The following is a 90634-nucleotide window of genomic DNA, read 5'->3' on the forward strand; positions in this document are numbered from 1 at the left end:
CCGAAGGAGGAAGGTGGAGTACTCGCCGCAGAAGATGTTGACCCAGAAGGTGCCGGGGGCATTGGGCGCGACGATCGCCGGCAGCTGGCTGCTGACGCCCGGTCCGCGCTGGCCGGAGCCGAAAAGGCCCCACATCCAGACCTGGCCGTCCTCGTGGAAGCCGGCGCCGTTATAAGCGCCGACGCTCGCATAGCGCCAAGGCCCGGCGGGGCTGACCTTCTTGCAGTAGCGGTCCTGCGTGTAACCCTGATTGGTGATGCCGCCATTCTCTTCCGGGCTGCCGCGGCCGAGCTGCATCGAGCCGTTGTTCCCCCAGGTCCACAGGTCACCCTGGTTATCGAGGCCGGCCACCCACCGATGGCCGACCCACATATCGATGAAGCGGATGGCCTGGCTACGGTAGGGAGCGGCTGTGAGAGCCGTGTTGTAGGGCGCGGTTCGCGTACCGGCGGCGGTGCCGTCATTGAGCTGCGCGGCGATGTCGTTGCGGCCGAAGGTCCAGATATTGCCGTCGCGGTCGAGGGCGGCCGAGAACTCCGAACCGACGCCGACTTTGCGCCAGTGCGTCGCGGTGCCGATCTGGGTCAGAGCGCGGCGCAAGGTGGTGTCGCCCTGGCCGAGCTGGCCGAAGGAGTTGTCGCCGGCGGACCAGATCGTCCCGTCCGCGCGAAGCGCCATCATGTGGCGGGCGTAGAGCGCGAACTGGGTCCACTTCTGCGGCGTGTTCCAGGGTGCCAGGGGCAGCTGGAAGGCGTTGAAATACTGGTCGGCGCCCGTGCCCCCGGCAGCGGTCTCGCCCCAGGAATTCTGGCCGCCGACATACCAATTGATGTCGGGCTCGATGCCCCCGAAGAAGGCGCGGCGCAGCAGCATCAGCGCATCACCTTGCCGAACAGGGTGGTGCCGCCATTCCCGGTCCAGATCAGGATCCAGTCGGTGTCGGCGTTGTTCAGCACGATGCCGGTGCTGCCGAAGACGTTCGTGTAGCTGCCATCCGGCTTCAGCCACTTGATCGTCGGCCAGGTGACGATGTGCAGCCCGCCATTGACCAGCTCGATCAGCAGCTCGCCAAAGCCGGCCGGCCAGTTGGTGAAGGCGACGCTCAGCGCGCCACCCACCTGCAGGCGCTGGTGCCCGGCCGCGCTGGCGTCGAAGGTCTGGGTGCTGGCGGCTGCGCCCGTGCCCTTGTCCAGCGATGTCAGCCCGCCGGCGGAGAGGGTGCCGCCGGTGGACAGGGACAGCCCGTTGCCGATCTGCACCTCCTGCACCGCGCCGGCGCTGCTGGCGCCGCGGCCGAGCAGGCGCTGACCGTTGGCGGTCAGGCCGGAGCCGGTGGCGAGACCTGTCGCCGCTTTGGCGTCCAGCGCCGCCTGAAGGCCGGTGACGGTGGAGATGGCCTGGGTGTGGCTCGTCGCCGCCTTGCCATCCAACGCGGCCTGCAGGCCGGAGACGTCGGCGATTGCGTGGCCGTGGCCGGTGGCGGCCTTGGCGTCCAGCGCGGTCTGCAGGCCCGTGACGGTGGAGATGGCCTGCGTGTGGCTGGCCGCGGCCTTGCCATCCAGCGCCGTCTGCAAGCCGGAGACGTCTCCGATGGCATGGCCGTGGCTGGCCGCTGCCTTACCGTCCAGCGTGGTCTGAAGGTTGGTCACATCGCTGATGGCATGGGCGTGGCTGGTCGGGGACTTCCCATCCAGCACGGCCTGCAAGCCCGTGACGTCGGTGATCGCGACGGGGCCACCGCCACCCCCGCCGCCGGCGGCATTCAGCGTGTTGCCGTCGAGAGAGAGGTTGGTGCCGAGCACCAGTTCCTGCACGGCGCCGCCGCCGGCGGTGGCACGGCCGAGCAATCGACCCGAGGCGCTGAGGGTGAGGCCGGAGCCGGAGACGAGGCCGGTCGCCGCCTTGCCATCCAGCGCGCCCTGCAAGCCCGTGACGGTGGAGATGGCCTGGGTGTGGCTAGCTTCTGCCTTGCCATCCAAGGCGGCCTGCAGGCCGGTGACGGCGGAGAAGGCATGCGTGTGGCTGGCTTCGGCCTTGCCATCAAGGGCCGCCTGCAAGCCGGTGACGGCGGAGAGGGCATGCGTGTGGCTGGCCTCGGCCTTGCCATCCAAGGCGGCCTGCAACCCGGTGACGGTGGCGATCGCCTGCGTGTGGCTCGCCTCCGCCTTTCCGTTCAAGGCAGCCAGCAACCCGGAGACGTCCCCGATGGCGTGACCATGGCTGGTGGCTGCCCTGGCATCGAGCGCCGCCTGCAACCCGGTGACGTCGCTGATCGCAAAGGGGCCACCGCTCCCGCCGCCTTCGACGCTCAGCGTGTTGCCGGCCAGCGAGAAGCCCGAGCCGAGCACCAGCTCCTGCACCGCACCGCCACCGGCGGTGGCGCGGCCGAGCAAGGTACCGGAAGCGGAGACGGTGAGGCCGGAGGCGGAGGCGAGGCCTGTCCCCGCCTTGCCGTCCAGCGCGCCCTGCAAGCCCGTGACGCTGGAGATGGCGTGAGCGTGGGCGGTTGGCGCCTTGCCGTCCAGCGCCGCCTGCAGGCCGGTAACCTCGCCGATCGCGTGGGTATGCGGCCCGCCGCCGGCGAGGAAGTCCAGCAGGTCGCCCAGCCGGCCACGCCGGGTGGTCGAGGCGCCCAACTCGCCCTGCTGCACAACCAGGCGATCCTCGACATCCAGCGTCTCGGCTGCGGGCAGCCCATCGATCGTTCTACCGTCCCGGGGAGGTGCATCGCTCATGTTTGGGTCACCTGCAGGATGTCGCCATCGCTGGTCAGCAGCGGCAGGAGGCCGCTGGTGAGGAGCGCGTCGATGAAGGAGGGGGGCGCGATCGCGATCCGCCGCGCCTGAACCTGCCAGCGCATCTCGGCCACGGCCGGCGGCGCGCTGGTGATGGCCAGCTCCGCCTGCCAGTCGCCGGGCTCGTCATTCGTCAGCAGCAGCGAGGCGAAGCCGAATTCAGTCGGGTAGCGCGGGGCATCCGAGATCTGCACGGGCGGCACACCAGGCCGCCGCAGCCGCCAGGTGATGGCCATCTCCGCGGGCGGCGTGACCACGGTGCCATGCTCGTCCAGCGCCCGGGCGTGCAGCCGCGCGCCCTGCCCCTCCAGCAGCACTGGCGAGCGCGGCCAGGCCTGGGGTGCGAAGCGCAGCTCGATGCGGAGGGGGCGCGTTCCGGTCATCAGGGCGCGCTCACCGCAGCGCCTCGACATGCAGGAAGGTGTTTCTCTGCCGGAGGTTCAGGGGGAACCCATGGTCATGAAACACCATCAACCGCAGGTATTCGCCCGGCGTGACCGGAACGATGCCGCCAACCGCATTCAGGATCGTGACGTCATCGGCGCCGGCCGAAGGTAGGCGTTGGGCTGGCAGGCCGTTCCCCTCGTCCGTCGTGCCCCGCAGCACGCGCATCTTGCGATCGCCCGTGGCCGTGTTGTTCCAGGTGACCTGCGTCGCAACCCGGATGCGCGAAACGCCGGCCGGGATGGTGATGCGGGTTGGCTGTGCGGCCGACCACAAGCCGACATCGTCATAGATTGGTGCGGGCCAGGGGACGGCGGTTTCCACCGCGTTCGGGATCACCGCGTCCGCCGCGAGCGACAGTAGGGCGCCGCGCCCGCCGAACATGGCACTGATCGCGCTCAGCAGCTGGTTGCCCGCCGCCGGCGACAAGCCCGCGGCCTCGATGACGTGCAGGATTTCCTCCTGCACGCCATTCAGGAAGGCGGCCGAGACATCGGTACCTTCAATTCCGGCACCCAGATTTTCGTCGACGAAGCCGAGCTTGCCGCCGCCGATATCGACGGCCGTGGCGCCGGTGATCCGCTGCATCAGGGCGATCCTTCATAGGCAAAGACGGGGGTGGTGTGGGCGGGGGCGAAGCGGCGGATCGGACACTCGACCCCCACCGCCTCGATCGATCCGAGGGAGTGACCGGCCTTGCTGGCGCCGGCGCGGAAGCGGATCACGCGCGTCGACGGAAGCCGGATCAGCCAGAAGAAGCGGCAGGTCCGCGGCGCCAGCGGGTGTCCCGCCTTGGATGCGCCCGCCTTGAACGGGCGGCGCTCCTCGATCGTGATCGCTACGCCCCGGCTGGCCGCCAGGGCGATGAAGAAGGCGATGGTGGGGCTGCCAGCCTGGGTCCAGCGCTGATGCGCCACCCGCTGGCGCTCCGGCACGGTGGTAGGTCCGGCCGGGTCGCAGGGATCGGGACCCAGCACCCGCTCGAAATCGCCAAGCAGGTCGGTCGCCACCCGGGGATCTGACTGGGTCAGCAGGCTTAGGGCCGAGGTTTCCAGCCGCACCAGTTCCACGGCCGGGGCGCGCAGCACCCGTCCCATGACGCTGTCGGTGTCGCGCGCCAGCCAGCCCGGCGGCAGCAGCGCCAGCAGGTCTTGCCAGGCATGGACCAGGCGGCGGGGCGTCATGGCGCAAGCCAGGTGATGGTGCCGCGCGTGCGCAGCTGGCTGGCGGTCGCGGTGACATCCGCGGCCGGCAGGGTCATCTCATGGCTGTATTCGCCATTCGCGCTGCTGATCGCCTCGCTCAGCCGGGATCTCTCAAGGGTGCCGCCGATCGCCGCCTCCCGCGCGAAGAGCCCGTCCAGCGCGGCCGTCACCGCATTCCGCACCGCCAGGGTGTCCGGCGTGATGCGGATGCTGAAGGCCACCGGGGACAAGCTGACAGGCAGCACGCTGACCGCCGCGGTCACCGGCCGGCGCGGCTCGACATGAGCCGAGATGGTGGCCAGCTCCCCGGTTGTGGGGGCGCGGGGACCGTCCATGGCGATGACGATGCTCACAGTGCCTGGCCCGGTCGCGCCGGGCAGAACGGCGACCTGCGCGACACCGGCAAGCGCGGCCCTCGCCCAGTCTTCATAGTCGGATGTCGCGCCACCCATGCTGGGTTGGCGGATGCGGGCCAGAACCCGCGCGCGCAGAGCTTCCAGATCCTCCTCATCTGCGCCGCCGCTGAGGCCGGGCGCGGCGACGGTGACCGATTGCGGGTTCAGGTCGAGGACGGGGGACACCAGCGTCAATACAGTCCCCGCGCCGAGATTGCCGCCGGCGCCGGGCGTGGTTGCCTGGATCTGAACGGTGGCGGTGCCGTCGCCCCCGATGGCCGCCGTCGCCAGCGTGACGAACAGCGCGCCGCCGGGCGCCCGCAGGGAAAGACCGGCGGGTAGCGGCGTGCCGGTCACGCCGGCGGCGGTGCCGGGACCCGTCGCGGCCTGGGCGGCGGTGCGGTAGATGCCCCAGATATCGGCCAGCCGAGGCAGCCATTCGGTGGCCGTGTCCGCCATCAGCTGGTCAGCCAGCCAGCGCAGAAACAGATGCGCGTCGAACAGCGTCATGCCCCATGTGCGGGCCAGAACCCCCAGCACGGTATCCGGCGCCCGCGGATCGATCTCCGCCTCCGGAAACTGGCTGATCAGACCGACCGCCAGGCGCTCGGCGATCTGGTCTGGCGTGGGCAGCGGATAGGTCATCCGCTCACGCTCACATTCAGCACCAGCTCGGCCGAGCCGGCGCGGCAGGTCAGGGAGAGCACGTCGCGGCGCAACCAGGCGGCGGCGACGGAGACGGAGGCGCCACGCTCGACCAGCGGCGCCAGAGCTTCCTGCGCGTAGCGCTCCGCCCGGCCGCGCGTGTCCTCGCTCTGCTTGGCGCGGCGCAGCAGCCAAAGGCGGGAACCGAGGCGGCGGCCGGCGGCATCCAGGGCGTCGCCGCACCAGCCCCGGCGATCGCCGAAACCGGCCTCGGCCGGGGCGGCGGGCAGCACGTCATCCGGCAAAGCGCGACGGTCGCAGCCGATGGCCAGGATCATGCTGGGCGCCAGCGTCGCATCGCGCGCCAGGTCGCGGCCCTCGATCACCAGATCGAAGGCGCGCCGGCTGGGATCGAAGCGCAGGGCGAGGTCGGCCATGGCGCCGAGGGTCGCGCGCGCGGGGGCCGCGCGGCACGCCCCATAGACGGGGCGTCAGTGCATCGCCCGGGGTCGGGCGTCAGTCCATCGCCGGGGTCGGTGGCCCGCTGGTGCCGGGGTGGCCGTGGCCATTGTAGCGGTCGCGCATCTCCTGCATCGACCCGTCGGCGTCGGAGACCTGGCCCGCGACGTCCAGGTTGCCGGAGATGGTCACCGTGGCCGCCTCGATCTCCACCAGAGGCGCGACCAGCCTGATCTTGGTGGCGGCGTGCACCTCGACGATGCCGCCGGCGCGGAGATGAACACGGTTGCCATCGGCGTCGTAGATGACCTTTTCGCCCGGCTGAAGGCCCCCAAAGCGCAGGCTGGGCATCGCCACCGGCAGGGCCACCATGTCCCCCTGGTCGCCGCCCACCGCCAGCAGCAGGACCATGGTGCCAGGCCCCAGCGGCGCGCGGGACGCGTCACCGAAGGGCTGAAGCACCTCTACGGCCGCTCTCAGAATGCCCTCATGGGTCTCCACATCCACGGTTTGCGCCTGCCCATCGTCACGGATGGCAACCACGACGCCGCGCACCACCTGGCCGCGGGCCTGCATCACGTCACGCTCGCTCATGCGGGTGGCGCCGGAACATCGGGCAGGCTGCTGTCGAGCCGGCGCGCCGTGGTCCGGCGGCGGCGACGTGCCGCCCTGCGATCGCCCTCCGGCTCCATGTCCAGGGCCTCGGGACCGCAGAGGGTCAGCAGCGTGGTGCTGCCCTCTCGCTCGCTGTAGCGATAGGCGACGGCGCACACCAACATCTCGCCGAGGATGCCGGCGAAGGGATCGTCCAGCAGCGCCAGCTCATTGGGCCGCCAGAGCCTGCGGTCCGGCCCGGCACGCCAATCCAGCATGGTGTAGGTCAGCTTGTCCGCCTTGCCGCGGGCCACGCGCAGCATCCACTCGGCCTGGGTCTGCACACTGGCACCGCCGGACTGGCTCTTTGCCAGCACGACGCGGGGACGATGCCGCGTGATCTCCGCATCGCGTGCCCGGCCCGTCATGACGATGGTGGCGCGTTCCTGTCGCTGCGGCGGGCGCGGCAGCGGCGGCGGCGCGCCGGGTTCGACAGGCGGCAAGGTGCTGTCCAGGGCAGGCCCGCCAGTCCTCTGCGGCCGGCTTTGCCCCTTGACCACATACTGGTCATGGCGCCCCGCCCAGCTGCGGTTCACCACGGCGGCGTGGATATTGCCTGGCAGGCTCAGGCGCTCCGGCGCCCGGCTCTTGCCGGCCTGGGTCAGCACCAGCCCGCCGACCCCGTCCGACAGGGCCAGCACCGCACGCTGGCGACAGGCACGCTCGATCGCCTCCATGGCCCGCTCCGCCGCATCCAGCGAGAAGATCGGGAAGGCCTCGCCGACCGGGGCCTCGGCCCGAACGGCGATGCCGAAGGGCGCGCAGATCCGGCTGACGATCTCGGTCAGGGTCAGGCCGCGGAATTCGAAAGGGCCATCGACGCTGGCCGCGCCATCGACCAGGTCACCGGTCGCATCGCGGCCAGCGATGGCCACCCGCATCTCCTCCGGCCGCACCGTCAGCTTGATCTCGTCGATATAGCCGCGCAGCACGGCCTCCCCATCGATCCGGATCTCCACCTGCGCCCCGGGATCGACCCGGCGGCCGATATCCGTGGCCGCCGGGCCAGCGATGGCCGCGCGGATGCGGGCCGCATCGTACAGCTCCACCAGGAAGCCACCGGCAATGTCGCCCAGATCCCGCGTCACCTCGACGTCCGTCCAAAGATCCAGCGTCTGGCCATCCACCACCAGGGCGATGCGTCGGGTGGTCATGGCAGGGCCTCCAGTCGGGTGTCGCCGGCGATGATGGCGGGGTGCTGAAGCCGGTTGCGAACAACCAGGTCGCGATGCAGCGCGGCGACACGGGCGGGATCGTCGCCGCCCAGATGCTGCGCCACCAGCCAGGCACCGGTTCCGCCGGCCGGCACGGTGACGTGGATCACCTCCGGCAACCGTCCGATGCGATCGTCCAGATCGGCGACGATGGTCCGCCGCAGTTCATGCAGGCTGGCCAGCAGCAGGGCCGCGCCCTCCGGTTCCGTCGCAGCCAGCCGCGCGCCATCGGCAATCGCGGTGGCAAGGGCAGCATCCAGCCCGCCGCGCCAGGCCCGGGCCGCGCCGCGGCTTTCGAAGGCGATGTCGATGGTGAGCTGGCAGGCGGCGGCCAGCGCTTGCGCGGTCGCCGCGGCGCTGAGCGCGCCGGCGGCCGGCATGGTCGCGGCGGCGGCCAGCGCCAGCTCCGCGGCCTGCCGCGCCTCTGCCGTCACCGTTGTGACCGCCGCGAGGCCCGGGCCAATGGCAGGCGTTGCTGGCGCAGTGGCTGCCGCCATGGCCGCGTCCGGCACGGCCTGGCTGGCGCTGGCCAGCTCGGCGCCGGCGTCATTGCTGGCGGTGTTCAGGGCGAAGCCGGACAGTGCCGTGACCGGCGCGTCGATGGCGTTGCGCAGCGTGGCGCCGCCCCGGATGCCGGTGACCGCGCCACGCCAGGCGGTGGCCGCGCCGCCGACGAAGGCGGTGACACTGGAGACGACGCCGAGCGCGAGCCGGACCGGGGCAAGGACCCGGCGCAAGAGGCTGCGCGCCTGGTCACGCACATCGTCGATCGCAGCCAGAAGCTGGCCCAGCGTGTCGAGGATGCGGAGTGGCTGGGGCGCCCGAACGAAGGTGGCGTCGATCCGGGCGACGCGCAGCTCCTTCTCGCTGAAGCGGATTTGCGCCGGCTCGACCAGCACCACCTCGATGTCCCCCAGCCAGGGATGGCCGAGGGTCGCGACACCGGGCTTGCGGAAGGCGGCGTCCAACCGCTCCGCCCGGCGCACATAGTCCTCGCCGACGATCAGCCCGGTGATGCTGATGCGCGTGGGGCTGGCGCCCAGATCCTCGTGCACCACCGTGTCGAGGCCTGGGAACAGGAAGGTCAGGACCCGGCGACCGGCCTCCTGCCGCGCATCGACGATGTGGAATTCCACGCCGCGGAAGCTGCTGGTGAACAGCCCGTCGATCAGCGCGGCCAGGCTGCCGGGATTGGTCAGGCTCCCAGACATCAGGGCAGCGCCAGCATGGGGCCGCGGTCGGTCGCTGCGGTGATGGGCAGATCGCGATTGCTGCTGGTGCTGCGCTCCACCTCCGTGCCCGGGGTGGCGCGCACCACGATCTCGCCCTGCAGCTGCTGCGAAAGCGCCAGCGGGCGCCCGTCCTCATAGAAGCCGCCAGCGGCGCCTCGGCCGCCCATTGCCTGGCGCCGAACGGCCTGCGCTTCGGGCGAAGTGGCAGCCCCAACCCCCGGGCCGTCGCCGCTGCCGCTGCCGAAAACAGCGCGTGCGACATCCAGCACAGGCTGGATCTGCCGGAGCAGCCACTGGAAGGCGGCACCGATCCCCTCGATCAAGCCGCTGAAGAAGGTGCCGAGGCCGGACCAGGCGGCGCGGATGATGCGGGCCATCTCGGCAAACTGTCCGCCCTCGGCCCAGCCCCGCTGCCAAGCCGCGCTGATACGATCCCATTGCGTGTAGATCAGCACGCCGGCCGCCACGATGGCGGCGGCAGCCAGGCCGATTGGTCCAGTGATCAGGGCGAAGCCGGCCGCGATGGCAGGGGCGACGACGCCAAGGGCGCCAAGGACGGCCGTCAGCACGATGGCGGCGCCCGTAAACTTGAGGACGCCGTCGATCAGTCCCGGGAAACGCTGATCGATCTCCAGCAGCTTGACGCGCCCAGCTTCCAGCGCCGGGATCATGGCGACCTGCACCTGGCCGAAAGCACCGCCGACGCGATCGCCGAATTGCCCGGTCAGCTCGTTGAAGCGCGTCAGCTGCCGGTTCAGCCCCTCCATCTGAGTAGCGGCATCCGTGCTGATGACGGTGCCATCGGCCCGGGCTACTTCGTTGCGGATTTCCAGATAGCGCCCCCAGTTCTGCACCATCGCCAGGACGAAGCTGCGCGCCTGCTCGTCCCCGAACAGCCGGGTGATGTCCAAGGCGTTCCCGGCAGGGAACATCTGCCGCACCTTGGCCACCACGGCTTCCATCGGATTGACCCCGGCCTCCTGCGCACGACGGATCAATCGGTCCAGGTCGACCCCAAGCTCGCGGAAATTCTTGATCACCTCAGGCGAGGCGATCGCTGCAAAGAAGTTGCGGGTGTTGTTCGCCGCCTCCGCCTCGTTCCCGGCGGTGAGGCGGGAAATCTGCAACGCCGCGCCCAGGCTGTTGACCGCCGTGCGCCCTGTCACGCCGAATGCCGCAAACCGGGATGCGAGCTGCGGGATGTACTGCGCCATGGCGCGCAGCTCGACCTGACCGGCCTTTCCGGCCACGACAAGCGCCGCCAGCGAATTCTCCATCTGCTCAGGCACGATGCCCAAGGTATTGCTGAGGGTGAAAGCCGTGTTCGAGATGTCGTTGATCGCGGCGTTCGCAGCCGTCGCGACGCGGGAAATTGTGGGCAGCAGCCGGTTGATCAGCGCGGGCTCCATGCCCGCGGCAATCAGCGTGCCCGCTCCATCCGCCACGTCACGGGAGCGCTGGCCCGTCTCCAGCGCCAGAGCACCGAACTCCGCGCGCATGCGGTCGATCATCGCCTGGGCGCCCACTCCGGCCTGACCGGCGGTGACGGCAATGTCGCGCAGCCGCTGGTCGAATTCCGCCGCGCTGGCGATCGGCGCGGCGAAGCTGATGCCGGCGACCAGCGTGCCGATGGGCCCGATGCGCCGCGCCAGGTCGCGGATACCCTGCAGGCGGCGCTGCAATACGCCCAGGCCCGGGCTGACCAGATCCCGCAGGCGCAAGGTGAAACTGGCGACCAGGTTGCGATCCGCGGCCATCAGCTATTCTCCCGCTGCCTGTCCTGAAGCCGCCGCGCCGCCTCATGCCACCAGGCGGCGTCAGGCCAGGTGAGGCGTTCCAGCTCGGCGCGCGACCAGTGATAGTGACCGCCGAGGGCGGCCAGGATCAGCGGCCAGTCTTCCGGCCATTCCCCAAAAAACCGGCGACGCAGCGCTGGGCGTCGCCAATGTCGGCGGCGTCCATCTGGTCGAACATCAGGCCGAAGCGCCGCTCCGGGATGCGCGCGCTACGGGCCAGGGCGACCATGGTCTGCGCCTCGGGCGTGGCGGCGGCCACGGCGCGCAGGTCGGCGCCGTTCAGCCGGTGGAAGGTCAGGGCATCCACCGGCTCCTCCCGCACCGCGTCGCGATGCGTCTGGCGGTAGCGCAGCGTCACCGGGAACAGCAGCGGCAGGCGCACGGTGCCATCCGGCAGCACCTCGGCCCGCGCCGGGATCGCATCCGGATCGTCGTCCAGCACCGGCACGGCCCCGGCGGCGGACGCGGGAGCCTGGGTCTGCGGCGCGTGAACGTCCTCGGTGATATCCACCACGACGCGGCCCGTCGGCTCGATGTCAGCCATTCAGCAGTTCCTCCCCTTCGCCCGCCATCCAGACCAGCTCGACCTTGCCGCCCTCGCCGCCCGTCACCTCCGGCCGATTGGTCAGGAAGGCATCCGGGAAGATGTAGGTCTGGCCGGTGTCGAGCAGGATCTGCAGTTCGCCCTCGCTGCCGTCGCCATAGAGGTCGGTCAGGCGCTGGCCGCGCAGCAGCGAGGTGACGACGGTGATCTCACTCGCCTCCATCTCCTGCGACCGGTGCACCTGCCGGCCGAGCACGACCGCGTTGTTCTTCAGCCCGCCCATCTTGAACTTGCTGCCCTTCTCCGCGGCGATCTTCCGATCCCGCCAGTAGGCGTCGATGATGCCAACCGTCTGCGCCATGGTGCGGCTCCCTTACGCTTCGAATTCCAGCACGCTGGCCAAGACCATCAGATTGCCCATGATCCTCAGCCGCAGGACCGCGTTCAGGCGGTTCTTGTCGCTGGCGTCGCGCGTGAAGACGCTGGCCTCGACCGTCTCCTTGGCGCCCTCGATCCAGCCCAGCCGCTCATACAGCTTGCAGCGATTGCCCCAGACGCCGTGCATGATGCGGGGCGTCACCACCGCATCACCGAATTCGGCCGCCGGGCTGCCGTCGTCCGCCAGCTTGTGGCGCGGATAGGTCAGGCGGACATGGGCATTCCAGTCGAAGCGGATCCGGCTCAGCACCTTCGGCGTCATGATGTCCAGCCAGGCCGTGTCCGCCACGCCGAGCGTGGAGACCTGGTAGGCGGTGATGACGCGGGACAGCGCCACGGTGCCATCGGGCAGCGCGTTCCAGGTGGAGTTGCCGTCCCGCAGCAGCTGGTCCTGCTCGACCTCGATGAAGCGGGCGACCGGGGCCGGAGGCAGCACGCCGGGCAGGGTGATGCTGGCGAGCTGCCTGGCGGGGTCGTTGGCCAGGTGGAAGCTGGCGCGGCCGGCGAGGCTGGCCGCCCAGATCCAGGGCGGCGTCGGGCTGGCGAAGGCGCCGATCGGCGACAGGTGCTGGCTGTTCTGGGCGGAACCGGCGGTCAGCAGCGCGCCATGCGTGCCGCGCAGCCCGACATAGCCATGCGCATCCAGCGCCACCATGGCCTGGAAGCGCCGCGTCAGCTCGGCCGTCAGGGCCGCGAGGCTGGTGCTGTCCGACCAGGCGATGGCGATATCGGTGAAGTCCTCCGCCGCGATGCTGGCGAGGGTGGCCGCCAGATCGGGCTGACCGGCGCCGCCGCTCAGCGCCGTGACGGTGGCGGTGAGGCCCGGCGGCGTGGCGTCGTCCGGCCGGTAATTCAGCCGAAGGTCGATCGCATTGCCCAGCAGCCCGGCCTGGCGCGCGGTGATTTCGGCGGTGCTGCTGCTGACGGTGGCGGTGACCGGCAGCGTGGTGTTGGCGACAACCGCCGCCTGCAGCAGGCCGGCCGCGGCGGCGGCGCCGGTGCCGGCGGGGATGGTGGCGGCCACGCGCTGCCCCGCCACGTAAACGGCCAGGGTGCCGGCCGCGCTCGTACTGCCCGCGAAGGCGATACCCCCTTCCGCGGCGGTGGCGCCGCCCGGGGCAGCCAGGCCGATCGCATGCAGCTCCGTCGTCGCATTGGCGTCGATGAAGGCCTCGATCATCTGGGCGATCGCGCTACCCGCGCCGAAGTAGGCCGCCGCCTGGTCTCGGCGGGTGATGCGCTGCAGGCTGCCCGCCGTGGCGGTGCCGGTCAGCATCTGCCCGATCAGCAGGACGCGGGCGGCATAGCTGCTGAGGCCGGCGCGGCGCGTGGCCGGCCGCACTTCCACATAGCTGCCCGGGGAGCGCCAGTCGGCGGGGATCTGCTCGAAGGAGACGGTCTGGCTCATGCTGCCCTCACTTCTTGGCCGGCGGGGTGGCGGGGGTGGGCGTCGTCTCGGCCAGCGCCAGGTCGCCGTCGGCGAGGCGGCGCAGCACGAAGGCGTCGCGCGGCAGCTCCACGGGAACTTCGATCACGGCGCCCGTATCGGGGCGGCGCACCCGCCGGCCTTCGACAGGCGCCACCCGAACCATCTGCGTCATGCCTCGTCCCTCACGGTGATCAGGTCGGATTGCTGCGTTGCTTCGCCTTCGGCGATGCGCCAGTCGGCGGCGTGGCGCAGGAAGTCATCGAGCGTTCCGTCGCCCGCGGGCACCAGGCTGAAGCCGCAGCGCAGGTTGAGGCCGGTGACGTTCGCGCCTTCGGCTTCCCACCCCTCGACCCATAGATTGCCGAGGCTGGTGACCGAGACGGTGCCGACCGCCGGGATGGTCAGGCCATGCAGCGCGGCGGCCGCGACCTGCGCCATGCCAAGCTGGGCGATGCCGAGGCTGTCGCCCAGCAGCCTTTCGCGATGGCCCCTGCTGTTCTGGTTGACCATCACCAGCGTCCAGTCCGCGCCGGCATCGAAGCGCCGGCCGGAGGCGGCGGAGGGTGTCGCGCCCACGAAGCCCAGCCCGACGAAGGGCATGCGGCGCACCAGCTTGGCCCATGCCGAGGGCGACAGGCGCGGCGGCATCACGGCGTGCTCGAATTCGCGCGGCGGGAATGCGGCCTGCAGGCGCGCCTCGATCCCGGCGAACATGGCGAAGAGCGGGCCGGCCTGGGTCAGCGACTGGTACAGGTTCACCAGTTCAGCCCCCCGCCGGCGATGAAGGTGGGCTCGCGATCGGACACCCGCGCATCCAGCCCGCCGGTGCCGGTGGCGGGCGCCACGGCGATCGGCAGGTCCAGCTTGCCCTCGGCGATCATCTTGAGCCAGGCGATGACCTGATCGCGATCCGTCACCAGGTCGCTGCCGGTGGTCTTCTGCTCGGCGCGCGACAGGTCGTAGCGGGCGAGGATGCGGCAGGCGCGGACGATCTCGGCAGGTACGGGGGCGGCGACCGGCACCGGGTAGCGGCGGCGGATGTAGCTGTCGATCAGCGCGGAGGCCTCGACCAGCGCCAGCTCGACGGAAGACCGCACCACCATCTCGTCGAGCTGGCCGGCGGGCGCGGAGAGGCGGATCATCTCCACCTCCCCGAACCGGGCGATCATGTCCTCGACGCTGGCATAGGGCATGGCGCGTCAGGCCTTGCCGCGGGGGCGGGCGCGCGAGGAAGCGGCGGGAGCGCCAGCCGCTCCCTCCGCCGGGTCTGCCGGTGGCGCATCACCGCCGGCGGCGTCAGCCTGCGGCTGCGCCCCCTGATTGGGGTCGGTGGCCGGCACCGCGGCGGCCGATCCCGGCGCGCCTTCCCCCTCGGCATGGGTGCCGGCGACCATTTGGTCGCCGGCGTTCGCGTCCGTCTGGTCGGCCGTCACGGCCGCCTCCGTCAGGGCCTCGCCCTGGCTCGACGCCGGGGCATCCACCCCGTTCGCCGGCAACGCGCTGTTCGTGGGTGCCGCCGGCGCCGGCGCGGGCGCCAGTTCCTCCACCACCAGCTGCGGGTCCGCGCGCAGCATCTCCAGCTGCGCGGCGTTGAAGGTCCCGGCCGGGTGATCCACCGCGGTCCGGCTGTGCGCCATGCCGGCGCGGCGATGCCCTTCACGGACCGCTCGGATGCGGATCACGCCAGCCACGGCGTCACCATCAGCTCGGCGGTGTTCTGCCAAATGTTGGTGGCACCGGCGGCGTCGCGCTCGCGCAGCAGCACCTCGCGGCCGGCCGTCTCCAGGCTCGGCGGGACCACCAGCAGGTTCGGCCGCAGGTTCAGCTTCCGGCCACGATCGCCGCGCATGCCCATCATCGCGGCGCGGGCGGCGGCGTAGCTGGCGGCGTTCAGCGTCTGCTTCGACCCGTAGCCCAGCTGCCAGAGGCCGTAGCCGCCGACCATGCGACCATCGACGCCGTAGCGCAGCTTCTTGTGGCTGAACACGGCCTCGTCCGTCGCGGCATCCATCCGCACGAAGTCGAAGGCGCGCCGGTTCTGGAAGATGAACGGCTTCATCGGCCGGCTGGTGTCCAGCAGCATCCAGGGCGCGCCGGACCCGCCGCCGCTGTTGCTGACCGACTGGGTCACGCCGTTCTCGTCGACCACCGGGTGATCCGTGTCGAAGAAGTACTGCCCGTCATAGCAGAGCGCGGAGAAGGCGTTGGCGGCGACCTCGAAGACCAGCTCGTCCGGGAACTCGGCCGTGTTCTGGCCGATCTGCTGGAACATCGGCGTGTAGAGGCCGAGGTTGTCATCCTCGATGTCGTCCTTGTCGACACCGATGGTCAGCTCCCAGGGCTTGTTGACCAGGCGATAGTCGCCGGTCTCCAGGTTGTGCAGGACGCGCTCGCCGATCCATTCCCGGATCTTCGGCAGGTCCTTCAGCCAGCCATAGTCGTTCGCCTTGGTGGTGGACGGTACCTCCATGGCGATCCGCCGCCACTGCGACGGCGCGCCGGTGAGGCCGACCTGAAAGGCGGCTGAGAAGCCCGTGTAGAGCGAGCGAAGATTGCCCGAATTGATGATCATGCCGGCGCTCCTTCAGGTCTCGACCCAGACGCCATCGGCGTCCACGCCGCGGCAGATGCCGGCGGCGCTGCGGGTGCTGCTGCCATTGGTCTTGGCCACCGTCTCGTCATCGACGATGAAGACCTGCTTGCCCCAGTCCGCGGCGGTGATCGCATCGGCGCTGGCGCTGTTCTTCCACTTGAAGACACCGCGCTCGACGGTGACCGGGCCATCATTGCTGTCGGTCAGCGCGCGGCCGGCGGCGGTCTGGCCGGTCGCCACGGCGCCGGGCGTCAGAAGGCCGCTGGCATTCAGCATGGCCAGCGCGCCGGGGAAGATGCGCACGCTGGCGGCGACGGTGAAGCGGAAGCGCCTGGCGGCGTTCAGCTCCTGGGTGTTGCGGGGTCCGGTCAGTGGCATGTCAGGCGCTCCCCACCATGACGCCCTCGGCGGCGCGCGCTTTGACGAAGGCCTCCGGGGAGATGCCGAGCAGGGCGATGACCTGCTTGTCCTCGGCGCCCAGGCCCTCGGTGCCCTTGCCGGTGGCGGGCGGCGTGCGGCCGGTCAGGCCGCCGGCATGCAGGCTGGGCAGCCCGTCCAGCTCCTTCGCCACGGCGACCGGGTCCGCCATATGGCGGGTGATGTAGTGGTCGCGGAGCGAGGCCGGGATCGGCTTGCCGGCGCGGATCGCACCGTCCACCGTCGCCTCGGCCGCCACGCGGGCATTGGACTGCTGCAGGGTGGCGAGCTGCGTCTGCAGCGCCACCAGGTCCTGCGCCATCTTGCCGGGATCGCCGGCCGCCAGGCGCGTCTGCAGCGCGGTGACGATGGCGGTGGGCGGGGCGCCCGCGCCGAGGCCGGCGGCGGTGGCGAGCGTCGCCATCTGCTGGCCATGGGCGGCGACGGCCGTCTGGGCCGCCTGGGCTGCGGCGAGGATCGCCGCGTCGTCCGCATCCTCGGCAAGGCCGAGTGCGCGGCGGAGGGCCGTGAGGTCCACCTGTGTCTCCTTCGGGGTCTGGGTATGCAGGGTGGCGAGCTGGGGCAGGTTCGGCGTGTTGGTCAGCGCGGCCCGCAGCACGCGCATGATCTGGCCGCCCGTCTTCGTCACGGCGATGACCGGGCTGATGCCGCGATAGGCGCGGGAGGCGAGCAGCGCCTGCCCCTCGGGCGTCCATTCGACGCGACCCCAGATGCCATCTTCCCGCGCCTCCATGGCGACGATCCAGCCCCGGGCCGGGGACGGAATGCCGGTGGTCATGGCGAGGTCGGTGGCGTGGTTCTCGTCGAAGGGCAGCGGGCCGCGGGCCATGCTTTCCGCGATCACCGCGGCGGGGTCGGTCAGCGTATAGGGGCCGCGGCCGTCACCACCCCGGAAGGTGCCCGCCGGCACCAGCTGGACCCAGACCGGCGCGGCGCCTTGGCCGGCGGCGGCGCCACCGGAGTAGGGCAATGCGGAATGGAGGATGGCGGTGAGCATGCCGCATCATCGCGGGCGGCATCCCCCCGATTTACGCCCCGCGAGTGGGGCGGTGAGGGTCTTTTCGGGGAAGGCGCCACGGCGGCGCTGTGCGGGCTGTCGAAGCCGGTGGGGACCGATCCCGGCAGAGGCGGCCAGAACGCCTCTTAGCCGCTCTTATTCGCTCTTAATCGGGTGATGCGGAGCGGGGGCGCATCGCCAGACCGAAGCGATCCTCGACAATGTCCAGAACGTCGCGGCGATCCTCATCCGAAAGGCCGAGATAGGGCCGGGCCGGAATGGTGACTTCCTTGGCCACCCCCCAGATCGCGCCGCTGGGCGTGCGCAGCGTCAGCATGCCAGCGCGGCGTGGCTTGATGACCGCGCCGAACTGGTGGACGGCCGCGTAGATCTTGTTGCTGCCGATCGCCACGTCCCAGCCCGCCGCCTGGTGCACCAGGCTGTTGTTCAACCCGCTGCGGTTCCAGTCCCGGCCGCGCAGGATGCCAGGCCCTTCCTTGATCTCGGCGTAGAGCGGGTTCAGCGGCGCCCATGGCGTGCCATCCGGCGCGCGTTCCAGCTTGAAGCGGTCCTGCGCATTGTCGCGCAGGCGGATGCCGATCGGCTGGGTCAGCTCCTCCGGCCGGCTGAAGGCGAAGCGGAGCTGGGCAACGGCGCCGGCGATCTGGGCATCCCGGATCTCGACGGAGAGGGTGACGCCGGTCACGGGGTCGGCTGGTCCTGCGCCTCATCCACGAAGCCCATGGCCGCATAGGCGGCGAGCTGCGCCTGCACCTGGTGATGTAGCTGGCGGAGCTGCTCGTCCGTGCGCGTGGCAAGCCAAGCCGCAGGCAGCTCGGCATGCGCGGCCAGCTGCCGCAGCATCTGCTCACGATCAAGCTGGGTTTGCGACGCGCTCATGACCTCTCGACAGGCTCCAGCACAATCCGGGAAGGCGTGCGGCGGACAATGCGCCACAGCAGGCCGGGCGAAGCAAGGAATTCAAACTGGCGGTAGCGATAGCGCGGGAAGGGATGCACGTAGGCAACCCCGCGCAGCCCGGCCGAAAGGCGCAGCTCGATGCTCGGACCGCCACCCTGCTGGGCAAAGCTGCGCGCCACGGCCGCGTCGATCGACGATGACAGGAACCACGGGAACTGGACGGTATCGCCTGGCCGCTTGCCCGCCAGCAGCGCCGCATCGGCATCGCCGCCCCCTCGATAGGCGACGACACGGCGCGGCATGACGGCTCGACCCAGCGCCTCGCTAAGCTCCGCGATCATCCCGGGCGGCACCGCCTCCGCGTCGATCTCCCCGCGCAGCGCGGCATTCATCGCCCGTCCTGCCACGCCCTTGTAGGCGTCGAGGGCTGCGGCCTCGCCTGCGGTCAGGCCACTGCCCCAGGGCGCGAACTCCTCCCGCAGCCGTTCGCTTGCCCGGGCGATGGCGACGCTTGGCATCGGCGCGACCGGCGCGACCGATACTGACGGGGGCGGCGCGACCGCCGTGGCAGCAGGGAGCGGCGGCGGCGGCGGCATCCAGCCATCGGGCACCTGCAGCGTCGCCGTGCCCGGGATCTCCGGCAGACGTCCGCCGGCGAAGGCCTGGCCTGGATTGTAGTCGAAGCCCGGGTCGATACCCTCCGGCACCTGGCTGGTGACGCCGGTGCGGGGGTTGGTCCAGCTGCGGGTTTCGATCCTGGGTGCGGCGTCCGGCGCCGCCTTACCCATGCGCGCCAAGTCGCGGGCGGAGCGGGAGCGGGCGCGGCAGCCGCAGCGCCAGCCGTTCGGCGGGTAATGGGTGGCCCAGAACCCGTCATCCGCCCGCAGCACCAGCCCATCCCAGGCCTTGTGCTGCTTCCGCGGATGCACCGCGCCGCTGTGGACGTATTGCAGGTAGGGGAAGGCAGCCAGCACATCCGGGTTGGTCTGCTGCGCCCAGCGGCCGGCGCCATAGGCCATGGAAAGATTGACGTCGTAGATCAGCCGGGATCGCCAGGCGGCGGTGCCGTTGTGGACCCAGCCGTGGCGGCCGACGATGCCGTCGAAGTCGCGCCGGAATTCTGCCAGCGTCGTGCCCTGTTCCAAGGCCTTCGCCACGGCATCCCGGAAATCCTGCACCAGCGCCTGCGTCGCCGCGCCCGCGACCATGAAGGCCCGGCTATGGCCATCGCGCCAGACATCGGTCCAATGCTGCGTGGTGACGTTCGCCTTGCCCGCCAGAAAGCGGATGGCCTCCGCCGGTGGCAGGTTGATGGCGGCGAGAGTTTCCCGCGACACGGCCATTCGGGATCAGGCCAGATCGTCGAGCGCAGCGGCCTCGCCCGCCAGATGCGCCAGCGCCATGCCCTGGCCGATGGCGCGGGCCAGATCCTCCGGCGGCAGGTCGAGCGCCGCCAAGCGGCGCGACAGGTCGGGCAGGTCGGTCGCCGCTTCAAATTCGGCCCGCACCCGCGCTGTCAGGCCGGCCATGGCGCCGGCCGCGTCCTCGGCCAGACGGTCGGTCAGCGCGTCGATCACCTCCGGCTCCGGCGCGCTGGCGTGACGGCTGGTGACCAGGCGGCGGATGCTCTGCAGGCTGGGCGGCAGCGTGGGCGAGGTGGAGGGCGGTGCCGGCGCGGCGACGCGCCCGCCGATGCGCGGCGCATCCAGCGCCGGCTCGGCGAAGCCCAAGCGATCCCGCACCTGGCTGGCTTCCACCTCCAGCCCCAGCGGCCCCAGCTTTTCCAGTGCCGCGATCACCTGTTCCAGCGGCACCTCGTCCGGGCGACCCAAGCGCAGCACCGGGTACCTGCGCTGCTCGCCGAAGTTGAAGGCGATGATCAGGCGGGCGAGCTGCAAGGTCAGCGTGGCGGTGACGAGGCGTGCATCCGCCCGCTCGATATCCTCCTGGACCTTTCGGTGTTCCTGGCTGACCGAATGGCCGCCGCTGATCGCATCCGTGGTGGTGGTCTGGCCCAGCACCGCCTTGCTGACCTGCCTGTCCAGCCAGTCAGCACGGCGCTCGTAGATCTCCGCGCCTTCCTTCTTGTCCGCCACCTCGACGAACTCGATCATCATGCTGGCGGGGATCAGCGCGGCGCAGTCGCCGGCGATGTTCGCCACCGCGCGATACAGGACTTCCTTGTCCTTCTCGCTCGCCTCCGGCCCGTACTTCCCGATCCGCACGGGCTGGCCGTAATTCTGGCAGAACACCGCCCAGTCACGCAGGGTGAAGGCCTTGTACATCCAGGCCCAGGCCGCGATGCGTGCCAGGCCGCTGCGCAGCAGCAGGCCGGATTTCTGCGGGTGGCGGTGCACCAGGAACTTGTGCTGGCTGAGCGCGGCGTCGCCGCCCATATCGCGCAGCAGCAGCGTGTGACCATCCTCCCGCGATACCTCGAACCAACGCTGCGGCCGGTACACCAGGGCTTCCGGCACGATCAGGCCGGGCTCGGTGCGCCACATGATCTCCATCACGCTGAAGCCCTTGCCAACGCCATCCAGCAGATCCAGCAGCGATGCCTCCAGCACCCCGGTAGCCAGCCATTCCCGCAGGAAGTCGGCGTGGCGGATGTGTTCCGGATCGTCGCTGGCGGCCTCGACCGTCAGGGGCAGCTGGGAGACCTGGCGCTTGCGGGTGCCGAGCACCGCGCCGTAGTGCAGATCCCGCTCCTCGATATCCTCAGCCAGCTCCAGATAGGCCAGGCCCTCGCCCTGCGCCGCGGCGCGCAGCACCGCCGCCAGGCGCGAGGGCGTCATGCCATCGGCGGGGTGGTTCGCAATGACCGGGCGCACGCCAGCCAGCGTGGGGGTCGCCACCTCGCCGCGCAGCTCGCGGATGGTGCGGCTGGTGATCGGCTTGCCGAACTGGTCGAGGACGCCCGCCATCAGATACTGCCCCTCAGCTCGCGCGAATTGCGCATGTCTTCCGGCCAGTGCTGCGGCGCCTGTTCCCGAGGGCGGCCGGTCGAGGCGACGGTCTGGTAGCCGTACTCTCCGGCCTCAACCCTTGTCGCGAAGACGGCCAGGCCGCAGGCCACCGCGGCGTCGCCATGACGCTTGCCGCCATCCTGCGCGGCCAGCCGCTGCTGCGGCACGCGGATCACGCCGCGCACCATGCGCAGCATCGGGAAGTCGCCGATCGTGTCCTCGTCCTGCGGGACCGTGATGGTGCCTTCCTCGAAGTGGCGCTTCATCACCGGCATGTGCTCCCGGTACCATGGCTCGCTCAGCATCACCTGCTGGACGATAGCGCCGCACTTCTGGGCCGTGACCTGCGCCAGCACCATGCCATTGCCACCGGCATCCAGGGCCACGCCCCGCTTGCGCTTCATGGCATCCAGCACCGCGAACAGGATCGTCTTCTGCTGCTCGTAGGGGATGGTGCGCAGCTCCACCACGAAGGGGGTGTGCAGCGTGGTGTCCTGTCGGATTTCCAGCGGCCAGATCACGGACAAGTCCTGCACCATGGCGAAGTCCATGCCCACGGCGTAGGGGCGTTCCTCGCTCAGCCGCGCCAGGTGGGGCTGAAGCGTGTCCCGGATCCACGCCTGGCATTCCGCCACGCGCGTCGGCTCCGGAAGCATGGTCCACGCCTTGTCTCGCCCCCAGCGCAGCACCGGTGCGCCGGGCGCCACGCGGGCGCGCACCAGGCTGGACGGGATGGGGATGCCACCGCCGCTGGCAGGGATGCAGTGCAGCTCCTCATCCGCATTGTCGCGGTACTTGGCCAGCACCTCGGCGCGGAACTGCGCCTCTCCTTCCTCCGTCCATGCCTCGCCGAGGCGGAGGCAGATGCGGCGATACAGGCCCTGCGCCATCGCCTCGTCGAAGGTGCAGCGCAGCAGGGTGTAGCCCGGCAACTTGCCGGCGCGGATGTCCTGCACCAGGGCGTTGAAGGGATTGTCCTCGCCCAGGTGGGTGGACAGCGCCAGCACCTTGCCGCCCCACATGAGGTATGCAAGCGCGGCCTTCATGACGCCCAGAAAGTCGTCCATGAAGGCGCCCTCATCCAGGATCGCCAGGCCCTGCTTGCCGCGGAAGGCGCGGGCCATGGACGGCAGCGCCACCACCTCGTACCCGCTGGCGAAGCTGACGCGGAAGGCCTTGATGTCCTGCTCGGGCTTGTCCGGGTTGGTCCAGATGAATTCCTGGACGGCGCCGGCGGCGAAGTCGAACGCTTTGGCCCAGTCGGCGACGTAGCCGATGAACTCCCGCGTCATCTCCATCTCATAGCCCATGTAGAGCACATCCATGCCGCCGGCTTTGGCGGCGCGGACGGCATGCAGGGTCGCGATGACGGCAGCGGTCCAGGAATAGCCGGTGCGTCGCGACTTCTCCACGACGACAACGCTGCGGCGCGGCTCCAGCGCCGCCACCAATTGCTGCTGGTAGGGCAACAGTACGGCGGGCAGACTTTCGGCGGTGAGGGTCATGCCTCGGCGGCCTCGGCCGCGTCGGTGGCGTCCGCGGCCTCCTCCGCGACGCGCGCGGCGGCCAGGGCCCATTCCGCGATGCGTCCCAGCGTGAAGGCCATCGTCACCGGATCGCCGGTAAAGGCGGCAGCCTCGGCTTCTGCCGCCACGGCTCGCAGCGCTTCGTTCGTCATCATGGCGCTTTCACCCCCAGCACGAACGCCTTGATGAACTCCGCCGTGTCGGCGGACATGCCCTGCGCCTTCGCCGCATCGGCCGCTCTGCCAGCGGCCTCCTTGGTCGCGACCTCTGCCGCCTCCGCACGCACGGCCGCGATGTAGTCAAGGTTCGTCCGCGCCGCCCGCGTCACATTCGCCAGCGTCCGGCCGATGCTCGCCACCGCCTTCGCGCGCTCACCCAGGGGCGCGCTCTCCCCGGCCTCCTCCGCCAGTCGCGCCATCTGCCGCGTCTGGCGCAGCAGCTCGAACACCTCGTTGTGCAGCAGCTGGATGTTGATGCGGGCGGAGTGGGCATCGCGCCCGTCTTCCAGCGCGGCGGACAGGTGCTCGGCCACCTGGCGGGACCGGCGCAGATCCTCGAACTCCTCGTCCAGCCATTTCACATGGCGGCCAAGGGCGGACCGGCTCAGGTCCGCCTCCGGCGCCAGCTCCTGCAGCTTGGCCATGATCTGGTCGATCGTCTTGCCACGCTCGCGCAGCCTGACGATCTCGCCCTGGATCTCTGGCGGCAGCTTCTGCGTCACGGACGATGGGCGGCGGGCCATGCGGCGTCACCGCGCCGCAGGTTCGGCGACGCCCGGCCAACGCTTGCCCTGCGTAACAGCCACGCCATTGCCGGTGAGCGTCGCCACCCACAGCAAGCCGCTCGGGACTGGCAGCCTCTCGATCTCGACCAGCCGCTGGCCTTCCAGCCAGGTCATGTAACCGCGCAGCTCGTCCGGGCTGATGACGCCGAGGTGGTAGAAGCCCACCATCCGCAGCAGCAAATCCTCATTGAGAGAACGCCCTTCGGCCTCTGAGAGGCACCTCAGAGCGCAGAGACGGCGCTCCTCATCCAGTAGCCGCTGGTAACTCACCGGTCCGCATCCCTCTGGTGGTTAAGCAGGTGGTCGTGGACAAGGCGCAGATGCGACTCCACGCGCTGCACGCCGGCTGCGACGCCTCCCATCTCCGCCCTCACCACAGCCACGCCGCTCTCGACCGCACTGATGCGATCCGACAGCAGCCGCATATCGGTGTGGCTGGGCACGCCGCGCATCTGCGCCTCCACTGCCTCGATCCGCGCGCCGAGGGCGGTGATGTCCGCCTTCTTCGCGAAGTCGGGCGATAGCTGCGTCCGAACCCAGGTGATGATCAGGCCGCCGATCATGCTGGCCGCGGTGAGCGCGACGACGATGTCCTTCCAGGGGAAGACGAAGCCTTCACTCACGGCCTGCGGCCTCCAGCCTTGCGGCACCTGGTGCAGGTGCGGGCGTTCGGGTTGTGGCGTCGGTCGAAGGGCTGCAATGGCCTGTCGCACTGGTCGCATTGCTCCCCCGTGATCTGCCCCGCTGTCGCGCGGAAGCGGCTGGCGGCCTGTGCTGGCTCCTGCGCCTGCGCGTGGTCGGCGTCGTCCATCAGCCGGCGAGGCCGGCCGGCGTGGGCTTGGGAAGGCGGGCGCGGATCATCTTGTCCAGCGCCACGGTGTCGACATCGAACCGCGCCAGGGCATCCGGCCAGCGCTCCTGCGCATAGCCACGGGCCAGCTCGCCCGCGGCGTTCGACACGGCATTGTTCGGCAAGGCCCCGGCGACCACGCGGCGCCGCGCTTCGGCCAAGCCATAGGCCACAGCGCGCTCCAGCCCGGCCTCCAGATAGGCGCGGACCTCGCTGTCCGCGCGCAGCTTGAGCCACTCGGCCGCGCGCGAAATCAGGTGTCGGCCCATGAAGAGGGCCACGGGGGCCAGCAGCTCCAGCGTGTGGTCCAGCAGCAGCGCGAACAGCGGTGGGATCGTCGTCGAGGTCTCCACGCCGCGCTCGGTCAGCCCGATCGGCACGCCCGGCACCTGCCAGATGGCATAGGTCATCGAGAGACCCACCAGGCAGGCAGCGGCGACCAGGACGAAGAAAATGTTGCGAGGCATGCAAGCTCTCCTATGCGACGAGCACGGTCCGCGCCGTGGCGTAGATCGCCTCGACGTCCTTGATCCCGATCAGCCCGCCGTTGATGCGACGGCGTACGCCGCGGATGTCGCGGACATCCGCCATGCGATTGCAGCCGGCCTGCGCCCAGAAGCGCGTGGCACTTTCGACCGCACCCTCCGGCGTCAGCAGCCAGTCCGGATCGGCGACCACATCGCGGGCGATCGCGGCGCTCAGCGCGGCATAGTTATTCCGGCCGGTGGTCTGCATCAGGCCCCGGCCGCGATAGCGGTAGCCGTCGCCCGGCTTCTTGTTGCCGAGACGCCCGCCATAGGTTTTTTCGCCCAGGGCTTCCGGATTGCGGGCATAGGGGCGCGCGCTGGCGAGCGTGGGGAAGCGCGACGGCCAGACCTCGGTCAGCCGCTTCTCGGAGTAGAACAGATCCTCGGCCAGACGGCGGAAGCCGCCGGTTTCGTGCAGCACATTGGCCAGGAAGGCGGCCAGCCGAAGCGGGGTGTCGATGGACTGCGCCCCGCAGTGCTGCACCAGCAGCGGATGCCACCGCGACGGCCAGTCGGCGCCCAGGCGCCAAAGGTGGTCAGTGGTGAGCGGGAAGGCGGGGGGATGGGTCATTGCGCCGCGACCATCGCGCGCGCAGGGGCACCCAAGTTACGCCCCGCATATGGGGTGTCAGTCGAACAGGCTGGCCTGGGCCGGCCGCGTCTGGCCGGAGAGCTGAAGGTGCTTGTGCACCGCGCTTTCCCCCATGCCCAGGCGGCGCGCGATCTCCGTGTAGCTGCAACCCTCCGCCCGATACAGCCGGATGCGCCAGACCTTGGCGAGCGGGATCTTCACATCCTCGCCGCCGCGCCATTCGGACAGCGCCTGTGTCGCCGCCAGGCCGATGGCGCGCGCCAGCTTGGACCCCTGGTTCGGGTGGCGTGGGATGGGGATACGGGTGCCGCCGAATTGCTCGACCACCGCCAGCGTCGCCTCGGGGCCGATCCGGTCAGCCAGATAGTCCAGCTCCGCCGGCGGCGGATGCTGCGCCAAGGCGGCGGCGCGCCGATCGGCGGCCATGGCGGCGGCGAGGCGCGGGGGGAGCGTCATGCCTGCCACCGCGACCCGGGGGTTGTGCAGCGGGCGCGCATCGGGTTCTGATCGGGCAAGCAATGACGGAGGACGGCATGCAGACGCTGATGTACGGCCTGTCGGCGTTCGTCGCGTTGCTTGGCACAGCGGCGATCATCGTCGGTCAGTTCCGGCCACGCACCTTCGGGGGCGGCCGTGGGCGTGCGGCCTTGATCGGCCTCGCGGTTTTCCTCTGCGGCGCCTACGGGGTGTCCCGCTTCGAGCCGACGCATATCCGGCAGGGACGAGAACAGCGGGAACAAGCAGCAGCTCGCGACGCCGCCGCGCGTAACGCGGACTACGCGGCCCGACAGGCTGCTGCCGCCGCAGACGCCGCGGCAGCGCGGCAGCAGGCAGAAACTGAGCGGCGAGCGGCGGAGGAACGCGCCGCCGCCGAGGAGGCCGCGCGCCTGGAGGCGGAACGCGCGGCGCGCATTGCGGAAGATAAGGAGCGGGAGCGAGTGCTCGCCACGCTGCCCGCAGTGCAGCGAATGCGACCACCTTCCGACCGAGTGGCACTCGATGCTTGGCGGGAGGCCGAACGCCATACCGCGCCGTGCATGGTTCGAGATCCACGAAAGCAGCGGGAGTGCGAGTGGTACACGGAGGAATTCAGGCGCGACTACCTGCGCGCGCGCGCTGGGATCTATCTGGCGCAGCGAAACGTGGCCTATCGGCTTAGCGGACCGGGCAACCCCGCCGACCGCGAGCATTACACAGGCGTCATAGCGGATCTGATCCAGTCCTGTGCTTGGCGTCTTGTAATCTTGTCGTCTCCGCACATCGAGACGGGGATTGGCGACAACGACAACATGCGCACAACCTGTGGCCGACTGACCGCCGCCGGGCAATCCGATGCGGCAGTGCGAGCGCGGCAGATCATGCGGCTCATTGCCGTGGAGCCAGTCCGCAATCCTCCACCGCGCCGCTGACATCACCCGTCGTGCCCCGACTGCGGCGCCCAGCCGATCAGCACCATGTCCATGCTGCTGGCGGCGCCGTCCCGAGGCGGGTCGAAGAAAGCCACCATCTCTGCCAGGTCGCGGAAGCCGTCCGCCCGCGCGAACTCCTCCATCTTCTCCTCGACGATGAAGCCGCCGATCGGCATCTCCATGATGAAGCGGACGATGGGCGCCAGTTGGGCCACGCAGCTGCGGGGGGCTGGCCCAGCACGGCGCGCCAGCGCCAGAGGCCATTCCTGGTTGATGTGCATCAGCGTCACCGGGATCTGCACGCGGGCCACCCCGCGCCCGATCAGGCGGCAGTGCTTGGTCCGCATGGCGGTGTAGAGATGCACCGGCTGCTCCGGCCGGGCGTGCCCAGCACGGCCGGTGCGCGGCGCGCGCAGGGTGTGGCGCTTCATGCCGGGGCACCACGGCCCGGGTTCCAGGCCGGCCTGGACGAAGCCCACGAACCGCTTCTGGAAGCTGTAGGCCACCATCACCCGCCCGCCTTCGCCAGTTCGGCGCGCAGCTCTGCTGCACCTCCCTCGACCGCATCGACGATCATCGACGTCTCGATCGACGCAATCGCGTGCTCGACATGCCGCGCCGGCACCACGCCTTTGGTGCTTCGGCCAGCGGTGATCGCCGTCTCGATGCAGCGGGCCACCGCTTCGCGGGCGCGGGGGCCGAGGCGGGTGGCAGCCTCCGTCATTCGACGATCTCCAGCGTGCCCTCGAAGCGCAGGCGGCCTCCGCCCGGCAGGGTGATCACGGTGCCCACGATCATGAAGCCGGGCCCGCCCTCCACGACCATGTGAGGCGCGCGGGCGGCCAGCTGGGCGATCTGCACCTCCAGCGCCGCATGCGCCGCGGCATGCTGCTGGTGCTGCTGGACAAGGTCGACGTCCGCCATTCCCGGGCGCTGCGCGATCATCGACGCGGTCCCTCGATCATGAGCAGCGGCGAAGGGGCCGCGAGCCTGCCTGCTTTGGCCTTCGCGGGCGGATCGGTCGGGGCGGCTGGCTCCCGCAGCTCAACCCGCAATGAAACGCTGAGCGTCCGTCCCTGTGGCAGCTGGAAATCCTCCCAGAGGAAGCCACCCTTCGGGTCGTCGCTATACCGACCGTCGGCGAGCAAGCCATCAACCTGGGCATGCAGCTTCGCGATGCAAAGGCGCAGTGCGTCGCGCTCGGCCTTCCGGATCGTCCCGCGCCCGCTCATTGCAGCACCATCGGGTGCTGCGCCTGGTGGTTCTCCCGCTGGTCCGCGACGCGATGCAGATAGTCGCCGCAGTTGCGCAGCAGCTCCGGCAGATGGTCCGGCCAGGCGCAGCGGTCGAGGATGACGAGGGCGGCCTGCATCACGGCCTCCGCCGTCACCAACCCTTCGTGCCCCGTGGTGACCTGCGTCATCGCCTCGACCAGGGGGCGGGTCACGGGGTTCGGCTTCTTGCTCATGCTGCCTTGCTCCTCAGCCGCTTGCGCCAGGCCTTCAGGCCCTCCAGCACCTTGTTGGCCTGGACGCTGTCCAGGAATTCCGGCGCGCTGATCCCGTCCGGCGTCTCTGGGCTCTTCGTCTGCCGGCGCACGAAGGCGCGCAGGGCGCTCTCGTCACCGTTGGCGACCAGCGGCGCGATCTCGTTCCACACGCCGTGGATCATGCGGATCTGCGCCTCCTTCGACACAGGCCGGCGGCCGGCGCCGGCGAGCGGCGCCTTGTCCTTGAAGCCGAGGCCGCGCAGCGCCGTCAGCAGCTCGTCGAGGTGGGACGGGCCGCATTCCGTCGAGCTGGTCTTGCCGGTCACGCGCTGCAGCAGCGCGCGGTAGTCGGGGTCCTCCATGCGCAGCTCGCGCCGGGCGATCTGGACCTTGCGGCGCAGCAGCTTGGTCCGCGCCTCGATGCTCGCCAGCAGCGGCGCGCCGCGCCGGGCCGGCTCCACGATGGGGGAGGTGGCGCCGCGCCTACGCATCAGCCGCCTCCTGCTGCACGCGGCGCAGCGAATTGCCGAGGCGATTGCGGTACAGCAGCGCGGCATTCAAGGCTGCGTCACCGTCATCCGCCTCCGGCACGCCCGGCACCAGCCAGGTCTTTCCGTCGTAGGAAAGACGCGCACTGCCCTGGATGGCTGCCTCCAGATGCGCCTGCTCGCCCTTGGCAAGCACAATCGTGCCCTGCGGCACCTCTTTGGCAGCAACCACGTCGATCTCACCCGACTGCCAGCAGGCAGCGGCAAGGGTGTTTCTCCTCCTGCCCATCTCAGCAGCCCTCCATTGCGATGCTGCGCTGGGCGAACAGCGCGACGGATGCCATCGCCCGCGCGGCCGTCAGCCGGCTCAGCTCGAAGTAGCGGGGCATCTCATGCCCCGGCCGCGTGCGGCGCTCGCGGCACCAGGCGCGCCCGGCGCCACCAACCTCGCCGGCGCTGTAGTCCCACCGCCAGGGCCGCAGCAGCGCTGCGTGGTCCACCCGCCCCGTGATGGCCGGCACCACCTCCCAGCGGGACGACAGCGGGCTGCGGCAGCGCCAGGCGATGCGGCGCCGGGCGCCCCATCGGTCCGCCGTCACGTCCCAGCCGAGGGCGGCGCAGATCGCCGCATCCAGGGCCTCGTCCGCGCTGTGCCCCTCCTCCAGCTGCGCCAGCACCTCGTGCAACGCCACCAGGTCCGGTCGCAGGCCCAGCGGTGCCACTGCCTGGCCCATCGGGCGACGCGCGAGGGCGTTCATGCTGCCATGCTCCCGGGTGCCCGCGGTGCGTCCATCGCGCCGGCATTGGCCGGGGGCGCGTCGTCGCTCGGCGCCACGATGAAGTCCTCGCCCGCGCTGCCGATCGTCACGCCGGGCACGGTCCGCGCCAGCTCTGGCTTTTCCAGCATCGCCTCGCGGTTCAGCTCCACCTTGCGGCGCAGGAACTGCTCCAGCTTCAGGCGCTCCACCTCGGCCAGCACGGCGTCCGGGCCGGTCAGGCGCACGCTCGCGGGGCGATGGCGCCAGCTCAGGGTGCCGGTCGCCAGCGGTACCGTCTTCGTCTTGCCGCCATCCGTCAGGGCCTGACGGTTCGCCTCCGCCCAAAGCTGAAGCCCGCGGGTCAGATCCAGGATGGATTTCTGCAGCGGCAGGCTCTCCAGCTCGGCGCGCAGCTTGGCGGCGGAGATTGTCTCCTCCTGCGCCGCCTTGATCACGGCCAGGTCGCGCTGCGCTGCGCCGATCATCGCCAGCATCGCGCTGGCCTCCGCCCTGTCCGCCGGAGCGCGCACCACCTCGGCCTGGCGCTTCACCCTCGCCATCACTTTGCTCCTTCGCTGTTGAGGCGGATCGCGCGCGACAATTCATCCAGGCGGGCTCCGAAGGCGGCGTCGGCAGCCGCCAGGGACGCGATGCGCTGGCAACCATGCAGCACCGTGCTGGGGTCGCGGCCCAGCAGTCGCCCGATGCGCGGGGTGCTGTAGCCCAGCACCCGATGCGCCAGCGCCATCGCCACCTGTCGCGGCAGCGCGATTTCGCGGGAGCGGCACTCGCCGAGGATCGCATCGGCGGCGATGCCGAATTCCTCGGCCACCGCCGCGATCGTGCGGTCCATGCCAGCACGCGGCAGGTGGCGCAGATACAGCGGGTCCGCCTCCAGCCGCGCGACGCGTGCCCGCAGGGCGTCGATCCTGGCGCGGGCAGCGCCGTCGACGGCACGCGGGCTCTGTTCAAGCTCCATCACAGCATCCCTCCCTTGCGGGCCAGGGCCCGCATCTTCTCTGCAAATTCGGGGTCGTATGCGTCGCGCCGCCGGACGATGGGTTCGGCGGTCATCGATGTGCCGTGGCACGGCGGCGCCAGCTCACGCTTGCCAGCCCGAAGACAATCCGCGCAGATGAAGCTGCCTTGCTTCGTCTCGTAGATGCTGACATCGCGATCACAGCATTCATCGCAGACGTTCACATCGGGGTCGTCGTCGAGCTGGATGGCGTCTTCCGGCATCACGCGGCTTCCTGGCCGGCCGTCGAGCCGACACGCTCGTAGCCGAGCTTGATGTGCGACACGTCCACGACGCAGCGTTCCGCGCTGGCCAGCATGTGCGCCAGCTTCAGCGTCTTCGTCATGCCGCGCAGCGCACCCGGCTTCTTCGCGATCTGCGTCAGCAGCGTGCGCTCCGCCGTGCCGCTGATCGCCCAGGCATCCAGCAGCGCCTCGATGTCCCCTGCCTTCGGCTTCGAACGACTGACGCGCAGACCGACCCGGCTGGTGAGCTGAGCGAACTCGCCCGTGCGGCCGGTGCCTTCCAGCCTGCCGTTCACGGTCGGGTTGCCCAGCAGCACCACGCCAACCTCGGCGGCGTCGTGGATGCTGCGCAGCTGGTCCAGTGCATGGCTGGTCAGGTGCTGCGCCTCATCGATCATGATCAGCGCATTGCGCCCGCGCAGCTTGGCCACCAGACCGCGCATGACGCGGTGCAGGGACCCGCCCTGATAGCTGTTCATCACAAGGCTCAGCTCCTCCATGAGTGCGCGGGGGCTGCTGAGCGTCGGATGCGCCACGACCTTGAAAACGTTCGGCGTGGTGCGCGTGTACTGGCAGGCGGCCGTGCTCTTGCCGACGCCCGGATTGCCCACGACAACCGCGAAGTCCGGCATGTGCTGCGCATGCTGGAATGCCACCATCAGATCCTGCGAGGTGGGCGTCACGACGAAGCGCGGCTCCTCCGGCATCAGGCGCTGCGTTTCCTGCCGCACGGATCGGGTGCGGAGCCACTTCTGCGCGTCGGCCGCCTTCAGGTCGGATCGGCCGGCATAGGTGCCGCCGATCCAGGAGCTGAACGTGCCGTATGGCATGCCGATCTCGCGGGCGATCTCGGTCCCCTTCAGCCCCTCCTGCTCCATCACGCGGCGGACCTCGCCACGGATCGCGTCGACCTCTTCTGTCGGCATCATGCTCACTGGCGTGTCGGATGGCATTTTCGCTCCTTGAACTGCGGGGTCAGTCGTCATCGGCCACCACGCGCAGCGCGGGCGTGCGGCTGTGATGCTGGCGCAAGGCCTCCATCATCCGGCGCTCAGCATCCTCTCGGCGCGCCGTGAGGTCGGTGGCTTGGGGCAGGTGGTCGGCGGCAAGCGCGGCGCTGCCGCGGCTGTGGAACAAGCCACGCACAACCTGGCGCTCCGGCGCCTCGGTCGGTGCGGTCGCGACCTGCGCGAGGTCGCGCGCCAGCTCCTCCGCGTCGAACACCTTCTGTGCATCGGCCACCAGCTTCACGCCCTTGCGGCGCAGCTTCTTGGCGGTGGCGATGCGGCGTGCGGCCTCGGTATCGGCGAAGCCGGCATCTTCCCAGCACTCGGCTGTGCAGATGAAGGCGCCATCGGCGCGATACAGGTGGACCGGTGCATGTAGCTTGTCCGGGTCGAAGCGAAGCACCACGGGCTTGCCGATGTGGTTCACCATCTGCGGATGGTGGTAGCGGTTGCCGAACAGCGCGACGGTGCTGTCTTGCCGCACGGTCACATCCTGCACCGCCAGCAACCACAGGCGCTGCTGCTCGGGCGTCGCGCGGCGGATCGGGGACCGCGCATAGCTCTCGTCAAAGGTCACATCGAAGCTGCGCCCGTGGCAGTTCTGTGCCGTGCGGTTGGGGCGCGCGTTGTGGTCCGCGACCATCTCGGTCAACACGCTCAGGAACTGGGAAAGCGGCACCACGCGCGCCCCATGATTGTGCGGCTTGTTGGTGGTGCTGTTGCCGAGATACGCGCCCTCGAAGGCCGGGTGCCGTGCGATATCCCGCGCGAAGTCGCCCCAGGCACGCTCGATCTTCTTCGACTGGCCGCTGTAGGGTCGCGTGAAGTGCACCTCGACGCCGAGTGTCGGGAAGATGCCCATCGGCTCCTCCTCCCGCCGCTTGAAGCGGAAGCGCCGGTTCACGCCGCCCGACATCGTCTTGTTCGCGGCAGCCAGCGTATTGTCCACGGTGACGTGGTCCGGGATGCCGAACTTCTCGACCAGGTCCCCGAAGGCCAGCCGGAAGGCATCCGCATTTTCGGTCAGATCGACACGCCAGGACAGGATCTTGCCGGAGTATTCGTCCTGGAACGCGATGCAGATCGGGCGGCCCAACGAACCATCCGGCCATTCCACCCTCACGTCGAAGCGGTGGCCGTCCGTGTTCACCATCTCCAGCGCATGCAGCGCGCTGCGGTCGCGCCGCAGCATCGGGAACAGACGGTCAGCCGCCTCCGCACCATCGCGATGGAAGGCGCTCGTGGCCCGGTCGATCGCTTCGATGTGGCGCCGCAGCGTCCGGTCGCTCGGTAGCGTGTCCCAGCCCTTGCTGGGCGCCACCTTGCGCAAGCCGCGGATACACGTCTCGACGGGCGGCCGGGACGGGCTGAGCCAGGCGCTGCGCAGCCAGGCCAGCGCATCCGGGTGGCACTGGGCGCGCATGCCTTCGCGGCCGGCGCTGCGGGGTGCCAGGCGCGGCAGCCGGTGCTCCTTCGGCACGCCGCGCACCAGGTCCTCCCACCCGTAGAGAGTGGCCAGGCAGATGTCGCGTTCTGCCGCGATCATCTGCATGGCCGCGACCTTCGCCGTGCCCTGCGCAACCAGCTGCGCCACCGCATCCAGGGCTTCCAGACGCTCCCGCGCCTGCTTCTGCCGCTTCTCCGGCTGGCGTTCGTACCAGCTCCACGCGGCCTCGTCGGACAGCGCGGCCTTCGCCGCTGCGCGCGGCTCGGGCGCCGGGCGCGAGGCAAGGGATGCCTCCAGCGCCAGCTTCGCACGCGCTGCCAACGGCAGGTTGGAGATGTGATATTCCACACCGCCGCCGCGACCTTGGCGCGGGCGCCAGGACCGGCCCTTCGCTTCAGGCGCGTCCCAGCCCTGGCCGACCGCGATCCGTTGCAGGCTTCGCTCCGTAGTTGGCAGCCCGGGCAAGCCCATTTCCGCCAGCGCCGCCGCGGTGAACCATTCGCGCTTCGTGACCGCGCATGTGTCGTCGGTCGGGTTAGCCATCAGACGGCTCCATGCTTTCGCGCCGATCGCATCAGCGCTTCGCGCTCACGGCGCAGCTCGTCTTCACGCTCGCGGAGCGCCGCCGCGCGGATCAGCGGCAGGTGGTGCCGTTCGATCACGGCCCAGCCCATCGGTTCGGCCAGTATTTCCAGAAGCCGGCGGTCACCGGTCGCGTGCAGCAGCGCCATCAGGCGCAGCATGCTGATGCGGTGTTGGTCACGGCCGACGCTGGCATAGGCGTCCAGCATCGCCGGGGAGACCTCCTCGCCGAGAAACTCGCCCATAATCCGCGCCACCTGCTTGCGCGGCTTGCCGCAGTCGCGCAGCGCCACGGACACGGCGCGAGAAATGCGCGCAGCCAGGGTGCTCCCGCGCACCTCGGCTTCCTCGAAGGCGAGGACGGTCTGCGGCGGCTCCCAGCTCAGCAGGTCGGGCTGCGGCATTTTCACATGCCCCTCGGCCAGCAGAGGAGCAGCAGGATGTAGATCATGAAGCACGCGCCGCCAGCGAAGATCAGCGCGCCCAGCACCACCTGCCACCAGGTCGGCGGCGGCGGGATCGGCTCGCGCGAGTGGGGGAAGATGCCGGACATCAGGCGGCACGCCCGTGGGCGCTGACGGCCGGCGGCGGCACCATTCCGGTGACGCACCGCCGGCCGCGCCCTACCATCGGTGACGCGACTCGACCGATGGAGGAAGGGATGGACAAGGAGTATTCGGCCGGCGCCATGGCGCTTGCCAGCTGGGCGCTGCTGAACGTGCTGCTCGTGCACATGAAGGAGACGGGCGCGCTCACGGACGAGACCCGTCGTGATCTGATGGACCGGGCTCTTCGTGCCGTTGAGGGGCCGCGTCCCCAGCCAGGCGAGAAGGATCTAACTGAGGGGGCTCGCCGGCTGCTGGAGGAGTGGATGTAGCTCCGGCCAGGATGGCCTCGTTCAGCTCTCGGATGTACCGGCGCGAGAAGCCGTGGCCGGCCCCACTCGATTTCTTGGCCGGGCCGATCATGCGGCCCTCCCGTCCGCAATCCGCGCCAAGACGCCGCGGCGCAGGCCGATCAGGAAGGCGTCCGCCAGTGTCACCGCCTGCGCGTCCAGGCAGCCCTGCACGCAATCGGCCACCGGCACGCCGGGCAGCGTTCCCCCGTCGCGCAGCTCTCGCGCCACCCAGTAGGCGCGGCCGCGCTGGTAGAAGACGCGGAAGCGCTTGCCGTCGACCGAAACCGAGATGAAGGGATCATCCGCACCCGGCACGGCGCTGCGCGCCATGCTCTCGGGATAGGCCCCGCCGGGGGAGGCCACGAAGGCGTTCATGCCGCTTTCCCTTCTTCGCCGGATGCGATCTCGCCTTCGCTCACCAGGTAGGCGAGGAACTGCTTGCGGGCCGCCTTGCCCGCCTTGTTCGCGCCGGCCTTGCGCCAGGCGCTCAGCAGCGCCTGAAGAAGCCGCTGCGTCTCGGCGGCGGGGCTGCTGGACGGGGCGCCGGCGAATTCGGACAGGGCGGCGGAGACGTTGCGCGCCGGGCTGTCGGGCCGGGTCAGGGCGCTGGCGATCTTGATCTGCACCAGCGCCGGCTGGGCCGCGATCTTGTCCAGCTCCGCGCCGCTATCGGCCACGGGGTGGGACGCCAACATCGCCCGCACCTGCGGGTCGATCTTGGCCCGAGCGACGGCCTGCTGGATGGTCCGCTCGGACAAGCCGAGCCGCTCGGCCGTGGCTGCAGAGAAGCGTCCGGGAAAAGTCGCAGAGGTTTGCGACTTTTCTTTCCCCTTGTTTTTGCTGGCCTTCCCGTGCGCAGTCTGTGGGTGCAGCGCCTCGTACAATTCCTTGCGCTTGGCCAGGAACACCGAGCGATCGAGCTGCGACAGCTCCCGTCGCATCAGGTTCTCGTCGATCTCCAGCAGCTCGGCCTCAAGGCCGGTGGCGTCGCTGACGATGGCGTCGATGTGGCTGAGGCCGGCGGCGCGCGCCGCCGCGGTGCGGTGGGCGCCGGCGAACAGGCGATGGCGCCCGTTGGCATCGGCCGGACCGACCGTGATCGGCGTATCCTGCCCGCGTTCCTCCATGCTGGCGGCCAGCATGGCGACATAATCGGCATCGACCGCCCGAAGCCGCTCCCCGACCTCGATATGGTCAAGCGGGATCGACAGGATTTCCCTGTTCATGCGGCCTCCGATTTCTGACGGTGCGGGGACGGGATCGCGACGCTAGGGTGCGTCCCGTTGGTGGAGCGCGGCCGGGAAGTCCCCTCGGGGGTCCAGCGGTCGGGCCAAAGGGTGTGAGGGGTCTCGCCGAGGGCTTCGGCGATGCGCTGCTCGATGGCCGGGCTATAGTCCGGGCGCAGCAGGGTGTTGGTGATGCCCGCCTGGTTGTAGCCCCAGGTCCGGGACAGGACGGTGATGGGGCCGAAGCGCTTGCGCAGTTCGCCCTTGATGTCCTCCCGGTGCCAGCCTTGCGGTACCCCGCGCTTCGCCATGCCCGACCGTCTCCCGTCCAGTCGCACGCGGCTGGCCAGGTGGCCGGCGCGGGTGACTTCCTGCGGTGAGATTGCATGAGATTTGGTGGTCGAGCAACACGAAAATCCATGTCGGACTTCGCATGCTCCGTAATTCGGTGGAAATCGTCCCTAAATGCCTGAAATCACGGAACTCCGACACGACCTGCAGGGCCATGACGCGGATGTCGGTGTTGGCGCCCCGAACCCCGACGCGAAATCTCGTGGGGAGCGCCTACGCCTTGCTCTGAGGGATGCGGGCGGAAACGCGACGGTCTCAGGCCGGGCAGCCATTCCGAAGACCACGATCGACGGTTATCTCCGGGGTGGAGAGATGAAGCTCTCAAATGCCGTGGCCCTGGCCGAGGCCACCGGCGTCCGCCTCGAATGGCTGGCCACTGGAGCCGGCCCGATGCGAGAAGGCGCAGCGCCACAACCGTCCGTACCGCCAGCACCACCAGCTCGGCCGCGCTTGTTCTCGCTGATCAACGCGGATCGTCTAGGAGCCGCCTATGCCGCCGCACTGCAGGCGCTGGCCGCGCGTGGGCAGCAAGGCGCGGAGCCACGCCGCGTCATGCAAATTACAACCTTGATCTACGACAGCCTGACGGAAGCCGAGGAAAAGTCTGGCTTTTCGGACGATGCTCCACAGATCGACATTCAGAACGATTCGCAAAAACCCGTCGATGCCAACCCGAAAGGGCGTTGACTATCGTATAAAAGTTCCGCATTTGTTCCTAGCCGCGACGTCTTAATACGATCGCGTAGGGAGCCATCATGTCGACCAGGCCGTCCTCTCCGCCTGCCGTCTCCACCGAGCTGTTGCAGGCCTTGCTTGGGCCGGCGAGCCCGCACCCCTCGCCGCCCACCACCATCACGATCCATGTGCAATCGGGGGGCTGCCTAACTCTCGTCCTCGCCCCGCACGGCTTGGCCGCGCCGAGCGAGTAAGAGGGCGGCGTCTCAGCCTAAGAGCCGCCTCAGGGACCGACTGAGACGCCGCCTCCCATTTCCAAAATGTCCTGGCAAAATCCGCCCGTGCGGCGCGCTTTCCAGAGACGGCTACCCCGCGTCACGCCCGGGCCGCCTCGCCGCCTAACCCTCGGCGAACCGCCATTTATCCCGCCACGTCCCCGCACGTCCCGCCAGATCCCGGATTTCCAACATCATCTGTCAGGGAACAACCTCGCCGTCGGAGAGGAACAGCTCCGTCCGCATCGGCCCGGCATGGCCGACGCGGCGATGCACCCGCGCCAGGCTCTCCGCCAGGCCCTCGGCCGGGAACATGCCCTGCAGCACCGTGGTCTGCGGGTGGGATTTCTGGATCTGGCGCAGGCCGTGGCCATAGGCGAATTCGTAGATCGGCGCGCCATAGGGGCCGGCGCCCTCGGCGTGGTCGGAAATCAGCGTGCCGCCATGTTCCGCCACCAGGTCATCCGCGGCATCCCGCGTCGGCGGCGCCAGCATGGTGAAGACCGCCGTCATGCCCGCCGGCACTAGGCCGCCGAGCGCGCGCATCATGGAAGGCGCCGGCGCCTCATGGATCGAGATCAGCTTCTTCAGGATGCCGGCCTCCTTCGCCAGGCGCAGGCCGAAGCGGGTGGCGCTGAGGTAGTCGGGAAATCCCAGGATCACCTCCCGCCAATCCCAGGCGGGGGCGAGGGGCAGCTCCACCTCGGTGATGATGCCGTTGGTGCCATAGGCGTGGTGCACCAGCTCCACGTCGCGGCCGCGCAGTTCCAGGCTGCGGGGCTCGGCCTCGATGCTCAGCATCTGCAGCGCGGTGATATTGCCGCGGTCGCGCAGCATGCCGAAGCCGCAGCTGCCCATGCCGCCCGATCCGCCCGCGATGAAGCCCGCCACGGTGCTCGCCTTGCGGGTGGAGGGATGGATCCGCACCTCCCACCCCCTGGGCCGCAGCGCGGCGTCCAGCAGGTCCATCCGCATCCCGCTGCCGCAGCGCACCGCGCCATCCCGCTGCCAGATGATGCCATCCAGGCCGCGCAGGTCGAGCAGGATGCCGCCGGCCAGCGGCACGGATTGCCCGTAATTGGCCGTGCCGCCGCCGCGCGGCACCAGCGGGATGCGCAGCCGCACCGCCTGCCGCACCACATGCCGCAGCTCCGCCACGTCGCGCGGCGCCACGATGAGGTCCGCCGCCTTGCCTGCCAGCGCCTTCCGCAGCAGTGGGCTGACGGCAAAGTTGTCGCGCGAGCGCAGGCGGATTTCCGCGCCATCCTCAATGACCGGCACATCGCCGATGGAGGCGACGAATTCGCCGATGGCATACATGCTGCTTGTCCCGCTGCGGCCTGACGTAAGGCCAAGCAAGCGATATGCCGCGAGCGGAGCGCCCATGCATGTAACGGATGTGATCTACCACCCGGAGGGGCTGCCGGCCCGCCTCTACCAGCCGGAGGGGCCGGGGCGGCATCCGGCCGTGGTTTCCGTGCATGGCGGTGCCTGGACTTTTGGCGACCGGATGATGAATGCGGCGCTGGATGGCGCGCTGGCGGAGGCGGGCGTGCTGGTGATGGCGCCGGAGATGCGCAAGCCGCCGGCGCATCGCTACCCGGCCTCGGTGGAGGATATCCGCCAGGCCATCGCCTGGCTGAAGGCGCAGCCGGGTGTGGGGCCGGTGGGCGGCCTCGGCACCTCCTCCGGCGGCCACCAGGTGATGCTGGCGGCGCTGCGGCCGGAGGCGAATACCACGCTGGCTTTCGTCGCCGTCTGCTGGGGCGTGCTGGATCCGCTGGCGCGCTACCGCATGGCGCAGGCGAAGGGATTGGAGAAGCTGCTGGCCGCGCATCACGCCTGGTGGCCGGATGCGGCGGCGATGGAGGATGGCAGCCCGCAGCATATCGTCGAACGCGGCGAGGCGCTGCCGCCGCCGACGCTGCTGATCCAGGGCGATGCGGATGCGAACCTGACGCCGGACATGGCGCAGCGTTTCGCCGCCACCTGCCGCGCGCGCGGTGCCGCGGTGGATCTTCGGATATCTCCCGGCCGCGGCCATCTCTTCATCACCGAAGATCCGCAGGCGGTGGATTCACGCGCGGCCATCGCCGCCATCGCAGGCTTCGTGCATGCCCAGGCCGCGGTCACTCCGGCCTGAGCAGCGGCGTGCAATTGGGCAGCGGCGTGTAACGCGTGCCGCAGCAGCCGCATCATGCGGATGGCATGGCGCTTGCACACGTCTGCGTTGTGCCGCCGAGGTTCCGGCGACACGACAGGAGATGGGACGATGCGTCACCGCCCTTCCACCGCCACGCTGGACCTTTCGCGCCGCGCGCTGATCGGCACCGCGGGTGCGGCCACCGCCCTGGCCCTGATGGCGCCGCGCCTGGCCCGGTCACAGACCGAAAAGATTGTCCTGACAATCGACTGGTTGCCGACCGGCGACAAGCAGGCGGGCTTCGGCGGCCTCGCCCAGGGCTTCTTCGCCGCCGAGGGGCTGGATGTGGAAATCCGCCGTGGCAGCGGCGCGGCGGATAGCCTGAACAAGGTCGCGACCGGCGCCTCCCACTTCGGCTATTCCGATATCGCCAATGTCATGGCGGCGCGGCCGCAGGGGGCGATGGTGAAGGCCATCTTCTCCCTGCATGCGAAACCGGCGCATGCCGTCATCACGCTGAACAGCAGCGGGATCACCAGCTTTGCCGATCTGCAGGGCAAGTCGCTCGGCACCGCGCCCACGGCCTCGTCAAACCTGTTCTTCCCGCTGGTGATGCGCGATGCGGGGCTCGATCCCGCGCGCGTGCGCATCGTCAACACCGACCCGGCGGCGCTGGGGCCGATGCTGCTGACCAGGCGGGTGGACGCCGCCATGCTGTGGCTGACCAATACCGTGCAGCTGGAAGGCCCGGCGCGGGAGCAGGGGGCGGAGCTGGTGGTGCTGCCCTTCACGCTCGCCGGCCTGCGCATGTACAGCGGCGTGCTGATCGCCTCCGACGAGACGCTGGCGCGGCGCGGCGACCTGACGCGCCGCTTCCTGCGCGCCATGCGGCGGTCCCTGCTGTTCCAGCAGCAGGACCCGCTGGCCGTGGCGCGCGCGACGGCCGCGCTGAACCCGCAGCAGAATCCCGAGATCGAGGCCAGCCGCATCGAGATCATGAAGCGCAGCATGCTGGAGATGGACCCGGCGCGCTTCGGCCATTTCGACCCCTCCGTGCTGCGCGAGACCTATGGATGGCTGGTGCGCGCCCAGAACCTGAATCCGGCGACGGACCCCGAAAGCTTCGTCGATCGCAGCTTCATGCCCGCCACCGGCACATGACGCCCGCCATCCGCTTCGAGGGAGTCGGCCATACCTATGCCGTGCGCCAGGGCACGCCGGTGCAGGCACTTTCGGACGTGTCCTTCGACGTGGCGCCCGATGAATTTTTGGCCGTGGTCGGCCCATCCGGCTGCGGCAAGTCCACGCTGCTGCGGATGATCGCGGGGCTGCTGGCGCCGACGCGCGGCCGCGTGCAGGTGCGTGGTGCCGCGCCGGCGACGCAGCAGGCGGCGATGGCGCTGGCCTTCCAGAAGCCGACGCTGCTGCCCTGGTTCGACGTGCTGGGCAATGTGCTGTTTCCGCTGAAGCATCGCGGTTTGCGCATCGGCGCGCCAGAGCGCGAGCGGGCGCGGGGGCTGCTGGCCATGATGGGCCTGGCGGATTTCGCCGCGCGCCGCCCGGATGAACTCTCGGGCGGGATGCAGCAGCGCGTCGCGCTGTGCCGCGCGCTGGTGACGGAACCGGAAATCCTGCTGCTGGACGAGCCCTTCTCCGCCCTCGATGCGCTGACGCGCGACGAGCTGGGCTTCGAGCTGCTGCGCCTCGGCGCCGCGCGGCCGCGCACCGTGGTGCTCATCACCCATTCGGTGGCGGAGGCGGTGATGCTGGCCGACCGCGTGCTGGTGATGTCGCCGCGCCCGGGTCGCATCGCCGCGGAAATCATCCCCGACCTGCCCCGCCCGCGCGGGCCGGAGGTCACCCGCCTGCCCGCCTTCCAGGAGGCCATCAACGATGTCCGGGACACCATCACTCGAACAGGCGCCGCCCGGCTTCCGGGTCTCGCTGCCTAGCCTGAACCTCGGCTGGCTGCGCCGGCTGGGCGTGGCGGTGCTGACGCTGGCCACGCTGGTGCTGGTCTGGGAGGCCGGCGTGCGGATCTTCGCCGTGCCGCGCTTCATCCTGCCGGCGCCGAGCGCGGTCTGGACGGAAACGGTGGCGGTGGGGCCGGCGCTTTTCGTCGACCTGCGCGCGACGCTGACCACCGTGCTGGGCGGCTATATCGTCGCGATCCTGGTGGCCTTTCCCATTGCGGTCGCCATCTCCTCCTCCCGCGCCGCGTCTTCCGCCATCTATCCGCTGCTGCTGGTGAAGCAGTCGATTCCGGTGGTGGCGCTGGCGCCGATCCTGACGGTGGTGATGGGCACCGGCGAATCCGCCCGCATCACCATCACCGCGCTGATCGCCATTTTTCCATTGGTGGTCGGCATGGCCACCGGATTGTCTGCCGCGCCGCGCGAGTTGCTGGAGCTCAGCGCATCCATGAAAGCGTCCTGGTTCAAGCGGCTGGTCGATATCCGCCTGCCCTGCGCCGTGCCGCATGTTTTCGGGGCGCTGAAGGTGGCGATCGGGCTGGCCTTGATCGGCGCGGTGGTGGCGGAATTCGTCGCGGCGGAGCGGGGGCTCGGCTACCTGATCTATTCCTCCACTGCCTATTTCCGCCTGCCGGTCGCCTTCGGCGCCATGCTGGTCCTGTCCTGCATGGGCATGCTGCTGTTCCAGGCGGTGGTTCTGGCGGAACGCATCTTCTTTCCCTGGGCCGTTAGCCGCGAGGAGGACCCCGCATGAGCGCCGTGCTGACACGCTTCGACAAGGCGGCGATGGTCGCGGCGCTGGGTGACGTGCCCTGGTCCGATGCGCCGGCACAGCTGAAGCTGAAATCGCGCGACTTCTACTGGTTCAGCCCGGTGCTGGCGGAAAAGCTGGATGCCTGCCGCGCCGATCTCGTCGTGATGCCGCGCGACGAGGCCGATGTGATCCGCATCGCCGCCGCCTGCGCCCGGCTGCGTGTGCCGCTGGTGGTGCGCGGCGCCGGCACCGGCAATTACGGCCAGGCGACGCCCTTCTTCGGCGGCGTGGTGATGGAGATGACCGGCCTGAACCGCCTGCGCTGGATCGAGCCGGGGCGCATCCGCGCCCAGGTCGGCATCCGCATCGCGGCCCTGGATGCGCTGGCGCGCAAGCAGGGGCAGGAGCTGCGCCACCACCCCTCCACCAAGCGCCTGTCCACCATCGGCGGCTATTTTGCGGGCGGCTCCGGCGGCGTGGGTTCCGTCAGCCATGGCGGGCTGCGGGAGCCGGGCAATCTGCTCGGCGCGCGCGTCATCACCGTGGAGGAAACGCCGCGCATCATCGAGCTGCGCGGCCAGGACACCGGCCTGGTGAACCGCACCTTCGGCAGCACCGGCATCGTGACGGAGATCGAGATGCCGCTCGATCCCGTGCGGCCCTGGCAGGATGTGCTGGTCAGCTTCCCGGAGATCAACGCCGCGCTGCGCTTCGGCCGCGCGTTGGCGGAGGCGCCGGGGATCGCCAAGAAGCTGGTCAGCCTGCTCGGCGCGCCCACCGTCGCGTTGATGGCGCCGCTGCGCGCGCTGGTGCCGCCGGGGCGCGACGTGGTGCCCTGCATGGTGGATGCGGCGCATCTGCCGGCGCTGCGCGACCTGGCCGCGGCGCATGGCGGCCGCATCGATTTCACCGCGGACAGTCTGGAGGCGGAGACCGATCCGGCCCGCACGCCGGTCTTCGAATTCACCTATGGCCATACCACGCTGCATGCGCTGAAGACCGACAAGGCCATCACCTATCTGCAGAGCCTCTACGACATCGACCGCGCCGAGCAGCAATGGGCCGCCGTGCAGGCACGTTTTCCCGGGCAGGTGCTGGCGCATTTCGAATTCATGATCTGGGAAGGCCGGACCGCGCTGAGCGGCGTGCACCTGATCCGCTGGTTGGATGCGGCGCATCTGCAATCCGTCATGGATTTCCATGAATCCATCGGCGCCTTTGTTGCCAACCCGCATGTCTCCACGGTGGAGGATGGCAGCCGCTACAAGCTCGCGCCCGGTGACCAGCTGCGCTTCAAGGCGGAGGTCGATCCGCGTGGCCTGCTGAACCCCGGCAAGATGCGAAGCTATGTCCCGCAGGAGGAAGCCGCGTGATCATCTACAAGCCGCCCGCCGCCGCCGCCTCCATCCCCGTCATCGACATCGGCGGCCTCACCTCGGCCGAGCCCGCCGCGCGCAAGGATGTCGCCTGGCGGATCCACAAGGCCTGCCGCGACACGGGCTTCTTCTACGCCGCCAATCACGGCATTCCGCAGCGCCTGCTGGACGGCCAGTTCGCCGCCGCCCGCGCCTTCTTCGCCAGGCCGCTCGCGGAGAAGATGGCGGTGCAGTTCCGCCCCGGCGCGCATAATCGCGGCTACGAGGCGATGCAGCGCCAGCGCCTCGACGAAGGCTCCCCGCCCGATCTGAAGGAGAGCTTCATGTTCGCGGGCGAGGCGCCGGACGGCCCGCGCAATCTCTGGCCGGAGGGCATGCCCGAATTCCGCGCCCAGATGGAATGCTACCATGATGCGGTGACCTCGCTGGTCGACCGGCTGATGCGCGCCTTCGCCCTCTCGCTCGATCTCTCGGAGAGCTACTTTGCTGATGGCTTCGTCGGCGTGAAGCCCTCGGTACGCCTGCTGCACTACCCGCCGCATCCGAAGGACGCCGCCTTCAACCAGCTGGGCGCCGGCGCGCATACCGACTGGGGCGCGCTGACGCTGTTGCTGCAGGATGATGCGGGGGGTCTCGAGGTCTGCAATGCGGAGGGGCAGTGGATCGCCGCCCGGCCGATCCCCGGCACTTTCATCGTCAATCTCGGCGACATGGTGCGGCGCTGGACCAATGACCTGTACCAATCGACGCCGCATCGCGTGGTGAATGCCATGAGCGGGCGAGACCGCTATTCCTGCGCCGCCTTCTACAGCCCGCGCCGCGACTATGTGGTGCGCTGCCTGCCCACCTGCCTGCCGGAAGCCGGCCCACCGCATTACGCGCCCTGCACCACGGGCGAGCACATGGATGAGATGGTGCGGCGGACCTACGGCGGGTGACACCGGAGACGCTGTCGATGCGCACGCGGGACGGCGTGCGCCTGGATGCGGATGTCTGGCGCCCCGCAACGCCCGGCCCGCATCCCGTTCTGCTGATGCGCCAGCCTTATGGTCGGCGCATCGCCTCCACCGTCGTCTTCGCGCATCCGGCCTGGTATGCGGCCCAGAACTATATCGTGGTGATCCAGGATGTGCGCGGCAGCGGCACCTCCGAAGGCGATTTCCTCGCCTATGATCGCGAGGCGGAGGATGGCGCGGATGCCATCGCCTGGGCGGCCGCGCTGCCAGGCGCGGATGGCCAGGTTGCGATGTACGGCTTCTCCTATCAGGGCGCCGCGCAGTTATTGGCGCTCTCGCAACAGCCGCCGGCGCTGCGCGCGATCTCGCCGGCCATGGCGAGCTGGGATCTGTATGCGGAGAAGGCGCGCGACAAGGACGCCTTCCTGCTGGCGGGTAATGCCTATTGGGCGGCGCAGGTCGCGGCCATCCAGGCGCGGCGCGCGGGGGATGCGGCGGCCTATGCCGAACTTGCCGCGTCGGGGCCGGAGATGTTTGCCGGGCCGTTGCCCGCGGCGCCGGCGCTGCTCGATCGCCACAAGGCGCTGCACCACTACGAGCTCTGGCGCGATGCGCCGGCCGGGGACACGTACTGGACGCGCGCCTCCGCCGCAGCGGCGATCGGCGCGGCGCGGCCCGAAATCCCCACGCTCTGGGTCGGCGGCTGGTTCGACTATCACCTGGATGGCACGCTGGCGGGCTTCGCGGCGCTGTCGCAGGGGCATGCGGAGAACTGGCTCGTCATCGGCCCCTGGCCGCATCTCGCCTGGTCGCCGCAGGGCGCCGGCACCGATTTCGGGCCGGCGGCGCTGAGCGATATCGACGCGATGCAGGTCGCGCTCTTCGACCATGTGCTGAAGGGCCATGACGCGCCGGGCTGGATGGCGGAGGGTCGCGTGCGGATCTTCGACCTCGGCCTGCGCGTCTGGCGCTGTTTTCACGACGTCCCGCGGCCGGCGTTGCGGCCGCTGTATCTGGCCGGCGATGGTCGCGCCGCGGTGCGGGAGGGGGAACTGGCCAATGCGCCGCCCGCGCAGCCGGTGTGGGAGCATGTGACGCACGACCCCTGGCGTCCCGTCCCCGCACTCGGCCTGCACCACACCAGCCCCGCCTGGTGCGACCGTGCCGCGGTCGATGCGCGCTTCGATGTCGCCTGCTTCACCACGGAACCGCTGGCCGCACCGCTCGACCTGATCGGCGTGCCGGAGCTGGTGCTGGATCTGGCGGCGAATGCGCCGAGCTTCGATGTCAGCGCCACGCTCTGCCTGGTGACGCCGGAGGGTTGCAGTTTCGCACTTTCCCAGGCGCATGCCGTGGTGACGCGGCCGGGCGTGCTGCGGCTGAAGCTGCGCGCGCTTTGCATCACGCTGCAGCCGGGGCAAAGGCTGCGCCTGTCGCTGGCCGGCGCCTGCTTCCCCGCCTATCCTGTGAACCCCGGCACGGGCACGGATCCCCGCGCGGCGACGGGGGCGGAGGCGCTGCCCATCACGCTCGCCCTGCGCTGCGGCGGGCCTTCGCCATCGCATCTGCTGCTGCCGGTGATGTGAGGGGCAGCGCGAGCGTGACCAGCCAGCAGGTGAGCAGCATGGCGGCCGAGCCGAGCAGGCAGGCCGTCAGCCCGCCCGCCTGGTACAGCAGGCCGGAGAGCAGCGTGCCACCGAAACGGCCGACGGCATTGGCGGCGTAGTAGAAGCCCACATCCTCCGCCGCCTTCTCGGACCCCGCATAGGCGAGCACGAGATAGGAGTGGATGGAGGAGTTCACCGCGAAGGCAAAGCCGAAGAGGCAGAGGCCGATCACCACGAGCCAATCGCTTCGCGCAAGATCGGCCCATAGACCCGCGACGATGGCGACCGGCACCAGCGCCAGCAGCAGCGACCACAGCCGCGCCGCCGGCACTTCGGTGGCGAGCCCGTCCTCGCTGCGCCTGACCAAGGCGGGCGCGGCCGCCTGCACCAGCCCATAGCCGATGGTCCAGATGGCGAGGAAGCCGCCGACCATCGAAAAAGTCCAGCCGGAGGCGTAGAGGAAGACCGGCAGCCCGACGACGAACCAGACATCCCGCGCGCCGAACAGCACCACGCGTGCCGCTGCCAGCAGGTTGACGCCCCGATTCTTGGCAAACAGTTCCTTCGCGGACCTGGACGCGCGGGCCTTGCCCATCAGCTGCGGCAGCGAGAGCAGAACGCCCGCGAGCACGCCGCCGAGCAGCGCCGCCATCAGCCAGAGCGCAGCGCGGAAGCCCATCGCCTCCAGCAACAGCCCGCCGAGGAAGAAGCCCAATCCCTTCATGGCGTTCTTGCTGCCGGTGAACCAGGCGACCCAGCGGAACAATTGCGCCGACGCGTCACCCCGCGTCCGATCGTCGGAGGGCGAAGCCCGGAGGCGTGAATCGGCCGCGCCGCCGAAGGCGGCATCATGGGTCAGCTTGATGGCGGATTTGCTGGCGGTCTTCGTCAGGTCCTTCGCGACGCCACAGACCCCCTGCGCCAGCACGACCCAGGCGACGGACAGCGCCATGCCCCAGTCCGGCGAGAGCGCCGACAGCAGAAGAAAGCCCGCGATCTGCGCCGAAAGCCCCACGGCCAGCATGCGCGCGATGCCGAAGCGCGTCGCCAGCCAGCCACCGATGAGGTTCGCGCCGATCCCCGCTGCCTCATACAGCAGGAACAGGAAGGCCAGCGTGAAGGGCGAGAAGCCCAGGCGGAAGAAATGCAGCAGCACCAGCATCCGCAGGGCGCCGTCCGTCAGGGTGAAGCCCCAATAGGCGGCGGTGACGATGGCGTAGTTGCGGGTGCCGGCATTCACAGCCCGACGTGCTCCATATGGCAGGCCAGGTCGACCATGCGGCAGGCATAGCCCATCTCATTGTCATACCAGGCGTAGATCTTTGCCAGCGTCCCGTCGGTGACCATGGTGCTGGGACCGTCCACGATGCTGCTGCGCGTGTCGCGCGCATAGTCGATGGAGACCAGCGGCCGCGATTCGAAGCCGAGAATGCCGGCAAGGGGGCCGGCGGCGGCGGCGGCAAACAGCGCGTTCAGCTCCTCCGCTGACGTCGCGCGCTGCAATTCGAAGACGCAGTCGGTGAGGGACGCGTTCAGCACCGGCACGCGCACGGCATGCCCGTTCAGCTTGCCGCGCAGCTCGGGATAGATCAGGCCGATGGCCGTCGCGCTGCCCGTGGTGGTCGGCGACAGCGACAGCATGGCGGAACGCGCGCGCCGCAGATCCTTGTGCGGGGCATCCACCACGCCGTTGGTATTGGTCGGATCATGCAGCGTGGTGATCTGGCCGTGGCGGATGCCGATCGCCTCCTGCACCACCTTCACCACCGGGGCGAGGCAATTGGTGGTGCAGGAGGCGGCGGTGACGATGGGATGGCGCGCGGGGTCGTAGAGCTGCTGGTTCACCCCGACGACCACGTTCAGCACGCTGTCGAATCTCACCGGCGCCGCCACGACCACGCGCTTCGCGCCACGATCGAGATGGCCCTGCAGCGTCTCGGGCGTGAGGAACCTGCCGGTGCATTCCAGCACGAGATCGACGCCGAGATCGCCCCAGGGAATCTCGCCGGGCTTGGCATGTTCCGAGTAACCGATGCGCTTGCCGCCGATCTGAAGGGTATCGGCTTGGGCGGAAATGTCCGCGCGCCAGCGGCCCTGGACGGAATCGAATTCCAGCAGATGGGCGCAGGTGGCAGCACCGCCCTTCACCTCATTCACATGAACCACATCCAGGCGGTTGCCGGCGCGCGGATCCTCCGGCTGGCGTTCCGCGGCACCCATCGCCGCGCGCAGCGCCAGCCGCCCGATGCGGCCCATGCCATTGATGCCGACCCTCATGCCGGCGCCCCCGCCTGCGGCTGCGCCAGCTCATCCAGCCGCGCCTTCAGCGCCATGCGGTCCAGGGTCGCGAAGGGCAGGGCGGTGAAAATGCCGAGGCGCCTTTGCAGCGCGGCATAAAGCTCGTTCAGCAGCGTCGCCCGCTCCGCCGTGCTGCCGCTGAATTTGGCAGGATCCGGCAGCGGCCAGGCGGCCGTCAAGGCGGTGCCGCCGAATTCCGGGCAGGCCTGGCCGGCCAGCGTGTCACACAGCGCGATGACGAAATCCATGCGCGGCGCCTGCGGTCCGGTGAAGTCATCCCAGCTCTTCGAATGCAGGGCGGAGGTCTCGTGCCCCAGCGCCTTCAACTGCTGGATCACCTCCGGCAGCGGCCCCTCGGCGGCGGGCTCGGAGCCGGCGGAGAAGGCGCGGAAGCGCCCCTGGCCGATCCTGTGCAGGATCGCCTCCGCCATGATGGAGCGGGCGGAATTGCGCGTGCAGAGGAACAGCACGTTGAAGACCGGTGGCATGGCATGTGTCTCCGGAAGCAGGCTCTGCAGGTCGCCGCAGCGCGCGGGCACGCCGTCGCAGCAGGCCTCGGTCAGGAAGCCGATCAGCGAGCGCAGGCGGCCGATCTGCGCGGCATAGATCAGGCTGCGCCCCTGCCGCGTGGCGGCGACCAGGCCGGCCTGCTCCAGCGCGCGCAGATGGTGGGAGAGGGTGGAGCCCGGCACCGCGAGGTGTTCCGCCAAGGCGCCGGCAGGAAGGCCGGAGGGCCCGGCCGCCAGCAGCGCCCGCATCAACTCCAGCCGTGTGTCCTGGCCCAGCGCCATGAAGGCGCCGGCCGCGTCGCTCGTTTCCATGCCTGCCCAATGCCACGCCGGGCGGGATCTGCGGGTGACGATTCGATGAAACCGGAATTACGGAAGAATTGCCGCCACCACGGCCCGGGCCGCGCGGGTGACGCCCGCCAGGGTGGCGGAGGCTGCGCCGGTCCAGTCGCCATAGCCCAGCAGCCAGAGGCGTGGTTCCGCCAGCGCCTGGCCCTCGGGGCTGACCCGCACGCGGCCATCCGCCTCCACCAGGCCGAGCGGCGCCAGATGGTCCAGGGCCGGGCGGAAGCCGGTGCACCAGATGATGGCCTCCGCCGCCACGCGCGACCCATCCGCCCAGACCGCGCCCGCGGCTTCGAGCCGGGCAAATGGCGGCAGGCTGTGCAGCACGCGGCGGGCGCGCGCCTCCACTACCGGCGGCACCATGACGATATTGCCGAGGCCACCCAGCGGCGGCGGCGCGGGCCTGCCTTCGCGTTCCGCCTGCCATCTTGCGGTGGCGCGGTCGAACAGCACGCGGCCATCGACGTCATCCGGCAGGAAGACCGGCGGGCGTTCCGTCACCCAGGTGGCGCGGGCGGCGTGGCGGGAGACCTCGGCCAGGATCTGCGCGCCGGAATTGCCACCGCCGACCACCAGCACGGACTGCCCGGCGAAGTCCGCCGGCCGCCGATACCGGGCGGAATGGATCTGCCGGCCCGCGAAAGCCTCCCGGCCCGGAACCTGCGGCACGAAGGGATGGCTCCAGGTGCCGGTGGCGCTGATGACGGCGCGCGCGGTCCAGGCTGCGCCCTCCGCGGCCTCGACGCGCAGGCCTTCGGCGGCGCGGCGCACGGCGGTCACCTGCACCGGCCGCTGCACCGGCAGGGCGTAGCGCGCCTCATAGGCGGTGAGATAGGCGATGACGGCATCGCGTGGCGGATAGCCGCCGCCGGGCGTCGGCGGCATCGGCCAGCCGGGCAGGGAGCTCTGTGCGGCGGGCGAGAAAAGCGTCAGCGACTCCCACCCATGCCGCCAGGCCCCGCCCGCAGCCGCCCCGGCATCGAGCAGCCGATAGTCCAGCCCGCGGCGCTTGAGGAAATAGCCTGCGGCGAGCCCGGCCTGGCCGGCGCCGATCACCAGCACGTCCATCACGCCGCGTCGCCGCTGGGTGCCGCCCGCAGCAGCATCAGCGCCAGGCAGCCGGAGAGCGCCAGCGCCATGGTGACGCTGAGCGCCGCCGCCACCCCGCCACGCTCCAGCAGCAGCCCGAAGAGGAAGGGCGAGGCCGCCTGCAGGAAGCGCGCCGGCGCCCCCAGCAACCCCTGCCTTGCGCCATAGCCGGCGGGGCCGAAGACCGCGAGCGGCAGCGTGCCCTTGGCGATGGTCATCACGCCATTGCCCATGCCGTGCAGCACGGCATAGGCCGCCGCCGCCGGGCCGCCGAAGACCAGCAGCACCGCGGCGCCCAGCGGATGCCCCAGCATCGCGAGCCGCGCGGAGACCAGCGGATGGAAGCGCCGCAGCAGCCCGAATTCGGCGACGCGGGCGGCCACCTGCGCCGGGCCGATCAGCGCCGCCGCAGCCACCGCCGTGGCCCCCGTGGCGCCGGCCGCCTGCAGCAGCGCCGGCAGATGTGCGGCCATGGCGCCGGCGATGAACCAGCTTCCGGCGAAGACGAAGGCGAGCAGCGGCATGGCGAGGCGGCTTGGTGCCGGCGGGGCCTCCTGCACCATCGCGGCCTTGCGCTCCGGCGGCGGGGCGGGCGGCACCAGCAGCCGGTTCAGCGGCAGGCCGACCAGCAGATGCAGCGCTGCCCAGGCCAGGCAGGCGCCGCGCCAGCCCAAGGCCTCGGCCAGAAGGGCGGAGACCGGCCAGCCCACCGTGCTGGCGAAGCCCGCGATCAGGGTGATGCCGGTGATCGGCCCCCGTGCCGCCCGCCCATAGAGACCCGCCAGCGTGGCGAAGGCCGCGTCGTACAGCCCCATCGCCATGCCGATGCCGAGCACGACCCAGCCCGCGGCCATGCTCCATGGCCCCTGTGCCAGGCCGAGCCCCGCCAGCCCCAGCGCGAGCACGAGGTTGGAGGCGGTGAGCATCCCCCGCCCGCCCTTCTGGTCGATCACCCGCCCCACCACCGGCCCGAGCAGGGCGGAGAGCATCAGCGCGGCGGAGAAGGCGCCGAAGACCCAGGCGGTGGAGATCCCGAAATCCCGCGCCATCGGCGCCGCCAGGATCGCCGGCAGGTAGTAGGAGGAGGCCCAGGCCAGCGTCTGCGCCGTGCCGAGGGCGATGACGACGCGGGTCGCGCCGGCAGGTGCCTGATCGCTCACGCCGCGCCGCAGCAGGGCGCGTTGGCGGGCAGTTCGGGCTTGGGCGCGCAGCAGACGCCCTGCGGCGTGACCGGCGTGCAGCAGGATGTGGCGGCGGGCGCGCGGTCCAGGCTGCACACGCCCGTCTCCGGCAGCACCAGCTCCACCCGCTGCGCGGCGGCGGTATCTCCCGCCAGATGCGCTGCGATGCTGCGCACCTGCTCATGGCCGGTGGCGAGCAGAAAGGTCGGCGCGCGGCCGTAGCTCTTCATGCCGGCGAGATAGAAGCCGGGCTCCGGCTGGCGCAGCTCGGCCTCCCCATGCGGGCGCACGGTGCCGCAGCTGTGCTGGTTCGGGTCGATCAGCGGGGCGAGGGCCGGCGTCGCCTCCACCGCCGGGTCCAGCAGCAGCCGGATTTCCCGCAGGAAGCCGAGATCGGGCCGGAAGCCGGTGGCGACGATGACGCGATCCGCCTGGACGGTCAGCGCCTGCGTCCCCTGGCGGCCGGTGATGGCGAGCGCTCCGTCCTTCTCCGCGATGCGGTCGATCAGGAAGGGTGCGAGGGCGGTGACGGCGCCGCTGTCCACCCGCGCCTGCGCCCGCGCGCCCAGCGCCCCGCGCGCTGCCAGCCCATCCCGCGCGCCGCCACCGAAATTCACTGCGCCGAGCGGCCGGCGAAACGCCCAGAGGATGCGCGTGCCCGGCACCTGCCGCGCCAGCTCCGCCAGGTCCAGCACCGCATTCATCGCCGAATGCCCGGCGCCGACCACCAGCGTGCTGCGGCCCGCATAGCTGTTCCGGGATGCGCCGAGCACATCGGGGATGCCGTAGGCGATGCGCGCGGCGTGGCGCGCCTCGCCCAGCGCCGGCAGGCCATGCGCGCCGGCGGGGTTGGGGCTGGACCAGGTGCCGGAGGCGTCGATCACCGCCGAAGCCTCGATCGCCTCATCCTCCGCCAGATGCAGCACGAAGGGCGCCGCGGCGCGGTCCGCGCCATCCTGCAGCCGGCCGAGATCGCGGCGGGCGATGCCGGTGACGCGGGCGTTCGTCCGGATATCGCCGGCCAGCGCCGCGGCCAGCGGATCGAGGTAGCGCGCGACCAACTCGGCGCCGGTCGGATAGAGCTCGGGGTCCGGCGCCTGCCAGCCGCGCGTGGCCAGCAGCGCGGCGGCGGCGCTGTCGATATTGTAGCGCCAGGGCGAGAACATCCGCACATGGCCCCAGTCCCGCACCGCGGCGGCGATGCGCGGCCCGGCTTCCAGCACCAGCGGACGCAGCCCGCGGGCGCGCAGATGGGCTGCGGCGGCGAGGCCGATCGGGCCGGCGCCGATGATGGCGACAGGCAGGGACGCGGTCATGCGCAATCTCCCTCGCAGGGCTTTTGGGCAAAGGCGCGGCCGGTGTCGGTCAGCGCGGCGGTGGCCTCCATCCAGGCCTCCAGCGCCACGCGGAAGGCGGCGCGGCCGCTTTCCGTCAGGGCATAGACGCGGCGCGGGCGGCCCTGGACCACCTCCTCCGCCACGGTGACGAAGCCGCCGGCCGCGAAATCGCGCAGCACGGGGTAGATGGTGCCCTCGGTGGGGGAACAGCAGCCGCCGGTCACACGCTCCACCGCGCGTGCCACGTCGTAGCCATGTAGCGGCGCGTCATGCAGCACCCGCAGGATGAAGAATTTTGACAATCCCATCTTGATGGTGCCGGCCCAGTAGTCGCGGGCGCCATAGTCGATGCGGGGCGGGACGGGGCGGAGCTTCGTCATGCGCCGAGGCTAATACCTTGGGGATCGATGCCTCAAGCCTCGATGGGTGAAAAATCCTTCACCTGGCTCAGGCCGTCGCCGTCACCGCCGGCAGCGGCTTGCGGCGCTTCGCCGCCATGCGCTCGAAGGTCAGGTAGACCGCCGGCGTGGTATAGAGTGTCAGCAGCTGCGACAGGATCAGCCCGCCGATGATGGTGATGCCGAGCGGCTGGCGCAGCTCCGCCCCCGGCCCCGTGGCGATGGCCAGCGGGATGGCGCCGAAGAGCGCGGCCAGCGTCGTCATCAGGATCGGCCGGAAGCGTTCGCGGCAGGCCTCCAGGATCGCCACCATGCCGCCCTCGCCGCCTTCGCGTTCATGGGCGAGCGCAAAATCCACCATCATGATGGCGTTCTTCTTCACGATGCCCATCAGCAGGATCACGCCGATCATCGCGATGACGCTGAAGGGCGTGTTGGTCGCCAGCAGCGCCAGCAGCGCGCCGATGCCCGCCGTGGGCAGGGTTGAAAGAATGGTCAGCGGGTGGATCAGGCTTTCGTAGAGCACGCCGAGCACGATGTAGATGGTGACCAGCGCGGCCAGGATCAGCAGCGGCAGGCCGGTGAGGAAGGTCTGGAAGCTGCGCGCATTGCCGGCGAATTCGCCGCGCACGCTGGCCGGCATCTGGATATCCAGCGCCGCCTGCTCGACGATGCGCGTCGCAGCGCCCAGCTCCACCCCCTCGGCCAGGGAGAAGCTGATGCTCGCCGCCGGAAAAAGGCCCTGATGGGTGATGGAGCGCGGCGCCGTGGTGCGTTCCAGCTGCACCAGGGACCCCAGCGGCACGGGCCCATCCCGGCCCGGCACGAAGATGCCGGTGAGCTGGCCGGGATCCTCCGTCAGCCGCGGGTCGATCTCCAGGATCACGCGATACTGGTTGCGCGTGCGGTAGATGGTGGAGACCTGGCGCTGCGCGAAGGCATTGTTCAGCGCGCCGCCGAGGGCGGAGATGGAGACGCCAAGCCGCGCCGCCGCATCGCGGTCGATCACCAGGCGGGAGACCAGGCCGGTGCGTTCCTGGTCCGAGGAGACATCCACCACCTGCGGGATGGTGCGCAGCTGGTTCACCAGCCGCTCGCTCCAGGTGCCGAGCTCCTCGAGGTCCGGGGTCAGCAGCACATACTGGTAGTTCGCATTGCCCTGTCGGCCGCCGATATTGATGTCGCTCTGCGCCCGCAGGAAGGTCTGCGCGCCGACGATACGGCCGAGCGGGGCGCGCAGCCGCGCGATCACCTGCGCGGCATTCATCCCGTTGCGATCGGCCAGCGGCTTCAGCCCGACCTGCAGGCGGATATTGGAGGAGCCGAAGAAACCGCCACCGCCGAGCGAGGCGGAGACGCTTTCCACCGCCGGATCGGCGCGGATGATCTCCACCACCCGGTCCTGGTAGCCGACCATCGCCTGGAAGGAGGTATCCGGCTGCGCCACCACGGCGCCGACCAGCAGGTTGCTGTCCTGCTCGGGAAAGAAGGCCTTGGGCACCTGCATATAGAGCCAGACGGTGAGCGCGACGAGGCCGATGGTCACGGTGACCGTCAGCCGCCGCCAGCGCAGCACCGCCACCAGGCTGCGCATATAGAGGTTGATCACGCCCTCCATCACCGCCTCGAAGCCTCGCCCGAAGCGGCCCGGCGCATGCGGCCCCCGGCGGGCCAGCAGCACCGCCAGCATCGGCGTGACGGTCAGCGAGATGACGGCGGAGATCGCGACCGCGATGGACAGGGTCGCGGCGAATTCGAAGAACATGCGCCCGACCACGCCGCCCATGAAGAGCAGCGGGATGAAGACCGCGATCAGCGAGACGCTCATGGAGACGACGGTGAAGCCGATCTGCCGCGCGCCCTCCAGCGCCGCCTCCCGCGGCCGCAGGCCGCGCTCGGTCATCCGCGCCATGTTCTCGATCATGATGATGGCATCGTCGACGACGAAGCCCACCGAGATGGTCAGCGCCATCAGCGAGAGGTTGTTGAGCGAGAAGCCCACCATCCACATCACGCCCAGCGTGCCGAGCAGCGACAGCGGCACGGAAATGCCGGCGGCGAGGATGGCGGAGGTGCGCCGCAGGAAGACCGCCACCACCAGCACCACCAGCACGATGCTGATCAGCAGGGTGTGCTGCACCTCCGCCACGCTGGCGCGGATCGTCTCCGACCGGTCGCGCATGATGGTGATGTCGATGCCGGCGGGGATCCAGCGCGCCAGGTCCGGCAGCAGGGCGCGCACGCCATCCACCACCTCCAGCACATTGGCATCCGCCTGCTTGTAGACGGTGAGGATCACGGCCGGGCGGCCGTTATAGGACCCGGCCTGCCTGCGGTCGCGCGCGCCGAGGTCCACCTGCGCGAGGCTGGACAGGCGCACGATGGCGCCATTGGACTGGGTGACCACGATGTCGCCGAAATCCTGCGGCGTCACCAGCCGGTCATTCACCGAAATGGCGGCGGATTGATGCGGCCCGTCGATCAGCCCCGTGGCCTGGGTCACATTGGCATTGGTGATGGCGGTGCGGATCTGGTCGAGCGAGACATTGGCCGCCGTCGCCGCAGCGGGGTCCACCGCAACGCGCACCGCCGGCTGCTCGGCGCCGGCGATGCCGACGGTGGCCGTGCCATTCACCTGCGACAGCCGCGGCACCACCACGCTATCCGCGGCATCGTAGATCTCGCCCGCCGTCAGCGTATCCGAGGTCATGGCCAGGATCAGCACGGGCAGGTCGCCCGGATTGAGCTTGCGGAAACTCGGCTGGCTGGTGAGGCCGGAGGGCAGGTCCGCCTGCGCCGCATTGATCGCCGCCTGCACGTCCCGCGCCGCGGATTCGATGGATCGCGAAAGCTCGAACTGCAGGATGATGCGCGTGGAGCCGAGCGAGGAGCTGGAGGTCATCTCCGTGATGCCGGGGATCTCGCCCAGCTTGCGCTCCAGCGGCGCCGCGACGGAAGACGCCATGATGGCCGGGTCCGCGCCGGACTGGCTGGCCGTCACCGCGATGGTCGGGAAATCTACTTTTGGCAATGGCGCCACGGGAAGGTCGAAATAAGCCACCAGGCCGGCGAGTGCCAGACCGATGGCGAGCAGGGTCGTGCCGATGGGGCGCGCGATGAAGGGGGCGGAGATCGACACGGGCTATTCCGCCGGCGCCGGTGGTGCGGCGCGATGCGTCAGCCGCACCGCCTGGGCGCGGATCGCCTCCATGGCCAGGTAGATCACCGGCGTGGTGTAGAGCGTGATGACCTGGCTCAGCAGCAACCCGCCAATCACGGAAACGCCAAGCGGCAGCCGCAGCTCCGACCCCGCGCCCGATCCCAGCACCAGCGGCAGGGCGCCGAGCAGGGCGGCCATGGTGGTCATCATGATCGGCCGGAAGCGCAGCAGGCAGGCCTCCCGGATCGCATCGCGCGGCGACATGCCGTGCTCCCGCTGCGCCTCCAGCGCGAAGTCGATCATCATGATGGCGTTCTTCTTCACGATGCCCATCAGCAGCACGATGCCGATCAGCCCCACCACGGACAGGTCCAGGCCAAACAGCTCCAGCCCCAGCAGCGCGCCGATGCCGGCGGAGGGCAGGGTGGAGAGGATGGTGATCGGGTGGATGACGCTTTCGTAGAGCACGCCGAGCACGATGTAGATGACGATGATGGCGGCCAGGATCAGCCAGCCCTGGCCGGCCAGCGAGCGGGTGAATTCCGCCGCATCACCGCCAAAGCTGCCGGAGATGGAATCCGGCATGCCAAGACCTGCCTGCGCCGTGCGGATCGCCTCCAGCGCACCGCCGAGGGAGGCGCCGGGGGCGAGGTTGAAACTGAGCGTCACGGCCGGGAACTGGTCCTGCCGCGTGATGGTCAGCGGGCCGCGGCCACGGGTGATGGTGGCGATCTCCGCCAGCGGCACCTGCGGCGCGATGGTGGCGGTGCCGGTCGCGGTGCCCGTCACCCGCAACAGGCCGATGGCGGCGGGGTCGTTCGCCTGCGCCGGATCGGCCTCCAGCACCACGCGGTACTGGTTGTTCTGCGCATAGATGGTGGAGACCTGGCGCTGGCCGAAGGCGTTGTAGAGCGTGTCGTCCACCGCCTGCATCGTGACGCCGAGCCGCGCCGCGCGCAGCCGGTCCACCTGCACATGCACGCGCAGCCCATCCTCCCGCTGGTCGCTGCCGACATCGCGCAGCTCCGGCAATTGCCGCATGGCCGCCAGCATGCGCGGCGCCCATTCGGAAAGCTGCGCCGCGTCGCTGTCCATCAGCGTGTACTGGTACTGGGTGGAGGAGGGCCGCGTGCCGATCTGGATATCCTGCACTGGCTGCATATAGGTCTCGATGCCCGGGATGGTGGCCAGCCTGGGCGCGAGGCGCGCCATGATGGCGGAGACATCGTCGCTGCGCTCGCTGCGCGGCCGCAGCACGGCGGTCAGTTGCCCGGTATTCTGGGCCGCATTCACCGTGCCGGCGCCGGCGACGGAGGTGACGGCGATGACATCCGGATCCTCCCGCACCAGCTCCGAGACCCGTCGCTGCAGCTCCGACATGCGGGCGAAGGAGACATCCTGCGGCGCCTCCGTGGTGATGGTAATGAGACCGGTGTCCTGGAGCGGAAGAAAGCCCTTGGGCATGACGATATAGAGGCCGACCGTGCCGGCCACCGTCAGCGTCGCCAGCACCAGCATCAGCCCCTCCCGCGCCAGCGCCCAGTCCAGGGTGCGGGCATAGCCGCGGCGCAGCGCCTCGAACCCCCGCTCGAAGAGGTCGGAGATGCGGCCGGGCTTGTCCTCGCCATGCGGCTTCAGCAGCAGCCCGCACATCATCGGCGTCAGCGTCAGCGACACGACCATGGAGACGAGGACGGAGATGGTCAGCACCATGGCGAATTCGCGGAACAGGCGCCCGACCACGCCCTCCATGAACAGCAGCGGGATGAAGACCGCGATCAGCGACAGGGTGAGGGAGACGATGGTGAAGCCGATCTGCTTCGCACCCTCATAGGCCGCCTGGAGGGGCTTCTTCCCCTCCTCGATCATGCGGACGATGTTCTCGATCATCACGATCGCATCGTCCACCACGAAGCCCGTCGCGATGACCAGCGCCATCAGCGAGAGGTTGTCCATGGAATAGCCGAGCAGCGCCATGATGCCGAAGGTGCCGATGATGGACAGCGGCAGGGCCACGCCGGGCACGATGGTGGCCCGCGCGGTACGCAGGAACAGGAAGATCACCGCCACCACCAGCACGATGGACAGCACCAGGGTCAGCTGCACCTCATGCACCGAGGCGCGGATCGTCTCGGTACGATCCGAGACGACGGAAAGCTCCACCCCCGCCGGCAGCGCGCGTTGCAGCCCTTCCAGCTGGCCGCGCAGCGCCTCCACCGTGGCGACGATATTGGCGCCGGGCTGGCGCTGCACATCCAGCAGCACGGCGGGGCGGCCGTTGAACCAGGCGGCGGTCAGCGTATTCTCCAGCCCCTCCACCGCCACGCCCACATCGCGCAGCCGCACCGGCGCGCCCTCGCGCCAGGCAATGATCAGGTCCTCGAAGGCGGCGGGGGTGGTGATCTGGTCGTTCGCCATGACGGCGGAGGCCTGCTGCGGCCCGTTCACGGACCCCTTGGCCCCGGCCACATTGCCGGCGGTGACCGCCGTGCGCACCGCCTCCATGCCGATGCCATAGGCGGCGAGCCGGCGCGGATCCACCTGCAGCCGAACCGCCGGGCGCATATTGCCCTGCACGGCGACGCGGCCGACGCCGCCCACCTGTGCCAGGCGCTGCGCCAGCAGCGTGTCCACGATATCCGACATGCGCGCCACCGGCAGCGTCTCGCTGGTCAGCGCCAGCGTCAGGATCGGTGGATCGGCCGGGTTCACCTTCGCATAGGTCGGCGGATAGGGCAGGGTGGAAGGCAGCGTGCCGCGCGCCGCATTGATCGCCGCCTGCACATCCTGCGCCGCATCGTCGATGTCGCGGCCCAGGTTGAACTGCAGCGTGATGCGGGAGACGGAGGGCCCGCTGACCGAGACCATCTCGGACAGGCCCGCGATCTGCGCCAGCTGGCGCTCCAGCGAGGCCGTGACCAGCACTGCGATGGTATCCGGGGAGGCGCCGGGCAATTGGGTGGTCACCTGGATGGTGGGGAAATCCACCTCGGGCAGGGAGGAGACCGGCAGGCGCCTATAGCCATAGAGCCCGGTCAGCAGCACGGCGATGGCCAGCAGCGCGGTGGCGACGGGCCGCGCGATGAAAGGCGCGGAGATATTCACGAGGGTGGACCGCCACCCGGCGCCGGGCCACCCGCGGGGGGCGCCCCCGGTAGCCCGCCCGCGCCCGGCGGCCGCCGGCGCTGCTGCCGCGGCACGGCCGCCGGCACCACCGGATCCGCCACCTGCACCGCGCTGCCCGCCACCAGCCGCAGCGCGCCGGAGGTCACGGCGCGCTCACCCGGCCGCATGCCACGCTGCACCACGGCCTGCTGGCCGGCGATGATTCCAAGGCTCAGCGGCCGCTGTTCCACCGTATTGTCGTCCTTGATGACGAAGGCATAGGGCCCCTGCGGCCCGCGCTGCACGGCGACCAGCGGCAGCACCACCACGCCCTGCAGCGTCGCCACCTGGATGCGCGTATTCACGAAGGCGCCGGGCCAGAGGCGGAGGTCGGCATTGTCGAATTCCGCCTTCAGCTTGATGGTGCCGGTCGTCGCATCCACCTGGTTGTCCACCGTCACCAGGCGGCCGACTGGATTGGGCGGCGCCGCGTTGCCATCCAGCCGCGGCGGCGCCGCCTCCGCCAGCCGTGCTTCCACCGGCACCGGCCCGGCCTGCAGCGCCTGCATCACCTGCGGCAGGGTCTGCTGCGGCAGGGTGAAGGTCACCGCCACGGGGCGCAGCTGCGTCACCACCACGATCCCGGTGGTGCTGCTGGACTGCACGAAATTGCCGATATCCACCTGCCGCAGGCCGACCCGCCCATCGATGGGGGAGCGGATGGTGGTGTCGTCCAGCTGGGATTGCGCGGCGTCGATCGTCGCCTGGTCGAATTGCAGCTGTGCTTCCAGCTGCGCCACCGTGGAGCGCTGCGTGTCCAGCACCTGCTGCGAGGTGCCGCTGCTGCGCGCCAGCTGCTGGTAGCGTTGCAGGTCGCGCTGCGCATTGGCCAGCTGCGCCTGGCGCTGCGCCCGCGTCGCCACGGCCTGGTCCAGTGCCGCCTGGTAGCTGCGCTGGTCGATCCGCACCAGCACATCGCCCGCCTTCACCTCCTGCCCCTCGCGGAACAGGATCTCGGTGATGCGGCCGGAGACCTGCGGCACCACGGTCACGGTATTGGAGGCCTGCACCGTGCCCAGGGCATCGAGCAGGATGGGCAGGTCCTCCACCGTCGCGGCGGCGGCGGTCACCGGGATGGCGGGCGCGCCGGTGCCGCGCCGGGCGCCGGGGGCGGCGGCGCCGGCATTTCCGGCGGGTGCGCTCGCGCCCGGGCCGAACCAGCCCTGACGCCAGCCATACCAGCCGCCACCGGCGGCCAGCAGCAGGAGCAGGACCAGCAGCCAGGGCCATTGGCGCCGGCGCGCCACCGGGCTGGGCGGGGCGGCCGGTGCCGGCAGGGCCAGCACCTCCGGCGGTGCTGGCAGCGCGGCCGGGCTTGTCGCGGCGATCGGGGCTTCCGGCCGGGGCGGGCGGGGCAGGTCGTTCATGTCGGCGGGCTCAGGGGGGCGGCTGCGGCAGAGGGGGCAGCCGCCGGCGGAACATAGGTCCAGCCGCCGCCCAGGGCGGTGAACAGCGCGGCGGCCGCCTGCAGCCGGTCTGTCTGCGCCTGGGCCACCGCATTGCGCGCAGTGAAGAGGCTGGACTGCACCGAGAGCACCGTCAGCAGGTCCACCGTGCCGGCCTGCAGCTGGGCATCCGCGATGGCATAGGCGCGCTGCGCGGCTTCCGCCCGCACGCGCTGCAGCTGCAGCGTCTCCGTGGTGCGGCGCAGGGCGGAGAGGCTGGTCTCGGTATCCTGCAATGCCGCCAGGATGGTGCGCTGGTAATCCGCCAGCAGCTCCGCCTGCCGTGCGCTGTACTGTTCCACCTGGGCGCGCAGCGATCCGCCATCGAAGATCGGCGCGGTCAGCCCGGCGGCCAGGCTATAGACCGTGGAGCCCGGCCGCAGCAGCGTATCCAGAGCCAGGCTCTGCAGCCCACCGCTGCCGGTCAGCGAGATGGTGGGGAAGAGCGCGGCGCGGGCGGCGGCGACATTGGCATTGGCGGCGGCGAGATTGGCCTCCGCCTGCTGCACATCCGGCCGCCGGGCCAGCACCTCGGAGGGCAGGCCCGGCTCGATCGCCGGCACCACCAGGGCATCCAGCCGCACGGCGCGGATATCGATCTCCCCGGGTGCGACGCCGGTCAGCGTGCCGAGCGCGAAGCTGTTCTGTTCCGCGGTCTGCTGCAGCGGCGGAATGGCGGCGCGCTGCTGCGCCACCACCGTCTCCTGCTGCGCCACGTCCAGCCCGGTGGCGGTGCCGACCGCGACGCGCTGGCGCAGGATGGACAGGTTGCGCTCCGCCACCTCCAGGTTGCCGCGCTGGATCTCCAGCTGTTCCTGCGCGCCCAGCACATTGAACAGCGCCGTGGCGACGGAGGATTGCGTGCTGAGCGCGGTGACGCCGATCGCGTAGCGCGCCGCGGTGGCGGAGGAGCGGGCGCTTTCCAGGATCGCCCGGTTGCGGCCCCAGAAATCCAGCTCGTAGCTGGCCGAGAGGCCGGTGCCGAAGCTGTTGTTGGCGCTGGCCGCCGAGCCCAGGTTGCGGTTGGTGGAGCGTGAGCGCCCGGCCTGGATATCGCCATCCACCGTCGGCAGCAGCGCGGCGCCGGAGATGCGGACCTCGGCATCCGCCTGGCGCAGCCGCGCGGCGGCGGCGGCCAGGTCCAGGTTCCCGGCCATCGCCGCCTGCATCAACTGGTCCAGCTGCGGCGCCCCGAAGCCCCGCCACCAGCTGGCATCCGGCCAGCGCATGGCATCCGGCACCGGCTCCGCATTCGCCGCGCGGAAGAAGCCGGGCAGGCGCAAGCCGGAGCTGGCGGGGTCGATTCGCGCAGCACAGCCGCTGGCGGCAGCCCCCAGGCCCAGCGTTGCGGTGGCGCGCAGCAGGTTGCGGCGATGGGGAAGGGGGGGAAGCATGCGCACCAGTCATGGACCTCGCTTGTGGCGCCTGGAAGGCTGACCTCCAGGAGTCTCCTCTTTGATACGACCGAGGCGCGAGGGCTACCGGCTTTTGGCTACGAAGCGTTGCGGCGCGTAATTCGGCGTCGCAACCCGAGCTTTTGCGCCACAGCCGCGCCGCCCGGCAGGGCAAAGGTTAACATTTTTTCAGCAGAACCGACCGCGGCTTGTAACACACCGCCGATACCTCCTGCGCCCGATTTGGGGGGGGCCGCCTGCGGCATCCCGGACGTCGAAGCCACGGAGTATCTGCCATGAGCCTGAGCACCATCGCGACCAATGCCCTGAGCTTCGCCGAAACGGGCAGCCTGACCCTGGCGGGGGCCGAGATTTCCGCCTTCGACCCGGGCAGTGATCGCCTCTTCGTGACCTCCAATGCCGGCTTGCAGGTGGTGGACCTGTCCAACCCCGCCGCGCCGGTGCTGCTGGCGACCATCGACTTCACCGACCTCGGCTTCGCCACCACGGATATCACCAGCGTCGCCGTGAAGAATGGCGTGGTCGCCGTGGCCCTGCCGGCCGCGGACAAGGCGCAGCCCGGCCAGGTGGTGCTGCTGAACGCCGCCGATGGCGCGCTGCTGAACGCCGTGACGGTCGGCGCACTGCCGGACAGCCTGACCTTCACCCCCGATGGCAGCAGGATCCTGGTGGCGAATGAGGGCGAGCTGAACGAGGACGGCACCGATGGCGACGGCAGCGTCAGCATCATCGACCTGAGCGCCGGCGCCGCCAATGCGACCGTCACCACCGCCACCTTCGACGCCTTCGACGGGCAGGAGGATGCGCTGCGTGCCGAAGGCGTGCGCATCTTCGCCGGCCGCAGCGTTTCCCAGGACGTGGAGCCCGAATATGTGGCGATCTCCGCCGATGGGCAGACGGCGATGGTGACGCTGCAGGAGGCCAATGCGGTGGCCCTGCTCGACATCGCCAGCGGCACCTTCACCGATATCGTGGCGCTGGGGCAGAAGGATTTCTCCGGGCTGCTGGCCGACTATTCCGACCGCGACGGCCCGGGCAATGCGGCCCTGCCGGCGAACCTGGTGAATGCCCCGGTCTTCGGCCTCTACATGCCGGATGCGATCGACAGCTACCAGGCAGGCGACCAGACCTACTACGTGATCGCCAATGAGGGCGACGACCGCGACGATTTTCTCGCGGACGGCGAGACCATCCGGGTTGGCAACGGCGACTATGAGCTGGACGCCACCCTCTTCCCGGATGCGGAGACGCTGAAGGACAACGACAATCTCGGCCGGCTCACCGTCTCCAATGCGCCGGGGCTGCGCGGCGACACGGACAATGACGGCGATATCGACCAGATCCTGATGTATGGCGGCCGGTCCTTCTCCATCCTCGATGCGCAGGGCAACATCGTCTTCGACAGCGGCGACGCGGTCGAGCGCATCGTGGCGGAGTTCTTCCCCGAGCTGGTCGATGACAGCCGCAGCGACAACAAGGGGCCGGAGCCGGAGGGCATCGAGATCGCCACGATCGGCGGCCAGACCTATGCCTTCGTGGCCCTCGAACGCTCCAATATCACGCTGAGCTTCGACGTGACGAACCCGGCCGCCGTGACCTATGTCGGCGCCGCCCAGATGGATGGCGCGGTGAGCCCCGAGGGCGTGCTGGTGATCTCGGCCGAGGACTCGCCGACCGGCAAGGCGCTGCTGGTGGTGAGCAACGAGGTGAGCAGCACGCTCTCCGTCTTCACCGCCACCCCGACCCCGGCCTTCACCCTGCAGCTGCTGCATTTCTCCGATGCCGAGGCCGGCCTGCTGGCCGGCGACACGGCGCAGAACCTGGCAGCCCTGGTCGATGCCTTCGACGGGACCTATGAGAACACGCTGATCCTGGCCGGCGGCGACAACTATATCCCCGGCCCCTTCCTGGCCGCCGGCACCGATGCCTCCGTCGCCGCCACCCATGGCCGCGGCAACAATCCGGGCGCGGCGGATATCGAGATCCACAACCGCATCGGCGTCGAAGCCTCCACCGTCGGCAACCATGAATTCGACCTCGGCACCAATGCCTTCGCCGATGCGGTGAACGACGCGGCCTTCCCCTACCTCACCTCCAACCTCGACTTCTCGGGCGATCCGGCGCTGTCCGGCCGCTATACCGAGACGGTCGGCGTGGGCGGGCTGGAAAATGCCGCCAACCTCGCCGGCCGCATCGTCCCCTCCGCCGTGGTGGAGAAGGGCGGCGAGAAGATCGGCCTGGTCGGCGTGACCACGCAGATCCTGGAGAGCATCTCCTCCACCGGCGGCGTCGAGGTGAAGGGCTTTGCCGGCGACGGCACCGAGACCAACGACATGGCGCTGCTGGCCGCCCAGCTGCAGCCGGTGATCGACGAGCTGATCGCCCAGGGCGTCAACAAGATCATCCTGATGTCCCACCTGCAGCAGATCGGCTTCGAGAAGGAGCTGGCGACTCTGCTGAACGGCGTCGACATCATCCTCGCCGCCGGCTCCAACACCCGCCTGGGTGACGAGAACGACCAGGCCGTGGAATTCCCCGGCCATGCCGCGGATTTCGCCGACACCTATCCGCTGGTCACCACCGGCGCCGATGGCGGCACCACGCTGATCGTCAACACCGACAACGAGTTCACCTATCTCGGCCGCCTGGTGGTGGATTTCGACGCCGAGGGTCGCGTGATCGTCGAGAACCTCGACAGCACGGTGAACGGCGCGGTCGCCGCCACGGAGGAGAATGTGGCCGAGGCCTGGGGCGTGGAGGTCGAGGACCTCGACACCACCGCCTTCGCCGAGGGCACCAAGGGCGCCGAGGTGGCCGAGGTCGTCGATGCGGTGCAGGCCGTCATCGAAGCCAAGGACGGCAACGTCTTCGGCTACACGGACGTCTATCTGGAAGGCGAGCGCGCCCAGGTCCGCAGCCAGGAGACCAATCTCGGCAACCTGACCGCGGATGCGAACCGCGAGGCGGCGACCGATGCGCTGGGCGACCAGCCCTTCATGGTCTCCCTGAAGAATGGCGGCGGCATCCGCGCCCAGGTCGGCGCCATCGATGTGGTGAGCGGCGACAAGGAACCGCCGCTGGCGAACCCCGATGCCGGCAAGCCGGCGGGCGGCATTTCCGAGCTCGACATCGAGAATGCGCTGCGCTTCGACAACAAGCTGATGGTCTTCGACACCACGCCGCAGGGCCTGCTGAACATCCTGAACTTCGCCGCCGGCATCGCGCCGGGCAATGGCGGCTTCGTCCAGCTCGGCGGCGTGCGCTTCTCCTACGACCCGGACAATGCGGCGGGCAGCAAGGTGCTGAGCGTCGCGCTGATCGACAATGATGGCCGCGTCATCGCCCGGGTGGTGGAGAACGGCCAGGTGCTGGAGGAGGCGCCGGACCTGATCAGCGTGGTGGCGCTGAACTTCACGGCCAATGGCGGCGACGGCTACCCGGCCAAGGCCAATGGCACCAACTTCCGCTACCTGCTGGCCGATGGCACGCTGAGCGCGCCCATCGACCCCGCGCTGGACTTCACCGCAGCCACCAATGTGCCAGCCAATGCGCTGGGCGAGCAGCAGGCGCTGGAGGACTACCTGCAGGAATTCCACGGCACGCCGGAGACCGCCTATGCCGAGGCGGATACGCCCGCATCCGAGGATATGCGCATCCAGAACCTGAATGCGCGCGAGACGGACGAGGTCTTTGCCGGCGAGATCGTGCAGGGCAGCGACGCGGCCCAGCGCCTCTTCGGCACCGTGGGCGACGACGTGGTCATGGCCGAGGGCGGCAATGACACGGTCTTCGGTGGCCAGGGCGACGACCTGATCTTCGGCGGCGATGGGCTGGATCGCCTGGTCGGCGGCGCCGGCAACGATACGCTGCTGGCCGGCGCGGATGACGACCGCCTGCTGGGCGAGGCGGGCGACGACCTGCTGGATGGCGCGGCGGGCGATGACCGCGTCGTCGGCGGCGCCGGCCGGGATACGGTGCTCGGCGGCCTGGGCAAGGACACGCTGCAGGGCCAGGACGGCGACGACATCCTCCAGGGCGGCGAGGATGACGACCGCCTCTACGGCAATGCCGGCAACGATACGCTGGAAGGCGGGCTGGGCGCGGATGTGCTCTTCGGCGGCGCCGGCGCCGATATCTTCGTCTTCAACGCCTATGCCGAGAGCCCGCGCGCGGCGGCGGACCGGATCCTGGATTTCGAGGCCGGCGACCGGATCAGCTTCGCCGGCATCGATGCGGATCCGACGGTGGAGGGCGACCAGGCCTTCGCCTTCGTCGGCACGGAGGCCTTCCTCGGCGGCGGCCAGGCCTCCATCCGCATCCATTACGGGCCGAACGGCACCGCCATCCAGCTGGATGCCGGCGATGGCGGCGCATTGGAGATGGTGGTGCGCCTGGCCGGTCAGCCGGTGCTGCAGGCCAGCGACTTCATCCTGTAGCGTCCAGCAGCGGCGTCGCCTCCGCGGGCGGCGCCTCGTCCAGGGCCTCCGCCTCGCCTGCCGCGACGGGGGTCGCCGCGACGATGGCGGCGGCGACGCCCTGCAGGCTGCGGATGGTCTGGCCGAGGCTGGCCAGAAGCTCCGGCGCCTGCTGCGCCAGCCGCTCCGGCAGCGCCGCGCCGCCGGCCTCCTGCACTAGCGTATCAGCGCCCTGCAGCAGCGCCTCCGCCTCCTGGCCGATGGCATCCAGGCGCTGCAGCGTGGCGGCGATTCCGGGCTCCGCCGCCTGCGGGGCGGGCAGGGCGGCCAGCCGCGCCGTCACCTCCCGCGCCGTCTCCTGCAAGGCCTGCGCGGCCGCCGCCAGCTCCGCAGCCGCGCGGGTCGGGGCCGCGCCGGCCTCCGCCAGCGCCGCGCAACTGCCCGGTAGCAGCGCCGCCAGGTCCCCCAGGGCATCCGCCGCCGGGCGCATCCGGCGGCTCGCGGCGTCCATGGCACCGACCGAGGCCGCCATGCGCTGTGCCGCCACCTCCATCACCGGCTGGGCCGCGGCGATGGCCGCCATATGCGCCTCCGCCGCCGGTCCCAGGCTCTCCAGCCGCGCCATTTCCTGCCGCAGGGTCTCGGTCACCGCCGCGATGCCAGCCGCGGCCAGCCCGGCCTGCGATTCCAGCGCCGGCACCACCAGGCCGAGGCCCGCGGCTTCCTGGCGCAGGGCCTCCGTCGCATCGTCGATGCGCACCGCCATGTCGCCGAGCTGCGCGCCGAGCCCCGGCAGCGCCGCCTCCAGCCGCGACGCCTCGCTGCGCAAGGCCTCCGTCGCCTCCGTCACCTGCGCGGAGAGTGCGGCGGCCTCCGCCGCCAGGCCGGGGGCCAGGGTGCGGAGGCCGGTGATCTCCTCCTGCAGGCGCTCATGCGTCTCCGCCGCCTGCGCCGCCATGGCCGCGGCCTCCGCCGCCATCTGCGGCGCGAAGGTCTGCAGCTGCGCCAGCTCCGTGCGCAGCGCCGCGGCGGCCTCCGCGCCCCGCGCCGTCATCGCCTCCACCTCCGCCGCCAGGCGCGGGGCGATGGGGGCGAGGCCCGCCAACTCGGCCCGCAGCGCCACCGTCGCCTCCCGCGCTTCGGCGGCCAGGGTCGTGACCTCCTGCGCCATGGCCGGGCCCAGCGCGCCGAGGCGCGCGACCTCCGCCGCCAGCGCCTCCGGCAGCGCGGCCAGCCTTTCGCCCGCCTCGCGCAGCGCCGTTGCCCCCTCCGAGCCCTGCTCGGTAAGGCCCTGGCGCAGCGTCCCGGCCAGGCCGGCAATCTCCAGCCGCAGCATCTGGCCTGCCTCCTCGATCGGGCCGGGCAGCGCCTCCAGCCGTGCCAGCAGCGGCGGCATCGCCGCCTCCAGCTGGCTGCCCATGGCGCTGGCCGCGCGTTCCAGGCGCTGTGGCAGGATCTCGCCCAGGCCGAGGATGGCGCCGCCGGCGCGCTCCAGCCGCTGCGCGACCACGGCCAGCCGCGCCGCAATCACCTCGTCCTCCGCCCGCGCGGGGGCGGGCGGGATGGCCTCCAGCCGCGCCGCCAGCCGGCCCTCGGCGGCGGTGATCGAGGCATCCAGCGGCCCGGCCAGCGCCGCCACCACCTCCCGCGGCAGGCTCTCCAGCCGGCTGCCCAGCCCCTGCGGCAGCAGCCCGAGGGCCTGTTCCGCGCGGGCCGCCATCTGTTCGATCCGCTGCGCCTGGGCATCCGCCAACCCGGGCAGCAGGGCCAGGGCGCGGGCGGCGATGGCGCTGCTTTCGGCGCTGTCCTCCAGCCGCGCGGTGGCGGTGGCGGCGGCTTCCGCCATGCGGCCGCCGGCCTGGCCGGCCTCGCCCAGGGCGCGGCTGACCTCGGCGCCCTCCTGCTTCAGCCGCAGCATTTCCTCCGACAGGGCGCGCAGCAGCGTGGCGACGGCCTCCGTCGTGGCTTCGGCCACCGGCGCGGCGGCCTCGGCCCGGCCGCGGCGCCACAGCCCGGCCAGGGCGGCGAGCGCCGCGGCCAGGCCGAGCCCCGCCGCGCCGGGCGGCGCCCAGGCGGCGTCCAGCGAGCCCTCCAGCGTCGCGGCGGCCAGCAGGGCGGCGGCGGCGGCCAGCAGCGCGGCCATTGCCCCCTCCGCGCCCAGCCAGCGCAGGTCCGGCCTGCGGAAGCCCGGCTTCGGGTTCGGCGCTGTCATCGGTGTCTCCGGGGTGCCCGCGGCGGCGGCCATCGCGTCGTTCATGTCATGCCACCTCGGCTGTCTGGGTCTCGGCCGGGGCATCCGCCTCCGGCTCCAGGGTTGCGTCGGCGGAGGGCGGCTGCAGCGCCTCCGCCAGGCCGTGCCACAGGCGGATCAGCGCCGCCGGCTCCACCGGCTCGGGCAGCCGGAGCAGCGTCCATTCGCCTTCCGCCTCACCGGGCGCGAGGCGCAGCGGCGCCGGGGAGAGGGCCGGCAGCGGGCCGCGCCATTCGCAGCTGGCCTCGCGCGCCGCGGCCTCCGGCAGCCGCGCCAGCGCCTCCCGTAGCAGGGCCTCGGCGCCGGCCTGGATGATGACGGTCAGCCCCGCCTCGCCCTCGGCACTGGCCGGCGGCGCCTCGGCGATGGCGATGATGCGGGGCAGCAGGGCCTGGCGCAGCGCCTGCGTTCGGAAGGCCCGTTCCTCGGCCATCGCCTGCCGCATGGCGGCGGCGCGCGCGGCGCCCTCGGCCGGCCATTCGACCTCCGCGGCGCGCAGCAGCGCATCGGGCGCCCAGCGCAGGATCACATCCCATTGGTGACGGCGGCCGAAGCGGGCGAGGGCGGCCGCCAGCGCCGCGGCATCGGCGGCGAGAATCGCGCGCAGCGCCGGCTCGGGGCCATGGGCCGCGGCAGGGTCGCAGGCCAGGAAGGCGCCCGCCTGGCAGGCCTGTTCCAGCCGCGCCTGCACCTGCTGCATCTGGCGCAGCTGCGCGAGGCGGTCGCGGCGCAGGAACAGGCGGCGGAGCGGCGGGTCGCGCGGCTGCACCAGCGCCGCCACGGCGCCGGCCTGCAGCACGCGCACATCCTCCCCCATCGCCGCCGCCAGGGTGCCGGCCTCGGCGGCCGCCACGATGCCGAGCAGACGCACGATGCGGCCGGCGGGGTGGCAGGGATCCTGTGCTGGCATCATGCGGCCAGCCGTCGGCGCGACGGCAGCATCCGGGGCATGACAGGCTGGAGGGGCATCATCGCGGCTCGTCTGGCGCCCCTCGCGGCGCGGCAGGCGTCCGCTGCGCTGCGCGGGCTGAGTGGCAAGGCCGGGCTTCCTGGCCGGTCCGGGTTCACGCCCGGGCGCAGGCACCCCTTCTGGCACCCGGCGCGGAAGCTAGCAGCGGCTTGGTGAACGAGCGGTGAAGCGCGGCGGCGCGCGGCGGCGCCGGATCTCAGGCCAGCTTTTCGGTGGAAACCGCATGCAGCGCGCGGCCGGTTTCGGCGAAGGCGGTGATATTGCCGAGCGTCGTCGCCGCGATCGCGCTCAGCGCCTCCGTCGTGAAGAAGGCCTGGTGCGCGGTGACCAGCACATTGGGGAAGGTCAGCAGCCGGGCGAAGACATCGTCCTGCAGCATCTGGCCGGACAGATCCTCGAAGAACAGGTCGCCCTCCTCCTCATAGACATCGAGGCCGAGCAGCCCGATGGCGCCGGACTTCAGCCCGGCGATGGCGGCGCGCGTGTCGACGATGGCGCCGCGGCTGGTGTTGATCAGCATCGCGCCAGGCCGCATGCGCGCGATCGCGGCGGCATCGATCAGGTGATGCGTGGCGGGCGTCAGCGGGCAGTGCAGCGTCACGATATCCGACCGCGCCAGCAGATCCTCGACCGTGACGAATTCCAGCCCCAGCGCCCGTCCTTCCTCGGACGGGTAGGGGTCATGCGCCAGCAGCCGGCAGCCGAATCCCGCAAGGATGCGCGCCACCGCCAGGCCGATGCGGCCGGTGCCCACGATGCCGGCGGTGCGGCCATGCATGTCGAAGCCCAGTAGCCCGTCCAGCGCGAAATTGCCCTCCCGCACGCGGTGATAGGCGCGGTGGATGTGGCGGTTCAGTGCCAGCATCATCGCCACCGTGTGCTCCGCCACCGATTCAGGCGAATAGGCCGGCACCCGCGCCACGGTGATGCCGAGCCGCTGCGCCGCGGCGAGGTCCACATTGTTGAAGCCCGCCGAGCGCAGCGCCAGGAGGCGGATGCCGCGCCGCGCGAAATCCTCCAGCACCGCGGCGCTCGCCTGGTCGTTGACGAAGGCGCAGACGGCCTCCGCTCCCTGGGCGAGGGCCGCCGTCTCGGGCGCGAGACGCGCCTCCAGGTAGCGCAGCTGGTGCGGGCTGCCGGCGGCCGCATTGGCGGCATCGAGGAACTGCCGGTCATAGGGTTTGGTGCTGAAGACGACGACCTGCATGCGCGGCACTCCCGCTGGTTGCCGCAGCCTCGCGATAGGCGGGGGCGCGCGCAAGCCCGCGCCTCGCCACCCCGCGGCCGGTCTGGCATGCTGGCCGCATGGCACACGAACCCCTGATCGTCACGCTGACGGCGAATCCCTCCGTCGACCTGGGCTGCGAGGCGGAGGCGGTGCGCCCGGTGCGCAAGATCCGTACGCGCAACGAACGCTTCGACCCCGGCGGCGGCGGCGTGAACGTCGCCCGCGTGGTGCGGGAGCTGGGCGGCACGACGCTGGCGGTGGTGCTGGCGGGCGGTGTCACCGGCCGCTTCATCGAGGAATTGATCGATGCCGAGCGCGTGCCGCGCCGCAGCGTGCCGATCGCCGGCCGCACCCGCATCAGCCAGATCGTGCAGGACCTGTCGAGCGGCCTGGAATACCGCTTCGTGCCCGAAGGCCCGGAGGTGGCGGAGGCGGAATGGCAGGCGACCCTCGCCACCCTGGCGGAGGTGGCGCAGCCGGAGAGCTGGCTGGTGCTCAGCGGCAGCCTGCCCCGCGGCATGCCGGAGGATTTCTTCGCCCAGGCCGCGGCGGCGGCGCGCGGGCGCGGGCAGCGCGTGGTGGTGGACAGTTCCGGCGACCCGATGCGCGCGGCCATCGCCGCCGGCGGGCTGGAGCTGATCAAGCCGAGCCTCGGCGAGTTCGAGGCGCTGCTGGGCCGCAAGCTGCCCGAGGCGGCGGAGCAGGAGGCGGCGGCGCTGGATCTCGCGCGCTCCGGCGCCGCGCGGCTGGTGGCGGTCACCCTCGGCCATCGCGGCGCGGTGCTGGCCTCGGCGGAGCGGGTCTGGCGGCTGCCGGCGCCCGATGTGCTGGTGCGTGGCGCTTCCGGCGCCGGCGACAGCTTCGTCGCCGCCATGACCCTGGCCCTGGCGCGCGGCGCGGCGCCGGAGGAGGCCTTCGCCTGGGGCAGTGCCGCGGGCGGCGCCACCGTGGCGCAATCCGGCACCGCGCATGCGCAGCGGGCGCAGGTGGAGGCGATCTACGCGCAGATGCGGCGGCAGCTGGCGCGTCCCGCCGGCTGAGGTCAGGGCGCGCCGGCGGGGGCGGCGGCGGCGCCGTCATCGGGCGTGACGGACCAGCCGATCCGCAGCACGCCTGGCGCATCCGGATCGGCGGGCGCGTCCTCCAGCACGAAGACCGCCTCCAGCCACAGGGGCAGGCCCTGGCGGTGCTGGCGCCACAGCATGCGGTGCTGCGGCATGTCGAGGCCGCGTCGCCGCTCCATCTCCCGGCCCTCCGCCACGGGTGGACCGTGGGAGGCGAGCGCGGCCTGCCGCAGGGGCGCGAGCGGCGCAGCCTCCGGCAGCAACTGCGTGAGCCAGACGGCGCGCAGCGGCGCGCCAGGCGCCTCGCCCTCGGCCACCATCCGCAGCCCCGGACAGAGCAGCCAGCCGGCCTGCGGGCTGCAGTCATCGTCCAGCGGCACCGCCAGATGCAGCGTCAGGCCATCCGCCAGCGGCAGCCGCCCCGCGGGCCGCAGATCTGGCCGCGCATCCAGGGCCTGGCCCAGCGACTGGGCCGGCGAGGGCAGGTCCGGGACCACCAGCGCCGGCAGGGCCGGCAGCCAGGCCAGCCCCGCCGGCTGCAGGTCATCCGGCGCCTCGAGCCTCGGCGCCAGGGAACGGGCGGGCCAGGGCAGGTCCGCAACCTCTCCCGTGCGCAGGGCCGGCAGGCAGGCAAGCCCGACCAGCGCCGCCGCGGCGAGCCGCGGCAGGTGCGTCCTGGGCAGGCTGACCGGAGGGGGCGGGGACATGGGCGGGCCTAGGCGGAATCGGCCGGATGATGACGCGGAGGGGCTCATTGCGTCATCGTTCAAGTGTGGGAAGGTGACCGCAGCGGTAACAGCCGCTGTCCTTCCGCGCCAGGCCTCGGCGCTCGCCTCCGGGTGGAGCGTCGCACTCGCCGGGATTGTGTCAGGAATTGTCCGGATGCGCTTCAGGCGATTGGTCGGAAGGATTTTCGCGTTAGGGTTCGGGCATGCGTGTTCCTGCCCGCCAGCCCTCCCTGGCCGGGCCCGCGGCATCCACCTGCGGATGCGCGCCGCGGGCCGGTCTCGGCCGCCGCGCCCTGGCTGGGGCGGCACTTGCCCTCGGCGCCGGCGTCGCGCTGGCGGATAGCCGCGCGCCGGCCCCCGGCGCGGGCGGAAGCCTGGCGCGGCAGATGGCGGAACGGGACCAGGCCGACTGGGCCAGCTTCCGCGGCCGCTGGCTGGAGCCCAGCGGGCGGATCCGCGATTCCGGCAATCGCGACATCTCCCACAGCGAGGGCCAGGGAACCGGCCTGATCTTCGCCGTGCGGCACGAGGATCGCGCCAGCTTCGAGCGCATCCTGGCCTGGACCCGCGGCACGCTGCGCCGCCCGGGGGATGCGCTGCATGCCTGGCGCTATACGCCGGGCGCCGCGCTGCCCGTGGACGACCCCAACAATGCGACGGATGGCGACCTGCTGATCGCCTGGGGCCTGCTGCTGGCGCATGAACGCTGGGGCGACCCGGCGCATCGGGCGCTGGCGCGCAGCATCGCGCAGGACCTGCTGCGCCTCTGCACGCGGCCGCGGGGGGCGGGCCACCGGCTGCTGCTGCCGGGTGCGCAGGGCTTCGTGCATGCGGACCACCTGGTGGTGAACCTCTCCTACTGGGTCTATGGCGCGCTGCGGATGCTCGGCGAGGCCTTCCCGGACCCTGCCTGGCACGCGCTGCGCGATGGCGGCCTGCAACTGGCGCGGGAGGCGCGCTTCGGCCGCTGGGGGCTGCCGCCGGACTGGCTGCGCCTGCCGATGGGCGGCAGCAGCCCGGTGCCCGCCGCGCCCTGGCCGCCGCGCTTTTCCTGGGACGCGGTGCGGGTGCCGCTGCACCTGGTCTGGGGCGGGCATCTGCGCGAGCCGGTGCTGCGCGCCTGCGCCGAATTCTGGGGCGATCCGCGCTGGCGGACCATGCCCGCCTGGGTGGACCTGACCACCGCCGCCACCGCCCCCTATGGCGCCACCGCCGGCATCCAGGCCGTGGCGCAGCTGACGCTCGCGGCGCAGGCCGGCTGGGGGCGGCACGAGGCCTTGCCCCGCGTCGCCGATGCGCCGGACTACTACGCCGCCAAGCTGGTGCTGATGTCGCATTATGCCTGGGACGAGCGCGGGCTCGACATGTCCGAGGAACCGCGGCTGCGGCTGCGCCAGGGCCAGCGCGGCGGCTGACTCGGGGCCGCGATCCCAGCGGGTGGGAACACTTTGTTCAGCCCGGGCCCGCATGCTCCCGCCCGGATGCCCGATATGATCGCCGATCCAGCCGAGGATGCCGCTTCTGCCCTGCCGGAACGCCAGGCGAGCTTCGCCGAGCGCGGCTGCGCGGTGCCCTTCACCGCGCCGATGCTGGGCGGCGCCCGGCTGCGGCGCGGCGCCGCCGGCCAGGTGGAGCTGCTGCTGCCGGCGCGCAGCGGGCGCGCCGCGCGGGTGCTGCCATGGGAGGCCTGCCTGCGCTCCCACGCCCCCACCCTGCATGATCGCCAGCTCTGGGACCGTGTGGCGGCGCAGGAGCGGCCGACACCCGCCCTGATCCGCGCCACGGCGCGGGAGGTGGCCCGGCTCGGCTTCGCCGGCCGCGCCGCCCAGGCCGCCGCCTTCGCCGCGCTGCGCCAGCAGGACCAGGTGCGCGAGGCGGTGCGGCAGGTGCTGTCCGGCCATTTCGAGGCGCTGGAGCCGGAGGCGGCGGAGCTGCTGGTCCCGATGGTCGCGATCCTCGCCCAGACCGGCATCGGCCCCGCCCCGAGACCGCAGCAGGGCGCCGCCATCCCGCGGGTCCTGGTCGCGCTGGAGGCGTTGGGGCGCAGCCTGGCCGCCTTCGCGCAGCTGGCGCCGAGCCAGGCCGAACGCCGGGCCGCCGCCATCGCGCTCGGCGCCGCGCGGATGACGCTGCCGGTGGCCGAGGCCTGCCTGCGGATGCTGTGGCAGGCGGTGGCGGACCTGCCCGGGCGGCTGGCGACCGGCGAGCTGCGGCGGGTGGAGGTGCTGCCGATGCTGGCGGACCTCGCCGCGCGCGCGGACTGGCTGCTGGATGGCTGGCCGCTGGTCACCACGCTCTGGACCGCGGCGGAGCCGGCCGGGCGCGGCGCGGTGCTGGCCGAGCTGGTCGGCCTGCTGCCGGTCCCGCCGCTGGAAGCCGCCGCCTGGCCGGGGGCGCGCGGCGAATGGGATACGCTGCTGCGCGCCCGCCGCGCCGTGGCCGCCGATGCCGCGCGGGGCGGTGGGCCCTGGCCGCAGCCCGCCCTGCACGGGGCCGCGGCCTGGTGAGCGGGCCCGCCCCGCAGCGCGGCCTGCGGTCAGTCCCGCGCCGTGGCGGGCTGGCCCTCATGCGTCTCGCTGCCGGCGCGCCAGCGATGCGTCGACGCGCCGAAGGCCACCATCTGCCCGGATTCGTCGAAGACCTCCGTGCGGCAGAAGAAGATGTTGCGACCGCGCTGCGCCACGCGGCCTTCCGCCACCAGGCGGCCGCCGCGCACCTGGCCGGTGAAGCGGCAATCGAGGTCCAGCGTCACCGCCTTGCGGACATTCCCCGGCACGCTGCACCACAGCCCGGCATAGCCGGCGGCCTGGTCGATCATCGACAGGATCAGCCCGCCATGGATGATGCCGGAGCGGTTGCGATGCGCATCGCCGGCCTGGCAGGCCAGCCGCGCCAGCCCCTCCTCCCAATGCACCAGGGTGAGGCCGAGCAGCCTGTGATAGGCTGCGCCCTCCGGATCGAGGTCGGGAAGGGCGGGCGGGGCGGTCGGGGTCTGGGTCATGCCCCCCGATGCCGTCCCCGCGCCGCCGGGTCAACCGTCCCGGCCGGCAAGGAGGATGCGATGGAGCCATGGCCCGAGAACCTGCCCCGGCAGGTGGAGATCGATGCCGCCGGCGATGTGGCGTTGACGGCGCCGCAGGCCGCCGCGCTGCTGGGCGTGGCGCTGCCGGCCTTCCTGGCGGATCTGCGCGCCGGGCATGTCTATTCGGTGGTCGAGCGGGGCGAGGGTGAGGATGCCGGACGGCTGCGCCTGACCCTGCGGCGGCGGGCGAGGCAATGCCGCCTGCTGGTGGAAGCGGCCACCGGACGGGTCCTGGGCGGGGGGTGAGATGATTTTAACCCACCCCTTGTGGGAAGCCTCTATGAATTGTCTTGCACGTGCCTGACCTCGACCAACCGCCTGGCGCCGGAACGGCCGCGGCCGACCCCTGGCGCAGCGAGCTCCAGAACCTCGAAGACGAGGGAGTCGTCCGGGACATGCTTTCGCCAGATTCATGGCAGGATCCGCTGTCGGATTCGCAGCCGGGCGCGCATCCGGAAGCCTGGCAAGACCCGGCGGGGGATGCGGCGGATTGCGCCGTCATCCCCCTTTCGCCGCAGGGCGAGATCCGTGAATGGCCCGCCGCCGCGGCCCGCCTGCTGGGCCATGCCCCGGCCGCGGTGCTGGGCCGGCATATCCGCCTGCTCTACCCGCCCGAGGCGGTGGCCGAGGGGCGCCCGGCGCAGGAACTGGCCGCGGCACGCCGCGAAGGCCACTGCGCCGTGCGGGCGTCGCGCCGGCGCCAGGACGGCAGCTGCTTCCCGGCCTCCAGCGTCCTGGCCGCGATCCCGGACGGCTTCCTGCTGCTGCTGCAGGACCTGACCGGGCGCGCGCAGCTGCGCCGCGACCTGCAGGCGGCACGGCAGCAGCTGGAGGCGCGCGTGGCGGAGCTGGCGCAGCTGCGCCACGCCAGCCGCGGGGCCGGGGAGGAGCGGTTCCGCCAGGTGGTCGAGGCGGCGCCCAATGCCATGGTCATGATCGATGCCGCCGGCCAGATCGAGATGGTGAACGCCCAGGCCGAGCGGGTCTTCGGCTATCGGCGGGAGGAGATGCTGGGACAGCCGGTGGATATGCTGGTGCCCGCCGCCTTCCGCGCCCAGCATCCGAAGCTGCGCCAGGCCTTCCTGGCGCAGCCGCGGTCGCGGCCGATGGGCGCGGGGCGGGATCTGCACGCGCTGCGCAAGGATGGCAGCGAATTCCCGGTGGAGATCGGCCTCAATCCGATCGAGACCGAGGACGGGCCGATGGTGCTGTCCTCCATCCTCGACCTCTCGGCCCGCGTGCAGCTGGAGGCGCTGCTGCGCCAGGCGCAGAAGATGGAGGCGGTGGGCCGGCTGACCGCCGGCGTGGCGCATGACTTCAACAACCTGCTGCAATCCATGATGGGCAGCCTGGAGCTGCTGCAGGACCGCGTGCGGCGCGACCCGGTGAGCGAGGAGCTGGTCTCTGCCTCGATCGACGCGGCGCTGCGCGGGGCGCGGCTCACGCATCACCTGCTCGCCTTCTCCCGCAAGCAGGTGCTGCGGCCGAGCCGCATCGAGATCGCCGCCCTGCTGCGCAAGACCGTGGCGATGCTGGAACGCACGCTGGGCCCCAATATCCGCATCCGCGCGGCGGAGGAGGCCGGCGGGCTGCATGCCTTCGCCGACCCCGCGCAGCTCGAGGCCTGCATCCTGAACCTCGCGATCAATGCGCGAGACGCCATGCCGCGCGGCGGCAGCCTGACGATCCGCGCCTATGGCACGCGCATCGCGCCGGAGGAGGCGACGGAGACGCTGCAGCCGGGCGACTATGCCGTGCTTTCGGTGGAGGATACCGGCGCCGGGATCGACGAGGAGATCCTCGACAAGATCTTCGAGCCCTTCTTCACGACGAAGAACGTGGGGGAGGGATCGGGGCTCGGCCTGCCGATGGTGCTGGGCTATGCGCGGCAATCGGGCGGCGATGTGCGCATCGCCTCCACCCCCGGCCATGGCACGCGGGTGGAGGTGCTGCTGCCGCGCATCGCGCCCGGGCGGGCGGCGGAGGATGGCGGCGCCGAGGGTGCGGCCGCGCCCACCGGCCGCGGCCGCATCCTGCTGGTGGACGACGCGCCGGCGGTGCTGCAGACGCTGGGCGCCTTCCTGACCGGCGCCGGCTACCAGGTGACGCGCGCGACCAATGGCGACGAGGCGCTGCGCCTGGTGCGCGAGGGCGCCAGGCTGGACTGCGTGGTGACGGACTATGCCATGCCCGGCCTGTCCGGCGTGGACCTGCTGCTGCAATTGGCGGAGCTGCGACCGGGGCTGCCGGTGCTGGTGGTGACGGGCTATCCGGGGCTGGAGACCCTGCGCGACCTGCCGCCGCATATCGAGATCCTGCGCAAGCCCTTCCTGCGCGCGGAGCTGCTGCGGCGGGTGGCGAAGCTGGTGGGCCCGGCGGGCTGAGGTCCCTCAGCCGATCGTCAGGTTCTGCAGCGCTTCCTCCAGCTCGGCGAAGCTCGGCATGGAATGGCTGGGCGCGGTCTTGCGGCCCGCCTCCACCGCCACCTGCGGCGCGTTGCCGTGCAGATGGGCCACAAGCACGGCGCGGATCACCTCGTAGTATTTGCAATCCTCCTCGATCACGCCGTTCAGCCGCGTCGCCATCGGGCCCATCACGCCATAGGCCAGCAGGATGCCGAGGAAGGTGCCGACCAGCGCGCCGCCGATCATGCCGCCGAGCACCGCCGGCGGGCTGTCGATCGACGCCATGGTCTTGATGACGCCGAGCACCGCGGCGACGATGCCGAGCGCGGGCAGCGCATCCGCCGTGTTCTGGAACACATGCGCGACATGCAGCTCCTCCTCCCGCACCTTCTTCAGCTCCTTGGACATGATGTCCTCGATCTGGTGCGGGTCGTCGGCATTCATGCCGACCATGCGGAGGTAGTCGCAGATCATCGACAGCGCGACCTTGTCCGCCATGATCTTGGGAAACTTCTGGAAGGCCGGGCTTTCGGAGGGCTTCTCGATATGCGCCTCCAGCGCCATGGCGCCCTTGGTCTGCGCCAGGCGCACGAACCAGTAGAGCAGCGACAGCAGGTCGACGTATTCGTGCTTGTGGAAGCGCTCGCCCTTGATGATCTTCCCGAAGCCGCCCAGCGTGTGCTTCACGCCGTGCATGCTGTTGCCCATGATGAGCGCGCCGACGGCGGCGCCGCCGATCATCATCATCTCATAGGGCAGCGACTTCAGGATGATGCCGAACTTGCCGCCGGCGATCACATAGCCGCCGAAGACCATCGCCAGCAGGAAGACCAGGCCGCCGATCGTCGTCATGGGGCGGGGGTCCTCGAAGGGCGCGGCGTGGTGGGGGCGGGGTCGCGCAGCAGGGTGATGGAGACGCGGCGATTGGCCGCGGCATTGGGCGTCTCCGGCACCAGCAGGTCGCGCGCCGCATTGCCGGTGACGCTGCGGATGCGCGCCTCGGGCAGGCCGGCATCGGTCAGCAGCCGGCGCGTGACATTGGCGCGTTCCGCCGAGAGGTCCCAGTTGGACCGGTCGCCGCCGCCGCGGAAGGGCGTGGCGTCGGTATGGCCGGCGATGGCGATGCTGTTCGGCAGGCGGGTGATCACCTGGGTGACGCGCGCCAGCAATTGCCGGGCACGGTCATTCGGCGCGGCGCCGCCGAGCGCGAACATCGGCAGGCCTTCCGCATCCACCAGCTGGATGCGCAGCCCTTCCTGCACCTGTTCGACCATCATCTGCTTGGCGAGTTCCGCCAGCGCCGGGTCCATGGCGATGGCGGCGCGGATCTCCTCCGCGGCGCGTTCGAATTCGGCCCGCTCGCGGCGCTCATGCTCGGCGCGCAGCGCGGCATCGGAAATGGCGCGCGCCTCGGCCTCCTGGCCCTCGGCCTGCAGCTGGGCCTCGAGCTGCGCCTGGCGGGCCTGTTCCTGCGGGTCGCTGTCGCCGGGCGGCAGGTCCGCACGGGCCTGGCGGGTGCGGCGCGGATTGGCCTCCTCATCCTCGCCCTCCGGCCCCTCCCGCATCGGGACGGGGCGGGCGACGGTGGGGACATCCTCCTCCACCTCCACATCCTCCAGCACCGGCAGGGGGCCGCGCTGCAGGCGGATGGCGCCGGCATTCTGGGTCATCTGCGCGGATTCATTCGGGGTGCGGCCGCCGAAGGGCTGGCCGGTGCCGGTCTGGCCCTGGCCCATGACATTGGTGGGCGCGAAATAGTCGGCGAGGCCGCGGCGCTGCTCCTCGGTCGTCGCGTTCAGCAGCCACATCAGCAGGAAGAAGGCCATCATCGCCGTGACGAAATCGGCATAGGCGACCTTCCAGGCGCCGCCATGGTGCCCGTGCCCGCCCTCCTCGATGCGCTTGATGACGATCGTCGCGCCGTTCTTGCCGCCCTTGGCCATGAATCCCCGTACTGACCCGCGCGCCCCTCATGGGCCGCTGGGCACAGGGATACCGGGTCGTGGTTAAGACGCGCCTAAACGCGGCGCTTCGGGTCGAAGCGCCAGGGGCTGGCGCCGTCCTCATTGGGGTCGAGGTTCAGCCGGTGCTCCAGTGGCGGGAAGGCACGGCTGCGGCAATCGGCGCGGTCACAGAGCCGGCAGGACAGGCCGATGCCCACGGCGGCGCGCGGCAGGTCCAGCCCATCCGCATAGACCACCTCCGCGGCGCGGGAGAGGTCGCAGCCCATCGCCACCACATGCATCGGTGCCGGTTCGCCCCAATGCGTGGTGGGTGCCGCGATGGCGCGGGCGAAGCAGAGGAAGGCCGCGCCATCCGGCAGCTGCGCCACCTGCACCCGTGTCACGGAAGGCGTGGCGAAGGCCTGGTGGACGATCCATTTCGGGCAGGACCCGCCGAAGCGGGCGAAGGGGAAGCCGGCGGCGGAAAAGCGCTTGTCGACATTCCCGGCCGGATCGACGCGCAGGAAGAAGAAGGGCAGGCCGCGCGCGGATCCGTTGTCCCCTGGGCGCTGCAGCGTGGACAGGCGATGCGCCGCCTGTTCGAAGGAAACCCCGAAGCGCGCCGCCAGCGCCTCCACCTCATGCCGAAGGCTGCGCGCGGCGTTGAGATAGGCGCCATAGGGCATCAGCAAGGCCGCGGCGGCATAGTTCAGCAGCCCGATGCGCACCAGCGCCGTGGCTTCCGGCGTCGAGAGCTCCGCCGGGGCGATGACGGCTTCCACCGCCTCCCGCGCCTCCAGCAGCATGAGTTGAAATGCCATCTGGAAGCCGCGGCTTTCGCGCGGCAGGGATTCCGAAAGATCGAGCCGGCGGAGCGCCGGATCGTAGCGCCGCAGCGCGCCATCCAGCCGGCCCACGGCGACGGTGACGCCATGGGTGCGGCGCAGCCGTTCCGCCACCGCGTGATTCATCTCGGCCGGCGTGGCGCGCAATTCGCCGCCGATCGCCTCCGCCACCTGTTCCAGTTCCGAAAAATGGTTGGCGCGGTCGTGGAAGAAGTCGCGCGCCTCCTCATTCGGCAGCAGCAGGCGACGGCCGGAGGGGAGCGCGATGCCGGAGGCATCCTCCCGCGCCACGCGCCAGGCGCGATACAGCGCGAGCACCGCGCGGGCGGCCTGCGGCGCGCTGCCGGCGAGTGTCGCGATCTCCGCCTCCGGCACCTCCTCCAGCCCCAGCAGCGGGTCCGACAGCACCTCCCGCAGCCCGGCCTCGGCCTGGCGCTCGCCGGTGCCGGACAGCGCGGCGAGGTCCACCGTCAGCACCTGGCCGAGCTTGATCAGCAGGCTGGCGGTGACCGGGCGCTGGTCGTGCTCGATCAGGTTCAGGTAGCTGGCGGAGATGCCGAGCCGCACCGCCAGCGCCTGCTGCGTCAGGCGCTTTTCCTGGCGCAGGCGCCGGATGGTCCGACCGATCAGGGTGCGGGACATCTTTTCAAACTTTACAGATTTGCCGGTCTGTCTGTGAAGGACGCCACAGGATTGCGGCGGGAGACCCAGGATTCCAGAGGATTTTTCGCAGGGCAATGTGAATGATTGACAGGCGCCGCAGCCATCGCGGTTCGCTTCAGGAGTCTTGCCAATGCGTCCTTCGCCCGTTCAGGTTTCTGCCCCCGATGGCGGCCTCGGCGCCGGCCCGGCCCAGCCCGGCCGCTTCGACGGCATCCGCCGCGACTATTCCCCCGCCGATGTCGCCCGCCTCGCCGGCAGCTTCCGGGTCGCGCATACGCTGGCCGATCGCGGTGCGCGGCGGCTGTGGCAGCTGCTGCAGTCGGAGCCCTATGTGAACACCCTCGGCGCGCTGACCGGCATGCAGGCGGTGCAGCAGGTGAAGGCGGGGCTGAAGGCGATTTACCTCTCCGGCTGGCAGGTGGCGGCGGATGCGAATACCGCCGGGCAGATGTATCCCGACCAGTCGCTGTATCCGGTGGATGCCGTGCCCAACGTCGTGCGCCGCATCAACAACGCGCTGCGCCGCTGCGACCAGATCGCCGTGCAGGAAGGCAAGGGCGATGCCACGCAATGGATGGCGCCGATCATCGCCGATGCCGAGGCCGGCTTCGGCGGCGCGCTGAATGCCTATGAGCTGATGCGCGCGATGATCGAGGCCGGCGCGGCGGGCGTGCACTTCGAGGACCAGCTGGCTTCCGAGAAGAAGTGCGGCCATCTCGGCGGCAAGGTGCTGGTGCCGATCAGCCAGCATATCCGCACGCTGAACGCCGCGCGGCTGGCAGCCGACGTGGAGGGCGTGCCGACGGTGCTGCTGTGCCGGACGGATGCGGAATCGGCGCAGCTTCTGACCAGCGATGTGGATGAGCGCGACCGCCCCTTCATCAGCGGCGAGCGCACGCCCGAAGGCTTCCACCGCATCACCCCCGGCATGGGCAAGCGCTACGCCATCGCGCGCAGCCTGGCCTATGCGCCCTATGCCGACCTGCTGTGGTGGGAGACCTCCGACCCCGACCTGCAGGATGCGCGCGATTTCGCGGAAGCGATCCACCGCGAATTCCCGGGCAAGATGCTGGCCTACAACTGCAGCCCCAGCTTCAACTGGCAGCGCAAGATGGGTGTGGAGGCCGCGACGCGCTTCCAGCGGGAGCTCGGCGCCATGGGCTACAAGTTCCAGTTCGTCACGCTGGCCGGCTTCCACAGCCTGAACCTGTCCATGTTCCAGCTCGCCCGCGGCTATGCCGAGCGCGGCATGGGCGCCTATTCCGAATTGCAGCAGGCCGAATTCGCCGCCGAGGCCGAGGGCTTCACCGCCATCCGCCACCAGCGCGAAGTCGGCGTCGGCTATTTCGATGCGGTCGCCACCGCCGCCAGCGGCGGCACCGCGAGCACCACGGCGCTCGCCACCAGCACCGAGGCGGCGCAGTTCCATGCGGGGCCGGCCGTGCCGTCGCGCCAGGCCGAACCCGCCCATTGAGACCTGCCAACTGAACCCCGTCAGACAGGAGCACGATCATGTCGCATGACAGTTACGACGATGGCCTGGTGCACAGCCACAGCTGGGCCTGCAGCGAGCGCGGCCGCATGGCGCAGCCACCTTCCGCCCCCGGGCAGGCGCGGCGGCAGGAGGGCGATTACGACGACGGGCTGGTGCACAGCCACGGCTGGGCCTGCAGCGAGCGTGGGCGGATGGCCGGCGGCTGACAGCGTGCGCGCCCCGCTTGCGGTGCATCAATGCCGCAGGCGGGGTCTCGGCGCAGGCTGCGGGCCTCACGCGAGGGGAGAACCCGCATGCCCAGCCGCCATTCGACGCTGCAAATCGTGCTGCACTGGACCATGGCCGCGGTGATCGCCGCCGCCTGGCTGCTCGGTTCGCTGATGGAGGATCTGGCCCGTGGGCCGGACCGTGCGACGGGCCTTGCCCTGCATGTCCTGCTCGGCCTCGGCGTGCTGGCGCTGCTGCTGCCGCGGCTGATCGCCCGCCTCGCGGGGCCCAGCCTGCCGCCGGAACCCGGCGAGACGCGCTGGGAGCATCGGCTGGCCGCCGCCGCGCACCTCGCGCTCTATGCGCTGATGCTGCTGGTGCCGCTGGCCGGGCTGGCCACGGCGCTATCGGCCCGCGCGCCGGTGCCCGTGCTCGGCCTGTTCGAGCTGCCGAACCTTTGGGCCGGCCTCGGTCAGCGCAAGCTGTTCGAGGGTGCGCACGAAATGCTGGCGAACCTGCTGCTGGGCGTGGTGGTGCTGCATGTGCTGGCCACGCTGTACCACGCGGTCATCCGGCGCGACGGCGTGGCGGGGCGCATGATCCCCTGGCTGCACCAGCCCTGAGCCAAGGTCCTAACCCGCCAGCGTCGCCGCCAGGTTCACCGCCGCCGCCAGGATGACGGCGTTGAACAGGAAGGCCAGCAGCCCGTGCAGCAGCACCAGCCGCCGGATCGCAGCCGTTTCCGTTGTGGCATCGGAGACCTGGAAGGTCATGCCGACCGTGAAGGCGAAGTAGAGAAATTCCGGAAAATCCGGCTGGGCATTGCCGGGAAAGGCGATGCCCTTGCCGTGCCGCCAATGCGCATGCGCGTAGTGGACGGCGAAAAGCACCTGCAGGAACAGCCAGGACAGCGCGATGGTGCCGAGGCCCAGCAGCAGCAGGCCCGTCGGCGCCGGCCGCGGCGCCTCCACCAGCGCCCAGGCCACGGCGGCGAGCGAGGCCAGTGCCGCGCTCAGCGTCGCGCCCAGCATGGTCCAGCGATTGCCATCCAGCGCCGCCGCCTGCTGCCGCAGCCCCTGCGCCGTATGGGCGCGCCGGCGCGTCAGCACCAGCGCGATCCAGGCGGCGGCGGCGGCGCACCAGCCGAGCAGCAGCGCGGAGGGCAGTCGCGCTGCGCCGGTGGCGTGCGCCGCCGTCGCGACCGCCAGGCCCAGCGCCAGCGCCCCGCCCAGCAGGTCCCGGCGCATGCGCCCTCAGCCCGCCAGCGCCTGCGCGAAGACCGCAGGGTCCACGTTGCCGCCGCTGACCACGACGCCCAAGGTGCGGCCCCGGGTCTCGACCTTGCCCGCCAGCACGGCAGCCAGCGCCACCGCGCCGCCCGGTTCGGCGACGATCTTCAGATGCTCGAAGGCGAAGCGCATGGCGGCGAAGACCTCGGTGGGCGTCACCACCACGGCGCCCGCCAGCCGCGGCTGGTTCACCGCGAAGGTCAGCGCGCCCGGGCGCATCGACAGCAGCGCATCGCAGAGCGTCGCACCCTCCCCGTCATTGGCGATGCGGGTGCCGGCCTCCAGCGACAGGCGGGTGTCATCCCAGCCCTCCGGCTCCACCGCCCAGATCCGCGTGGCGGGGGAGGCACCCTCCGCCGCCAGGGCGCAGCCCGCGACCAGCCCGCCGCCGCCGGTGCAGACGGCGAGCGCATCCAGCGTGAGCCCCGCGCTTGCGGCATCCGCGAACAGCTCCAGCGCCAGGCTGCCCTGGCCGGCGATGACGTCGGGGTGGTCGAAGGGCGGCAGCACCGTGCCGCCGCGCTCCTCGGCCAGCCGGGCGGCCAGCGCCTCCCGGTCCGTGGTCTTGCGGTCGAAGAAGGTGATCTCGGCGCCCCAGCGGCGGGTGCTCTCCACCTTGATGGCCGGCGCATCCATCGGCATGGCGATCAGCGCCGGCATGCCCAGCATCGCCGCGGCGCAGGCCACGGCCTGGCCATGATTGCCGGAGGAGTGGGTCACCACGCCCCCGGCGCGCGCGGCCTCCGGCATCTGCAGCGCCGCATTGGTGGCGCCGCGCAGCTTGAAGCTGCCGGTGCGCTGCAGCGGCTCCGGCTTCACCAGGATGGTGCCGCCGGTGAGCTGGTCCAGCAGCGCATGGCGCAGCATCGGCGTGCGGATGATGTGCGGCGCGATGCGCGCGGCGGCGGCGCGGACATCGGCATGGGTCGGAAGCGCGGTCATGCGGTCACCTTGGCGAAGCGATTGGGGTCCACCAGGGCCAGCACGGGCAGCAGATCCTCCGCCACCGCGCCGGCCACCAGCCCGGCCACCAGGCGGCCGGCCGCCGGCGCCGTCTGGATGCCGTAGCCGCCCTGGCCGATCATCCAGAGGAAGCCGGGCGCCTGGTGGTCGAAGCCGATCGCCAGGCTGCGGTCGGGCGTAAAGCTGCGCAGCCCGGCCCAGCGGTGCTCGACGCGGTGCACGGGGATATCCAGCGCCTGCTGCATGCGGTCGATGGCGATGGCGATGTCCATCTCCTCCGGCTGCACGTCATGCGGCGGCATGTCCGTCTCATCGGCCGGGGAGACCATCAGCTTGCGCCGCGCCTCCGGCCGCACGTACCAGGAATGCGCCGCATCGCCGATCAGCGGCCAGCCACTGCAATCATGCCGGCCCGGGTCGATGATGAGCGCCGTGCGCCGCTTCGGCTGCAGGCCGAGCGGCGTGACGCCGGCCAGGCCCGCCACCTCATCGCCCCAGGCGCCGGCGGCATTCACCAGCACGGGTGCGCGGAAGACGGCGCCGCTGCTGGCCTCGGCATGCCATTGCCCGCGGTCATGCCAGATGCGCCCGGCGCGGGAGCGCAGCGCCAGAACGCCGCCGGCCGCCCGCGCCGTCTTCAGGAAGCCGGCATGCAGGGCGGCCACGTCGATATCGAAGGCATCCCGCTCGATGGCGGCAGAGACCGCATAGCCCGCCCGCAGCGGTGGTCCCATGGCGGCGACGGCCTCGGGCGCGATCTCCTCCAGCCCATCCCCGGCCGCGAGCATCGCGCGCATCGCCTCGGCCTGTTCGGCCGGCGCCAGGGTGACCACCGGGCGCGGCGCGAGCAGCGGCGCGGGGGCGAAGCCGGCCGGGGGCGAAGCGAAGAAGGCGCGGGAGGCGGCCGAGAGGCGGCGGACATCCGGTGGTCCGTAGTTCTGGATCCAGATGGCGGCGGAGCGCCCGGTGCTGTGATAGCCGGCCGTCTCCTCGGCCTCCATCAGCGCCACCCGGGCGGTGGCGGCGCAATGCGCGGCGGCGGTGGCGCCCGCCATGCCGGCGCCGATGACGAGTAGGTCGAAATCCTGGGTGTCCATGCCCGCATGGTCCGCGGCGCCGCCGGGCCGGTCAATCCTGCGCCAGGGGGCCGGCCGGGGCTCTCCGGGCAATCCTATCGTCAAAGCAACGTCATGGAAGGTTGCAAGCTTCGTCGGGGCCTGACTAACCTGCCATCGGGAAAAAGGCGGACCGGAGAACCGGCCGTGAGGGAGGAGGTTCGGATGGCATTCGACGGGATGAGCCGGCGCGATGTGCTGCGCGCCAGTGCCTTGGCCACCGTGGCGGGAAGCACGCTTGCCGCCCCCGCGGTGCATGCCCAGGCGACCACCACGCTGCGCTGCGGCTTCTGGGACCACTGGGTTCCGGCCGGCAACGGCATCATGCGCGAGCTCTGCGCCGAATGGGGGCGCAACAACCGGGTCGATGTGCAGGTGGATTTCATCACCTCCGTCGGCAACCAGAACCTGCTAACCATCGCCGCCCAGGCCCAGGCCCGCAGCGGCCACGACATCCTCTCCTTCCCGACCTGGGAGCCCTCGGCCCATGCCAGGCTGCTGGAGCCGGTGGATGACGTGATCGGCCGGCTGGTCGCGAAATATGGCCCGATCAATCCGGCGGCCGAGTTCCTGGCCAAGCGGGAAGGGGCCTGGCGCGCCATTCCGGCTGTCTCCGGCACGCAGCAGAAGCCCTGCCTGGCGCGCTTCGACCTGCTGCAGGAACATGCCGGCCTCGATGTCCGCGCCATGTATCCGGCGGAGGACCGCACCGGCCCGGGTGTCGATCAGTGGAACTGGGATACCTTCCTGACGGCGGCCGAGAAGTGCCACGGCGCCGGCTTCTCCTTCGGCCTGCCGATGGGCAGCTTCACGGATGCGGTGGACTGGGTGGGCGCGCTGTTCCGCAGCTACAACGCCAAGTTCATCGACGAGAGCGGCACCGTGACGGTCCGCCGCGACCCCGGCGTGCGCGCCGGCCTGGAATACCTGGTGAAGCTGGCGCGCTTCCTGCCGAACGACGTCTGGGCCTGGGACGATGCCAGCAACAACCGCGCGCTGATCTCCGGCCGCTCCGCCCTCATCTTCAACCCGCCCTCCACCTGGGCGGTGGCCAAGCGCGACGCGCCGGCGGTGGCGGAGAAGTGCTGGACCTTCCCGATGCCGGCCGGCCCGGCCGGGCGCTTCACGCCCTACCTGCCGTATTTCTGGGGCATCTGGTCCTTCAGCCGGAACAAGGGGCCGGCCAAGCAGCTGCTGGAATTCCTCTCCGACCGCACCTCCGCCGAGCGGCAGACGACGACCAGCAGCGGCTACGACATCCCGCCCTTCGGCACCATGGCGAATTTCGACATCTGGCGCACCGAAGGCCCGCCCGTCGGCGTCGTCTACAACTACCCGCTGAAGCCGCACCACAATGCGACGCAATCCGTCGCCTTCGCCCCGGCGCCGGCGGAAATCGCCGTGCAGGCCTATAACCAGGCGATCAATACCAAGCTGGTCGCCCGCGTATCCCAGGGCGGCGAGACGATCGACCAGGCGCTGACCTGGGCCGAGCGCGAGCTGCGCAATTTCGCCCGCGGCTGAACCGCCTGACCGGGGCGGGGCGCAACACGGCGTCCCGCCCCTTTTTGCAGCCGCATCTGGGGAGAAGCGCGCATGGCGGCGGATGGCAGCATGCTGGCGGGGCGAAGCGAGGGGGTGACCTCCCTCCAGAGGTTCACGCGACGGCGATCGACCATCGCCTTCCTGATGACCCTGCCGCTGATCATCGTGATCGGCGGGCTGGTCGCCTATCCGGCCCTCTATGCCATGTATCTCTCGACGCTGAACCGCACCATGGTGCGGAACATCGGCCTCGAGAACTTCGCCATTCTGCTGGATACGGACACCTTCTACATGGTGATCCTGCAATCCTGCATCTTCGCCGTCAGCGCCGTGCTGCTGAAGGCGCTGATCGGCTTCTGGCTGGCCCATATGCTGCACGACATCCCCGCCAAGGGGCAGCGCAAGTGGCGCGGCATGCTGCTGATCCCCTGGGTGATCCCGCCGGCGCTGTCCACGCTCGGCTGGTGGTGGATGTTCGACCCCAGCTATTCCTCGATCAACTACCTGCTGAACGTCTTCGCGGTGCCCTCCGTGCCCTGGCTGGGCGAGCCCTGGTGGGCGCGCGTCTCCGTCATCATCGTGAATGTCTGGTACGGCGCGCCCTTCTTCATGATCATGTACCTGGCCGCGCTGAAATCCGTGCCGGAGCAGCTGTATGAGGCCGCGGCCATCGACGGCGCCACCGGCTTCCAGCGGCTGCGCTACGTGACCCTGCCGATGATGCGCAACATCATCAGCATCACCGTGCTGTTCAGCCTGATCGTCACCTTTGCCAACTACGACATTGTTCGAGTCCTGACGAATGGGGGGCCGCGCGACCTGACGCATGTCTTCGCCACCTACGCCTTCCAGGTGGGCATCCTGTCCGGCAACGTGCCGCGCGGCGCCGCCGTCTCCCTCTTCATGTTCCCGCTGCTGGCGATCTTCGCCTTTTTCGTGCTGCGCGGCGTAACCCGCCGGAACAAGGAGGAAGCGTGAGATGAGCGCGAGCGGTGCCACCCGTGACCTGCCCGGCCTCTACCACAAGGCGGGCAGCCTTTCCTCCGAACGCCGCTGGGCGCTGTGGACGGCCTATATCTCGCTGATCTTCGCCGCCATCATCTTCCTGGCGCCGCCGGTCTACATGTTCATCACCAGCCTGAAGACCAGCGCGGAAGTCGCCAACCTCTCCGGCAACCCCTGGCTGGTGCGCAACCCGACGCTGGAGAACTACACCGCCATCCTCGGCAACCCGACCTTCCTGACCTTCTTCTGGAACAGCGCGAAGATCACCTTCTGCGTCGTGCTGCTGACCATGGTGATCTCGACCCTCGCCGCCTTCGCCCTGGCACGCATGCGCTTCTGGGGCAGCCAGGCGCTCGCCACCGGCGTCTTCCTGACCTACCTGATCCCGGAAACGCTGCTCTTCATCCCGCTCTACCAGATCGTCGGCGGGCTCGGGCTGCTGAACTCCTCCTGGGGCCTCGTCGTTGTCTACCCGACACTCACCGTGCCCTTCTGCACCTGGATCATGATCGGCTACTTCGCCTCCATCCCCAAGGAACTCGACGAAGCCGCCCTGATCGACGGCGCCAGCTGGTCGCAGATGCTGCTGAAGATCTTCATCCCCGTGGCCCTGCCCGGCATCATCGCCGCCACCATCTTCGCCTTCACCGTCTCCTGGGCCGCCTTCGTCTACCCGACCGCCTTTGTCACCACGCCGGACCAGATGCCGCTGACCATCGGCGTCGTCTCCCAGCTCGTGCGCGCCGATACCTTCGCCTGGGGCCAGATCATGGCCGGCGCCCTCCTCGCCGCCCTCCCACCCGTCATCGTCTACGCCTTCCTCATGGACTACTACATCGCCGGCCTCACCGCCGGCGCGACGAAGGGCTAGCGGGGTGAGGATGGGCGCTGGTGGCGCTGCGTGGTTCGCAGGGGGCGCCGCCCCCTGCACCCCCCCCCAAAGGACAAAGGGCCC

96 protein-coding genes (1 of these 96 running past the window's edge) are annotated in these 90634 nt (G+C 70.8%); 22 read left to right on the forward strand and 74 right to left on the reverse strand.

The genetic code is table 11. The annotated features are described in order from the left end of the window. The 33 genes from ACTIF1_RS10940 to ACTIF1_RS11100 all read right to left on the reverse strand — a co-directional run. Positions 1–873, reverse strand: the 5' portion of a protein-coding gene (locus ACTIF1_RS10940) for an RCC1 domain-containing protein (RefSeq protein WP_439596446.1). Its footprint begins 333 nt before the window's first position; the window shows 873 of its 1206 coding nt (coding positions 1–873); the start codon lies at positions 871–873; the stop codon falls past the left edge of the window. Continuing rightward, positions 873–2735 carry a hypothetical protein gene (locus ACTIF1_RS10945; protein WP_439596447.1) on the reverse strand — a complete coding sequence of 621 codons (1863 nt, stop codon included), beginning with the start codon at positions 2733–2735 and terminating at the stop codon, positions 873–875. Before ACTIF1_RS10945 ends, ACTIF1_RS10940 begins: the two co-directional genes overlap by 1 nt. Next, positions 2732–3178 carry a hypothetical protein gene (locus ACTIF1_RS10950; RefSeq protein ID WP_439596448.1) on the reverse strand — a complete coding sequence of 149 codons (447 nt, stop codon included), beginning with the start codon at positions 3176–3178 and terminating at the stop codon, positions 2732–2734. The genes ACTIF1_RS10945 and ACTIF1_RS10950 overlap by 4 nt, the downstream gene beginning before the upstream one ends. Positions 3179–3188: 10 nt before the next feature. Beyond that, positions 3189–3827, reverse strand: a complete 639-nt coding sequence (locus ACTIF1_RS10955; RefSeq protein ID WP_439596449.1) for a hypothetical protein — start codon at positions 3825–3827, stop codon at positions 3189–3191. Continuing rightward, positions 3827–4423 carry a YmfQ family protein gene (locus ACTIF1_RS10960; protein WP_439596450.1) on the reverse strand — a complete coding sequence of 199 codons (597 nt, stop codon included), beginning with the start codon at positions 4421–4423 and terminating at the stop codon, positions 3827–3829. Before ACTIF1_RS10960 ends, ACTIF1_RS10955 begins: the two co-directional genes overlap by 1 nt. After that, a complete protein-coding gene (locus tag ACTIF1_RS10965) occupies positions 4420–5484 on the reverse strand; it encodes a baseplate J/gp47 family protein (RefSeq protein WP_439596451.1) in 1065 nt (354 codons plus the stop codon). The genes ACTIF1_RS10960 and ACTIF1_RS10965 overlap by 4 nt, the downstream gene beginning before the upstream one ends. Beyond that, positions 5481–5921, reverse strand: a complete 441-nt coding sequence (locus ACTIF1_RS10970; RefSeq protein ID WP_439596452.1) for a phage GP46 family protein — start codon at positions 5919–5921, stop codon at positions 5481–5483. The genes ACTIF1_RS10965 and ACTIF1_RS10970 overlap by 4 nt, the downstream gene beginning before the upstream one ends. 79 nt (positions 5922–6000) lie before the next feature. Next, a complete protein-coding gene (locus tag ACTIF1_RS10975) occupies positions 6001–6537 on the reverse strand; it encodes a phage baseplate assembly protein domain-containing protein (protein ID WP_439596453.1) in 537 nt (178 codons plus the stop codon). Beyond that, a complete protein-coding gene (locus ACTIF1_RS10980) occupies positions 6534–7751 on the reverse strand; it encodes a phage baseplate assembly protein (protein ID WP_439596454.1) in 1218 nt (405 codons plus the stop codon). The genes ACTIF1_RS10975 and ACTIF1_RS10980 overlap by 4 nt, the downstream gene beginning before the upstream one ends. Then, positions 7748–9022, reverse strand: coding sequence for a DNA circularization N-terminal domain-containing protein (locus ACTIF1_RS10985; RefSeq protein WP_439596455.1), 1275 nt, complete (start codon positions 9020–9022; stop codon positions 7748–7750). Before ACTIF1_RS10985 ends, ACTIF1_RS10980 begins: the two co-directional genes overlap by 4 nt. Next, positions 9022–10800 carry a phage tail tape measure protein gene (locus tag ACTIF1_RS10990; RefSeq protein ID WP_439596456.1) on the reverse strand — a complete coding sequence of 593 codons (1779 nt, stop codon included), beginning with the start codon at positions 10798–10800 and terminating at the stop codon, positions 9022–9024. The genes ACTIF1_RS10985 and ACTIF1_RS10990 overlap by 1 nt, the downstream gene beginning before the upstream one ends. Before the next feature lie 127 nt (positions 10801–10927). Beyond that, on the reverse strand, positions 10928–11383 hold the full coding sequence (locus ACTIF1_RS10995; RefSeq protein ID WP_439596457.1) for a hypothetical protein: 456 nt from the start codon (positions 11381–11383) through the stop codon (positions 10928–10930). Further along, on the reverse strand, positions 11376–11744 hold the full coding sequence (locus ACTIF1_RS11000) for a phage tail tube protein (RefSeq protein WP_439596458.1): 369 nt from the start codon (positions 11742–11744) through the stop codon (positions 11376–11378). Before ACTIF1_RS11000 ends, ACTIF1_RS10995 begins: the two co-directional genes overlap by 8 nt. Before the next feature lie 12 nt (positions 11745–11756). Next, the gene (locus tag ACTIF1_RS11005; protein WP_439596459.1) at positions 11757–13229 is read right to left on the reverse strand and encodes a hypothetical protein; all 1473 of its coding nucleotides are present in this window, start codon (positions 13227–13229) and stop codon (positions 11757–11759) included. 7 nt (positions 13230–13236) lie between these two features. Next, entirely contained in the window at positions 13237–13422 is a 186-nt protein-coding gene (locus tag ACTIF1_RS11010) for a DUF2635 domain-containing protein (RefSeq protein ID WP_439596460.1), read from the reverse strand. Then, positions 13419–14009, reverse strand: a complete 591-nt coding sequence (locus tag ACTIF1_RS11015) for a hypothetical protein (protein WP_439596461.1) — start codon at positions 14007–14009, stop codon at positions 13419–13421. Before ACTIF1_RS11015 ends, ACTIF1_RS11010 begins: the two co-directional genes overlap by 4 nt. Continuing rightward, on the reverse strand, positions 14006–14443 hold the full coding sequence (locus ACTIF1_RS11020) for a phage protein Gp36 family protein (RefSeq protein WP_439596462.1): 438 nt from the start codon (positions 14441–14443) through the stop codon (positions 14006–14008). The genes ACTIF1_RS11015 and ACTIF1_RS11020 overlap by 4 nt, the downstream gene beginning before the upstream one ends. A gap of 6 nt (positions 14444–14449) precedes the next feature. Continuing rightward, positions 14450–14941: an HI1506-related protein gene (locus ACTIF1_RS11025; protein WP_439596463.1), complete on the reverse strand. Its 492-nt coding sequence runs from the start codon at positions 14939–14941 to the stop codon at positions 14450–14452. Next, the gene (locus tag ACTIF1_RS11030; RefSeq protein WP_439596464.1) at positions 14929–15822 is read right to left on the reverse strand and encodes a Mu-like prophage major head subunit gpT family protein; all 894 of its coding nucleotides are present in this window, start codon (positions 15820–15822) and stop codon (positions 14929–14931) included. The genes ACTIF1_RS11025 and ACTIF1_RS11030 overlap by 13 nt, the downstream gene beginning before the upstream one ends. 12 nt (positions 15823–15834) lie before the next feature. Beyond that, on the reverse strand, positions 15835–16221 hold the full coding sequence (locus ACTIF1_RS11035) for a hypothetical protein (RefSeq protein ID WP_439596465.1): 387 nt from the start codon (positions 16219–16221) through the stop codon (positions 15835–15837). A gap of 1 nt (position 16222) precedes the next feature. Next, positions 16223–17278 carry a phage protease gene (locus ACTIF1_RS11040; protein WP_439596466.1) on the reverse strand — a complete coding sequence of 352 codons (1056 nt, stop codon included), beginning with the start codon at positions 17276–17278 and terminating at the stop codon, positions 16223–16225. 166 nt (positions 17279–17444) lie between these two features. Beyond that, on the reverse strand, positions 17445–17984 hold the full coding sequence (locus ACTIF1_RS11045; RefSeq protein ID WP_439596467.1) for a phage virion morphogenesis protein: 540 nt from the start codon (positions 17982–17984) through the stop codon (positions 17445–17447). Beyond that, positions 17981–18178, reverse strand: coding sequence for a hypothetical protein (locus ACTIF1_RS11050; RefSeq protein ID WP_439596468.1), 198 nt, complete (start codon positions 18176–18178; stop codon positions 17981–17983). Before ACTIF1_RS11050 ends, ACTIF1_RS11045 begins: the two co-directional genes overlap by 4 nt. Continuing rightward, positions 18175–19536 carry a phage minor head protein gene (locus ACTIF1_RS11055; RefSeq protein ID WP_439596469.1) on the reverse strand — a complete coding sequence of 454 codons (1362 nt, stop codon included), beginning with the start codon at positions 19534–19536 and terminating at the stop codon, positions 18175–18177. Before ACTIF1_RS11055 ends, ACTIF1_RS11050 begins: the two co-directional genes overlap by 4 nt. A gap of 12 nt (positions 19537–19548) precedes the next feature. Then, a complete protein-coding gene (locus tag ACTIF1_RS11060) occupies positions 19549–21126 on the reverse strand; it encodes a DUF935 domain-containing protein (RefSeq protein ID WP_439596470.1) in 1578 nt (525 codons plus the stop codon). Beyond that, complete coding sequence (locus ACTIF1_RS11065) at positions 21126–22673, reverse strand: hypothetical protein (RefSeq protein WP_439596471.1); 1548 nt, start codon at positions 22671–22673, stop codon at positions 21126–21128. Before ACTIF1_RS11065 ends, ACTIF1_RS11060 begins: the two co-directional genes overlap by 1 nt. After that, positions 22670–22846: a hypothetical protein gene (locus tag ACTIF1_RS11070; RefSeq protein WP_439596472.1), complete on the reverse strand. Its 177-nt coding sequence runs from the start codon at positions 22844–22846 to the stop codon at positions 22670–22672. Before ACTIF1_RS11070 ends, ACTIF1_RS11065 begins: the two co-directional genes overlap by 4 nt. After that, positions 22846–23415, reverse strand: a complete 570-nt coding sequence (locus ACTIF1_RS11075; protein WP_439596473.1) for a phage protein Gp27 family protein — start codon at positions 23413–23415, stop codon at positions 22846–22848. The genes ACTIF1_RS11070 and ACTIF1_RS11075 overlap by 1 nt, the downstream gene beginning before the upstream one ends. 27 nt (positions 23416–23442) lie before the next feature. After that, entirely contained in the window at positions 23443–23646 is a 204-nt protein-coding gene (locus tag ACTIF1_RS11080) for a hypothetical protein (protein ID WP_439596474.1), read from the reverse strand. A 98-nt stretch (positions 23647–23744) separates the two neighbouring features. After that, entirely contained in the window at positions 23745–24101 is a 357-nt protein-coding gene (locus ACTIF1_RS11085; RefSeq protein ID WP_439596475.1) for a hypothetical protein, read from the reverse strand. A 187-nt stretch (positions 24102–24288) separates the two neighbouring features. Further along, on the reverse strand, positions 24289–24795 hold the full coding sequence (locus ACTIF1_RS11090; protein WP_439596476.1) for a hypothetical protein: 507 nt from the start codon (positions 24793–24795) through the stop codon (positions 24289–24291). 10 nt (positions 24796–24805) lie between these two features. Continuing rightward, entirely contained in the window at positions 24806–25426 is a 621-nt protein-coding gene (locus ACTIF1_RS11095) for a glycoside hydrolase family 19 protein (protein WP_439596477.1), read from the reverse strand. A gap of 57 nt (positions 25427–25483) precedes the next feature. Then, complete coding sequence (locus ACTIF1_RS11100) at positions 25484–25903, reverse strand: sigma factor-like helix-turn-helix DNA-binding protein (protein WP_439596478.1); 420 nt, start codon at positions 25901–25903, stop codon at positions 25484–25486. A gap of 77 nt (positions 25904–25980) precedes the next feature. Here ACTIF1_RS11100 and ACTIF1_RS11105 point away from each other — a divergent pair, with 77 nt between their 5' ends. After that, a complete protein-coding gene (locus tag ACTIF1_RS11105) occupies positions 25981–26856 on the forward strand; it encodes a hypothetical protein (protein WP_439596479.1) in 876 nt (291 codons plus the stop codon). 2 nt (positions 26857–26858) lie between these two features. Here ACTIF1_RS11105 and ACTIF1_RS11110 read toward each other — a convergent pair whose 3' ends face one another. The 15 genes from ACTIF1_RS11110 to ACTIF1_RS11180 form a co-directional block, all read right to left on the reverse strand. Beyond that, positions 26859–27365: a hypothetical protein gene (locus ACTIF1_RS11110; protein WP_439596480.1), complete on the reverse strand. Its 507-nt coding sequence runs from the start codon at positions 27363–27365 to the stop codon at positions 26859–26861. Next, positions 27365–27580, reverse strand: coding sequence for a hypothetical protein (locus ACTIF1_RS11115; protein WP_439596481.1), 216 nt, complete (start codon positions 27578–27580; stop codon positions 27365–27367). The genes ACTIF1_RS11110 and ACTIF1_RS11115 overlap by 1 nt, the downstream gene beginning before the upstream one ends. Further along, positions 27577–27780 (reverse strand): hypothetical protein, encoded by a 204-nt coding sequence (locus tag ACTIF1_RS11120; RefSeq protein WP_439596482.1) that lies wholly within the window; start codon positions 27778–27780, stop codon positions 27577–27579. Before ACTIF1_RS11120 ends, ACTIF1_RS11115 begins: the two co-directional genes overlap by 4 nt. Positions 27781–27797: 17 nt before the next feature. Further along, positions 27798–28088, reverse strand: a complete 291-nt coding sequence (locus tag ACTIF1_RS11125) for a hypothetical protein (RefSeq protein ID WP_439596483.1) — start codon at positions 28086–28088, stop codon at positions 27798–27800. Next, positions 28085–28324: a hypothetical protein gene (locus ACTIF1_RS11130; RefSeq protein WP_439596484.1), complete on the reverse strand. Its 240-nt coding sequence runs from the start codon at positions 28322–28324 to the stop codon at positions 28085–28087. The genes ACTIF1_RS11125 and ACTIF1_RS11130 overlap by 4 nt, the downstream gene beginning before the upstream one ends. Then, on the reverse strand, positions 28321–28836 hold the full coding sequence (locus ACTIF1_RS11135; RefSeq protein ID WP_439596485.1) for a phage protein GemA/Gp16 family protein: 516 nt from the start codon (positions 28834–28836) through the stop codon (positions 28321–28323). The genes ACTIF1_RS11130 and ACTIF1_RS11135 overlap by 4 nt, the downstream gene beginning before the upstream one ends. Then, the gene (locus ACTIF1_RS11140) at positions 28829–29122 is read right to left on the reverse strand and encodes a hypothetical protein (protein WP_439596486.1); all 294 of its coding nucleotides are present in this window, start codon (positions 29120–29122) and stop codon (positions 28829–28831) included. Before ACTIF1_RS11140 ends, ACTIF1_RS11135 begins: the two co-directional genes overlap by 8 nt. Position 29123: 1 nt before the next feature. Then, positions 29124–29591, reverse strand: coding sequence for a hypothetical protein (locus ACTIF1_RS11145; protein ID WP_439596487.1), 468 nt, complete (start codon positions 29589–29591; stop codon positions 29124–29126). After that, complete coding sequence (locus tag ACTIF1_RS11150; protein WP_439596488.1) at positions 29588–30151, reverse strand: host-nuclease inhibitor Gam family protein; 564 nt, start codon at positions 30149–30151, stop codon at positions 29588–29590. The genes ACTIF1_RS11145 and ACTIF1_RS11150 overlap by 4 nt, the downstream gene beginning before the upstream one ends. Continuing rightward, the gene (locus ACTIF1_RS11155) at positions 30151–30570 is read right to left on the reverse strand and encodes a helix-turn-helix domain-containing protein (protein ID WP_439596489.1); all 420 of its coding nucleotides are present in this window, start codon (positions 30568–30570) and stop codon (positions 30151–30153) included. The genes ACTIF1_RS11150 and ACTIF1_RS11155 overlap by 1 nt, the downstream gene beginning before the upstream one ends. Next, a complete protein-coding gene (locus tag ACTIF1_RS11160; RefSeq protein ID WP_439596490.1) occupies positions 30570–30833 on the reverse strand; it encodes a hypothetical protein in 264 nt (87 codons plus the stop codon). Before ACTIF1_RS11160 ends, ACTIF1_RS11155 begins: the two co-directional genes overlap by 1 nt. Then, a complete protein-coding gene (locus tag ACTIF1_RS11165; protein ID WP_439596491.1) occupies positions 30833–31807 on the reverse strand; it encodes an AAA family ATPase in 975 nt (324 codons plus the stop codon). Before ACTIF1_RS11165 ends, ACTIF1_RS11160 begins: the two co-directional genes overlap by 1 nt. Before the next feature lie 22 nt (positions 31808–31829). Then, complete coding sequence (locus tag ACTIF1_RS11170; protein WP_439596492.1) at positions 31830–33773, reverse strand: transposase domain-containing protein; 1944 nt, start codon at positions 33771–33773, stop codon at positions 31830–31832. A 77-nt stretch (positions 33774–33850) separates the two neighbouring features. After that, entirely contained in the window at positions 33851–34294 is a 444-nt protein-coding gene (locus ACTIF1_RS11175; protein WP_439596493.1) for a DNA transposition protein, read from the reverse strand. A gap of 2 nt (positions 34295–34296) precedes the next feature. Then, entirely contained in the window at positions 34297–34443 is a 147-nt protein-coding gene (locus ACTIF1_RS11180) for a hypothetical protein (protein ID WP_439596494.1), read from the reverse strand. A 108-nt stretch (positions 34444–34551) separates the two neighbouring features. Here ACTIF1_RS11180 and ACTIF1_RS11185 point away from each other — a divergent pair, with 108 nt between their 5' ends. Beyond that, positions 34552–34767, forward strand: coding sequence for a hypothetical protein (locus ACTIF1_RS11185; RefSeq protein WP_439596495.1), 216 nt, complete (start codon positions 34552–34554; stop codon positions 34765–34767). An 87-nt stretch (positions 34768–34854) separates the two neighbouring features. Here ACTIF1_RS11185 and ACTIF1_RS11190 read toward each other — a convergent pair whose 3' ends face one another. The 3 genes from ACTIF1_RS11190 to ACTIF1_RS11200 are packed head-to-tail and all read right to left on the reverse strand — an operon-like array spanning position 34855 to position 36325. After that, a complete protein-coding gene (locus tag ACTIF1_RS11190; protein WP_439596496.1) occupies positions 34855–35163 on the reverse strand; it encodes a hypothetical protein in 309 nt (102 codons plus the stop codon). Further along, positions 35160–36014 carry a ParB/RepB/Spo0J family partition protein gene (locus ACTIF1_RS11195; protein WP_439596497.1) on the reverse strand — a complete coding sequence of 285 codons (855 nt, stop codon included), beginning with the start codon at positions 36012–36014 and terminating at the stop codon, positions 35160–35162. The genes ACTIF1_RS11190 and ACTIF1_RS11195 overlap by 4 nt, the downstream gene beginning before the upstream one ends. Continuing rightward, positions 36011–36325 (reverse strand): helix-turn-helix domain-containing protein, encoded by a 315-nt coding sequence (locus tag ACTIF1_RS11200; protein WP_439596498.1) that lies wholly within the window; start codon positions 36323–36325, stop codon positions 36011–36013. The genes ACTIF1_RS11195 and ACTIF1_RS11200 overlap by 4 nt, the downstream gene beginning before the upstream one ends. Before the next feature lie 154 nt (positions 36326–36479). Between ACTIF1_RS11200 and ACTIF1_RS11205 the strand changes: the two genes are divergently transcribed. Then, positions 36480–37052, forward strand: a complete 573-nt coding sequence (locus tag ACTIF1_RS11205; protein WP_439596499.1) for a hypothetical protein — start codon at positions 36480–36482, stop codon at positions 37050–37052. Positions 37053–37516: 464 nt separating this feature from the next. Here ACTIF1_RS11205 and ACTIF1_RS11210 read toward each other — a convergent pair whose 3' ends face one another. Continuing rightward, complete coding sequence (locus ACTIF1_RS11210; protein ID WP_439596500.1) at positions 37517–38635, reverse strand: FAD-binding oxidoreductase; 1119 nt, start codon at positions 38633–38635, stop codon at positions 37517–37519. Between the two features lie 64 nt (positions 38636–38699). Between ACTIF1_RS11210 and ACTIF1_RS11215 the strand changes: the two genes are divergently transcribed. The 7 genes from ACTIF1_RS11215 to ACTIF1_RS11245 all read left to right on the forward strand — a co-directional run bounded on the left by ACTIF1_RS11215 (position 38700) and on the right by ACTIF1_RS11245 (position 46103). Continuing rightward, positions 38700–39458, forward strand: coding sequence for an alpha/beta hydrolase (locus ACTIF1_RS11215; protein ID WP_439596501.1), 759 nt, complete (start codon positions 38700–38702; stop codon positions 39456–39458). Positions 39459–39587: 129 nt separating this feature from the next. Beyond that, positions 39588–40619, forward strand: coding sequence for an ABC transporter substrate-binding protein (locus tag ACTIF1_RS11220; RefSeq protein ID WP_439596502.1), 1032 nt, complete (start codon positions 39588–39590; stop codon positions 40617–40619). Further along, entirely contained in the window at positions 40616–41410 is a 795-nt protein-coding gene (locus ACTIF1_RS11225) for an ABC transporter ATP-binding protein (protein WP_439596503.1), read from the forward strand. Before ACTIF1_RS11220 ends, ACTIF1_RS11225 begins: the two co-directional genes overlap by 4 nt. Further along, the gene (locus tag ACTIF1_RS11230; protein WP_439596504.1) at positions 41352–42185 is read left to right on the forward strand and encodes an ABC transporter permease; all 834 of its coding nucleotides are present in this window, start codon (positions 41352–41354) and stop codon (positions 42183–42185) included. Before ACTIF1_RS11225 ends, ACTIF1_RS11230 begins: the two co-directional genes overlap by 59 nt. Next, entirely contained in the window at positions 42182–43558 is a 1377-nt protein-coding gene (locus tag ACTIF1_RS11235; protein ID WP_439596505.1) for an FAD-binding oxidoreductase, read from the forward strand. Before ACTIF1_RS11230 ends, ACTIF1_RS11235 begins: the two co-directional genes overlap by 4 nt. Then, the gene (locus tag ACTIF1_RS11240; RefSeq protein ID WP_439596506.1) at positions 43555–44499 is read left to right on the forward strand and encodes an isopenicillin N synthase family dioxygenase; all 945 of its coding nucleotides are present in this window, start codon (positions 43555–43557) and stop codon (positions 44497–44499) included. The genes ACTIF1_RS11235 and ACTIF1_RS11240 overlap by 4 nt, the downstream gene beginning before the upstream one ends. Beyond that, positions 44496–46103 carry a CocE/NonD family hydrolase gene (locus ACTIF1_RS11245; protein ID WP_439596507.1) on the forward strand — a complete coding sequence of 536 codons (1608 nt, stop codon included), beginning with the start codon at positions 44496–44498 and terminating at the stop codon, positions 46101–46103. Before ACTIF1_RS11240 ends, ACTIF1_RS11245 begins: the two co-directional genes overlap by 4 nt. Here ACTIF1_RS11245 and arsJ read toward each other — a convergent pair. The 11 genes from arsJ to ACTIF1_RS11300 all read right to left on the reverse strand — a co-directional run bounded on the left by arsJ (position 46042) and on the right by ACTIF1_RS11300 (position 62445). Then, complete coding sequence (gene arsJ, locus ACTIF1_RS11250; RefSeq protein ID WP_439596508.1) at positions 46042–47364, reverse strand: organoarsenical effux MFS transporter ArsJ; 1323 nt, start codon at positions 47362–47364, stop codon at positions 46042–46044. The genes ACTIF1_RS11245 and arsJ overlap by 62 nt on opposite strands. Further along, the gene (locus ACTIF1_RS11255) at positions 47361–48401 is read right to left on the reverse strand and encodes an ArsJ-associated glyceraldehyde-3-phosphate dehydrogenase (RefSeq protein WP_439596509.1); all 1041 of its coding nucleotides are present in this window, start codon (positions 48399–48401) and stop codon (positions 47361–47363) included. The genes arsJ and ACTIF1_RS11255 overlap by 4 nt, the downstream gene beginning before the upstream one ends. Continuing rightward, complete coding sequence (locus ACTIF1_RS11260) at positions 48398–49243, reverse strand: metalloregulator ArsR/SmtB family transcription factor (protein ID WP_439596510.1); 846 nt, start codon at positions 49241–49243, stop codon at positions 48398–48400. Before ACTIF1_RS11260 ends, ACTIF1_RS11255 begins: the two co-directional genes overlap by 4 nt. 57 nt (positions 49244–49300) lie before the next feature. Continuing rightward, positions 49301–50344, reverse strand: a complete 1044-nt coding sequence (locus ACTIF1_RS11265; RefSeq protein WP_439596541.1) for an ArsO family NAD(P)H-dependent flavin-containing monooxygenase — start codon at positions 50342–50344, stop codon at positions 49301–49303. Then, the gene (locus tag ACTIF1_RS11270; RefSeq protein WP_439596511.1) at positions 50344–51525 is read right to left on the reverse strand and encodes an MFS transporter; all 1182 of its coding nucleotides are present in this window, start codon (positions 51523–51525) and stop codon (positions 50344–50346) included. The genes ACTIF1_RS11265 and ACTIF1_RS11270 overlap by 1 nt, the downstream gene beginning before the upstream one ends. Beyond that, a complete protein-coding gene (locus ACTIF1_RS11275) occupies positions 51522–52862 on the reverse strand; it encodes an FAD-dependent oxidoreductase (protein ID WP_439596512.1) in 1341 nt (446 codons plus the stop codon). The genes ACTIF1_RS11270 and ACTIF1_RS11275 overlap by 4 nt, the downstream gene beginning before the upstream one ends. Then, entirely contained in the window at positions 52859–53263 is a 405-nt protein-coding gene (locus ACTIF1_RS11280; protein ID WP_439596513.1) for a PadR family transcriptional regulator, read from the reverse strand. Before ACTIF1_RS11280 ends, ACTIF1_RS11275 begins: the two co-directional genes overlap by 4 nt. Positions 53264–53330: 67 nt before the next feature. Then, positions 53331–56420 (reverse strand): efflux RND transporter permease subunit, encoded by a 3090-nt coding sequence (locus ACTIF1_RS11285; RefSeq protein ID WP_439596514.1) that lies wholly within the window; start codon positions 56418–56420, stop codon positions 53331–53333. Between the two features lie 3 nt (positions 56421–56423). After that, on the reverse strand, positions 56424–59546 hold the full coding sequence (locus tag ACTIF1_RS11290; protein ID WP_439596515.1) for an efflux RND transporter permease subunit: 3123 nt from the start codon (positions 59544–59546) through the stop codon (positions 56424–56426). Next, on the reverse strand, positions 59543–60973 hold the full coding sequence (locus ACTIF1_RS11295) for an efflux RND transporter periplasmic adaptor subunit (protein WP_439596516.1): 1431 nt from the start codon (positions 60971–60973) through the stop codon (positions 59543–59545). The genes ACTIF1_RS11290 and ACTIF1_RS11295 overlap by 4 nt, the downstream gene beginning before the upstream one ends. Continuing rightward, complete coding sequence (locus ACTIF1_RS11300; RefSeq protein WP_439596517.1) at positions 60970–62445, reverse strand: efflux transporter outer membrane subunit; 1476 nt, start codon at positions 62443–62445, stop codon at positions 60970–60972. The genes ACTIF1_RS11295 and ACTIF1_RS11300 overlap by 4 nt, the downstream gene beginning before the upstream one ends. A 296-nt stretch (positions 62446–62741) precedes the next feature. Between ACTIF1_RS11300 and ACTIF1_RS11305 the strand changes: the two genes are divergently transcribed. After that, complete coding sequence (locus ACTIF1_RS11305) at positions 62742–66902, forward strand: choice-of-anchor I family protein (RefSeq protein ID WP_439596518.1); 4161 nt, start codon at positions 62742–62744, stop codon at positions 66900–66902. Here ACTIF1_RS11305 and ACTIF1_RS11310 read toward each other — a convergent pair. From ACTIF1_RS11310 to ACTIF1_RS11320, 3 genes are all read right to left on the reverse strand, one after another. After that, on the reverse strand, positions 66892–69138 hold the full coding sequence (locus tag ACTIF1_RS11310; RefSeq protein ID WP_439596519.1) for a hypothetical protein: 2247 nt from the start codon (positions 69136–69138) through the stop codon (positions 66892–66894). The genes ACTIF1_RS11305 and ACTIF1_RS11310 overlap by 11 nt on opposite strands. A 1-nt stretch (position 69139) precedes the next feature. Further along, positions 69140–70045, reverse strand: a complete 906-nt coding sequence (locus ACTIF1_RS11315) for a GvpL/GvpF family gas vesicle protein (RefSeq protein ID WP_439596520.1) — start codon at positions 70043–70045, stop codon at positions 69140–69142. 253 nt (positions 70046–70298) lie between these two features. Then, positions 70299–71309 (reverse strand): 2-hydroxyacid dehydrogenase, encoded by a 1011-nt coding sequence (locus ACTIF1_RS11320; RefSeq protein WP_439596521.1) that lies wholly within the window; start codon positions 71307–71309, stop codon positions 70299–70301. 98 nt (positions 71310–71407) lie between these two features. Between ACTIF1_RS11320 and ACTIF1_RS11325 the strand changes: the two genes are divergently transcribed. Continuing rightward, positions 71408–72370: a 1-phosphofructokinase family hexose kinase gene (locus tag ACTIF1_RS11325; protein ID WP_439596522.1), complete on the forward strand. Its 963-nt coding sequence runs from the start codon at positions 71408–71410 to the stop codon at positions 72368–72370. A gap of 2 nt (positions 72371–72372) precedes the next feature. Here ACTIF1_RS11325 and ACTIF1_RS11330 read toward each other — a convergent pair whose 3' ends face one another. Beyond that, on the reverse strand, positions 72373–73101 hold the full coding sequence (locus ACTIF1_RS11330; RefSeq protein WP_439596523.1) for a hypothetical protein: 729 nt from the start codon (positions 73099–73101) through the stop codon (positions 72373–72375). Positions 73102–73325: 224 nt separating this feature from the next. Between ACTIF1_RS11330 and ACTIF1_RS11335 the strand changes: the two genes are divergently transcribed. Together ACTIF1_RS11335 and ACTIF1_RS11340 are read left to right on the forward strand one after the other, a co-directional pair. Further along, positions 73326–74537 (forward strand): glycosyl hydrolase family 8, encoded by a 1212-nt coding sequence (locus ACTIF1_RS11335; protein WP_439596524.1) that lies wholly within the window; start codon positions 73326–73328, stop codon positions 74535–74537. A gap of 75 nt (positions 74538–74612) precedes the next feature. Beyond that, complete coding sequence (locus ACTIF1_RS11340; protein WP_439596525.1) at positions 74613–75629, forward strand: hypothetical protein; 1017 nt, start codon at positions 74613–74615, stop codon at positions 75627–75629. Positions 75630–75658: 29 nt separating this feature from the next. Here ACTIF1_RS11340 and ACTIF1_RS11345 read toward each other — a convergent pair whose 3' ends face one another. Continuing rightward, positions 75659–76123 carry a PaaI family thioesterase gene (locus tag ACTIF1_RS11345; RefSeq protein WP_439596526.1) on the reverse strand — a complete coding sequence of 155 codons (465 nt, stop codon included), beginning with the start codon at positions 76121–76123 and terminating at the stop codon, positions 75659–75661. 60 nt (positions 76124–76183) lie between these two features. On the opposite strand from ACTIF1_RS11345, the gene ACTIF1_RS11350 reads away from it, so the two are divergent. Both ACTIF1_RS11350 and ACTIF1_RS11355 read left to right on the forward strand, forming a co-directional pair. Continuing rightward, on the forward strand, positions 76184–76450 hold the full coding sequence (locus ACTIF1_RS11350; protein WP_439596527.1) for a DUF6522 family protein: 267 nt from the start codon (positions 76184–76186) through the stop codon (positions 76448–76450). Between the two features lie 149 nt (positions 76451–76599). Further along, a complete protein-coding gene (locus ACTIF1_RS11355) occupies positions 76600–78588 on the forward strand; it encodes a PAS domain S-box protein (protein ID WP_439596528.1) in 1989 nt (662 codons plus the stop codon). Between the two features lie 6 nt (positions 78589–78594). Here ACTIF1_RS11355 and motA read toward each other — a convergent pair whose 3' ends face one another. From motA to ACTIF1_RS11370, 3 genes are all read right to left on the reverse strand, one after another. After that, the gene (motA, locus tag ACTIF1_RS11360) at positions 78595–79461 is read right to left on the reverse strand and encodes a flagellar motor stator protein MotA (RefSeq protein WP_439596529.1); all 867 of its coding nucleotides are present in this window, start codon (positions 79459–79461) and stop codon (positions 78595–78597) included. Further along, positions 79458–80552, reverse strand: a complete 1095-nt coding sequence (locus ACTIF1_RS11365) for a flagellar motor protein MotB (RefSeq protein ID WP_439596530.1) — start codon at positions 80550–80552, stop codon at positions 79458–79460. Before ACTIF1_RS11365 ends, motA begins: the two co-directional genes overlap by 4 nt. Positions 80553–80626: 74 nt before the next feature. After that, positions 80627–82039, reverse strand: a complete 1413-nt coding sequence (locus tag ACTIF1_RS11370; RefSeq protein WP_439596531.1) for a helix-turn-helix domain-containing protein — start codon at positions 82037–82039, stop codon at positions 80627–80629. Positions 82040–82190: 151 nt separating this feature from the next. Here ACTIF1_RS11370 and aceA point away from each other — a divergent pair, with 151 nt between their 5' ends. The 3 genes from aceA to ACTIF1_RS11385 all read left to right on the forward strand — a co-directional run bounded on the left by aceA (position 82191) and on the right by ACTIF1_RS11385 (position 84385). After that, positions 82191–83534 (forward strand): isocitrate lyase, encoded by a 1344-nt coding sequence (gene aceA, locus ACTIF1_RS11375; protein WP_439596532.1) that lies wholly within the window; start codon positions 82191–82193, stop codon positions 83532–83534. A gap of 38 nt (positions 83535–83572) precedes the next feature. Further along, complete coding sequence (locus ACTIF1_RS11380) at positions 83573–83761, forward strand: hypothetical protein (RefSeq protein WP_439596533.1); 189 nt, start codon at positions 83573–83575, stop codon at positions 83759–83761. 87 nt (positions 83762–83848) lie between these two features. After that, a complete protein-coding gene (locus tag ACTIF1_RS11385; protein ID WP_439596534.1) occupies positions 83849–84385 on the forward strand; it encodes a cytochrome b in 537 nt (178 codons plus the stop codon). 9 nt (positions 84386–84394) lie between these two features. Here ACTIF1_RS11385 and ACTIF1_RS11390 read toward each other — a convergent pair whose 3' ends face one another. From ACTIF1_RS11390 to ACTIF1_RS11400, 3 genes are read right to left on the reverse strand one after another with little or no spacing between them, the layout of a single operon-like run. Then, positions 84395–85009: a DUF1345 domain-containing protein gene (locus ACTIF1_RS11390; RefSeq protein ID WP_439596535.1), complete on the reverse strand. Its 615-nt coding sequence runs from the start codon at positions 85007–85009 to the stop codon at positions 84395–84397. A gap of 6 nt (positions 85010–85015) precedes the next feature. Further along, positions 85016–85993, reverse strand: coding sequence for a threonine ammonia-lyase (locus tag ACTIF1_RS11395; protein WP_439596536.1), 978 nt, complete (start codon positions 85991–85993; stop codon positions 85016–85018). After that, positions 85990–87111, reverse strand: a complete 1122-nt coding sequence (locus ACTIF1_RS11400; RefSeq protein WP_439596537.1) for an NAD(P)/FAD-dependent oxidoreductase — start codon at positions 87109–87111, stop codon at positions 85990–85992. Before ACTIF1_RS11400 ends, ACTIF1_RS11395 begins: the two co-directional genes overlap by 4 nt. Before the next feature lie 183 nt (positions 87112–87294). Here ACTIF1_RS11400 and ACTIF1_RS11405 point away from each other — a divergent pair, with 183 nt between their 5' ends. The 3 genes from ACTIF1_RS11405 (at position 87295) to ACTIF1_RS11415 (ending at position 90550) form a co-directional block, all read left to right on the forward strand. Further along, positions 87295–88653 carry an ABC transporter substrate-binding protein gene (locus tag ACTIF1_RS11405; protein ID WP_439596538.1) on the forward strand — a complete coding sequence of 453 codons (1359 nt, stop codon included), beginning with the start codon at positions 87295–87297 and terminating at the stop codon, positions 88651–88653. Between the two features lie 72 nt (positions 88654–88725). Further along, positions 88726–89652: a carbohydrate ABC transporter permease gene (locus ACTIF1_RS11410; RefSeq protein WP_439596539.1), complete on the forward strand. Its 927-nt coding sequence runs from the start codon at positions 88726–88728 to the stop codon at positions 89650–89652. A 1-nt stretch (position 89653) separates the two neighbouring features. After that, positions 89654–90550 carry a carbohydrate ABC transporter permease gene (locus ACTIF1_RS11415; RefSeq protein ID WP_439596540.1) on the forward strand — a complete coding sequence of 299 codons (897 nt, stop codon included), beginning with the start codon at positions 89654–89656 and terminating at the stop codon, positions 90548–90550. The last annotated feature ends 84 nt before the right edge of the window (positions 90551–90634 follow it).

It is taken from the genome of Falsiroseomonas sp., from assembly GCF_051860665.1.
Lineage (GTDB): Bacteria > Pseudomonadota > Alphaproteobacteria > Acetobacterales > Acetobacteraceae > Falsiroseomonas.

Bases quoted from the DNA above. Each gene is read 5' to 3' on its own strand.
- ACTIF1_RS10945 (WP_439596447.1), bottom strand. From the start codon at position 2,735: ATGAGCGATGCACCTCCCCGGGACGGTAGAACGATCGATGGGCTGCCC.
- ACTIF1_RS10950 (WP_439596448.1), bottom strand. From the start codon at position 3,178: ATGACCGGAACGCGCCCCCTCCGCATCGAGCTGCGCTTCGCACCCCAG.
- ACTIF1_RS10955 (WP_439596449.1), bottom strand. From the start codon at position 3,827: ATGCAGCGGATCACCGGCGCCACGGCCGTCGATATCGGCGGCGGCAAG.
- ACTIF1_RS10960 (WP_439596450.1), bottom strand. From the start codon at position 4,423: ATGACGCCCCGCCGCCTGGTCCATGCCTGGCAAGACCTGCTGGCGCTG.
- ACTIF1_RS10965 (WP_439596451.1), bottom strand. From the start codon at position 5,484: ATGACCTATCCGCTGCCCACGCCAGACCAGATCGCCGAGCGCCTGGCG.
- ACTIF1_RS10970 (WP_439596452.1), bottom strand. From the start codon at position 5,921: ATGGCCGACCTCGCCCTGCGCTTCGATCCCAGCCGGCGCGCCTTCGAT.
- ACTIF1_RS10975 (WP_439596453.1), bottom strand. From the start codon at position 6,537: ATGAGCGAGCGTGACGTGATGCAGGCCCGCGGCCAGGTGGTGCGCGGC.
- ACTIF1_RS10980 (WP_439596454.1), bottom strand. From the start codon at position 7,751: ATGACCACCCGACGCATCGCCCTGGTGGTGGATGGCCAGACGCTGGAT.
- ACTIF1_RS10985 (WP_439596455.1), bottom strand. From the start codon at position 9,022: ATGTCTGGGAGCCTGACCAATCCCGGCAGCCTGGCCGCGCTGATCGAC.
- ACTIF1_RS10990 (WP_439596456.1), bottom strand. From the start codon at position 10,800: ATGGCCGCGGATCGCAACCTGGTCGCCAGTTTCACCTTGCGCCTGCGG.
- ACTIF1_RS10995 (WP_439596457.1), bottom strand. From the start codon at position 11,383: ATGGCTGACATCGAGCCGACGGGCCGCGTCGTGGTGGATATCACCGAG.
- ACTIF1_RS11000 (WP_439596458.1), bottom strand. From the start codon at position 11,744: ATGGCGCAGACGGTTGGCATCATCGACGCCTACTGGCGGGATCGGAAG.
- ACTIF1_RS11005 (WP_439596459.1), bottom strand. From the start codon at position 13,229: ATGAGCCAGACCGTCTCCTTCGAGCAGATCCCCGCCGACTGGCGCTCC.
- ACTIF1_RS11010 (WP_439596460.1), bottom strand. From the start codon at position 13,422: ATGACGCAGATGGTTCGGGTGGCGCCTGTCGAAGGCCGGCGGGTGCGC.
- ACTIF1_RS11020 (WP_439596462.1), bottom strand. From the start codon at position 14,443: ATGCCCTATGCCAGCGTCGAGGACATGATCGCCCGGTTCGGGGAGGTG.
- ACTIF1_RS11030 (WP_439596464.1), bottom strand. From the start codon at position 15,822: ATGATCATCAATTCGGGCAATCTTCGCTCGCTCTACACGGGCTTCTCA.
- ACTIF1_RS11035 (WP_439596465.1), bottom strand. From the start codon at position 16,221: ATGCCACTGACCGGACCCCGCAACACCCAGGAGCTGAACGCCGCCAGG.
- ACTIF1_RS11040 (WP_439596466.1), bottom strand. From the start codon at position 17,278: ATGCTCACCGCCATCCTCCATTCCGCATTGCCCTACTCCGGTGGCGCC.
- ACTIF1_RS11050 (WP_439596468.1), bottom strand. From the start codon at position 18,178: ATGAGCGCGTCGCAAACCCAGCTTGATCGTGAGCAGATGCTGCGGCAG.
- ACTIF1_RS11060 (WP_439596470.1), bottom strand. From the start codon at position 21,126: ATGGCGGGCGTCCTCGACCAGTTCGGCAAGCCGATCACCAGCCGCACC.
- ACTIF1_RS11065 (WP_439596471.1), bottom strand. From the start codon at position 22,673: ATGACCCTCACCGCCGAAAGTCTGCCCGCCGTACTGTTGCCCTACCAG.
- ACTIF1_RS11070 (WP_439596472.1), bottom strand. From the start codon at position 22,846: ATGACGAACGAAGCGCTGCGAGCCGTGGCGGCAGAAGCCGAGGCTGCC.
- ACTIF1_RS11080 (WP_439596474.1), bottom strand. From the start codon at position 23,646: ATGGTGGGCTTCTACCACCTCGGCGTCATCAGCCCGGACGAGCTGCGC.
- ACTIF1_RS11090 (WP_439596476.1), bottom strand. From the start codon at position 24,795: ATGCCTCGCAACATTTTCTTCGTCCTGGTCGCCGCTGCCTGCCTGGTG.
- ACTIF1_RS11095 (WP_439596477.1), bottom strand. From the start codon at position 25,426: ATGACCCATCCCCCCGCCTTCCCGCTCACCACTGACCACCTTTGGCGC.
- ACTIF1_RS11100 (WP_439596478.1), bottom strand. From the start codon at position 25,903: ATGACGCTCCCCCCGCGCCTCGCCGCCGCCATGGCCGCCGATCGGCGC.
- ACTIF1_RS11105 (WP_439596479.1), top strand. From the start codon at position 25,981: ATGCAGACGCTGATGTACGGCCTGTCGGCGTTCGTCGCGTTGCTTGGC.
- ACTIF1_RS11110 (WP_439596480.1), bottom strand. From the start codon at position 27,365: ATGGTGGCCTACAGCTTCCAGAAGCGGTTCGTGGGCTTCGTCCAGGCC.
- ACTIF1_RS11115 (WP_439596481.1), bottom strand. From the start codon at position 27,580: ATGACGGAGGCTGCCACCCGCCTCGGCCCCCGCGCCCGCGAAGCGGTG.
- ACTIF1_RS11120 (WP_439596482.1), bottom strand. From the start codon at position 27,780: ATGGCGGACGTCGACCTTGTCCAGCAGCACCAGCAGCATGCCGCGGCG.
- ACTIF1_RS11125 (WP_439596483.1), bottom strand. From the start codon at position 28,088: ATGAGCGGGCGCGGGACGATCCGGAAGGCCGAGCGCGACGCACTGCGC.
- ACTIF1_RS11130 (WP_439596484.1), bottom strand. From the start codon at position 28,324: ATGAGCAAGAAGCCGAACCCCGTGACCCGCCCCCTGGTCGAGGCGATG.
- ACTIF1_RS11135 (WP_439596485.1), bottom strand. From the start codon at position 28,836: ATGCGTAGGCGCGGCGCCACCTCCCCCATCGTGGAGCCGGCCCGGCGC.
- ACTIF1_RS11140 (WP_439596486.1), bottom strand. From the start codon at position 29,122: ATGGGCAGGAGGAGAAACACCCTTGCCGCTGCCTGCTGGCAGTCGGGT.
- ACTIF1_RS11145 (WP_439596487.1), bottom strand. From the start codon at position 29,591: ATGAACGCCCTCGCGCGTCGCCCGATGGGCCAGGCAGTGGCACCGCTG.
- ACTIF1_RS11150 (WP_439596488.1), bottom strand. From the start codon at position 30,151: ATGGCGAGGGTGAAGCGCCAGGCCGAGGTGGTGCGCGCTCCGGCGGAC.
- ACTIF1_RS11155 (WP_439596489.1), bottom strand. From the start codon at position 30,570: ATGGAGCTTGAACAGAGCCCGCGTGCCGTCGACGGCGCTGCCCGCGCC.
- ACTIF1_RS11160 (WP_439596490.1), bottom strand. From the start codon at position 30,833: ATGCCGGAAGACGCCATCCAGCTCGACGACGACCCCGATGTGAACGTC.
- ACTIF1_RS11165 (WP_439596491.1), bottom strand. From the start codon at position 31,807: ATGCCATCCGACACGCCAGTGAGCATGATGCCGACAGAAGAGGTCGAC.
- ACTIF1_RS11175 (WP_439596493.1), bottom strand. From the start codon at position 34,294: ATGCCGCAGCCCGACCTGCTGAGCTGGGAGCCGCCGCAGACCGTCCTC.
- ACTIF1_RS11180 (WP_439596494.1), bottom strand. From the start codon at position 34,443: ATGTCCGGCATCTTCCCCCACTCGCGCGAGCCGATCCCGCCGCCGCCG.
- ACTIF1_RS11185 (WP_439596495.1), top strand. From the start codon at position 34,552: ATGGACAAGGAGTATTCGGCCGGCGCCATGGCGCTTGCCAGCTGGGCG.
- ACTIF1_RS11190 (WP_439596496.1), bottom strand. From the start codon at position 35,163: ATGAACGCCTTCGTGGCCTCCCCCGGCGGGGCCTATCCCGAGAGCATG.
- ACTIF1_RS11195 (WP_439596497.1), bottom strand. From the start codon at position 36,014: ATGAACAGGGAAATCCTGTCGATCCCGCTTGACCATATCGAGGTCGGG.
- ACTIF1_RS11200 (WP_439596498.1), bottom strand. From the start codon at position 36,325: ATGGCGAAGCGCGGGGTACCGCAAGGCTGGCACCGGGAGGACATCAAG.
- ACTIF1_RS11205 (WP_439596499.1), top strand. From the start codon at position 36,480: ATGCCTGAAATCACGGAACTCCGACACGACCTGCAGGGCCATGACGCG.
- ACTIF1_RS11210 (WP_439596500.1), bottom strand. From the start codon at position 38,635: ATGTATGCCATCGGCGAATTCGTCGCCTCCATCGGCGATGTGCCGGTC.
- ACTIF1_RS11215 (WP_439596501.1), top strand. From the start codon at position 38,700: ATGCATGTAACGGATGTGATCTACCACCCGGAGGGGCTGCCGGCCCGC.
- ACTIF1_RS11220 (WP_439596502.1), top strand. From the start codon at position 39,588: ATGCGTCACCGCCCTTCCACCGCCACGCTGGACCTTTCGCGCCGCGCG.
- ACTIF1_RS11225 (WP_439596503.1), top strand. From the start codon at position 40,616: ATGACGCCCGCCATCCGCTTCGAGGGAGTCGGCCATACCTATGCCGTG.
- ACTIF1_RS11230 (WP_439596504.1), top strand. From the start codon at position 41,352: ATGTCCGGGACACCATCACTCGAACAGGCGCCGCCCGGCTTCCGGGTC.
- ACTIF1_RS11235 (WP_439596505.1), top strand. From the start codon at position 42,182: ATGAGCGCCGTGCTGACACGCTTCGACAAGGCGGCGATGGTCGCGGCG.
- ACTIF1_RS11255 (WP_439596509.1), bottom strand. From the start codon at position 48,401: ATGAGGGTCGGCATCAATGGCATGGGCCGCATCGGGCGGCTGGCGCTG.
- ACTIF1_RS11260 (WP_439596510.1), bottom strand. From the start codon at position 49,243: ATGGAAACGAGCGACGCGGCCGGCGCCTTCATGGCGCTGGGCCAGGAC.
- ACTIF1_RS11265 (WP_439596541.1), bottom strand. From the start codon at position 50,344: ATGGACGTGCTGGTGATCGGCGCCGGCCAGGCCGGGCTCGCCGCAGGC.
- ACTIF1_RS11275 (WP_439596512.1), bottom strand. From the start codon at position 52,862: ATGACCGCGTCCCTGCCTGTCGCCATCATCGGCGCCGGCCCGATCGGC.
- ACTIF1_RS11280 (WP_439596513.1), bottom strand. From the start codon at position 53,263: ATGACGAAGCTCCGCCCCGTCCCGCCCCGCATCGACTATGGCGCCCGC.
- ACTIF1_RS11295 (WP_439596516.1), bottom strand. From the start codon at position 60,973: ATGAACGACCTGCCCCGCCCGCCCCGGCCGGAAGCCCCGATCGCCGCG.
- ACTIF1_RS11300 (WP_439596517.1), bottom strand. From the start codon at position 62,445: ATGCTTCCCCCCCTTCCCCATCGCCGCAACCTGCTGCGCGCCACCGCA.
- ACTIF1_RS11305 (WP_439596518.1), top strand. From the start codon at position 62,742: ATGAGCCTGAGCACCATCGCGACCAATGCCCTGAGCTTCGCCGAAACG.
- ACTIF1_RS11310 (WP_439596519.1), bottom strand. From the start codon at position 69,138: ATGAACGACGCGATGGCCGCCGCCGCGGGCACCCCGGAGACACCGATG.
- ACTIF1_RS11315 (WP_439596520.1), bottom strand. From the start codon at position 70,045: ATGATGCCAGCACAGGATCCCTGCCACCCCGCCGGCCGCATCGTGCGT.
- ACTIF1_RS11320 (WP_439596521.1), bottom strand. From the start codon at position 71,309: ATGCAGGTCGTCGTCTTCAGCACCAAACCCTATGACCGGCAGTTCCTC.
- ACTIF1_RS11325 (WP_439596522.1), top strand. From the start codon at position 71,408: ATGGCACACGAACCCCTGATCGTCACGCTGACGGCGAATCCCTCCGTC.
- ACTIF1_RS11330 (WP_439596523.1), bottom strand. From the start codon at position 73,101: ATGTCCCCGCCCCCTCCGGTCAGCCTGCCCAGGACGCACCTGCCGCGG.
- ACTIF1_RS11335 (WP_439596524.1), top strand. From the start codon at position 73,326: ATGCGTGTTCCTGCCCGCCAGCCCTCCCTGGCCGGGCCCGCGGCATCC.
- ACTIF1_RS11340 (WP_439596525.1), top strand. From the start codon at position 74,613: ATGATCGCCGATCCAGCCGAGGATGCCGCTTCTGCCCTGCCGGAACGC.
- ACTIF1_RS11345 (WP_439596526.1), bottom strand. From the start codon at position 76,123: ATGACCCAGACCCCGACCGCCCCGCCCGCCCTTCCCGACCTCGATCCG.
- ACTIF1_RS11350 (WP_439596527.1), top strand. From the start codon at position 76,184: ATGGAGCCATGGCCCGAGAACCTGCCCCGGCAGGTGGAGATCGATGCC.
- ACTIF1_RS11355 (WP_439596528.1), top strand. From the start codon at position 76,600: ATGCTTTCGCCAGATTCATGGCAGGATCCGCTGTCGGATTCGCAGCCG.
- motA (WP_439596529.1), bottom strand. From the start codon at position 79,461: ATGACGACGATCGGCGGCCTGGTCTTCCTGCTGGCGATGGTCTTCGGC.
- ACTIF1_RS11365 (WP_439596530.1), bottom strand. From the start codon at position 80,552: ATGGCCAAGGGCGGCAAGAACGGCGCGACGATCGTCATCAAGCGCATC.
- ACTIF1_RS11370 (WP_439596531.1), bottom strand. From the start codon at position 82,039: ATGTCCCGCACCCTGATCGGTCGGACCATCCGGCGCCTGCGCCAGGAA.
- aceA (WP_439596532.1), top strand. From the start codon at position 82,191: ATGCGTCCTTCGCCCGTTCAGGTTTCTGCCCCCGATGGCGGCCTCGGC.
- ACTIF1_RS11380 (WP_439596533.1), top strand. From the start codon at position 83,573: ATGTCGCATGACAGTTACGACGATGGCCTGGTGCACAGCCACAGCTGG.
- ACTIF1_RS11385 (WP_439596534.1), top strand. From the start codon at position 83,849: ATGCCCAGCCGCCATTCGACGCTGCAAATCGTGCTGCACTGGACCATG.
- ACTIF1_RS11390 (WP_439596535.1), bottom strand. From the start codon at position 85,009: ATGCGCCGGGACCTGCTGGGCGGGGCGCTGGCGCTGGGCCTGGCGGTC.
- ACTIF1_RS11395 (WP_439596536.1), bottom strand. From the start codon at position 85,993: ATGACCGCGCTTCCGACCCATGCCGATGTCCGCGCCGCCGCCGCGCGC.
- ACTIF1_RS11400 (WP_439596537.1), bottom strand. From the start codon at position 87,111: ATGGACACCCAGGATTTCGACCTACTCGTCATCGGCGCCGGCATGGCG.
- ACTIF1_RS11405 (WP_439596538.1), top strand. From the start codon at position 87,295: ATGGCATTCGACGGGATGAGCCGGCGCGATGTGCTGCGCGCCAGTGCC.
- ACTIF1_RS11410 (WP_439596539.1), top strand. From the start codon at position 88,726: ATGGCGGCGGATGGCAGCATGCTGGCGGGGCGAAGCGAGGGGGTGACC.
- ACTIF1_RS11415 (WP_439596540.1), top strand. From the start codon at position 89,654: ATGAGCGCGAGCGGTGCCACCCGTGACCTGCCCGGCCTCTACCACAAG.